General features: G+C 39.1%; 102 protein-coding genes, 4 pseudogenes and 1 riboswitch (1 of these 107 running past the window's edge). Of the genes and pseudogenes, 72 read left to right on the top strand and 34 right to left on the bottom strand.

What is annotated here, in order from left to right; genetic code table 11:
• The 4 genes from QCD85_RS14785 to QCD85_RS14770 form a co-directional block, all read right to left on the bottom strand.
• Positions 1 to 2120 carry the 5' portion of a collagen binding domain-containing protein gene (locus QCD85_RS14785; RefSeq protein ID WP_274171063.1) on the bottom strand. 1630 nt of this gene lie to the left of the window's left edge, so only the first 2120 of its 3750 coding nucleotides appear in the window; the start codon lies at positions 2118 to 2120; its stop codon lies beyond the left edge, outside the window.
• A gap of 474 nt (positions 2121 to 2594) precedes the next feature.
• Positions 2595 to 4145, bottom strand: a complete 1551-nt coding sequence (locus QCD85_RS14780; RefSeq protein ID WP_301263084.1) for a DUF3502 domain-containing protein — start codon at positions 4143 to 4145, stop codon at positions 2595 to 2597.
• 61 nt (positions 4146 to 4206) lie between these two features.
• Positions 4207 to 5148, bottom strand: a complete 942-nt coding sequence (locus QCD85_RS14775) for a carbohydrate ABC transporter permease (protein ID WP_273614747.1) — start codon at positions 5146 to 5148, stop codon at positions 4207 to 4209.
• Between the two features lie 13 nt (positions 5149 to 5161).
• Entirely contained in the window at positions 5162 to 6031 is an 870-nt protein-coding gene (locus QCD85_RS14770; protein WP_373462061.1) for an ABC transporter permease, read from the bottom strand.
• A 448-nt stretch (positions 6032 to 6479) separates the two neighbouring features.
• On the opposite strand from QCD85_RS14770, the gene QCD85_RS14765 reads away from it, so the two are divergent.
• A complete protein-coding gene (locus QCD85_RS14765) occupies positions 6480 to 7160 on the top strand; it encodes a hypothetical protein (RefSeq protein ID WP_273614749.1) in 681 nt (226 codons plus the stop codon).
• 217 nt (positions 7161 to 7377) lie between these two features.
• On the opposite strand, the gene QCD85_RS14760 is transcribed toward QCD85_RS14765, so the two are convergent.
• The 3 genes from QCD85_RS14760 to QCD85_RS14750 form a co-directional block, all read right to left on the bottom strand.
• Complete coding sequence (locus tag QCD85_RS14760) at positions 7378 to 7980, bottom strand: nitroreductase family protein (RefSeq protein WP_301263083.1); 603 nt, start codon at positions 7978 to 7980, stop codon at positions 7378 to 7380.
• Positions 7981 to 8144: 164 nt separating this feature from the next.
• A complete protein-coding gene (locus QCD85_RS14755; protein WP_301263082.1) occupies positions 8145 to 8741 on the bottom strand; it encodes a hypothetical protein in 597 nt (198 codons plus the stop codon).
• A gap of 121 nt (positions 8742 to 8862) precedes the next feature.
• Entirely contained in the window at positions 8863 to 9342 is a 480-nt protein-coding gene (locus QCD85_RS14750; protein WP_301263081.1) for a GAF domain-containing protein, read from the bottom strand.
• A 207-nt stretch (positions 9343 to 9549) separates the two neighbouring features.
• On the opposite strand from QCD85_RS14750, the gene QCD85_RS14745 reads away from it, so the two are divergent.
• Both QCD85_RS14745 and QCD85_RS14740 read left to right on the top strand, forming a co-directional pair.
• On the top strand, positions 9550 to 9879 hold the full coding sequence (locus QCD85_RS14745) for a hypothetical protein (RefSeq protein WP_273614753.1): 330 nt from the start codon (positions 9550 to 9552) through the stop codon (positions 9877 to 9879).
• Positions 9880 to 10705: 826 nt separating this feature from the next.
• Positions 10706 to 11074: an immunity 22 family protein gene (locus QCD85_RS14740; RefSeq protein WP_301263080.1), complete on the top strand. Its 369-nt coding sequence runs from the start codon at positions 10706 to 10708 to the stop codon at positions 11072 to 11074.
• A gap of 294 nt (positions 11075 to 11368) precedes the next feature.
• Here QCD85_RS14740 and QCD85_RS14735 read toward each other — a convergent pair whose 3' ends face one another.
• Both QCD85_RS14735 and QCD85_RS14730 read right to left on the bottom strand, forming a co-directional pair.
• The gene (locus QCD85_RS14735) at positions 11369 to 11932 is read right to left on the bottom strand and encodes a DMP19 family protein (protein ID WP_301263079.1); all 564 of its coding nucleotides are present in this window, start codon (positions 11930 to 11932) and stop codon (positions 11369 to 11371) included.
• 36 nt (positions 11933 to 11968) lie between these two features.
• Positions 11969 to 12524, bottom strand: a pseudogene (locus tag QCD85_RS14730) (hypothetical protein).
• Between the two features lie 162 nt (positions 12525 to 12686).
• On the opposite strand from QCD85_RS14730, the gene QCD85_RS14725 reads away from it, so the two are divergent.
• Genes QCD85_RS14725 through QCD85_RS14705 form a run of 5 tightly spaced genes read left to right on the top strand, consistent with a single transcriptional unit; the run spans position 12687 to position 16674 of the window.
• The gene (locus tag QCD85_RS14725) at positions 12687 to 13238 is read left to right on the top strand and encodes a biotin transporter BioY (protein WP_273614757.1); all 552 of its coding nucleotides are present in this window, start codon (positions 12687 to 12689) and stop codon (positions 13236 to 13238) included.
• 12 nt (positions 13239 to 13250) lie between these two features.
• The gene (locus tag QCD85_RS14720) at positions 13251 to 14060 is read left to right on the top strand and encodes an energy-coupling factor transporter ATPase (RefSeq protein WP_301263078.1); all 810 of its coding nucleotides are present in this window, start codon (positions 13251 to 13253) and stop codon (positions 14058 to 14060) included.
• A complete protein-coding gene (locus QCD85_RS14715) occupies positions 14036 to 14893 on the top strand; it encodes an ATP-binding cassette domain-containing protein (RefSeq protein WP_301263077.1) in 858 nt (285 codons plus the stop codon). The genes QCD85_RS14720 and QCD85_RS14715 overlap by 25 nt, the downstream gene beginning before the upstream one ends.
• Positions 14886 to 15689, top strand: coding sequence for an energy-coupling factor transporter transmembrane component T family protein (locus QCD85_RS14710; RefSeq protein ID WP_301263076.1), 804 nt, complete (start codon positions 14886 to 14888; stop codon positions 15687 to 15689). Before QCD85_RS14715 ends, QCD85_RS14710 begins: the two co-directional genes overlap by 8 nt.
• Positions 15690 to 15714: 25 nt before the next feature.
• On the top strand, positions 15715 to 16674 hold the full coding sequence (locus QCD85_RS14705) for an NAD(P)H-dependent flavin oxidoreductase (protein WP_274171056.1): 960 nt from the start codon (positions 15715 to 15717) through the stop codon (positions 16672 to 16674).
• Between the two features lie 399 nt (positions 16675 to 17073).
• On the opposite strand, the gene QCD85_RS14700 is transcribed toward QCD85_RS14705, so the two are convergent.
• Positions 17074 to 17541, bottom strand: a complete 468-nt coding sequence (locus QCD85_RS14700) for a MarR family winged helix-turn-helix transcriptional regulator (RefSeq protein WP_273614762.1) — start codon at positions 17539 to 17541, stop codon at positions 17074 to 17076.
• Positions 17542 to 18236: 695 nt separating this feature from the next.
• On the opposite strand from QCD85_RS14700, the gene QCD85_RS14695 reads away from it, so the two are divergent.
• Positions 18237 to 19112, top strand: a complete 876-nt coding sequence (locus QCD85_RS14695; protein ID WP_301263075.1) for a glycerophosphodiester phosphodiesterase family protein — start codon at positions 18237 to 18239, stop codon at positions 19110 to 19112.
• A gap of 85 nt (positions 19113 to 19197) precedes the next feature.
• Here QCD85_RS14695 and QCD85_RS14690 read toward each other — a convergent pair whose 3' ends face one another.
• On the bottom strand, positions 19198 to 20466 hold the full coding sequence (locus QCD85_RS14690; RefSeq protein WP_301263160.1) for an NAD(P)/FAD-dependent oxidoreductase: 1269 nt from the start codon (positions 20464 to 20466) through the stop codon (positions 19198 to 19200).
• A 305-nt stretch (positions 20467 to 20771) separates the two neighbouring features.
• Between QCD85_RS14690 and QCD85_RS14685 the strand changes: the two genes are divergently transcribed.
• From QCD85_RS14685 to nadE, 3 genes are all read left to right on the top strand, one after another.
• A complete protein-coding gene (locus QCD85_RS14685; protein WP_301263074.1) occupies positions 20772 to 22445 on the top strand; it encodes a two-component system sensor histidine kinase NtrB in 1674 nt (557 codons plus the stop codon).
• Between the two features lie 122 nt (positions 22446 to 22567).
• Positions 22568 to 23002, top strand: a complete 435-nt coding sequence (locus QCD85_RS14680) for a BrxA/BrxB family bacilliredoxin (RefSeq protein ID WP_069329441.1) — start codon at positions 22568 to 22570, stop codon at positions 23000 to 23002.
• Positions 23003 to 23153: 151 nt separating this feature from the next.
• A complete protein-coding gene (gene nadE / locus QCD85_RS14675; RefSeq protein WP_301263073.1) occupies positions 23154 to 23963 on the top strand; it encodes an ammonia-dependent NAD(+) synthetase in 810 nt (269 codons plus the stop codon).
• A 147-nt stretch (positions 23964 to 24110) separates the two neighbouring features.
• On the opposite strand, the gene QCD85_RS14670 is transcribed toward nadE, so the two are convergent.
• On the bottom strand, positions 24111 to 24941 hold the full coding sequence (locus QCD85_RS14670; RefSeq protein WP_273614765.1) for an alpha/beta hydrolase family protein: 831 nt from the start codon (positions 24939 to 24941) through the stop codon (positions 24111 to 24113).
• 178 nt (positions 24942 to 25119) lie between these two features.
• Here QCD85_RS14670 and acpS point away from each other — a divergent pair, with 178 nt between their 5' ends.
• From acpS to QCD85_RS14650, 4 genes are all read left to right on the top strand, one after another.
• Entirely contained in the window at positions 25120 to 25527 is a 408-nt protein-coding gene (acpS, locus tag QCD85_RS14665; RefSeq protein ID WP_274171053.1) for a holo-ACP synthase, read from the top strand.
• An 81-nt stretch (positions 25528 to 25608) separates the two neighbouring features.
• The gene (gene mutY, locus QCD85_RS14660) at positions 25609 to 27000 is read left to right on the top strand and encodes an A/G-specific adenine glycosylase (protein WP_301263072.1); all 1392 of its coding nucleotides are present in this window, start codon (positions 25609 to 25611) and stop codon (positions 26998 to 27000) included.
• Between the two features lie 19 nt (positions 27001 to 27019).
• Complete coding sequence (locus QCD85_RS14655) at positions 27020 to 27439, top strand: SMI1/KNR4 family protein (RefSeq protein WP_301263071.1); 420 nt, start codon at positions 27020 to 27022, stop codon at positions 27437 to 27439.
• Between the two features lie 244 nt (positions 27440 to 27683).
• Entirely contained in the window at positions 27684 to 28559 is an 876-nt protein-coding gene (locus tag QCD85_RS14650; protein ID WP_301263070.1) for a DMT family transporter, read from the top strand.
• Positions 28560 to 28636: 77 nt separating this feature from the next.
• Here the strand turns inward: QCD85_RS14650 and QCD85_RS14645 are convergent, their stop codons facing one another.
• Complete coding sequence (locus QCD85_RS14645; protein ID WP_273614770.1) at positions 28637 to 29245, bottom strand: superoxide dismutase; 609 nt, start codon at positions 29243 to 29245, stop codon at positions 28637 to 28639.
• 678 nt (positions 29246 to 29923) lie between these two features.
• Here QCD85_RS14645 and QCD85_RS14640 point away from each other — a divergent pair.
• The 13 genes and pseudogenes from QCD85_RS14640 (at position 29924) to QCD85_RS14580 (ending at position 42419) form a co-directional block, all read left to right on the top strand.
• Positions 29924 to 30352, top strand: a complete 429-nt coding sequence (locus tag QCD85_RS14640) for a GNAT family N-acetyltransferase (RefSeq protein ID WP_273614771.1) — start codon at positions 29924 to 29926, stop codon at positions 30350 to 30352.
• A 153-nt stretch (positions 30353 to 30505) separates the two neighbouring features.
• On the top strand, positions 30506 to 31024 hold the full coding sequence (lepB, locus tag QCD85_RS14635; protein WP_301263069.1) for a signal peptidase I: 519 nt from the start codon (positions 30506 to 30508) through the stop codon (positions 31022 to 31024).
• A 25-nt stretch (positions 31025 to 31049) separates the two neighbouring features.
• Positions 31050 to 32752, top strand: a pseudogene (gene queG, locus QCD85_RS14630) (tRNA epoxyqueuosine(34) reductase QueG).
• A gap of 43 nt (positions 32753 to 32795) precedes the next feature.
• A complete protein-coding gene (locus QCD85_RS14625; protein WP_301263068.1) occupies positions 32796 to 33830 on the top strand; it encodes an HD-GYP domain-containing protein in 1035 nt (344 codons plus the stop codon).
• Positions 33831 to 33970: 140 nt separating this feature from the next.
• Complete coding sequence (locus tag QCD85_RS14620) at positions 33971 to 34249, top strand: YneF family protein (protein ID WP_204826593.1); 279 nt, start codon at positions 33971 to 33973, stop codon at positions 34247 to 34249.
• A 59-nt stretch (positions 34250 to 34308) separates the two neighbouring features.
• Complete coding sequence (gene folE / locus QCD85_RS14615) at positions 34309 to 34902, top strand: GTP cyclohydrolase I FolE (RefSeq protein ID WP_273614774.1); 594 nt, start codon at positions 34309 to 34311, stop codon at positions 34900 to 34902.
• 125 nt (positions 34903 to 35027) lie between these two features.
• Complete coding sequence (locus QCD85_RS14610; RefSeq protein ID WP_441005628.1) at positions 35028 to 35879, top strand: lipoate--protein ligase family protein; 852 nt, start codon at positions 35028 to 35030, stop codon at positions 35877 to 35879.
• A gap of 56 nt (positions 35880 to 35935) precedes the next feature.
• A complete protein-coding gene (locus QCD85_RS14605; protein WP_273614775.1) occupies positions 35936 to 36934 on the top strand; it encodes a beta-ketoacyl-ACP synthase III in 999 nt (332 codons plus the stop codon).
• Positions 36924 to 38228 (top strand): ATP-grasp domain-containing protein, encoded by a 1305-nt coding sequence (locus QCD85_RS14600; RefSeq protein ID WP_301263067.1) that lies wholly within the window; start codon positions 36924 to 36926, stop codon positions 38226 to 38228. Before QCD85_RS14605 ends, QCD85_RS14600 begins: the two co-directional genes overlap by 11 nt.
• Positions 38225 to 39217 (top strand): NAD-dependent epimerase/dehydratase family protein, encoded by a 993-nt coding sequence (locus QCD85_RS14595; RefSeq protein WP_301263066.1) that lies wholly within the window; start codon positions 38225 to 38227, stop codon positions 39215 to 39217. The genes QCD85_RS14600 and QCD85_RS14595 overlap by 4 nt, the downstream gene beginning before the upstream one ends.
• A complete protein-coding gene (locus tag QCD85_RS14590) occupies positions 39214 to 40107 on the top strand; it encodes an MBL fold metallo-hydrolase (protein ID WP_301263065.1) in 894 nt (297 codons plus the stop codon). The genes QCD85_RS14595 and QCD85_RS14590 overlap by 4 nt, the downstream gene beginning before the upstream one ends.
• A complete protein-coding gene (locus tag QCD85_RS14585; RefSeq protein ID WP_301263064.1) occupies positions 40104 to 41453 on the top strand; it encodes a F390 synthetase-related protein in 1350 nt (449 codons plus the stop codon). Before QCD85_RS14590 ends, QCD85_RS14585 begins: the two co-directional genes overlap by 4 nt.
• A gap of 99 nt (positions 41454 to 41552) precedes the next feature.
• Positions 41553 to 42419 (top strand): SDR family oxidoreductase, encoded by an 867-nt coding sequence (locus QCD85_RS14580; protein ID WP_301263063.1) that lies wholly within the window; start codon positions 41553 to 41555, stop codon positions 42417 to 42419.
• A 91-nt stretch (positions 42420 to 42510) separates the two neighbouring features.
• On the opposite strand, the gene QCD85_RS14575 is transcribed toward QCD85_RS14580, so the two are convergent.
• Complete coding sequence (locus QCD85_RS14575) at positions 42511 to 43668, bottom strand: alpha/beta hydrolase (protein ID WP_301263062.1); 1158 nt, start codon at positions 43666 to 43668, stop codon at positions 42511 to 42513.
• A 267-nt stretch (positions 43669 to 43935) separates the two neighbouring features.
• On the opposite strand from QCD85_RS14575, the gene QCD85_RS14570 reads away from it, so the two are divergent.
• Entirely contained in the window at positions 43936 to 44679 is a 744-nt protein-coding gene (locus QCD85_RS14570) for an IclR family transcriptional regulator (RefSeq protein WP_273614782.1), read from the top strand.
• A gap of 265 nt (positions 44680 to 44944) precedes the next feature.
• Here the strand turns inward: QCD85_RS14570 and acnA are convergent, their stop codons facing one another.
• Positions 44945 to 47674: an aconitate hydratase AcnA gene (gene acnA, locus QCD85_RS14565; RefSeq protein ID WP_301263061.1), complete on the bottom strand. Its 2730-nt coding sequence runs from the start codon at positions 47672 to 47674 to the stop codon at positions 44945 to 44947.
• 681 nt (positions 47675 to 48355) lie between these two features.
• On the opposite strand from acnA, the gene QCD85_RS14560 reads away from it, so the two are divergent.
• The 15 genes from QCD85_RS14560 to QCD85_RS14490 all read left to right on the top strand — a co-directional run bounded on the left by QCD85_RS14560 (position 48356) and on the right by QCD85_RS14490 (position 65878).
• Positions 48356 to 49330: a glycoside hydrolase family 5 protein gene (locus QCD85_RS14560; protein WP_273614784.1), complete on the top strand. Its 975-nt coding sequence runs from the start codon at positions 48356 to 48358 to the stop codon at positions 49328 to 49330.
• 163 nt (positions 49331 to 49493) lie between these two features.
• Complete coding sequence (locus QCD85_RS14555) at positions 49494 to 49802, top strand: chorismate mutase (RefSeq protein WP_301263060.1); 309 nt, start codon at positions 49494 to 49496, stop codon at positions 49800 to 49802.
• A gap of 238 nt (positions 49803 to 50040) precedes the next feature.
• A complete protein-coding gene (locus QCD85_RS14550) occupies positions 50041 to 51132 on the top strand; it encodes a D-alanine--D-alanine ligase (protein WP_301263059.1) in 1092 nt (363 codons plus the stop codon).
• 632 nt (positions 51133 to 51764) lie between these two features.
• Entirely contained in the window at positions 51765 to 52088 is a 324-nt protein-coding gene (locus QCD85_RS14545) for a hypothetical protein (RefSeq protein ID WP_274171040.1), read from the top strand.
• A gap of 88 nt (positions 52089 to 52176) precedes the next feature.
• Positions 52177 to 53178, top strand: coding sequence for a UV DNA damage repair endonuclease UvsE (gene uvsE, locus QCD85_RS14540; RefSeq protein WP_301263058.1), 1002 nt, complete (start codon positions 52177 to 52179; stop codon positions 53176 to 53178).
• Positions 53179 to 53225: 47 nt separating this feature from the next.
• Positions 53226 to 54098: an inositol monophosphatase family protein gene (locus tag QCD85_RS14535; RefSeq protein ID WP_301263057.1), complete on the top strand. Its 873-nt coding sequence runs from the start codon at positions 53226 to 53228 to the stop codon at positions 54096 to 54098.
• Between the two features lie 143 nt (positions 54099 to 54241).
• Positions 54242 to 54511: a hypothetical protein gene (locus QCD85_RS14530; RefSeq protein ID WP_301263056.1), complete on the top strand. Its 270-nt coding sequence runs from the start codon at positions 54242 to 54244 to the stop codon at positions 54509 to 54511.
• Positions 54512 to 54638: 127 nt separating this feature from the next.
• The gene (locus QCD85_RS14525; RefSeq protein WP_301263055.1) at positions 54639 to 55910 is read left to right on the top strand and encodes a stalk domain-containing protein; all 1272 of its coding nucleotides are present in this window, start codon (positions 54639 to 54641) and stop codon (positions 55908 to 55910) included.
• 269 nt (positions 55911 to 56179) lie between these two features.
• The gene (locus QCD85_RS14520; protein ID WP_301263054.1) at positions 56180 to 57943 is read left to right on the top strand and encodes a sensor histidine kinase; all 1764 of its coding nucleotides are present in this window, start codon (positions 56180 to 56182) and stop codon (positions 57941 to 57943) included.
• Positions 57936 to 59495, top strand: a complete 1560-nt coding sequence (locus tag QCD85_RS14515; RefSeq protein ID WP_301263053.1) for a response regulator transcription factor — start codon at positions 57936 to 57938, stop codon at positions 59493 to 59495. The genes QCD85_RS14520 and QCD85_RS14515 overlap by 8 nt, the downstream gene beginning before the upstream one ends.
• A 617-nt stretch (positions 59496 to 60112) precedes the next feature.
• Positions 60113 to 61405 (top strand): ABC transporter substrate-binding protein, encoded by a 1293-nt coding sequence (locus QCD85_RS14510; protein ID WP_273614794.1) that lies wholly within the window; start codon positions 60113 to 60115, stop codon positions 61403 to 61405.
• Positions 61406 to 61520: 115 nt separating this feature from the next.
• Positions 61521 to 62426, top strand: a complete 906-nt coding sequence (locus QCD85_RS14505) for a carbohydrate ABC transporter permease (protein ID WP_204826615.1) — start codon at positions 61521 to 61523, stop codon at positions 62424 to 62426.
• Positions 62427 to 62467: 41 nt separating this feature from the next.
• Positions 62468 to 63334 (top strand): carbohydrate ABC transporter permease, encoded by an 867-nt coding sequence (locus QCD85_RS14500; protein ID WP_273616224.1) that lies wholly within the window; start codon positions 62468 to 62470, stop codon positions 63332 to 63334.
• A gap of 137 nt (positions 63335 to 63471) precedes the next feature.
• The gene (locus QCD85_RS14495; RefSeq protein ID WP_301263052.1) at positions 63472 to 64752 is read left to right on the top strand and encodes a rhamnogalacturonan acetylesterase; all 1281 of its coding nucleotides are present in this window, start codon (positions 63472 to 63474) and stop codon (positions 64750 to 64752) included.
• Between the two features lie 91 nt (positions 64753 to 64843).
• Positions 64844 to 65878, top strand: coding sequence for a glycoside hydrolase family 88/105 protein (locus QCD85_RS14490; protein ID WP_273593132.1), 1035 nt, complete (start codon positions 64844 to 64846; stop codon positions 65876 to 65878).
• Positions 65879 to 66037: 159 nt separating this feature from the next.
• Here QCD85_RS14490 and QCD85_RS14485 read toward each other — a convergent pair whose 3' ends face one another.
• Entirely contained in the window at positions 66038 to 66400 is a 363-nt protein-coding gene (locus tag QCD85_RS14485) for a hypothetical protein (protein ID WP_301263051.1), read from the bottom strand.
• Positions 66401 to 66438: 38 nt separating this feature from the next.
• Positions 66439 to 67524, bottom strand: coding sequence for a hypothetical protein (locus QCD85_RS14480; protein ID WP_301263050.1), 1086 nt, complete (start codon positions 67522 to 67524; stop codon positions 66439 to 66441).
• A 158-nt stretch (positions 67525 to 67682) separates the two neighbouring features.
• Between QCD85_RS14480 and QCD85_RS14475 the strand changes: the two genes are divergently transcribed.
• Together QCD85_RS14475 and QCD85_RS14470 are read left to right on the top strand one after the other, a co-directional pair.
• Positions 67683 to 68990, top strand: coding sequence for a VWA domain-containing protein (locus QCD85_RS14475; RefSeq protein ID WP_301263049.1), 1308 nt, complete (start codon positions 67683 to 67685; stop codon positions 68988 to 68990).
• A gap of 249 nt (positions 68991 to 69239) precedes the next feature.
• Positions 69240 to 70019: a DUF2971 domain-containing protein gene (locus QCD85_RS14470; protein WP_301263048.1), complete on the top strand. Its 780-nt coding sequence runs from the start codon at positions 69240 to 69242 to the stop codon at positions 70017 to 70019.
• Between the two features lie 350 nt (positions 70020 to 70369).
• Here the strand turns inward: QCD85_RS14470 and QCD85_RS14465 are convergent, their stop codons facing one another.
• Positions 70370 to 71317 carry a DMT family transporter gene (locus QCD85_RS14465; RefSeq protein WP_301263047.1) on the bottom strand — a complete coding sequence of 316 codons (948 nt, stop codon included), beginning with the start codon at positions 71315 to 71317 and terminating at the stop codon, positions 70370 to 70372.
• A gap of 264 nt (positions 71318 to 71581) precedes the next feature.
• Here QCD85_RS14465 and QCD85_RS14460 point away from each other — a divergent pair, with 264 nt between their 5' ends.
• Positions 71582 to 72946, top strand: coding sequence for an aminotransferase-like domain-containing protein (locus QCD85_RS14460; protein ID WP_301263046.1), 1365 nt, complete (start codon positions 71582 to 71584; stop codon positions 72944 to 72946).
• Between the two features lie 157 nt (positions 72947 to 73103).
• Here the strand turns inward: QCD85_RS14460 and QCD85_RS14455 are convergent, their stop codons facing one another.
• Positions 73104 to 74423: a glutamate-1-semialdehyde 2,1-aminomutase gene (locus QCD85_RS14455; RefSeq protein WP_274171029.1), complete on the bottom strand. Its 1320-nt coding sequence runs from the start codon at positions 74421 to 74423 to the stop codon at positions 73104 to 73106.
• A gap of 160 nt (positions 74424 to 74583) precedes the next feature.
• Positions 74584 to 75708: an LCP family protein gene (locus QCD85_RS14450; RefSeq protein WP_301263045.1), complete on the bottom strand. Its 1125-nt coding sequence runs from the start codon at positions 75706 to 75708 to the stop codon at positions 74584 to 74586.
• Positions 75709 to 75931: 223 nt separating this feature from the next.
• On the opposite strand from QCD85_RS14450, the gene QCD85_RS14445 reads away from it, so the two are divergent.
• The 7 genes from QCD85_RS14445 (at position 75932) to QCD85_RS14415 (ending at position 81693) form a co-directional block, all read left to right on the top strand.
• Entirely contained in the window at positions 75932 to 76957 is a 1026-nt protein-coding gene (locus tag QCD85_RS14445) for an ABC transporter ATP-binding protein (protein ID WP_069329394.1), read from the top strand.
• A complete protein-coding gene (locus QCD85_RS14440) occupies positions 76950 to 77744 on the top strand; it encodes an ABC transporter permease (RefSeq protein WP_204826626.1) in 795 nt (264 codons plus the stop codon). Before QCD85_RS14445 ends, QCD85_RS14440 begins: the two co-directional genes overlap by 8 nt.
• A gap of 4 nt (positions 77745 to 77748) precedes the next feature.
• Entirely contained in the window at positions 77749 to 78537 is a 789-nt protein-coding gene (locus QCD85_RS14435) for an ABC transporter permease (RefSeq protein WP_274171026.1), read from the top strand.
• 102 nt (positions 78538 to 78639) lie between these two features.
• Positions 78640 to 79098: a thioredoxin-dependent thiol peroxidase gene (gene bcp / locus QCD85_RS14430; RefSeq protein WP_273614805.1), complete on the top strand. Its 459-nt coding sequence runs from the start codon at positions 78640 to 78642 to the stop codon at positions 79096 to 79098.
• 172 nt (positions 79099 to 79270) lie between these two features.
• Complete coding sequence (locus tag QCD85_RS14425) at positions 79271 to 79717, top strand: DUF3290 domain-containing protein (protein WP_273614806.1); 447 nt, start codon at positions 79271 to 79273, stop codon at positions 79715 to 79717.
• 22 nt (positions 79718 to 79739) lie between these two features.
• Entirely contained in the window at positions 79740 to 80375 is a 636-nt protein-coding gene (locus QCD85_RS14420) for a DUF421 domain-containing protein (protein WP_273614807.1), read from the top strand.
• Positions 80376 to 80517: 142 nt separating this feature from the next.
• Positions 80518 to 81693: a M20 metallopeptidase family protein gene (locus tag QCD85_RS14415; protein WP_273614808.1), complete on the top strand. Its 1176-nt coding sequence runs from the start codon at positions 80518 to 80520 to the stop codon at positions 81691 to 81693.
• 205 nt (positions 81694 to 81898) lie between these two features.
• Here the strand turns inward: QCD85_RS14415 and QCD85_RS14410 are convergent, their stop codons facing one another.
• Positions 81899 to 82552 (bottom strand): DedA family protein, encoded by a 654-nt coding sequence (locus QCD85_RS14410; RefSeq protein ID WP_301263044.1) that lies wholly within the window; start codon positions 82550 to 82552, stop codon positions 81899 to 81901.
• Between the two features lie 269 nt (positions 82553 to 82821).
• Between QCD85_RS14410 and guaA the strand changes: the two genes are divergently transcribed.
• The 7 genes and pseudogenes from guaA to QCD85_RS14375 all read left to right on the top strand — a co-directional run bounded on the left by guaA (position 82822) and on the right by QCD85_RS14375 (position 90610).
• Positions 82822 to 84360 (top strand): glutamine-hydrolyzing GMP synthase, encoded by a 1539-nt coding sequence (gene guaA, locus QCD85_RS14405; protein WP_204826635.1) that lies wholly within the window; start codon positions 82822 to 82824, stop codon positions 84358 to 84360.
• A gap of 373 nt (positions 84361 to 84733) precedes the next feature.
• On the top strand, positions 84734 to 85186 hold the full coding sequence (locus QCD85_RS14400; RefSeq protein ID WP_301263043.1) for a hypothetical protein: 453 nt from the start codon (positions 84734 to 84736) through the stop codon (positions 85184 to 85186).
• A 257-nt stretch (positions 85187 to 85443) separates the two neighbouring features.
• A complete protein-coding gene (locus QCD85_RS14395) occupies positions 85444 to 85782 on the top strand; it encodes a nucleotide pyrophosphohydrolase (protein WP_274171020.1) in 339 nt (112 codons plus the stop codon).
• 3 nt (positions 85783 to 85785) lie between these two features.
• Entirely contained in the window at positions 85786 to 87531 is a 1746-nt protein-coding gene (locus tag QCD85_RS14390; protein WP_301263042.1) for a DUF2075 domain-containing protein, read from the top strand.
• A gap of 35 nt (positions 87532 to 87566) precedes the next feature.
• Positions 87567 to 87716 (top strand): annotated as a pseudogene (locus QCD85_RS14385) (GMP synthase (glutamine-hydrolyzing)); the annotation flags it as partial.
• 167 nt (positions 87717 to 87883) lie between these two features.
• Positions 87884 to 88837, top strand: a complete 954-nt coding sequence (locus tag QCD85_RS14380) for a hypothetical protein (RefSeq protein WP_301263040.1) — start codon at positions 87884 to 87886, stop codon at positions 88835 to 88837.
• A 288-nt stretch (positions 88838 to 89125) separates the two neighbouring features.
• The gene (locus QCD85_RS14375; RefSeq protein ID WP_301263039.1) at positions 89126 to 90610 is read left to right on the top strand and encodes an RNA-directed DNA polymerase; all 1485 of its coding nucleotides are present in this window, start codon (positions 89126 to 89128) and stop codon (positions 90608 to 90610) included.
• A 42-nt stretch (positions 90611 to 90652) separates the two neighbouring features.
• On the opposite strand, the gene QCD85_RS14370 is transcribed toward QCD85_RS14375, so the two are convergent.
• A complete protein-coding gene (locus QCD85_RS14370; RefSeq protein WP_301263038.1) occupies positions 90653 to 91294 on the bottom strand; it encodes a DUF6088 family protein in 642 nt (213 codons plus the stop codon).
• A gap of 213 nt (positions 91295 to 91507) precedes the next feature.
• Between QCD85_RS14370 and QCD85_RS14365 the strand changes: the two genes are divergently transcribed.
• From QCD85_RS14365 to QCD85_RS14335, 8 genes and pseudogenes are all read left to right on the top strand, one after another.
• The gene (locus QCD85_RS14365) at positions 91508 to 91747 is read left to right on the top strand and encodes a DUF5071 domain-containing protein (RefSeq protein ID WP_301263037.1); all 240 of its coding nucleotides are present in this window, start codon (positions 91508 to 91510) and stop codon (positions 91745 to 91747) included.
• A gap of 260 nt (positions 91748 to 92007) precedes the next feature.
• Positions 92008 to 92643: a lysozyme inhibitor LprI family protein gene (locus QCD85_RS14360; protein ID WP_301263036.1), complete on the top strand. Its 636-nt coding sequence runs from the start codon at positions 92008 to 92010 to the stop codon at positions 92641 to 92643.
• Positions 92644 to 92671: 28 nt separating this feature from the next.
• On the top strand, positions 92672 to 93826 hold the full coding sequence (locus QCD85_RS14355; RefSeq protein WP_301263035.1) for a DNA glycosylase AlkZ-like family protein: 1155 nt from the start codon (positions 92672 to 92674) through the stop codon (positions 93824 to 93826).
• A gap of 340 nt (positions 93827 to 94166) precedes the next feature.
• Complete coding sequence (locus QCD85_RS14350; protein ID WP_273614816.1) at positions 94167 to 94535, top strand: hypothetical protein; 369 nt, start codon at positions 94167 to 94169, stop codon at positions 94533 to 94535.
• Between the two features lie 194 nt (positions 94536 to 94729).
• Positions 94730 to 95569, top strand: coding sequence for a helix-turn-helix domain-containing protein (locus tag QCD85_RS14345; protein WP_301263034.1), 840 nt, complete (start codon positions 94730 to 94732; stop codon positions 95567 to 95569).
• A gap of 357 nt (positions 95570 to 95926) precedes the next feature.
• Positions 95927 to 96931: pseudogene (locus QCD85_RS14340) on the top strand (chitinase); the annotation flags it as partial.
• Positions 96932 to 96937: 6 nt separating this feature from the next.
• Complete coding sequence (locus tag QCD85_RS23950; RefSeq protein ID WP_307302807.1) at positions 96938 to 97141, top strand: carbohydrate-binding protein; 204 nt, start codon at positions 96938 to 96940, stop codon at positions 97139 to 97141.
• A gap of 63 nt (positions 97142 to 97204) precedes the next feature.
• Positions 97205 to 97990, top strand: a complete 786-nt coding sequence (locus tag QCD85_RS14335) for a lytic polysaccharide monooxygenase (protein ID WP_301263033.1) — start codon at positions 97205 to 97207, stop codon at positions 97988 to 97990.
• Between the two features lie 176 nt (positions 97991 to 98166).
• Here QCD85_RS14335 and QCD85_RS14330 read toward each other — a convergent pair whose 3' ends face one another.
• From QCD85_RS14330 to QCD85_RS14315, 4 genes are read right to left on the bottom strand one after another with little or no spacing between them, the layout of a single operon-like run.
• A complete protein-coding gene (locus tag QCD85_RS14330) occupies positions 98167 to 98394 on the bottom strand; it encodes a hypothetical protein (RefSeq protein WP_274171009.1) in 228 nt (75 codons plus the stop codon).
• Positions 98394 to 99827: a dihydropyrimidinase gene (gene hydA / locus QCD85_RS14325; protein ID WP_274171008.1), complete on the bottom strand. Its 1434-nt coding sequence runs from the start codon at positions 99825 to 99827 to the stop codon at positions 98394 to 98396. The genes QCD85_RS14330 and hydA overlap by 1 nt, the downstream gene beginning before the upstream one ends.
• Positions 99824 to 101116, bottom strand: coding sequence for an NAD-dependent dihydropyrimidine dehydrogenase subunit PreA (gene preA / locus QCD85_RS14320; RefSeq protein ID WP_273614821.1), 1293 nt, complete (start codon positions 101114 to 101116; stop codon positions 99824 to 99826). The genes hydA and preA overlap by 4 nt, the downstream gene beginning before the upstream one ends.
• A 53-nt stretch (positions 101117 to 101169) precedes the next feature.
• Entirely contained in the window at positions 101170 to 102561 is a 1392-nt protein-coding gene (locus QCD85_RS14315) for an NAD(P)-dependent oxidoreductase (RefSeq protein ID WP_301263032.1), read from the bottom strand.
• 366 nt (positions 102562 to 102927) lie between these two features.
• On the opposite strand from QCD85_RS14315, the gene QCD85_RS14310 reads away from it, so the two are divergent.
• Positions 102928 to 104616, top strand: coding sequence for a PucR family transcriptional regulator (locus QCD85_RS14310; protein ID WP_301263031.1), 1689 nt, complete (start codon positions 102928 to 102930; stop codon positions 104614 to 104616).
• On the opposite strand, the gene QCD85_RS14305 is transcribed toward QCD85_RS14310, so the two are convergent.
• The 6 genes from QCD85_RS14305 to QCD85_RS14280 all read right to left on the bottom strand — a co-directional run bounded on the left by QCD85_RS14305 (position 104591) and on the right by QCD85_RS14280 (position 111277).
• The gene (locus tag QCD85_RS14305) at positions 104591 to 105949 is read right to left on the bottom strand and encodes an aspartate aminotransferase family protein (RefSeq protein ID WP_301263030.1); all 1359 of its coding nucleotides are present in this window, start codon (positions 105947 to 105949) and stop codon (positions 104591 to 104593) included. The two genes, QCD85_RS14310 and QCD85_RS14305, sit on opposite strands and share 26 nt — an antisense overlap.
• Before the next feature lie 70 nt (positions 105950 to 106019).
• A complete protein-coding gene (locus QCD85_RS14300) occupies positions 106020 to 107483 on the bottom strand; it encodes a CoA-acylating methylmalonate-semialdehyde dehydrogenase (protein WP_301263029.1) in 1464 nt (487 codons plus the stop codon).
• Between the two features lie 86 nt (positions 107484 to 107569).
• A complete protein-coding gene (locus QCD85_RS14295) occupies positions 107570 to 108646 on the bottom strand; it encodes an ABC transporter substrate-binding protein (protein WP_301263028.1) in 1077 nt (358 codons plus the stop codon).
• A gap of 115 nt (positions 108647 to 108761) precedes the next feature.
• Complete coding sequence (locus QCD85_RS14290; RefSeq protein WP_301263027.1) at positions 108762 to 109661, bottom strand: ABC transporter permease; 900 nt, start codon at positions 109659 to 109661, stop codon at positions 108762 to 108764.
• Complete coding sequence (locus QCD85_RS14285; protein ID WP_301263026.1) at positions 109661 to 110473, bottom strand: ABC transporter permease; 813 nt, start codon at positions 110471 to 110473, stop codon at positions 109661 to 109663. The genes QCD85_RS14290 and QCD85_RS14285 overlap by 1 nt, the downstream gene beginning before the upstream one ends.
• 3 nt (positions 110474 to 110476) lie before the next feature.
• Positions 110477 to 111277, bottom strand: coding sequence for an ABC transporter ATP-binding protein (locus QCD85_RS14280; protein WP_273614828.1), 801 nt, complete (start codon positions 111275 to 111277; stop codon positions 110477 to 110479).
• 446 nt (positions 111278 to 111723) lie between these two features.
• Positions 111724 to 111822, top strand: a riboswitch (purine riboswitch).
• A 172-nt stretch (positions 111823 to 111994) separates the two neighbouring features.
• Between QCD85_RS14280 and QCD85_RS14275 the strand changes: the two genes are divergently transcribed.
• Complete coding sequence (locus tag QCD85_RS14275) at positions 111995 to 113386, top strand: NCS2 family permease (protein ID WP_273614829.1); 1392 nt, start codon at positions 111995 to 111997, stop codon at positions 113384 to 113386.
• An 83-nt stretch (positions 113387 to 113469) separates the two neighbouring features.
• Here the strand turns inward: QCD85_RS14275 and QCD85_RS14270 are convergent, their stop codons facing one another.
• Positions 113470 to 114255: a MerR family transcriptional regulator gene (locus QCD85_RS14270; RefSeq protein WP_301263025.1), complete on the bottom strand. Its 786-nt coding sequence runs from the start codon at positions 114253 to 114255 to the stop codon at positions 113470 to 113472.
• Positions 114200 to 115159, bottom strand: a complete 960-nt coding sequence (locus QCD85_RS14265) for a DUF2268 domain-containing protein (RefSeq protein ID WP_301263024.1) — start codon at positions 115157 to 115159, stop codon at positions 114200 to 114202. Before QCD85_RS14265 ends, QCD85_RS14270 begins: the two co-directional genes overlap by 56 nt.
• Positions 115160 to 115343: the final 184 nt, after the last annotated feature.

Genomic DNA, 115343 nt, shown 5'->3' with positions numbered 1-115343 from the left:
GATCCAGGTACATACGTTTGACCGGATTCAAGTGTATCTGTAATTACAGCATTAGGTAATTCTTTTTTGTTGTAGTTTGCTTTGATTGTCCAAGTGATCTCTTTCGTTGTTGCGTTATAAACGCCTTCTTTAGAGCCATTGTTGACAGTCATATTATCTGGCCAGAAACGTGCTTCTGTTGTTTGAGAACGAGGTGTACCGTTTTCTGTCCAAGTTAATTTAGCACCATTGTAGAACTCAGGTTTTGTTTTATCTATTTTCCAATCGTTATTGAACGTTGTTCCATATTGGATCGTTAACTGTTCCTTAACGTCTTGAGCAAATTTAATATCAAAACCAGACTTGGCATTGCTTGTGGTTACGGTATAAGCAGATTTTGGAAGTTTAGCACCATCAGCTGTACGAACAACCAGTGTAGATGGTAAAAATTCTAAGCCACCGTTTGTGAAATAATCGTTGATCGCTACATCAGACATTGTATATCCATCACGATTGACGACTAATTTCCATGTTGCAATTTTACTAATATAATTTGCATCTGATAAGGTTTTGACAAAAATCGTACTTTGCAAGTTTTGACCTGCTTGTACGCCTGTTCCATCTGAAGTTACTTTGTTGATTACTTTCTCATCCGTATAGACACGTCCAGTAGCTTGTGTCTGATAAGTGATCGTGTAACCAGAAGTAATATCAGAATTGAATTGAAGATCAAAACCATTTGTTCCTTTGTCGTTCGTTACAGGAGTTAACGTATAGTCTGTACCTTCGACCATTGTAGTACCTGTAGTTACATTAACGACTTTAAATGTATTCTGAAGGAACTGTTGTGTGCCATTAAAGCGATCTTTAAGCAATGCTTTAGCTTTTGTAATCGGCTGTTCATTCATATTGTAATTGATAGACCATGAGATCGTACGAGTCTTATCGTCATAACCAACTACATTTTTAGACAAAAATTCACCGCGTTTTACACTAACTGTTGCGCTGGCTTTTACTGATTCAACACTGCTTGTCAAAGTAGCTGTATTCGTGTAGCTAGTCTGTGTTCCTTTATCTACTGCTGTAGAGTATGTCACACGATAAGCAGAACGAATATCTTGAGCAAATGTAATTTTGAAATCCGCTGGGTTGGTTGTTAATTGATAACCAGACGTGATTTCTTGACCGACTTTTGTACTACCGTCTACATTGACATCTAAGTTATAGACATGAATAGAGTTAGGATCAAGTGTAAGACCTGTAGGAATCGGGTCAGTTAGTACACCATTTTGAATATGCTTGAGGTTCGTGTTCACATCAACTGTCCAGTTGACTTGTTGATTTTTTTGAACATCGCCTTTTTTACTGATTGCCGCACCTTTTTCAGGTTTGATCACTATAACGATCACTTTATCAGAACCATTGATCGGGAACGGAATCTCTATTTCTGTACTACCTTTTAGAATCTCTTTGCTAAATTCTGTGTTGATCTGAAGCATACCGCCAATTTGAGAATGTTCTTCAACGAATTTGTTAAATGTCATAGTAACATGACCTTTACTGGTTACATTGAAGCTACCTACAGAATCACCATCAAAACTTAACGGTACATTATTGATATCGTTGTACAATTTGAAAGCAGCAGGAATATCAAATTCATACGTAGAACCTGCTTTGTACGATCCGTCATCCGGTAAAGCCCATTGATAGATCAGACTTACAGGTGCGCCTGCTTCGATCTGATAATCAGGGTTTTTGACCATATCAATCACGTTATTGTTAGCATCAACAATAGTGACATTCGTTAAGATACTCTGTGAGTTAGCTACTGGAGCAGGCTCCGGTGTAGTAGGGGTTGTAGGGTCAGTGGGTGGAGTTGTACTTGGATCTCCTGTCGATCCACTATTACCAGATCCACTTCCATCCGTCGGGGCGTATGTATCCGACTGTACAGTAGATTGATCATTGGTACTTGTAGTATCTGTTGAACCTGAATTAGCGACTTGTGAGGAATCTGTAGATTCCGTACTTGATGACGATGACGTATCGGCAGCATAGATTGTACTGGTGGCACCGACAAGAAGGTGTACCATAAGTATCAGTGACAGTACAAATGCACTTATTTGTTTTGCTTTTTTCATCTAATATCCCCTTGCAATCTAATGATGAATAACGTGCGAGTCTGACGACACAATAGTTGACTTACTGTAAGTTTTAAAATTAAGCTATTTGTGTGAGTTGCTCCTTTCATTTTTGTAAATACCTGCTTTGACAGTATACACGCTGTTTCTGAACAATTTCTCAACAACTTTTAGCAATTGGGCAGGAACTTTCGGACAAGTCATCAACGCAAAGCAATGAATTGAAGCAAAGCCAAATACTAGAAATTAAAACTGACTCATTATTTATATCATACAAGCCGACAATAACGCATGAATAAATGATATCTATTCTTAAAATAAGTCGCTAGTACTATAATAAGTCACTGATAGTTTATAAACCAGGAATAAAGTTTTGTAACACCTTGTCGAAAATGAAAAAAAAGCAGGAAACTCTAACATACATCATTTAGAGTTTTCTGCTTTTTTATATTGGTTTTAATATTAGTTTTATTTTTATTTATTAGCTGTACTATCCATCTGGGCTTTGTAAGCATCTAATTGACGTTGTAGTTCAGCCATCACTTTATCGTAGCCCGCCAATTTGAGCTTATCGCGATACTCTTGTACAGCTTGCGTAGGGTCGCCAGCTTTACCGTAAGAAATTGCAGGGCCCATTTCACCTGTAACTTGAGAGATCGCTGTTAATTCAGACTCAATCGCTGTTTTGTCGAATACGAATTGTCCGTATGGATACGGTTTTTTAATTTTGTCGTATTCTTTATACATCGTATCGATTTTGTCCCATGTGGTATCACTAGGAATCTCGAATTTGTCCATACGTCCTGCCCAGAAGTCAGAGTAGAACGAATCATTCGTCTCGTTGTAATTGGCAGGAAGAACACGTTTGCCGTCTTTGATATCGTATTGAACACCTTCCATACCGTAGTTAATCAACTGGTAAATTTCTTTGTTATTGCGAATCAGATCGTAAGCCATCAATGCACGTTCAGGATTTTTGCTATGTGCACCTAGAGATACACCACCATGCGTGATTGGCATTTCCAGTAAGTTATTACTTGTACGGGAGAAAGGATACATCATCAATTCAGAACCCGGTTGATCTTTATCCATTTGCACGCGAAGTCCAGAGAATGTCTGTGTATGGTGACTGTCCATACCGTTCTGACCTGCACGTAGTGCGTTACGTGCATCATTTTTGTTATTCAGTACATCTTCGCGCCAGTATCCTTTATCAGCCCAATCTTTCATCATTTTAGCAAAGTCGAGGAACGTATCTTCAAATACAGGGCTAACGACTTTATAACGATCATCATACGATTCGGTATTGAAAATAGGCATATATCCTGTAGAAATCGGTAACTCTAAATGAGGCGTATACGATTGTACCCAGCCACCAAAGTTACTTGTACTTGCTTGTACATCATAAGGAATCACATCTGGTTTGTTGTCTTTGATCCATTGCAGGTATTTGCCAATCGTATTCCAATCTTTGATCGGTTCTGTAATTCCTGCTTGTTTCGCCCAGTCCCCACGATAGAAGAATCCATGATTGATCCATTGCGTGTAATCGTTTTCAGGAATCAGAACGATTTTGCCATTATATTTACTTTGTGCCCAGTCTTCTTGAGGAATCTCTTTCCATGTCTGAGGAGCATATTTAGGAAGAAGATCATCTAATGGTAAAAAAGCACCCCGTTGTGCATTCGACCATGTATCTAACCAGTCCGTTCCGATCGTGACAAGATCAACAGGTTCACCGGATGCAAGTAACAGATTATATTTGGTCTGCCAATCTGCCCATTCGACCCATTTCCATTGCAGTTCTGCATTGATCTTTTCTTTCATAATCGCATTGACTTTTTCCATGACTTTTTCAAATTGCCCGTTTTTCGGCTTATCGCCAAGTACGACGAAGCTGATCGTTACAAATTGAGAGGTATCACCGCCTGCACTACTGCTTTCTTTTTTACCACCACACGCTGCGAGACTAATGACCATAACAGCAATCAATACTGAAATCGTTAATTTAAGAAATCTGGACATCTGCTAACCTCCTTAGAATAAAAGCGTATCTTGCTTGTACGATATCAAGGGTAGAATACGCTCAGCCTTTGACTGCACCAACAGTAATCCCTTTGATAAAATAACGTTGCACAAATGGGTAAAACAAAATCACAGGACCCGTCGCTACCACAGCCGTTGCCATTTTCATCGTTTCCAGTGGAACATCGCTCATCGCTACGTTAGAAGAAGCCGCAGAGTTACGAATAAAGTCGGCACTGGTCACCACGTTATACAAGAATAATTGCAGCGGACGATAATCCATATCCGGCGAAAGGAATAACATCGCGTTGTACCATTCATTCCAGTAACCCAGTGCAATAAATAGTCCAATCGTCGCCAGTGCCGGAGTAGTCATCGGCAAGATCAGACGTAAAAAGATCGTGAAGTCGCCAGCGCCATCAATCTTGGCAGACTCTGTAATCGCATGGGGAATCGAACGGACAAAACTTTTCATCATAATAATTAGAAATGGTGTTAATAATCCAGGCAAGAGTACAGCAAGATAGCTGTCTTTGAGGTCTAAGTATTGGGTGATTAGCAGATAAAAAGGAACCAATCCACCGGAGAATAACGTCGTAAAATAGATAAAAAATGAAATCTTATTACGATATGTGAAATCCGGTCGCTGTAGCGCATAACCGGTCATTGCTACGATAAACAAACCAACCACAGTACCAACAATTGTGATCCCCATTGTGACTAGATAAGAACCGATAATCAGCTTGGGATTTTCAAAAACGATCTGGTAAGCAAATGTACTAAATTCATGAGGCCATATATTAAAGCCGAACTTCTTCACCGCTTCTTCACTGGTAAATGAGGTTCCCAAAATGAGTAAAAATGGAAGTAGACACGAGATGGCAAATAAGCCGATAAAAATATAACCAAACCAACTCATAATAATCTCGGTATAGTCAGTACGAATACGTGCAGGTCGCGGGGTATTTCCTCCAATCAGATCACGTTCATTACGAATATCCATAGATGTTCACCTCCTAGAATAGTGAATTTTCAGGCGATACTTTTTTGACAATCCAGTTCGCAGTTATTACCACCACAAATCCAAATACCGATTGATACAGGCTGACTGCACTACCCATAGAGAAGTTGAAATTAGTCATTAACGAACGGAAAACATACGTTTCGATAATATCTGTACTTGCATACAGTGCAGTATTGTTCGCACCAACCAAGTTGAAGAATAGTCCGAAGTTTCCTTTCAAAATACCGCCTAGTGAGAACAGCAAAAGAATAATAAAGGTAGGTTTGAGCCATGGAAGTACAATATAGATAATCCGTTGAAATGCATTCGCTCCGTCGATCTCTGAAGCTTCTACAATCTCACTATCAAGCCCCATAATAGCGGCAAAATAAACGATAGAGCCATATCCAGTCGTCTGCCATAAGTAAGTGATCACAATAATAAAAGGCCATAGATGAGGTTCAGAGTATGCTTTGACAGGATCAAGATGAAGAGACCGCAAAATTCCATTTAATAGTCCATAGTCATAGCTCAAAATATTGTAAGCTAGCAACCCGATCAGAACCGCCGAGATAAAATAAGGTAAAAACATCAGCGTTTGCGATATCTTTTTGAACCATTTTTTGCGAATTTCATTAAGTAAAATAGCTACGGTGATCTGGGCAATATTACCAAGTACAATAAACGCTATATTGTATGCCACTGTGTTAAAAGTAAGTCGCCATAAGTCGCCGGTAATAATCAGAAACTTAAAGTTGTCCCATCCGACAAATGGACTGCTGAATATTCCATCGGTGTAATTATATTTGACAAAAGCCAGATATAATCCAGGCATCGGCAAGTAAGCAAAAATACAAAAGAATACAATAGCTGGCAAGCACATCAGCAGGAGCACACGGCTATTGCGGAATTGCTTACGTTTGGAATTTTTGACACGTACAGCAGGGATCGATTTGGCTGTATCCAAGTGATATTCCTCCTTTGTGCTTTAAACGGTTTCTTTTTTTGTAGCGCTTACATTTTGCTAAGTGTGTTGTTGTTCTTTTTATTGTAAGGGGTTCTTTACGTTTTCTATTGCACAATAATGCTATTAACCATCACCATTATGCTACGATTTGGATTTTAGAAAAGGGTAAATCGAAAAAATGAAAAGGGTTACAAAAAGAGGTTGTATGATCAATTTCGACATGATATGATAGCAGGCTTAATATTGTAAATGATTGATAGTTTGGAACCCTGTGTATTTGGGGTAAAGGATAACGAAAGCATCTAATGCAAGATGCATACAGAATCGTTATTCTATTGTTCTCAAAGAGAGGGGCATCATTCCAATGACATCATTTAAGTATACGACACTTACTGTACTAGGCAGTCTATTGATTGCAGGAGCAGTAACCGGATGTTCCAACCCGGATGCAACACCTGCTGCACAAGACCAGACCGAAAATAAAGGTCCAAATACAGGTCAGACCGATAGCAGCACTACTGACCAAAAAAATGCAAGCGAACAATCTGATCTAGCGGATCTAAGACAGTATTCGTCTGATCCAAACAAATCAGATATGAACGCTGACTTTAACGTAGTAGGTACATTTGTCAGTCAAAATGAAGATAATTTGACGATCAAAGTAAGCGGTAATGAAGTTGTAATTCCGAAGAAAAGTTCATTTGAAAAAGGCGATTCGTTGCCAGACAATATGGATGGCAAAGATATCAGTGTGAAAATTGATAATCAAAGTCAATCCGCTGTTAGTGCAGAATTAGCTACAGCAGCTAACGATGCAGACAACACTACTAAAGATCCAATCGGAACGTATGTAAGTGAAGATACGAAGACCGTTATGATCAAAAAAGGTGAAAAAGAAGTATCTTATAACAAAGCGGCTGATTTCCAGGAAAATGTAGAAGCTGGCGCAGCGGATATGACAGGCAAAACCGTTCAGTTGGAACTGGATGCCGACGGTAATGTTAAACGCGTTAGCTTGCAATATCAGGATACAAGTTCAGGTTAATTGATCTATTCATTTAACTGCTCTTGATTGCATCTATGTAGAAGATAAACGCTAATTAAAAAGCACCTCTTATCGGTGAAAACCTTCCCTAAGTCACAGGGAATCTTTTCGGATAAGAGGTGCTTTTGTTATACATATGGATAGTTGATGATTTAACAGCTAGTACATAGCATTAGTCTGTTAGATCTACGCCTAACTTATGTGGTTAGTGCCAATCTTATTTGTATACTTTAACGCGTTCTTCAACCGGTTGGAATGTTTTCTCGCCAGCAGGAGCCGCAGGTTTACCGAAAGGCATTTGTGCAACTAATTGCCATTGTGCTGGAATATCCCAAGTAGATTTTACTTCTTCATCAATTACTGGATTGTAATGTTGTAGTGTAGCGCCTAGACCTTCTGCTTCAAGAGCTGTCCAGATCACCAATTGCAACATACCGTTAGCATGATGTCCCCAAAGTGGGAAGTTGTCTTTGTATGCTTCAAATTGATTTTGAAGATTAGTGATAATATCTGTATCTTCGAAGAACAATACTGTACCATATCCGTTTTTGAACATGCTCATTTTGTCAGCAGTTCCTTGGAATGCTTCTTCGTTATTTACAATACCACGCAACGTTTCTGTTGTGATATCCCATAATTTATCATGTTGCTCGCCTAGCAATACAACCACGCGTGCGCTTTGTGAGTTAAAAGAAGATGGAGTATATTTTACTGCTTCTTCAACGATTTCTTGAATTCGGTTATCTGCGATTGGAGATTCTTTGCTGATTACATAGATAGAACGTCTGTTTTCAAGTGCTTGGAAAAAGTCTAAAGCCATAATGTGGTTCCTCCTTGGAATATCTAAATGTTTGTTACTTACTTTTATAATGATACTACAAATTTGTTATAAATCAAGAGAAAAAAGAAAATAATCTTAATATTAAGATAAATAGGGATAACTTTTCGAAAAAAGTTATACACATGTGGATACAATTATTTATTCTATGAGTGTCCGCTGTAATAACATTTGTTTTGTGTACAACCATACACAATCGTATTACCAAAGTCTTCATAATATACTTTTTCTTCAAAGGAAGAAGGTTGTGTAGATTCGATTTTTTGCAATAAGTCTTTAGCGACAGGATAAATTGTACGATCTGTTGAATCGCCACCAATAGCAGGACCACTTGGCCCTTCATATGCGGTAAGTATCCATTGATGTCCATTGTCATCTTGAGCTTGAATAATATAATCGTAGGCTTGTTCAGCATTTTGTGATTGCAAAATAGGTGCACCAAACAAAGTAATTAAAGCTCCTCGAAATTGAGCAGTGCCTGTGTCATCTGGTAAAGAAGTAGACAGCATATGAGAAGTACCGATTAATAAATCGGTGTTTTTTAACTTTTTGTATGTATAGAGAGAAGTGAAATTTTTATTTTTGAGATAAAAAGGTGCTTCTTCTTCGTGAGATACTTTTTGGGGTTCAGTGTAACCGAGCGTTGAGTCATTAGACACAGATGATTGTTTATTAAGATGCTGTGCATACAACCCTGCACTTACGCCTGCTACAATCACAAGAAGAGCTATTAGGAATTTCATCAGATGAATATTCGTCCTTTCATATATATTATGGATACAACGCATAAAAAAGTAGCTACTTGATCAGATCAAAGTAGCTACTTTTTAATCTTTTACAACAACGAACATACATGCTATAGAATTATAGCGCTTTGACTAATATTTCAGCAAATTGTTCTAAAAATGCTTGGTCTTGTGCATCAAAGCGTTCTTTAAGTGGGCTATCGATATCAAGTACACCAATCAAAGTGTCGCCTTTTACTAAAGGAACAACGATTTCGCTATTTGAAGCGGCATCGCAAGCGATATGTCCGGGAAATTCGTGTACATCTGCAATACGTAATGTGCGACGTTCAGAAGCAGATGTACCACATACACCTTTACCTAAAGGGATGCGAATACAAGCAGGTAATCCTTGAAAAGGCCCTAATACCAATTCTTTACCATCATACAGGTAGAATCCTGCCCAGTTGGTATCGTTCAAGCATTGTTTTAACAACGCAGATGCATTTGCCAAATTTGCTACACGATCTGGCTCATCCGTAATAAGACTTTGCAATTGACTCAAAGCGGTCTGATATTGTTCTTCACGTGTACCGCTATACGCTATATTTTCAAACATGAGTTTCACCTTTTTTCCGATAGATTACAACCATAAAGCCTATAGAACAGTATACAACTGGTGTATTTATTTGCAAATAGTAAAGTCGAAATTGTGCCTAATGACAACAATTAGGTAAATGATAAATAAATAACCCAGAAATTGTTTCCGCTTCTAGGGCGACGGGTAATTACAGCGTGAATCTATTAACCGGAAGGAGAGGAATTTATGCACGCTGAAGTACAGAATTTGTTTATTCGTATTCATCTACTTCACCATTCCAATGAAGAAAAATTAACAGTCAATGATATGCAACCGTTTCTGGAAGATCGGGGTTATCGTGTAGGCGAACGTGAGATCAAGCAAGAACTAGAATATCTGGTGCAGGAAAATATGCTGACCTCCAGTAGCGATGAATATATAATTACAGGTACAGGGATTCAAGAGTTAAAAGCGATTCGTAAACGGTTATCGTTATTGTGCGGAGAAGTCGTTCCAGGTTCTTCCAAGCAAAGTAGTAGCCGCAAATCGTATAAAGAACCTTCTGTAGTCATGTAATAAAGTCTAAATAAAATGATGATATTGAGAAGAGCGCTGATCTTCGCTACCCAAGCGAATACCAGCGCTCTTTTTAGTATATAGAGAAAAAGAAATTGACTTCTTTTTATTGTCAACCTAAATTATATGAATTGGTTAACCATTAGCAGGGTAAGATAATGACAACATAAGAAATGGTATATGCGACTTTAGTTGCTGCACTCATTAGCATATTAGCATTGATTCTTCTATCCTTGTTGGATTTATACCTATTCATACATCCATATGTACAGGACTAGGAGGAGCAATAGACTTTTTACCAGATGATTGTATGAAAGAATATTATAGATGATTCTTATGGTTATATCTAAATAATAGATTTAATCTGATATGAATATCTTTAAACCTTTGATTGATTATGCAATTACATGCCTAGATCAAGTGGCTGTGATAGATATTTATCGAACTTTGTTCCAAACAGCACAATGTATTGCGTATAGCTTGGAAAAGTATAGTTTAAATCAGAAAAAGGTTACGATTTGTCTTCAAAACGAATCGAGTTTGTAGAGCATTATTTGACGATATACGTAGCAGACTATAATCTAAATAGAAGTAATTACATTCTCAGATAATCAAATAGGTCTTTATCTTGATTGGTTAAATACACTGGATCGGCAAAACACGATGTATTCGTAAAACGAATTATTATTTATTGCATTTACCAAGAGTGACCTAGTTGAGAAGAGCTAATACAAAACGTGATGGGGTAAGAATAAAAAAGAAGTTCATACGGCACGATGTAAGAAATGATAGATCTATAACTAGAAAAATCAAAGGCAGGTAACTAATGAAAACTGATAAGAAAATCCATGTGTGGCTTGGCATTTACCATGGTAGTGATGGAGAATGGGAGAAATATTTCGATGTTGAAAAGTACGGGAACGAATGTGGATTTTGCAAAGATACCCAAAAGAAATGGTTTGATTGGGATAAGTTTTCGGTTTATAATGCGGGTGGTCCCACGTCTGTTGAAGAAGTTATAATTGAGGTGCCATATTCTGATCAGTTTGAAGATGAGCTTTTACGAGCATGTAGTGCTTTCAAGATTGCTCAAGCCAGTCATTATTTCTCTATGATCGATTTTGATGGTTCAGTTACTGTCGGTTCCAAGTACAATGGATTGACGCTTGTTGGTATTTTTATTTTTTCTGTTTGATAATGCTTTATGGGGTACATTTTATCACGCTAACTCATTTGACCTTGTTCACGTAATACAATAATGTCAGCAGACTCCTTTATGGAAGGACGTATACGTAATCGCATCAGGTGGTATGAATCCATTTCCAGAAGAAGATGTGTTGCAACGGAATCTAGAGAGTACTGATGTGATGATCATCGGAAAAACATATCCATACTAAAAAGGCTCTGTTAATTGTTAATGTTGATAATTAATAAAAGAAATAGGGAATTCATTAATGTGTAATTCCCGTAAAGATAATAAAAATTCTACTTAATTATTAAGCCCTTCTACTAAATTATCTTTGTTTGTATCCACGTATTTTATAAGGTAATCAAATAAGTTTCTATCACCATTATAAAGATAAAGTTTATCAGCTACTTCACTAATTTCTGATACCATATCATTATATTTAGAACTGTGAGTTTCCGAAAAAGTAGCTATAGAGTATTTGATTTGATTATTTACATTATTTCTTAAATCCTGTGTCGATACATTGTTTTGTTCCAGTATTGATTTTATTGACTTTAGTATTTCGTAATCTTCTTTTGCCTGTATTCGTTGTAAAGTTTCTATCGTATCATTTAAGAATAATCCTGTTGAATTCTCTAAGAAACCCAAAATACCTTGCATATTCAGTTCTGTATCTAAGTTAATTACAAATACTATATCTCTTATTACAATAGGCAACTTATAAAATGTATCCCTTTCAGTTAAATGATAATTCTCTTCATTATATAAGTTTAATGCAATCTCATTGATAATTTCTTCGCCTGAATTCTTAGTTAGAAGATTTAGTTGAATTAAATTCTTAATTATTTCACGGTATTCACTCATAACTAAACCTCCATTTCTAATTTCTATCAACTTTAATTAAGTGGTAGAACGAGATAGATACAAGCTATCATAGGTATCAATCATCTCAAATACAAAGGATGTTAATAGAAATTCTTTAATATTGTGTTTTGTGCTTTCATTACTTGGGAGTTGCTTTTGTTCGGCCGCTGGAAACAAGAACGCAGACGTGTTCGTAGCTGATCCCTCAATGTTTAGATTTCCCACCACGCTTACGAGGTTTGCGTTCTGAAATGCCTCGCTTACCTTTTTCAGATTATAGGATATAGTTCTCCTCAACTTCAACGCCACCTTCAAAATTCTCAAAATCTATTTGTTTAAGTACGTTTAGCAGTTTATGTCTCCAATAAAAAGCATAATTCAAGTAACTCTTACGATTTCAGCAGATTTTCGTAAGGAATAACCTTTGAACATACAATCAAAGAGTTTCTCGCATTTCATTAATTAGCTGACCACCGACAGAGGAATAAGGTTCAATGTAGTGTTTTATCCATTGAAACGCTCGCTCTTTTTCTGTATGTATCAAATTACCAATATCTCTTAATAGATTATTAAATGCTTTGTTCCACCTTATCACCTCCCGAATATTTGTTCTTATGTTAATTATATTAAGGTTTCTGATAGGATTCAAATATCAACATTTACCTTTAACAGAGCCTTTAAAAAAAGAAATTGACTTATTTTAATTGTTAACCTAAATTATATAAAGTGGTTAACAATTGATGGAGGTAAGACAATGACAACAAAAGAAATGGTATATGCGGCTTTATTTGCTGCACTAATTAGCGTATTAGCATTGGTTCCACCGATTCCTTTAGGATTTATTCCGGTGCCAATTACTGTACAGACTCTTGGAGTGATGATTGCTGGAGCATTTCTAGGTAAAAAGATTAGCGGTATTAGTTTAATCCTATTTCTTGTATTGGTTGCTATCGGACTACCTGTATTACCGGGCGGTCGTGCAGGATTATCTGTATTAGTAGGGCCTACGGGTGGCTATCTATTAAGCTGGCCGATTGCGGCTTTTTGTATCGGCTATGCAACAGAAAAGGTATGGGGAAGCTTAAAAGTATGGAAAATGATTGTGATTCATATCGTTTTTGGCGTGTTGTTAATCAATGTAATTGGTGCTCCTTTTATGGCGTTCATAACGAATACTTCTGTATGGGCAGGGCTTGTAGGAGGCGTAGCCTTTTTACCAGGAGATTGTATCAAAGCTGTAATTGCCGCTATCATTGTATGGCAGTTAAAAGCAATTAGTCCTATCGAAGCAAGGGCGAATCGTTAAGGAAGTGAAATTATGCTCAGATTGAATCATGTTCATTTTTATTATAAAAAAGATCGACCTGTTCTCGACGATATAAGTTTGACTATTCAGCAAGGTGAATTTGTAGCAATCGTGGGGGCAAATGGTTGTGGCAAGTCGACTATCGCCAAGTTAATCGATGGCTTGGTTGTACCAAAGCAGGGGACTGTACATTGGAATGAATGGGATACGTCCAAGCCAGATGAACTAGCAGAGATCAGGCAACAGATCGGCTATATTTTTCAGAATCCAGAAGATCAATTTATCACCACAACTGTGATGGATGAAGTGTTATTTGGCTTAGAAAATATAGCGTTACCCCGCGCTGAGATGCAACCTCGTGTACAAGAAGCATTACAAGCGGTACAGATGGAATCTTATATCGATGCACAACCTCATCAATTATCTGGAGGGCAAAAGCAACGGGTAGCGATCGCCGCGATATTAGCGATGCGTCCGCAGATGATTATTTTCGATGAAGCAACGTCAATGCTTGATCCGCAGGGGAGAGAGCAGATACTTGCGATTATGCATCAGCTCCATCAACAAGGAATTACAATTATTCATATTACACATCATATGGATGAAGTACTGACAGCACAGCGAGTATTGCTGATCGATCAAGGTCGATTGGTATTTGATGGAGCACCTGCTTCTTTTTTTGACGAGATACCTGTAAATGATTATCAATTACAGCTTCCATTTGCTGTCCATGTTCACCGTCATTTACAACTCACAACTCCTGTGGCAACAGATTGGAAAGAGGCGATTCGTAGACAATGGTCTATCAACTCCAACACGTAAGTGTACGTTATCAGGAACACGATGCGCTACGAGATATTCATTGTACGATTGAAGCGGGCAAATGGATTTCAGTGATTGGACAGACAGGCGCAGGCAAGTCCACACTGGTGCAAGTATTGAAAGGATTAATTCCTGTTATTCAAGGAGAATATCTGATAGATTATCAATCGGTATTAAGAGATGCCAGAGGACGATTACAAGTCCGACCAGAGATTGGTTATGTGTTTCAATATCCGGAGCATCAATTATTTGAGACTACTGTAGCTAGGGAATTAGCTTTTGCACCAAGACAGCAAGGATGGTCGACTTCGCATATTCAGCAAAAGCTCGCAGAGATTTTGCCTCAAGTCGGACTGTCTGAAGATGTTCTAGAGCTAGCTCCTTTTCAATTAAGTGGCGGGCAAAAAAGACGTGTAGCGCTTGCTTCGATTTTGATGATGAATCCGCAAGTGCTGATTGTCGATGAACCTACCGCAGGTCTTGATCCGATAGGTCGAGCAACGTTGTTACAGTATTTGCACCAATGGCAACAGCAAAATAATCGTACACTTATTCTGGTATCGCATCATCTGGACGATGTGGCTCAATATTCAGATGAGATTATATTGATGCATCAAGGTGTATTGATAGGTCAGTATGATCCGGTTACTTTGTTGATTGAGCAGTCGCATCTATTAGAACAACATGGACTGATATTGCCAGAATCGATTCAGTTACTTCAGTTGATCGAACAATGGTACGGACAGAAGATTGAGGTAGATAGTTGTCGGGAAGAAGATATTTTCGCCCGCATCTTACCGATCTGGCATCGAAAGGAACAGAGTTATGAGTAATCAGGTGCTTATCGGTCAATATATAGAGACTCATTCGATATTTCATCGCTTAGATCCACGAATCAAATTAATCAGTTTGTTGATACTGATGCTGAGTTTTATCGGATTGCATACAGGGATTAGCTATCTGATTGCCAGTGTATTTGTTATCGGATTAGTGTACTTGACTCGTATTCCGGTTGTGGTGTTTTGGCATGGATTGAAGCCGTTATGGATCATTTTATTATTTACGTTTGCATATCATCTGTTATTCACACAAGGGCATATCATCTGGTCATGGGGATGGCTTGAGATTACGACAGAAGGGGTACAGAATGGAGGACGTTTTGTATGGCGAATAGTCTTACTGATCTTACTTGCGGCTATACTAACGCTGACTACCCAACCTTTAACACTGGCATATGGTCTACAGAAATTAATGTCGCCACTGTCTAAGCTAAACGTACCTGTTGAGCAATTTTCGCTTATGATTGTGATTGCTATTCGATTTATCCCGACTATTCTAGAAGAATTGGAGCGTATTTTGCTAGCTCAAAAAGCAAGAGGATATGATATAACAACACTGCGATTTCCGCAACGCATATTAGCGTATATCCCTATTCTAGTTCCGCTTCTATTTACTATTGTTCAACGTGCTGAACATCTAAGCGATGCAATCGATGCACGTGCTTATGGGAATGGTAAAGGAAGAACATCGTATCGACAACTTCACTTGCACTCGATTGATTATATAGTGATCGGTATCGCCATCGTATTTGCGGTAAGTCTGTTATTATTAAATATAATGAATAGATAGACGCATACTGTAAAGGATGGTTATCATGAACTGGAAAACAAGAATCACAGAGTTATTGCAAATCGAATATCCGATTATCGAAGGAGGACTGGCGTATCTAGGTTATTCTGATCTAGCTGCTGCGGTCTGTAATGCAGGAGGACTCGGTCAGATCACAGCGATGAGCCTGCCAGATGCCGAAGCGTTACGCGAAGATATTCGTCGTCTGCGTACCTTAACAGATAAGCCGTTTGGTGTGAATTTTGCGATAGGACAATATGGATTCGGCTATGAAGATCGAGTGCAGGTCGCTATTGATGAACAAGTACCGGTAGTGACCATTACAGGTGGTAACCCGGCACCGGTGCTTGAGATGTTACGACCAACAGACATCAAAACATTAGTGCTAGTGTCTTCACCTAGACAAGCTCAAAAAGCCGAGCAACTGGGCGCTGACGCTGTCATTGTCGTGGGACAAGAAGGAGGCGGGCATCTAGGTATTGATGATGTCGGCACTATGGTACTGGTGCCTCAAGTGGTGGATGCTGTGAAGATTCCGGTAGTTGCTTCAGGAGGAATCGGAGACGGACGTGGATGGATGGCAGCTCATGCGCTGGGCGCAGAAGGTATTGAAATGGGCACACGCTTTATCGCTACAGTCGAATGTATCCATGCCTCGCCTTCATACAAAAAAGCACTGGTCGATAGCGCCGCATCCGATACCGTTATTATCAAACGCTCTATCAAAGCACCAGCCAGAGTATTACGAACTGACTATACCAATCAAATTCTACAGGTTGAACAAGTCACACCAACCTACGAAGCGTTAAAATCCTATATCAGCGGAGAAGCCAACAAACGCTGGATCTACGACGACCAACCTGAACAAGGATTCGCCTGGGCAGGACAAGTCATCGGCCTAATCAAAGACATCCCAACCGTCTCTGAACTCATCCAACGAATGACCCAAGAAGCCCAAGACATCCGCCAAAAGTGGTCAACATAATCATTTGAAATATGATGATATATGCATCTCTAATTGTATAGAAAACTAACATAATCTTTAAAGGCATTATATTTAAATCTTTTTACAGTACCCACCGCCCCAAAGGTCTATGTTTTTCTTGAAATGCCACCACCCATGATGTGAAGTGGAGGGGAATTACCGTTCTGAAAGAGCGAAGCGCTCGCCTTTGTAAGCTAATCCCTACCGCAAAGCGGTTATTCAAGGGAGCAGCTTACAACAGCGACGACAAGAACGATAATTCCCCATAGCGCCACCCCACCCTCCCCCATTTCCAAAAACAAAATCCAAAAAAGGATCATTTCGCATTCTCTCCTAAAACAAGATGGAGAAAATAGGGAATGATCCTTTTTGCAATTCGTACGCTAACGTACAAGCTACTTATTTACGCATAGCAGGAGACAAACGTTCTGCTTCCATACCTAATTTTTTAAGTAAGAAAATCATTTGTTCTTTCTCTTGGAAATTCAGACCGCTTAGCGCATAGTTCAGACGTTCTTCGTATTTTGGATAAATATCATCCATCACAGCGCGTCCTACATCAGTCAATTCAGCATAGATTACGCGACGATCGGTAGGGCAAGGATGGCGACGTAACAATCCGCTGTGTTCTAACTTGTCGATCACATAAGTAACATTACCACTTTGTAGTAATAATTTAGCACCAATTTGTTGGATCGGTTGGGCGCTTTTAAAATAAAGAACTTCCATTACAGCAAAAGCAGTAGAGTTGAAGCCTTCAATTTTGCTTCCTGCTACAGCATGTTCACTCAAACTTTTAAAAGCTTTAGCAAAAACGCGGTAAAGATGCATCGATTGTTCAGTATCATTCATGGACATATTAATCATGATAAATTCACCCTTTCTAGGCATTTTAATGTGGAATATATTCATCAAATGAATTAATGGATTGGATATAAATCTATTTTACGTGTAATTTTTTTGAAAAAACATGCGATTTGTCACAATGGTAGACTTTTTAAATATTAAATTTAAATATTAAATTCCAATCAAACGAACAATGATGGTATAAATTGTGGATAACGATTTTTGAAACATTGATTTTACATAAAAAGTGATTTTTTTATGAATTGTTTGCTGTGTGTTAACTGTGTATAAGTGGATAAATACTGTTGATAACTATGTGTATAAATAAAGAAAAAGGTTATTTACGGACAATATATGCAAAATCAGAATAGAATATATAGCAAAAGTGCTCTAAATCAGTAGTTTTCCACAATCTATCCCATATTTTATCTGCATAATTATATTTTTCGCTGTATAGTGTGGAATTATTTTACTGAAATCTATCCTCAATCTGTTCACAACCTGTTGATAACTTGTGTGTAAAACCTTAATATCTGGTACTAATTTGTGTATAAGCTGTTTATAATCAAAAAAATGAATTTACACAAAAAGAGATCAATTATCTACTGATTTTGACTCTTATTGATTACAGTATAAAGATCAGTTATAACGCAGACATCAATTTTGATCAGATGTAATTCATCATACCGAATAAAACAATAGAGGAATGATAATAAATGGGAAATCATACAGCTACGCCGAGAAAACAACCTTTCGAATCTTCGTTAACAGAGATTTTGTCTAGTTTTTGGGATCATAATGGTCGTGTGATGATGACGGTGCATCGAGGAAATTGGAAGCAAGCGCCTGAAAATTCATTAGCAGCGATTCAATATTCAATCGTAGCTGGAGCAGATATGATAGAGATCGATGTTCAACAGACATCAGATGGTGTCTTAATTTTGATGCATGATGAGACTGTAGATCGAATGACCAATGGAACAGGCGCTATTCGTGAAATGACTTTTCGACAGTTACGCGAATTACGCTTACGTCGGTATCAAGGTGGAGCCAATCAACCTTTAACCAATTACAGTATTCCTACATTAGAAGAAATTTTAATTTTAACCAAAAATAAAGTAATGATTAATTTGGATAAATGTTGGGATTATCGGGAACAAGTATATGAAGTGTTACAACGCACAGGTACTGTATCGCAAGCATTATTCAAAAGCACAGCCAGTCCAGAAGAAGTACACGCATTTCTAAACAATAAAATAGAACAACCATTGTATATGCAGATTCTTGATGATTCTAACCCTGAGATGGTTAATGAGATTGATTATATTTGTGCTATGGTACATCCGCAAGCGTTTGAGATTTGTTTTGAATATGAAGAGTATGAGCGTATCTCTATAGAAGTACTAGAACGAATCAAGCAAAATGGTTGCCGAATTTGGACGAATACGATGTGGGATTCGATCTGTGGCGGGCATTCCGATATTATTTCTAGAGTAGATGTATCCGAAGGATGGGGTTGGCATATTGGACGCGGTGTTAATATGATTCAGACGGATGATCCCGAAGGATTGTATGCTTATCTGAATGAATAGATAGCTATCGTAATATCAAAAAGAAGCTTTCCCTGATGATAGGAAAAGCTTCTTTTTGTGTATCCACAAATGCAGTATATAATGATTATACAAAGCTAGCTTGAAGCGCTGCACTTTTGCCTGCGTTATAACCTGTTGTAAAAGCAGCGGTAATATTATATCCACCGGTATAGCCGTGAATATCTAGCACTTCACCGCAAAAATATAGCCCATTCATCAGTTTGGATTCCATCGTTTTGGGATCAACTTCTTTTAGATTGACACCGCCACCTGTTACAAAAGCTTCCTTGATCGACAATGTACCATGCATAGCGATTGGAAATGCTTTGATTAATTTAGCCATCTCCAACCATAATTGACGAGGAATATTATAGAATGTAATATCGTCAGCTAATCCTGATTTGCTCAAAATAATAGGAATCATCCGCTCGGGTAGATAGCCTTTGAGCACATTTTTGATCGCTTTTTTGGAATCGGTCTCTGCTAAAGCCAATGTTTCTTGATATACTTCATCTACCGATTTAGCAGGAAATAAATCCAGTGTCACCATAATCGAAGTCACCGGGAATTTTTTGAGTGCTTTGACCACATATTGACTACATCTTAGAGCGGTAGGGCCAGATATCCCGAAATGGGTAAATATCATATCCCCATCATGATAGATCAGCTTTTTGCCCTTCGGATTCCAGACGGTTAAGCCGATATCACGTAAAGATAATCCTTGTAATTCTTTGCTCTGAATAAAAGGTTCTGGTGAAGTCATCGGAACTTCAGTAGGATAGAGGTCAGTAATCGTATGACCTGCTTGTTCTGCCCAGGCATAACCATCGCCTTCAGAACCGGTCTGAGGTACAGACTTACCGCCGACTGCAATAATAACTGCTTTACTTTTAAATACTTCAGCAGAACGAAGCCGTACGCCAACCACTTGCCCTTGATCATAGAGAACTTCATCAACAGGGCTATTGGTGCGAATATCGACTCCTTGCGAACGAACTTTGTTGACCAGAGCATCAACAACAGTTTTGGCTTTGTCAGATACGGGAAACATTCTGCCGTTATCTTCTTCTTTAAGTTGAATACCCATATTTTCAAAAAAGCTCATAATATCACGGTTGCTAAAATTAGCGAGAGCACTGTATAAAAAACGTCCGTTACCCGGAATGTATTTGATCAAGTCGTCGATTTCTTTAGCGTTAGTGACATTACAACGTCCACCACCAGAAATACCGAGTTTGCGTCCTAATTTATTTCCTTTATCAACCAGTAATACCCGAGCACCATCTTCACTTGCTGCGACGCTTGCCATCAACCCGGCTGAACCGCCACCAATAACTATAATATCGTATATCAACATATATCTTTCCTTTGTATTAAAAATAGGAATCGACCCTTTGAATCTAAAAGAATCGTTCTTTTTCAATATACCACTAATGGGTGTAGGAAAGGGGCACAATTCATAAATAGTATTCAAAAATAATTAACGTAGCACTATTGTTTATAATAGTAGACATCAAGGGTATTGAGTATAGGATTTCAAAATCTTAGAGTAAGGTACTATATATTGTAATATGGTATCTGATATACTTTAATCGAAATAGGACAGTTGTAGAGGAGGGACACGTCATTATCATTGTCGTCAAGGAAATTCTGCTGCAAATGTTGGCTGTAGGATCTGCTGTTTTTTTCTTTTTGGGAGTAATTGAACGCAGTGGTTACGATTCCTTGCATAATGGGCGATTAGCATGGCGTGGGTATTCTCCTGTTGTCGTGTTTTCTTTCGCCATCAGTATAATGATTTGTTGGTTTTTCTCAATATATAGTGCATCTCCGTACGCTCTTCATATGGGCGTTGTTTCATTGATTGTAGGAGTGATGTATATAGGGCCTCTTCGAGGGATGGTATTGCTAGGTCTGGGTATTATTATGTATTTTTTATTTAATGACCATTGGAATTGGTCGGGGTTACTTATTGATACCGGATTATTATTGTTTCCATTTATCTGTATTCTTTCTTTACGTTTTCGCACAGCTACGTTAAAAGTAAAACGCTTATTTGTCGCCATATTGATTTTGTTAAGCGCTGTATTATCTATGATAATTTCAATGTTGAGTGAAAATACATTACCGATGAACACGCAACTGTGGATTATTGTTGTAATGATTGTTGTAGCAGCATTGGGTGCAGGCGATTATTGCGTGCAAGCGATTGAACGTATTATAGAGAAGAAGCAATTGAACCGACAAATGCTTCGTTTATCGAATAAATTTATTACTGAAGCTGAAAAGTTACGTCAGATTATGAATGTAGCTCCTTTAATTATTACATCTTTAGATGAAGATGGACGAATCACGGCTATTAATGCAAGTGCTCTGCAATTGATAAAACGTTCAATTCCTGATCTTACATTAGAGTCTGCGATTGGCTTACATCTTACAGATTTAAAAAAAGAAGATATTACACCAGGTCTGTACGAGATCATTATACTAATCAAGGCAGCACAATCCGGACAAGAAACGATTAACAAATTACTTCGTCTAGGGTATGGTTCATTTTATGTCAATATTGTACCGCTATTTACGCCTTCAGAAGAGTTATCCGGTGTGGTGATATTGAGTCAGGATACAACAGAGATCGAGCAATTACGCAATGAACTGAACCATGTAGAGCAATTAAGTCTAGTCGGCAAAATGGCGGCTAGTATCACACATGAAATTCGCAATCCTATGGCGGTCGTGCGAGGCTTTTTACAGTTGATGCAAGAAAAGAGTCCTCCTTCTCTAGATCATTATTATGTGATTGTGATGGATGAACTGGATCGAGCGAATAGTATTATTAACGATTTTTTATCATTAGCTCAAAATCGTGTAGTAGAGAAGCAACGGATTCATTTACATTCTATTATAGAAGAGTTGCTTCCGTTATTATGGGCAGATGCGAATCTACGCGGACAAAGTATTGTATTCGTACAGGGTGCTAATATTCCTGAATTGAATTTGAATTCAAAAGAAATCAAGCAACTGATTTTGAATTTAGCACGTAATGGGATGGAAGCGATGGAGGATAAAGGTGAGTTAACGATAGAGACTCACAGTAACGGCAATGAAGTCACGATGAGTATTCAAGACACAGGGCCAGGTATTTCTCCAGATAAGCTAGAAAAGCTATTTGAGCCTTTTTATACTACCAAATCAAAAGGGACTGGTCTGGGATTATCGTTGTGCTTGAGTATTGTCGAACGTCATCATGGACGGATTCAGGTGGAATCGCAACAAGGGATCAAAACAACCTTTATAGTTACATTTGATTCTGCATACGATCAGATCGATTAAAGCCTATTTAAAACTTTCTTTACAGTATTGTCTTAACAAGTATTCGATTCTGTCTCTTGCTTTCATCACACATGACTGTATAATATAACTTAACGCTTATTAAAAGTAAGGAGTGAATAACAATGTCAATGTCTTTTGATCAATATATGAGAGATATGGTTCAACCGATGCGGGATGAACTTACTACACTAGGTATTACGGAGCTTCGTACTCCAGAAGAAGTAGAAGCACATCTTCCTGATCAAAAAGGAACAACACTGGTTGTCGTGAACTCAGTATGCGGATGCGCAGCAGGTCAATGTCGTCCAGGCGTTGCTCAAGCCCTACAAAATGAATTGAAACCGGATCATTTGTATACGGTATTTGCAGGACAAGATAAAGAAGCAACAGCCAAAGCACGCGAATATTTCGCACCGTTCCCACCGTCTTCGCCTTCGATTGCTTTGATGAAAGATGGAGAATTAGTCCACTTTATCGAGCGTCACCAGATTGAAAACAACTCGGCAGAAGATATTGCTTATGCATTGAATGATGCATTTGAAAAATATTGTCTGTAATCTAACCGCATGGTTTATATAAACATCATCAAATGTCCTGCTTTTTTCGGCAAAGCTGAAAATTGCGGGACGTTTGTTTTTTTTCGCTGATATGAATAGAATGGAATGGGTAAACATGTAGTACAGAATAAATAAAGGAGTGGAAATGAAGATGAGTATACAACAGCAAATTATTGATGATTTACGCGTTCAACCAACGATTGAACCGGATGCAGAGATTCGCAAGCGTGTTGATTTTCTCAAATCCTATATTCAAAAATCAGGTACACAAGGTCTACTGATTGCGATTAGTGGTGGAATTGACAGTGCTGTTGCGGCGGGTCTATGCAAACAAGCGACTGATGAACTGAGCGAGTCTACAGGTAAAAAATACATGACACTTGGTGTATACCAACCTTATGGACAACAATCAGATATCGCTGATAGTTATGCAGTTGCTGAAGCATTCAAGCTTGAGCATACTGTCGAAACTGATGTACAAAGTGGTGTAGATGCGATTACAGATCTAGTGAATAAAGTATTGCCTAATATCGATATCCAAGATCCAATCACTCCACAAGCTAAAGGAAATATCAAAGCAAGAACACGTATGGTTACTCAATATGCACTGGCAAATGAATTGAATTTGTTAGTAGTCGGAACCGATCATGCTTCTGAAGCAATCACAGGTTTTTTCACTAAATATGGTGATGGCGCTGTAGATATTACGCCGCTAAGTACACTAAACAAACGTCAAGTTCGTCAGTTAGCTACACATATGGCTGTTCCACAATCTATTCTGGATAAAGCTCCTTCTGCTGGATTATGGGAAGATCAGACAGATGAAGACGAATTAGGTATTACGTATAACGATAACAGTGACTATCTAGAAGGCAAAACAATAGATCCAGTAGCAGCAGAGCGTCTTGAAAGTTATTACAAACGCACTGCACACAAACGTGATCCGATTCCAGGTATCTAAATCACTATCGGTACATTATCAAGCCCGAACATAATTACGAATTTTTTTATACACACGAAAAACAGCGTTCTTTTAACCGTAGCAAAAGGTTGAAAGAGCGCTGTTTATATTTTGATTTATTATAGAAATACAGATGTTTCATATAGATTAATCCAAACGACTACCGATCACGCTACGAATAAATGTACTGCTTGCTTCGATGGCTTGATCCAGTTGAGGAGAAGAATCAACAAAAGGATGAACCGTATTAAACATATGGTTGCCACCTTCAATAGCAACATAATTAATCGAAGGATTGGCATTCAACAAAGCTTGTGATCCTTCAAGAAGATGCGGATGATCTTCTGTGCCTTGCACAAGCATAATCGGCAAAGCCGCTTCAGTGATACGATGAAGTAGATCGTATTGTTCACGATGTTGCTCGATATCGTCAATAATGCTACGATCCAGTGGCATCTGTTGACCTGTGCGTGCATTCGTAATATAGCTTCTGCCGGTCGTCACCATTTCTTTTTTCTGTTCAGTAGTGAACAGGCTAGGTAGATCGCTAATCCCATTCCATGATAATACACCTGCAATCTGATCTGGATGATCCAGTGCATGAATAAGGCTGGTTCCACCTCCACGACTATGCCCTAGCACAAATAGTGGTAATTCTTGATATTCAGGTTGTTCTTTTATATAATTCGTCACGTTCGATAAATCTTCCAGTTCAAAACCATACGTATTATGAGCAAATAATTCAAGCTCGGTAAATTCTTCTGGCTGTTCGCCAATACCGTTATGTGAAAAGTTAAATGTAATCACATCGCCGATACTGCTTAATTGCTGAGCAACATAAGGGAACATACCCCAATCTTTGAATCCTTTATACCCATGAGCGATGATTATGACTGCTCGTACTTCATGTTTAGCAGGGTAGCGAGTACAACGAATGACTGCCCCGTCTGCTCCGGGGATTGTAAATGAATTAGACATCATCATTACCTCCTTCTAAATACTACTTACCCAAAGTGCTTGATACTCAAAGCGCGACCTCTATAGATTAAAAATGATTGATATTCGCAAAATATCTTACAGTAGTGCTTGGCAGTCAAAGTGTGAGCAATGGTACAATAGAAGTATGCGAAATTAGAATGTGCAGGAGGTACGTATTTTGATTTATGGTATAGGACACGATGTTCTTGAAATCAAACGGGTGACTACGATCATGAATGGCTCACACGGGCAAAGATTTATCGATCGTATTCTCACACCGGCTGAACGTGAGATTGCTCAGACCAAAGGAGCCAAATTATATGAATTTGTAGCTGGTCGGTTTGCTCTTAAAGAAGCTATTTCTAAAGCATTCGGCTGTGGAATTGGCGCAATATTGAGTTTTATTGATATCGAGATTGTACCGGATGCTTCAGGCAAGCCTACTGTAACCTTATCAGCTCAAGCATGGGAGCGATTAGGATTGCAATACCAAGCTGAATATTACCAGATGCATGTAAGTATTTCTCATCAGACAGAACTTGCTTCTGCGTTTGCGGTGATTGAAAAAATAGAATTTATACATTAAATAATATATTGCATCAGATGAACAACACGATTCTACATCATATCCGGTCGAAAAGATATTCGATCACTGAAGGAGAGTATTATGTCTAATCTAGCATTACAGCAAGAAGCCAAAACGTATTTTAGTCGTGAATTGTTAGTATGGTACGACGAGCATAAGCGTGATTTACCATGGAGACGAAGCCGTAACCCTTACCATATCTGGATATCTGAAATTATGTTACAACAGACGCGTGTCGATACAGTTATTCCTTATTTTACTCGCTTTGTTGAAAAATTCCCTACAGTAGAAGCATTAGCAACTGCACCGGAAGAAGAAGTGCTCAAAAGCTGGGAAGGACTCGGTTATTACTCGCGTGCACGCAATCTACAAGCAGCAGCGCAACAAGTAGTAGAGCGTCATGAAGGCATTGTACCGAATACACCAGAAGAAATATCTGCACTCAAAGGAATAGGGCCTTATACAGCAGGTGCAGTACTTAGTATTGCTTACGGTGTGCCTGTTCCAGCAGTTGATGGAAATGTAATGCGTGTATTATCGAGATATTTCTGCTTGGAAGATGATATTGCCAAAGGGCCAACCAGAGTCAAAATGGAAGTGTTAGCCAAAGAGTTAATTCCACGTGGACGTGCTTCTGATTTCAATCAGGCATTAATGGAACTTGGAGCGATGGTCTGCACACCCAAATCACCTGGCTGTCTGACCTGTCCGGTTATGAAGCATTGCGAAGGTCGAATGAATGGGATGGAACTTATTTTGCCGATCAAAACCAAATCCAAACCACCACGTCCTGAACATCGTTTGCTCGCTCTGATCGAAGGTACAGGCGAACGTGCAGGTCAGGTATTGATTCGCCAGCGCCCGGCTACCGGATTACTTGCACGGATGTGGGAGTTGCCTCATATTCTTGCTGACGATTCCAAAAAAGCAGGTGCAGGTGCAAATTTGCCAGATGCAGAAGCGATGAAGCGTTTGACTAATGGTATTCATAATGAAGGCGTAGATATTCAGCCGTTAGAACCATGGATTACCGAAGAGCATACATTTAGCCATATCCATTGGACGATGCGTGTATTCCGCTGTCATGAAGCTGGAGTGCAGGCTACAGGGCAATATTCACAAGATACAGAGAATGATACAAGTTCTATGACACAGCCGTTAGAAGCGTCTCAAGGAGCTTTGAAAGATATCGATCCATTGGAATATGAACAAGCCACATTAGAACTCAAATTATCAGGTTCTACACCGGGTAGCTTACAGAAGATCAAAGAACAACTTCAACTGGATGATACATTGATTGTAGAGCATCAAGATGCAGTTGCTGAACATCCTGAAGTGTATCAAGCGGTTCCAAGTACGCTAGTTGGCGAAGCTTTTGCTTACGATTATCGCTGGATTACAGCAGAAGATATGAAAAATTATGCTTTTCCTAATCTATTCCTCAAAATTCTGCAACAGCATTTTGCCAAGTAAAAAAAGGAGCGGTATAGTCATGATATCGTTAGAGGAAAGTGAACAATCGTTAACCGAGCAAGAATGGCAGACTTTTGCTCAAAAGATAGAATATCCGTTACCCGATTCATTCAAAGACTTTTATCTACAACATAATGGCGGTTATTTAGAAACGTTATTTATAGATGGGGAAGAATACGCTCCGTTGATTCATGGATTTATGCCGATTACACATGGTTCACTAACGATTGAGCAATCGATGATCGATATGCAGTATGCGTGGGATATATTGCAGGAAGTCTGTATTCCATTTGCTTCGGATCCTGGAGGAAATAGCTTTTTGTTACGAATAGTGCCTCAACACTATGGAGAAGTTGTTGTCTGGCTAGAGGAAGAGGAATCGATTATCCCATGCCGAGATTCATTTACCGATTTGCTAGACGATCTGCCTTATTATTAAGCTAGATGAGTGGAATGCTCTATAAGACAATCCATATAACAACGAGAAGATAGCGTACAATAGGAGTGGCTATATGTACGCTATTTTTGTTGTGAATAGAATAGCAATAAATTGAAAGTTTTATCATGAGTGATCTTTTATAGTAAAAAGACATCTCTCTATCAAAGAGTAAAAAGTAGAAAAAGAAATACATAGTGCTCAGAGAGATAAGTGATATTTTGGAGAAGGATGGAGGCGCAAGATTATGAATCCTAAAGAGTTAGGTGCTTTACTGTTATTGGGTGCACTATGGGGAGCATCTTTTTTATTTATTCGTGTAGCGGCTCCTGTATTAGGACCGATCTGGCTTATTGATCTACGGGTATTGATTGCAGGGATCGTATTGCTAATCTATGCACTAATAGTACGCAAACTTCCTCATTTCAAAAGCCAGTGGAAATCATATCTGCTGTTAGGCTTACTGAATGCATTGATTCCATTTGTCTTGATCGCGTATTCAGCGATTCATCTCAATGCGTCATTAACAGCGATCTTGAATGCAACTACACCTTTATTTACAGCAATTGTTGCTCGCTTTTGGCTCGGTGAATTGTTATCAGTTCGCAAAGTAATCGGTATTCTAGTTGGGCTTGCAGGTGTATGTATTCTGATGGGTTGGAGTTCAGTTCCATTTACTGTAGAAGTCTGGTTATCTATTGGAGCTTCGCTAATGGCGGCTTTATTTTATGGTATCGGTGGAGTCTATACCAAGCGTACTTTTACCGGTACACCTCCGCTTGCTTTATCAATTGGACAGCAATTGAGTGCAGGGCTTATTTTGATTCCGTTTAGCGTAGTTAGTGTACCGACAGCGCCTATTTCTTTGACCGTGATACTAGCGGTATTAGGATTGGCGGTATTATCAACTTCGATAGGATATTTATTATACTTTTATCTAGTAGAACGTGTAGGCCCGACCAAAACGGTGAGTGTGACGTTCTTAGTGCCATTATTCGGTATTTTATGGGGCGTATTGTTATTAAATGAACAGATAACAGTAGGAACGATTGTAGGATTGCTGGTAATTTTAGCAGGTATTATTTTAATGAACGGTATTCAAAAGCAGAAAAAAATCATATAAATCAAAAAAGACCTCATTGATTAATACTAATCAAGAGGTCTTTTTTTGAAATGCTTATATTGTCAAAAGATAAATTCTTATTTTGCAGCAGCGTAACGTTTGTTAACTGCATCCCAGTTGATTACATTCCAGAAAGCTGCAATGTAGTCAGGGCGTTTGTTTTGATATTTAAGGTAGTATGCATGTTCCCATACATCAATACCAAGCAATGGAGTAGCACCTTCCATAACCGGGCTATCTTGGTTAGGAGTACTTGTTACTGCCAATTTGCCATCTTTAACAACTAGCCAAGCCCAACCGCTACCAAAACGAGTAGTTGCTGCTTTAGCGAAGTCTTCTTTGAATTTCTCAAAGCCACCTAGTTCGCTATCGATTGCTGCTGCGATATCACCAGTAGGTGCGCCGCCAGCGTCAGGTCCGATAATTTCCCAGAAAAGACTGTGGTTGTAGTGTCCGCCACCGTGGTTACGAACTGCTGTACGAATACCTTCAGGTACGCTGTCCAGGTTGCTGATCAATTCTTCCAAGCTTTTGCCTTGCAATTCAGGAGCACTTTCCAAAGCGGTATTCAGACTAGTTACATATGTGTTGTGATGACGGTCATGGTGAATCATCATCGTTTGTTCGTCGATGTGTGGTTCCAGAGCGTTGTTAGGGTACGGTAATGCTGGTAATTCGAATGCCATTGTAAAATACCTCCCAGAATTTAGAATTCAGAAACGAAAGATAGCAGATAGAATAAGAAAAAATAATTCAACTTACTGATCACTGCTAAAAACCGTTCCCTATGTAAATAAACATATTACACTCTTTATTAAACCGTATATTTTTGATTAAATCAACTTTTATGTTTAGAAAGTTGATGTGGCGCGGGTTGAGAGCGATTTATTTTATTTTGCTAACCTACAATCATGATCTATAAAAGAGTCGAAAATACACGAAATATGACAAAAAGTATAGTTAGGTTGCTTAGGTAGTGGTATACTAGATCTTGTGCTGCATATAACTTGAATTTGAGAGATAATAATTTGTATGAATATTTATAAGTGTTTATCTATAAATATGTTTGTATATCCTTTGATTACCAAATTATGTTTAAGTTGGAATCGATAGGCGAAATACAGAGTAATTAAGCGCTTTCAAAAGAAAAATGGTGTAATCTGGCGAAAAATGTGGTTTAATTATCGGTGAGGTTATATTCTGCACATTTTTGCAGTTTTTTGTTGTCTTTTGGTCTATTTGCATTATTAGGATTTTATACAATCCTTTACTGTTGGACGCATCGCTTCTATAAGCGAGTGTGCTTCTTTTTGTTTTTTTATAAGGGTGTACTTAATCAAGCTGATGAAAAGGGAGTTTGGAGTATGAATGTTCGTTCCTTTAAATTAAGTGATTTGAGTCTCGTTACAGAACTTTTGAAGGTAGCTTTATCTGAAGAATGTTACGAGAACACGATGGGACCATTCGCCACACAATTATCATGGGATTCCGAGCTAATCGTAGTAGCGGAACAAGGCGAAGAAATTGTAGGTCTGTTAATCGGTACAATCGATCGGAATTTTGGTTGTTATTACCGCATCGCTGTACATCCTGATGTTAGACGCAGAGGTGTAGGTACAGCACTTGTCAAAGCTATGGAACAACGTTTTGAGCAACGCAATGTCAGTGGAATTATGGTCGCTGGCGATGAGCACAACAATGCTGTATTACCACTTTACGAAGCAATGGGATATGGAGAAAATAAAGTCCTGAAGACTTTTGACAAACTCAGTATCGTTGCTGTTCATGCGTAAAGCTTAGAGAGAAGAATTTTATGTAATATCCACATATGAGCACATCTTGCCCTCCGAAACACGGATGGGAATAAAGATGTGCTTTTCTATATTTAGGGAAAATGTAAGGTATAATAAACATAGAACAAGATAAGATTTTAAATGAGGTGTATTATGTATTGGCGGGAATGGCTCAAGACGATGGTCTGGGCATTAATCATACTCGGAATGTTAAATATGTGGGTATTCAATATTTCAACAGTCAAAGGACAATCGATGCAACCTACACTTGTTCAGCAAGAACGGTTGTTTATCAATAAATTTATTTATAAATTTCATCCACCTGCGCGTGGAGATGTGATTATTTTGCATGATCCGGTACTCAGTGCACAGCCTACATCGAAATTATTAGTGAAACGAGTAATAGCGATCGGTGGAGATCGTATTGAGATACGTAATCATGAAGTCTATATCAATCAGATCAAGCAACAGGAGCCTTATATTGATACAGTCATAGGCGATGTAGATCTGGCACCTATTATTGTGCCGGAAGGGCAATATTATGTCATGGGCGATAATCGTCATCAAGGAATGAGCAAAGACAGTCGTATTTTTGGTACGATATCATTGAAGCAAATTGTCGGGCGGGCAGACTTTATTATATGGCCATTATCCAAAACGGCATTGTTATAGAGAGTATTAGAGGAGGTGACAGTGTATGACGCAGCAAGAAGTATTACAACAATCAACAACTAGATGGGAACAGCTCAAGCTTGAAATCAAGCAGGCTGCGCCATCGCTGGGCATAGATGATGTAGGCTTTACGACAGCCGATCCTTTTTTGTATCTAAAAGGAGTTCTGGAAGAGCATCGTCGTAAAGGGCATGAATCTGGATTTGAAGAACCGGATATCGAGAAACGCATTAACCCTAGCTTAGCATTAGATGGAGCGAAGTCAATTATAGCGATCTCTGTCACATACCATTCCAAAATGGAAAATCCACCAAAGTCAGAACCCGGAAAATATCGAGGTATTATGGCACGTTCGGCTTGGGGAAAAGATTACCATTATGTGCTTCGTGATCGGATGCAGCGGTTAGAAGATTTTATTCGTGAAAAAGTACCAGAAGCTCGCATCGAAAGTATGGTGGATACCGGTGTGCTATCAGATCGAGCAGTCGCTCAGCGAGCAGGGATCGGCTTTTACGGTAAAAATTGTGCAGTGATCTCGCCTACATTAGGCTCATGGATATTCCTCGGTGATATGATTACCGATATTCCTTTTCCACCGGATACCCCGGTAACCGAAGATTGTGGTACATGTACCAAATGTATCGATGCTTGTCCAACAGGAGCACTGGTGGGGCCCGGACAATTGAACTCACAAATTTGCGTTTCTTTTTTAACACAGACCAAAGGAATGTTGTCGGATGAACATATGCGCAAAATCGGCAATCGATTGTACGGATGTGATACTTGTCAGATCGTTTGTCCCAAAAATAAAGGCAAGAACTGGAATCATCAAGAAGAACTTCGTCCTGATCCAGAAAAAGCCAAACCGTTATTATTACCGATGCTTGATCTGAGCAATCGTGAATTCAAAGAACAATTTGGCGATACTTCAGCCGCATGGCGTGGCAAAAAGCCGATTCAACGGAATGTTGTAATTGCACTTGGTAATTTCCGTGACAAATCATCTGTTCCCAAATTAACAGAATTACTGCATCGTGATCCTAGACCGGAGCTTAGAGGAACTATCGCATGGGCACTCAGCCGAATTGGTGGCGAAGATGCGTTACAAGCTGTTACTCATGCGCTAACCAAAGAAGTAGACCCGGAAGTGACAGAACGTTTGCTTACTGCTAAAGAAATATTGGAAGGAGAGATGGTCTAGTGTTGTCTTTATACTACGATGAAATTCAAGCGCCTACAGGTGTAATTACGATCACTACATCACTAAAAGGGATCTGTCGTTTAGATTTTAAATCTTATGCCGATAATAAAGATAAGATGAAAGTCTGGGCAAATCGTTGGTATGGAGAACATCAGTATATTCACTCGCCTTTTCATTTACAGACAGCAGTTGAGCAATTGAACGAATATTTCGCTGAAAAGCGACAGGTGTTTGATCTGTCGTTTGATTTACAAGGTACAGCGTTTCAACGTTCAGTATGGGAAGGATTGTTAACTATCCCTTATGGAAAGGTTGTTTCTTATAAATGGATAGCAGAACAGATTGGTCATCCTACAGCAGTGCGAGCAGTAGGCGGAGCTAACAATCGCAATCCGATCCCGCTGATTATTCCATGTCATCGTGTGATTGGAATGAACGGACAAATGGTCGGCTATGGTAGTGGTCTGCCACTTAAAGAATGGTTGCTCAGTCTGGAAGGATATCATATTGAACCTGTACTATTCTAATGAAATAGAGCTCATATCCTAATATCGGTAAAGGAGACTTCCCATGAGGTACGTAAACATCGATAAAGTAGAGACAGGGCAATATTTAGGGAAAGCGATCTATTCAGGCAATGGAGCGATTCTGTTGTCTGCCGGCGTACAACTGACCGTCTATATGATCAATACGCTCAATCGTATCGGAGTCACCATGTTGTATATTCAAGATGAGAACTTTGCAGATGTAGAAATGGAAGAAGTACTCAGTGAAGCAACCAAACAGATGATGATTCGTGAAATGAGTGATACGTTCGATGCTGTTCGTTCTGGCAAAGAATGGAGCCCTAACAAAGTTAGATTTAGTATAGAACAATTGCTTGAAGATATTACCGGGATGCGTGAAGTCCAGATTCAATTAACCGATATCAAAACACGTGATAATGTGCAGTATGTTCATGCGATGAATGTCTGTCTATTGTCAGCAATGATCGGGATGAATATGGGATTGAATCAGCATCAATTGAAAGATTTGGCAACAGGAGCGCTATTGCATGATGTAGGCAAATTTTCCAATCTAGCTGAAGATGATCTGAATATCGATTCTAAAAATCATCATACCTGGCGCGGATTTGAATGGATTAAAACCAAACGGGAATTCAATCTGATGATCGCTCATATTGCACTTCAACATCATGAACGAATCGATGGTACAGGCAAGCCACGTGGACTGAATGAAGAAGAGATTCATATGTATGCTCGAATCGTAGCGACAGCAAATATATATGATAATCTGATCACATCCAAAGAAAACGGCGGGCAGGGATTGCTACCACATCAAGCATGTGAAGAAATGATGGCTCAATCTGATCGGATGTTGGATCATGATGTGCTAGTCGAATTTACGCGTATTATCTCGGTGTATCCTAATGGTACAGGTGTCCGCTTATCCAATAAAGAAACCGGTGTGATTGTAAGACAGCATCGCGGATTACCGGGTCGTCCGGTTGTACGCATTGTTAGTGGTAGTGGCGGCGATCTAGATGTGAAAGAAATTGATCTAGCCAATGCTACAACAACATTTATTGAAGCTGTAATGATGTAGCAAATAACGATTGAAAATGTTTGCTAAGCCGATAACGGAAATGTTATGATAAATGCTGTTCCTGCCTTTTATGGTAAAGGGAGTAGTGTACCCTTTGAGAAGGAACTTTACACTATAATTCATCTACAGGGGTGGCAGTTATGACGTGGTTAAACTGGGTCATTCCAATCGTGACTTTAATTGTCGGTCTGATTGGCGGCTTTTTTATTGGTGCATATTATTTGCGCAAACAGATGGAAAAAATGCAAAACGATCCAGCAGCTTTGCAAAAAATGGCGAAGCAAATGGGTTACAACCTGAATGGTAAGCAGATGCAACAAGCACAACAAATGATGAAAAACAATACACAAGGTGGCAAAGCGCCTAAAGCTAAAATGCCTCCTATGGGTCGCGGCAATACAGGTAAACGTAGAAGATAGTAAGTCGTATCACAGGGATTAGGTCCATAAAGACCTTGTAATGGAAAAAGGAGGTCACTATGGCTGGTATCAAAGATTATACCAATCTTGAAGTCGGTGAGAACCGCGCACAGATTGAAGACCATATCCGTCAGATTTTGAAATTGATCGGAGAAGATACAGAGCGTGAAGGGTTGCTGGATACACCTGCACGTGTCACTCGTATGTATGAAGAAATTTTTGCCGGTTATAGCGTAGATCCTAGAGAAGCGCTTGGTGTGACTTTTAACGAAAATCATGAAGAAATGGTTATCGTAAAAGACATTGTGTACTACAGCCAATGCGAACATCATATGGCTCCTTTTTTCGGCAAAGTTCATATTGGTTATGTGCCAAGTGGCAAGATCGCTGGCTTGAGCAAATTCGCTCGTCTGGTCGAAGCAGTAAGTCGTCGTCTCCAAGTACAAGAACGTATTACTTCGCAAATCGCTGATATATTGGTTGAAGTACTTGACCCTACAGGCGTTATGGTTGTGGTTGAAGGCGAACATCTATGCATGTGTGCACGAGGTGTCAAAAAGCCGGGCAGCAAAACAATCACTTCCGCAGTTCGTGGTGGATTCCGTACAGACGCTCCATTACGTGCTGAGTTTTTATCGTTGATTAAAGACTAAATGATCATTCAAAAATGGTGGGGATTATGCCAAATGGCATCGTTCCTGCCATTTTTTTATGTGGAGAGCATACATAAACTGTTATAATATAATCATCAGGATCGACGAAATGAAGCGGAGGAATTATGGTGTCAGCAGAAAATCATCATCGGCTTGCTATCCCTACATTAGTAGATCGCCCGATAGGTTTAGAACATGCCGTATGGGTAGAGCGACCATTGGTAGAGCAAGGAGAGTCAATATTAGCACCGTTAGCATGGGAAGAATTGATGTGTCGTCAAGTGGGACAAGGGCATGCTCCTGTAGTTCATATCTGGAGACATACCGATGGAATGGCGATCGGTCTACGGGATCGGCGATTGACCTATGCGAACCAAGCGATGGAGCAATTTCGTCAAAAAGGGACATCCGTCTGTGTACGTCCTTCCGGTGGAGCGGCTGTGCCACTACATCCAGGGATTGTGAATTTATCAATTATTTTGCCTAATCCGAAGCGTGATATTAGTATTCATCGTGATTTTCGCTTTATGGCGGATTGGATCAGCAGAGCAGTTGATCCATGGAACGATCAATCGTATGTAGGTGAGATTGAAGGTGCTTTTTGCCCGGGAGATTATGATGTTAGTATTGCTGGACGCAAATTCTGCGGAATTGCTCAGCGTAGACAAGCCAAAGCATATATTATTACGGCTTTTATTATTGTAGAAGGTAGTGGAGACGAATTATCTGCGGGTATTCGAAGCTTTTATGATCAGGCAGTTGGAGAGCAAGATAAAGGATATCCTCTAGTACAGCAAGGTACGATGGGAAGTCTGGCTGAATTAGCACAAGTACCGGATGTGGCATCGTATACAAAGCAATTACAATATATATTAAGTGAAGGTCAGTCGATTCAGACGATAGATGAAGATGATTTATTTACCAAAGAAGAGATTCAGCAGATGGAAGCTTACTTGATAGAGAGATATGATAACTAATCAAAGATAGTACAATCGCAAACAAGCAACAGGTTGGACTAGAAAAGAGGTTTATAATGCAACTTCGTAAAGTGAAAATAGTAGGCACTGGAAAATATCTACCCAAGCGTACAGTAACCGATGAGGAATTGGATCAGAAGTTAGGTGTACAAGCAGGATGGACTCATAAAGCTACAGGTGTGGGCGTGCGACATTATGTAAGTGAAGGCGAGACAGCTTCAACGATGGGTGCACAGGCAGCGCAAGATGCTCTGGATGCTGCTGGTCTTACTTTTGCAGATATCGATTGTCTGGTCTGTACAAGCGGAACGAAAGAACAACCGTTACCGAGTACAGCGGTATTTATCCAGCAAGCGATGGGACAAGAAGATTCAGGTGTGCCTGCTTTTGATATTGATGCGACATGTCTTAGCTTTGTAGTAGGGTTAGATACTATGTCTTATCTGGTTGCCGCCGGACGGTATCGTTATGTTTTGTTAGTATCTACAGAGATTGCTTCAGCAGGGCTTAATTGGAATGAAAAAGAAAGTGCGGCGTTATTCGGAGATGGTGCAGCAGCAGTCATTATTGGTGCATCTACGTCAGAAGAGTCTGCCGGGATTATACATACATCGCTTCAAACGTATAGCAAAGGTGCACGTTATTCTGAAATTCAAGGCGGAGGAACTCGATTACCTGCTCATATGCAAAAGGAGTTAGCAGACCCTTTTTTATTTTTTATGGATGGACAGAAAATATTCCGCATGGCATCGCGCTTATTGCCTGATTTTATCGATCAAATTTTGGAGCAATCCCAGACCAAAATGGAAGATTTCAAATTGGTGATTCCTCATCAGGGGAGTGCTATGGCAATGCGTCTGATACGCAAAAAGTTAGGCATCCATGAACAGCAATTTCTCGATATTACCCCCAATCATGGTAATACGATAGCTGCTTCGATTCCAATGGGGATTCATGAAGCGATTGTGCAGGGCAGGATTCAGCGAGGAGATCGTATATTACTAATGGGAACAGCCGCTGGTCTATCACTGGGAGGAATGGTTCTTGATTACTGATACTGAGTCAGCTCAAGCACCACAACGGATACTGATAACAGGTGGACGTGCTCCTGTAGCGCTTGAATGGGCGCGTCTTTTACATCGTAACGGTCATCAGGTCTATGTAGCTGAAAGTAGTCGTTATCATCTTTGTCGTGTATCTGAGGCTGTTCTAGCCAGCTTTCAAGTGCCACCACCACGTCAACAACCGCAAGCTTATCTCACTGCATTGAAGCAGTTGATTATACAGTATCAGATCGATCTTCTTATACCTACGTGTGAGGAGATTTTCTATATTGCGGAAGGATTAGAAAGGTTACAGCCTTATTGTCGTGTACTGACACCGAATATAGATACACTTCATCATCTGCATCACAAAGGGACATTTATCGAGCAGGTGATATCTAGTAATCTCGCTGTGCCTATTACTTTTTCAGTAGAAGATCCATCTATAGATTCTTATAATTATGGTGTCCCTGATCAAGCAGGCAATACGTTTGTACGTAAGCCGGTTTATTCACGATTTGCATCTAATGTTATTATGCCGTGGGAATCTAGACGCAATTCCGCTCCAAATAAACAATCTACTATACCAACCTTGTCTACCACAACACAAATAAAAGCAACAAACACAAAGGTTGATTCACCTCGCTGGATTGCTCAACAGTATATTAAAGGCAAAGCGATTTGTACGTATAGCATCGTTCATCAAGGAGTCGTTATCGCTCATGCAACCTATACAAGCGACTATAGAACATCACGTACAGGAGCAAGTGTCTATTTTGAAGCGATAGAGCATGGTCAAGCGTATACATGGGTCTGTCAATTTGTGCAACATCTATACGTCGATCATCAGCAGATGTCTAATTCAGCATTTAGCGGTCAGATTAGTTTTGATTTTATAGAAGAAGATTCTACAGGTATATTATATCCAATCGAATGTAATCCACGAGCGACAAGCGGTATTCATTTATTTCAGCGACAAGATCAATTGGTACAAGCAGTCATCGATCCCGACTCCTGTGTACAACGTGGACAAGTGATTATGCCGAATATTGGAACAGCTAGAGTACTCACCTTACCGATGTGGATAGCAGGATTCAAATACAATCGCAGTACACAAGACTGGCGCTATTGGTGGAAAAGTCTGCAACAAGCGACTGATATTGTGTATCAAAAAGAGGATCGTAAGCCATTTGGGGAACAATTTCGGCTCGTTATGCAAGCATATCTTACCAGTCGTGCACAGCGGATATCGCTTACAGAAGCTTTAACGTATGATATCGAATGGAACGGAAAGGAGAACTTATGACTAAAGCATTGATTACCGGCGCTACAGGATTTCTAGGCGGACATATGGCAAGACGATTGGTAGAGTTAGGCTGGGATGTGACAGGAACAGGACGAGATCGCAGTCGTGGTCAAGCTTTAGAGCATTTAGGCATACAGATGAACTATTATGATCTAGGCGATGCAGAACAGACGAGACAAGCTTGTAAAGGGCAACATGTAGTATTTCATTGTGCAGCACTATCTTCGCCCTGGGGCACGTATGCTTCTTTTTATCGAAGTAATGTAGAAGCGACTCAACATATTGTAGATGGTTGTATTGAGCATGATGTCAAGCGATTGATTCATGTCTCTACGCCAAGTGTCTATTTTGATGGCAAAGCTCATTACGGGATTAGAGAGTCTGATCCGCTCCCTCGAAAAGCAGTAAATCATTATGCAAGTACCAAATTATTAGCGGAACAGATTGTACAACAGGCGTATCAGAAGCAAGGATTACCATCGATGATGATTCGGCCACGTGCTATTTTTGGACCGATGGATCAGACATTATTTCCACGTCTGTTAGAAGCTAATCGTCAATCCGGTGTACCTTTATTGCAAGGTGGACGTGCTCCGATTGATCTTACCTATGTCGATAATGTAGTGGATGCGATGTTATTAGGTGTACAAGCTCCTGAAAATGCGCTGGGTCAAGCTTATAATATATCTAACGGTGAGCCGCTTCCTTTTATCGAATTGTTGACCCGTTTATTTCAACGGTTGGATATTCCTTTACATACTCGTCGTGTGCCTTATCCTGTTGCTCATGCGGTAGCTGGAACGATGGAAATGGTGTACCGACTTATCCCTGCATTGGGTGAGCCTCCGTTAACTCGCTATAGTGTCAGTTCTATAGCTGTACCGCATACGTTGGATATTTCGTTAGCACAGCAACAACTGGGTTATGTACCACGTATCAGTGTAGATGAAGGGTTAGAACGATTTGCAGATTGGTGGTGTAGACAGTGATCACTTCGACAGCAGTTCGATTATTGATAGGGGCGGCAGGATATTGTACACATCCTGAATGGTTGACGTTGCGTGGCGGTTCGTTACGATCCGTATCATTTCCGGCAGGGTTTGCTTGTATTCATCATCCAGAGCATGGTTATATTTTGTTCGATACAGGATATAGTGCGCGCTTTTTTGAAGAGACAGCTACATTACCGCAATCGTTATATCGTTATATTACGCCTGTCGTATACCAACAAGAAGATTCAGTAGTCACTCAGTTAGAACTACAAGGGATACGTAGTGATCAGATTGCATATGTGATCTTGTCGCATTTTCATGGAGATCATATTGCTGGAGCAAAAGACTTTCCACAAGCGACATTTATCTACCTTTCTGAATCGTATCAAGCAGTCAAAGACTTGAGTGATATACGTGCTGTCAAAGCAGGCTTTCTAGCAGGATTATTACCGGATGATCTAGCTCAGCGCTCGCATATATTACATCGCTCAGAAGCATTACCTGTAACGTCGCTCCTACATAACGATTCATCTTTAGCTACAGCTTCTTCTTTGACAAATTTCCCCTGGCAACAAGGTTATGATCTACTGGGAGATGGAAGTCTGATTGCGATTGAATTGTCAGGTCATGCAGAAGGAATGATCGGGATTCTATTATCGACAGGGACAGCAGATTACTTGCTCTGTGCAGATACCGTATGGTCGAGTAGAGCATTTACCGAAAATCGTCCACCGCATAGGTTAGCAGGTATTATTATGTCTGATCGTCAGCAATATATGCTCAACTTGAACAAATTACGTCAGCTTCATAATGAATATCCATCTATTCGAATAGTACCTAGCCACTGTAATCAAGTATTACAGCATTGGGGAGGACAATGGTTATGAAAAGAATGAGCGAACTGCTCTACACGCTTCGGATACTGTATCATTATTGGCGCACTCGCCGCTTAGCTGGGTGGACAAGTAAACCTAAGTTGATGAACTGGCAAGAACAAAAAATCATCCAGCATATTCGCCGTATCCGTAAGCAATCTCCTTTTTATCGTCAATGGTGGCAGGGAATACCTGATCATCAATGGCGAGACTTTCCGCTGATTGATAAGTCGATAATGATGGAACATTTCGATCAATTGAATACACTTGGAATTACAAAAGAGGAAGCGATGCAGATTGCCGATCAAGCTGAGCAGACGCGAGATTTTGAGCCTACTATACAAGGGGTGACGATCGGTCTGTCTTCGGGTACATCGGGTAATCGGGGGTTATTTCTAGTCAGTCCACAAGAACAAGCGCAATGGACAGGAACAGTGCTTGCCAAGTTGTTACCCGGTGGTATTCGGCAACAGCAGAAGATCGCTTTCTTTTTAAGAGCGAACAGCAATCTGTATGAATCGGTACAAAAAGGCAAACTACAATTTCGCTATTTCGATCTATTGGTACCTTTATCAGAACATATTCAGCAACTGGAAAGTTATCGTCCAAGTCTGTTAATTGCACCTGCTTCGATGTTGCGTTTGTTAGCCGAGCAGAAGACAGCCGGTCTATTAACGATCCAACCACAAAAAATAATTTCAGTAGCAGAAGTACTTGATCCGTTAGATCGTGAATATATAGAGTCTGTATTCGCACAGACTGTACATCAGGTCTATCAATGCACTGAAGGGTTTCTAGCGGCGACTTGTGCGTATGGTCATCTGCATCTGAATGAAGATATTGTACATATTCAAAAGGAAGTATTAGATGAGCAGAGTAGACGCTTTGTACCGATTGTGACTGATTTCTCGCGTAGATCGCAACCGATTATTCGATATCGTTTAAATGATATTTTGACCGAATCTGTAGAGCCTTGTCCTTGTGGATCGCCAATGCTCCGAATCGAACGAATAGAAGGACGTTACGATGATATTATCTATGTTGCTCATCAGACAACCAAAGAATTAGTACCGCTATTTCCTGATCTTGTTACGAGAGCAATTATAGGAGCATCGCCAGCAATAGAACATTACCGTGTGATCCAGTATGACAGCCATCAACTGGAAATAAGTTATCGTCTTACTGGAAACAAAGATTATGTAGCACACGATGAAGCTGTCGAAGCACAAATAATCGATCGTATTCAGCATATTTGTGATACTTTACAAGCCGTCATGCCAGTGATTACATTTACAGCATATGAGTTCACGCCCGGGATCGTGAAGTTACGGCGAGTAGAGCGAAAGTGGAAGTTGTGAGTAGCAGATGAGTAGCGCTACAACCTTTTCTATATCGAAAACAGATCATTCTAGATAAAGTCATATGTATTCAGGCATGAGTAGATAAAGGAGGGTATCATGTCCAACCAAGTAAAAGCGTCATCGGAACGCAAACGTATCGCTTTGGTGACAGGGACATCTAGCGGGTTTGGATTGTTGATCGCAGTATCCTTAGCGGAAAAAGGAATAACCGTTATTGCGACTATGCGTGATCTGGCACGCAACGTAGAGCTGGCACGTATTGCAGAACAAAAAGGAATTGCCGACCGGATTCATTATTTGCAATTAGATGTGACTGATACAGTGTCGATATCTACAGCGATAGAAAACATTCAGGCGCAATATGGAACGATCGATATTCTGGTCAATAATGCAGGTTATGCTGTTGGCGGATTTATCGAGCATGTCCCGATGGAGACTTGGCGAGCGCAACTGGAAACGAATGTGTTTGGACTGATTGCTGTTACCCGCGCTGTTCTGCCTGTCATGCGTGAGCAAAAGGATGGCTATATTATTAATATGAGCAGTGTTAGCGGACTATCTGCTTTTCCCGGATATGCTCCTTATGCGACATCCAAATTTGCGATCGAAGGATTCAGTGAAAGTTTGCGCCATGAGATGGCTGATTTTAATGTGAAAGTGGTTCTGGTCGAGCCCGGTTCCTATCGCACCTCTATCTGGGAAAAAGGGCTGGCAGATATCCATACGGTTCCTAACTCACCTTATCAATCTCGCTTAGAAGCTGTATTACGCTACTCTCGTAAATCCGCATCATCTGCTCCTGATCCACAAGAAGTTGCTGATCTAGTCGGTCGTATTGTAGAGAAACGCTCTCCTAAGTTGAGGTATGCTATTGGAGAAGGTTCTCACATCATGATCTGGGCTCGCAAATGGGTACCGTGGCGTGTACTTGAATGGGTGATAGGACGAGCTTTGAAGTCTTAAATTAAAACCATACTCCTCACCAATAATAAAAAACAGCACCATTCATCCCTTAGCTAAAGGTGAATGGTGCTGTTTGTGATATACCGATACATTATTTACTTGTAGTCTCGTTAGAAGTAGATGTTGTAACAGATGTACTTTTGCTACTGGAAGAAGATGTTGCAGTCTTTCCAGTAGCAGTGGATGAACTGGAAGTCGAAGAAGTGCTATCTGTTGCTCCATCATTTAACAATGGCTCATTATTGACATCATCTTCTTCAGCTAGATTAAGACTACTCAGGAAATCCGAGACTTTCCGCAAATATTCTCGTGGATGTTCGCGGAATTCAAGCTCATGGTGAGCTCCTTGAATTACCCAGCTTCCTGAATTCGGATTGGTCTGATTTGCAGCAAGTTGTTCTGCAATCTGGTAAGGTGCTTTATCATCATTGGTTCCATGAATAAAGAAAATCGGAAATGGATAATCTTCCTTTTTCACCTGTTGATATGGAATCTGATTCAAGCTAGTACCATTAACGATCGGCAGTAGAAATTCCAGAATTTCCAGTGATGGATGTCGTGGAAGATCCAACTGCTGCTGAATATTGTAATAAAGTGTATCCGGTTCTAACAAGAATGTACTATCTAAAATCATTGCAGTCACATCTTTGGTTTTGAGTCCAGCTTGTAAGGCTGTACCTGCTCCCATCGAAAAGCCCCAGACTACAATTTCTTGAGATCCTTTTTGCTTGGCAAGTTGAATCGCTCCAAGTAATTGTTGAGATTCTTTTTTACCACCGGTAGCGACTTCTTTATTCGTTTTGGCGGCAAATCCATAATCGAACATGACTACATTAAAATTAAGTTTGTGTGCGTAGTGAGCGAGATCGTACATAGGAATCCATGTTTCTTCTCGATTCGCACCATATCCATGACTAAAAATAATCGTTTTGGACGACTTTTGTTCTGCTGGAATATACCAGCCCTGCATCATCCGGCTATCATCTGCTGCTGGAAATGTAATATCTTCGTACGCCATTCCTTTTGCCTGCATCGGATTAGAATAGACACTTGCTACTGTCGGATTAGACAGCACCCAAGCAATATAGGCATGCAGTGCCACAAAGCAAAACAGGAAAAAAAACACTATGGATAACAGGAAAGCTACCACAACATGCTTTATTCGAATCTGTCTTGGTGAAACTACAGGAGGTGTCTCTTCTAGCTCAGATGAATGGGGCTTTGCATTTTCTTGCAAAGTAGTGGACATCTTGCTCCTCCTAGAAGTGAAAATGTATTGTTCGTTCTAGCATCCATTGTTCCATGAACCGATTTGATTCGACATTATCTACTTATGGTAAAAGTCTATGACAGCAAAGTCAATGTCAGCTCAATGTCTTCTTCATTATTATCGACGTATTTCTCTTTACGATTAGAGCTAGCTTCGATATAATTTATGTAACCAAGTTTCATCCAATGAAACTTACAAAATTAGACAGTGTGCGTATGAATAGATTCAAATGCGGAGGCGACAACAATGGAAGATCGCAAGTTAACTGTACGAGCAGTAGAACGTGCGTTAGACATATTACTGTGTTTTACCCGAACGAGCGATCTTGGACTCACCGAGATTGCAACCGAGATTGGATTACACAAAAGTACAGTACATCGGTTGTTAGCGACTTTAGAAGAAAAAGGATTTGTGATTCGCAATAGCAGTACAGATAAATACCGTCTAGGTATCAAAATCTGGGAGTTATCGACCCACCTTTCCCAAAACGATGATCCTGGATTGTTGTTGCTTGCAGATATGGAAGAATTACGCGAGCAATTGGGAGAAACGATCAGTCTATACTTGCGAGATGGCGACGAGCGCTTACGGATTCAAGCGGTGCAAAGTAACCAAGCTGTGCGACGTGTTGCGCCTGTAGGAGCAAGATTGCCTTTGACAGTGGGCGCATCGAGTAAAGTCCTTGTTGCTTTTTCCAGTAGCGAACAGCAAGAAGAGTTGTTGAATAGTCCGGATTGGCCGAAAACTGTCGATGTGACACATTATCGTGAACAGATCGCAGAGGTACAACGTAACGGATATTCGACCAGTTATGAAGAACGAGAACCCGGAGCAGCAGCAGTCGCAGTACCGATTTTTGATCGAACAGGGGCATTGCGAGCTTCGTTATCGTTATCAGGCCCTGTTAGCCGTCTGTCGATGGACAAGTTACATGAGTATGCGCCTGTATTGATTCAAGCGGCGCAAGAGATGGGCTTTAAATTGAGATAATGGATAGATAGAGCAGTAAGATAGATATAAATAGAGCAGTAAGAACGTAGAAATAACAAATCTAACACTGGATCAAATGATATATAAAATTCGATTATTCTTATTAAAAGTATATAGCGTGACCAAGATATGATCTAACTAAACCAACAGTGAATGCCCTATTGCTAAGGTGTTCACTATTTTTTTATAACACAAAAAAGAGGCTCCCACATTAGGGAAGCCTCTTTTTGTATGACTTTATGATCTAAGCGAAATGGTTAATCAATTATACCGTTTCACCTTTGTTAGTGTTTTGCATCATTTGACGAAGTACAGTTTGCAAGATACCACTGTTATGGTAGTAATCTACGTCTACAGCACTATCCAGACGAGCGGTTACTTGGAATTCAAATGTTGTACCATCTTCACGAGTACCTTTGACAGTAACTTGTTGACCAGGTTTGACATCGTTGCTCAATCCTACGATATCAAATGTCTCGGTACCTTTAAGTCCCATACTGCTCCAACCGTAACCTTCTTGGAATTGTAGTGGCAATACGCCCATACCTACCAAGTTACTACGGTGGATACGTTCAAAGCTTTCAGCGATAACCGCTTTGACGCCTAGCAAGAATGTACCTTTTGCTGCCCAGTCACGAGAACTACCTGTACCGTATTCTTTACCTGCGATAACGATCAAGTTCTGACCCTCTTCTTGATAACGCATCGATGCATCATAGATCGACATCACTTCATTGGTAGGAAGGTATGTGGTTACGCCACCTTCTGTACCTGGAGCGACCTGATTACGAATACGGATATTAGCAAACGTACCGCGCATCATCACCTGGTGATTACCACGACGGGAACCATAAGAGTTGAAGTCTTTACGCTCAACACCGTTTTCTTTCAAGTATTCGCCTGCTGGTGAAGAAGGAGAAATATTACCTGCTGGTGAGATATGATCGGTTGTTACCGAATCGCCAAGCAATGCAAGAACGCGTGCACTGCGAATATCTTCGATATCTTTGATACCATCAGCCAGTTTTTCAAAGAATGGTGGATTTTGGATATAAGTTGATTTGTCATCCCACTCATACAATTCACCTTCTGGAACAGGAATTTCATTCCAACGTTTGTTCGCTGTAAATACATGCTCATAACGGCTACGGAACATTTCTGGAGAAATGGATAAGCCGATAGCATCACGAATTTCTTTCGCTGTAGGCCAGATATCTTTCAAGTAAACTGCTTCACCTGTAGGATCATAACCGATTGGATCATTTTGTAGATCGATATCAACTGTTCCTGCAAGCGCGTAAGCGACAACAAGTGGAGGAGAAGCCAGATAGTTCATTTTCACCTGAGCATGAATACGTCCTTCAAAGTTACGGTTACCTGACAATACAGAAGCAACGGTTAAGTCATTATCTGCAATAGCTTGTCCTACTTCGTCTGGCAATGGACCGGAGTTACCGATACATGTTGCACAACCATAGCCTGCTAGGTAGAAACCAAGTGCTTCTAGATCTTTGTCTACGCCAGCTTTGTGTAAATATTCTGTAACGATCAATGAACCTGGTGTTAAGCTTGTTTTCACATAGCTAGGTACTTTCAAGCCACGAGCCACCGCTTTTTGTGCAAGTAATCCAGCACCAAGCATAACGCTAGGGTTAGATGTATTTGTACAACTGGTAATTGCAGCGATAACGACTGCACCTGCACCCATTTGAGTCGTTTTACCGTTTGGATGGCTTACTGTGATTTTTTCAGCAATTTTCTCATCAGACAATCCGTAACCACCTGCATCTACAGGAGTACGTATTGCATTTTGATAGCTGGATTGCATATTAGTCAGTTCGATGCGATCCTGTGGACGTTTTGGTCCAGCAAGACTCGGTACAACAGAAGCTAGATCCAATTCAATCGTATCAGAGAATACTGGATCAGGTGTTTCTGCAGTACGGAACATGTTTTGTGCTTTGTAGTAAGCTTCTACCAATTCAACTTGCTCATCAGCACGTCCTGTATTGCGAAGATAGAACAACGTCTCATCATCGACAGGGAAGAAACCGATAGTTGCACCGTACTCAGGAGCCATATTAGCTACAGTTGCACGGTCAGCTAGACTGATATTGCTTAGGCCTGGACCGTAGAATTCTACGAATTTACCAACTACGCCTTTTTTACGAAGCATTTGAGTAACCGTAAGCGCTAAGTCTGTTGCTGTTGCGCCTTCACTCAAGCTACCTGTTAATTTGAAACCAACGACTTCTGGCATAACGAAGTATAGCGGTTGTCCAAGCATACCTGCTTCAGCTTCAATACCACCAACACCCCAACCAACAACACCAAGACCGTTGATCATTGTAGTATGTGAATCTGTACCTACTAAGGAATCAGGGAATACTTGTAGTTCGCCATCAACAGTTCGAGTAGCTGCTACAGAAGCAAGATACTCCAAGTTAACCTGGTGAACAATACCTGTAGCTGGTGGAACAGCGCGGAAATTATCAAATGCTGTTTGTGCCCAGCGCAAGAAACGGTAACGCTCTTCGTTACGTTCAAATTCAATATTCATATTATATTCAAGTGCATCAGGCGTACCGAATGCGTCTACCATAACGGAGTGGTCAATAACAAGGTCAACCGGTACAAGCGGATTGATTTGTTTTGGATCGCCACCGGATTTTTTAACAAAATCACGCATAGCAGCTAAATCAACAACTACAGGTACACCGGTAAAATCCTGAAGCACGATACGTGCAGGGATAAAAGGAATTTCTTTCTCTTCGCGACCTTCACTCCAGTTCGCAAGTTGATTGACATGTTCTTCAGTGATTGCACGTCCATCGTATTGACGAACAGCAGCTTCAAGAAGCACACGAATCGAGAAAGGAAGTTTGGAAATGTGCTCATAACCTTTTTCAGCTAAAGCATTAAGGCTGTAATAACGGTAAGACTGGTCTCTCACTTTCAGTTCTCGGCCAACAGAAAATGAATCTTTTGGTGACATAGATGCCCCTCCTCAAATAAAATACGGCTTACTTTTTGGATTTTGCGTTACAGGGAAAAATCCTCTACATTTTGGCAAATGATCTTGACACGCTTGCTGGATAAAATTAGAAATGAAAACGGTTCAATTCATTACTATTCTATACTATTAAGCAACTAAAATCGAATTATTCAAAATGAAGAAAGGTAAAAAGTTTTGTAGTTTCATACAGTGAAACACAATTTCAAAAAGTAACTCTTGTATTAAGTATACCGTTTACATGATAGGTAGTAAAGATTTTTTTGGAAGAAATTTGATTCAATTACAATCTTAAAAAGTAGTTGATTGTGGTTCGATAATATCTTTTGAAGTAAAGCAATAATTTTCTAAATTGTATCCTTCCTTAATAGTAGAAATTTGATCTCAATCGTATAAACATAATGAGTTACTTTATACACTCAATTTTGTTCTGTATAGTTATATAAAAATTAAAAATTTCCTTTTGGTAAAGAGTGGAATTATAAGATTCACTTCCTTTTTATTAAATTAAAGTAGGGTGGTATCAGATTAAGAACGTATTATATGAATAATTTTATTTTTACATTTAAAACAAATATTGTAATTGAATACGTTTGATGATAATTTACAAGGGACATGTCGAACAGTTAGCTGATTTTCAAATGACAAAGGAGGAATAATAATATGGTGTTGAGAAAAAGCCTGATGATGGTACTAGCAATGATAATGGTATTCGTGACAGTTGGGGTATCCAAATCATCTGCTGCTACTGGATTTTATGTAAGCGGTACCAAATTATATGATTCGACAGGAAAGCCTTTTGTCATGAGAGGGGTTAACCATTCTCATACGTGGTTCAAAAACGATTTGAATGCCGCTATTCCAGCTATCGCCAAAACAGGTGCAAACACCGTACGTATTGTATTATCCGATGGAACTCAATATACCAAAGACGATATCAACTCTGTGAAAAATATTCTGGCGCTGGTCAATCAATATAAAATGATCGCTGTTCTTGAAGTGCATGATGCAACAGGAAGCGACGATGTAGCCAAATTAAATAATGCTGTGAACTATTGGATCAGTATTAAAGATGCTTTAGTTGGCAAAGAAGACCGAGTAATCATCAATATTGCTAATGAATGGTACGGCTCATGGAACAGTGAAGGTTGGGCGAATGGCTACAAACAAGCTATTCCTAAATTGAGAAATGCAGGACTTAATCACACACTAATCGTAGATGCTGCGGGTTGGGGACAATATCCACAATCGATTGTAGATTACGGACAAGCTGTTTTAGCAGCCGATTCTAAAAAGAATACCGTATTCTCTATTCACATGTATCAATATGCAGGGAAAGACGATGCTACTGTAAAAGCCAATATGGAGAATGTACTCAATAAAGGTCTTGCTCTGATCATCGGCGAATTTGGTGGATTCCATCAAGGGGAAGATGTAGATGAGTATGCTATTATGAAATATGGTCAGCAAAAAGGAGTCGGTTGGTTAGCATGGTCATGGTATGGTAATAGCTCTGATCTGTCTTACCTTGATCTCAATAATGGCCCCGCAGGTAGCTTAACAACTGCTGGAAATATTATTGTGAATGATCCTAATGGTATCAAAGCGACTTCGAAAAAAGCAGGTATTTACCAATAATAGATTCAGTCATCAATCATTAATGGAGTCTGTCATAAAATACAAAAAACAGCTGAGCGTTTGAGCTGTTTTTTTGTTATTTAGACATTGGGGAATAGGAGCAATACCTTTATAATAGAAGACAGTAATCAATCAAGTGCATAAATAGAGGAGCTGAGCAGAGATGAGAGAGTGTCAGAATTTAGCTGAGGTTAGAGAAAGTATCGATCAATTAGATGAACAGATCATCCAGTTAATCAGTGAGCGTAGTCAATACGTCAACCAAGCCGCTTCTTTTAAAAAAGATACAGATGCAGTGAAAGCACCAGCTAGAGTAGAAGCCATAATTACCAAAGTCCGCCAACTGGCAACAGAGCACCAACTAAATCCTACTATTGCGGAAAGTGTATATCGAGCGATGATTGCTAGTTTTATTGAAGATGAGCTACAAGAGCATCAGCGGATTCAGTCAACACGACCGTCATCTCAATAAAGAAGATCATCACAAAGAAATAAATATACTTAAAGGTAGTTGTTATCGACTACCTTTTTCTAATCCAAAATAGAAAGTAAAGTCAGTCCTTTACTACAAAATGAGATAAGCAGACAAAGTTTTTTTGCAGTGTTTTTGTACAAGCTTTATACTGAATACAGGTTATACAATAACGATCATTTACAATAGCATGTATCAATATGTTTTCATATGTACAATGACTAACGGGGGTTCTGACATGACAGCAACAAAATTAACAGTAGGTTTGATTTACGGTGGTAAATCTGGTGAACATGAAGTTTCTTTACAGACTGGATTTTCTGTATTAAATGCAATCGATTATGACAAATATAACGTAGTACCGATCTATATCGATCCTCAAGGACGCTGGAATATGGGAGACGCGTACCATGCAGCACCTGCTCAATTAAGCGATCTACAGATCCGTGGTGGGGAAGAAGCTACTTCACAAGCGATGAGTATTCTTTGGAAAAAATTAAGCGGACAAACTAGTGAAATTGACGTATTGTTCCCGCTTCTTCATGGTACATATGGTGAAGATGGCACGATTCAAGGACTTTTTGAAATGATGGATATGCCTTATGTTGGTGCAGGTGTACTTGCTTCTTCTACAGGTATGGATAAAGCGATTATGAAAAAGTTATTCGCTCAAGCTCATTTGCCACAATGCAAATATGAGACTTTTATTTCAAAAGAATGGGAAACGCAACAATACGATATTTTGACAACAATCGAAACGAATTTAGGGTATCCTTGTTTCGTCAAACCCGCTAACTTGGGCTCAAGTGTAGGTATTTCCAAAGCCAAAGATCGTACTGAATTAGAAACAGCGATTGCTTATGCACTACGTTATGACTTGAAAGTGGTTGTAGAAGAAGCTGTAGACGCACGCGAAATCGAAGTCGGTGTACTTGGCAACGAGTTACCACAAGCTTCGGTTCCTGGTGAAGTCGTATCTAATAGCGATTACTATGACTATGAAGCAAAATACATCGACGGCACATCTCAAATGGTGATCCCTGCTGAAATTGATAGCGAACTTGCTGAAAACTTACGTGAACTGGCTATCCGCGCATTCCGCGCAATAGATGGAAACGGCTTATGTCGTGCCGACTTCTTTGTACGTCGTAGCGATGGCGAAATCTTTATTAACGAAGTGAACACAATGCCAGGCTTTACCGCATATAGCATGTACCCATTACTATGGCGTGAAACCGGTACAGCCTATCCAGACCTATTGGATCAATTAATCACTTTAGGTATAGATCGCTATAACCAACGTCATGAACTGAAGTATGGAAGAGAATAGTCCAATTTATAACTATTTCTATCCAATCAGAGGCATATAGCGATCCCCATATCGAATAATGTAAATAAATGATTATTCTTTTCCTCATTACATCATATTATTCGATACGAATGATCACTAACGCTATATATTTAAAGTATTTAAAGTATTTTATATTATTTTTATAATGTCCCATAATGATTAACCATAAAAATCCCTACAAAAAATTCATCAATTTACGCCCAGTAAATCATGAATTTGTCCCTAAGTTCTCCAAGTCTCTAAAGTCTCAAAATCTCTAAAATCTTTAAAGCTCTAAATCTTTAAAATCTCTACAAGCCTTACCATCTCTACAACCATAAAAGCTAAACTACAAAACATTCCAATACCAAAATAAGCACCAAAACATCAAGCATGGAAAGCATGGAGAGTATTTCAATTATTCAGATGTTTATGTACCAAACCGCGTGGAAAAAGTGTAGGTACCTCTAGCGGAGGGGATAGAATGTTCTGAAAGTCGCATTTAAGACTCGGATATCGACTGCTTGCAGTCTACTTCAGATATCCGATCTTAACAGCGACGGGAAGAACATCTATCCCCGAAGCGTCCGTACCTCACCTCAACCACCGCCCACTCGAAAGGAGCAATGACCATGGGATTTCAAACCGAATTTAACTCTGTATGCAAATTCAAAAACGAACAAGAACTGCTCGAACTTTTAGAATACGGCAAAGGCAAAATGCTCAAAAGTGGATTTCGCGTCTATCCAACCGGACAAAAAGTTATCGCTTATACACCGAAAAATGTAGCAATCGCAATCGTGAAAATCACAGCATCTATCGCTGAAATCAATTTTCAAGGTCGGGAAGTAACCGCAGTAGAATTGGAATTGGTTCGCAAATTAACAGACGAAGAAGCACGAGTGCAGACCGATCTTGCGCATGAAATGTTTTTCGGAGAGCAAGAATCGGTTTAATCATACACATACAGAATCCTATCATCATCAAATGCTTTTCTTCTGTATACACCAGTGAATATTACTCTAGAGGAGGCACTTGAAATATATGATTGTACGATTCGGCTATGTGGCGATGTCACTTGAAATCGCAGATTCTTCACCTTCCAAAACAATGACTATGGCTAGATTTAGCAAACTGCCAGATCGCGAAGCAGGATTGCGTCTGTTAGAACAAATCGCAACAACCAACTTACACAATACACTGCGTTTATTACGCCATAATGTAGCAGAAGGTATCCAGATGTACCGATTTTCATCCAAATTGATTCCGCTGGCGACTCATACTGATTTGCATGATTGGAATCCGTTTGAAGCGTTAGCAGAACCATTTGCAGAGATCGGCGAGTATGTGCGTAAACATGATCTAAGAGTGTCGTTTCATCCGGATCATTATACAGTGCTCAGTACACCAAGACCGGAAGTGCTGATCTCGTCGATTCGTGATCTGCAATATCATGTGAATATGCTCAAAGCGATGGGGCTGGATGCTCGTTCGAAGAATAATATTCATATCGGCGGTGCGTATGGGGATAAGCCTACGTCTGCTGCACGTTTTGTAGAACATTTTGGTCGCTTGAGTGCAGAGATTCAGTGCCGGATTACGCTTGAAAATGATGACAAAACGTATACTACCGGTGAGACGCTTGCAGTCGCTCAACAGACTGGATTACCGATGGTACTAGATATCCATCATCATATGGTGAATTGTCATGGAGAACCTGCTTCAGACTGGTGGGAAGAAGTCGCTAAGACATGGGAATCGCCATTAGCACGCACCGATGTGCCTGAAGGTGTACATTTACCACCCAAAATCCATGCCTCTAGTCCAAAAAGTGAAACCGATCGCCGAAGTCATGCTGACGGTGTAGAAGCTGGCCCTTTACTTGATTTTCTAAGAGTAGCTGCACGTACTTCTTCTCATCTGGATGTGATGCTGGAAGCGAAGCACAAAGACCATGCGTTATTTCAATTGATGCGTGACTTGACAATGTACGAAAACGATGGAGTACGGATCATAGACGGTGGAAGTATCGAAGTGTTCTCATGATATAATGTAGTTAGATGTCAATTCCAGAAATCAGGGGGAATGAAATGATGGAAGAACAACAAAAAGTACCTTATGTAGTGAGCGGAAAAAGCAAAGTAGCGGTAGCTATTAATGCAGCTTCCAAAACGGGAGAATGGATCAAAAGCAAACTAGGCGATTATAAACAGTTGAACACCAAAGTATCTTCACAAGATTTGGTAACAGAAGTCGATAAAGGCGCAGAACAAATGATTCGCAAATTGATCTTAACGTACTGCCCGGACGATGAATTTTTGGGCGAAGAAAGTGTAGGCGCAGGTGCGGCGGCTTCCGCTCAAGCGATCAATGCGGTTAAAGATTCAGAATATGTATGGATCGTTGATCCTATCGATGGCACGACTAACTTTGTGCATGGTTTCCCATACTATTGTGTTTCAATAGCATTAGCACACAAAGGCGAAGTGATTATCGGTGTGATCTATGATCCTTCTCATGATGAATTATTTGTAGCCGAAAAAGGCAAAGGCGCTTATGTGCATGGTAATCTAATGAAAGTCTCGCAAGAAGCTACACTGGGTGAAAGCTTAGTGGCTACTGGATTCCCGGCAGATCGTGGTGAATCGTTACGTCTGAATATGAGTGGACTGAATGCGATTGTACCGAAAGTACGCAGTATTCGTAATGAGGGTTCAGCAGCTCTACATTTAGCTTATGTAGCGGCAGGACGGCTTAGCGCTTATTGGGAAATTGGATTAAATGCTTGGGATCTGGCGGCAGGTTCACTGTTAGTGACCGAGTCCGGTGGACGTATTGGCGATATTTCCGGTGAAGATTATCATCTAGCTGTACGTAATGTATTAGCAACCAACGGTCATATTCATCAAGAATTAATGACTGAATTACATGAGGCAGGCTTACAACATATTCCTGCGCAAAAGTAATCTAGAGATCATCGACCAATTGCTCAGCTTACGATTAGTATCTCTACTTTTTTGGGTAATCATAAGATAGAGAGAGAAGTTATACTATAACGCATAAAGTCCTTATGGCGAATCTATTATTATCGTTAAAGGAGTGAGTCACGATGAGTTCATTTGAGAAATCAGCAGAAGAATTGGAACGCGAATTGACCGAGCGTCTGACAGAAGGTCTGATGCAAGAAGAAGATCGTGAAGTAAGAGAACGACGGATGATCCCTTCAAAGTATGAGATTCGGATTCAGACGACACTTGATCCAATCGCTGAAGAAACCAAGCAGTATCGCAAAATGGCAAAAGAAATTGATGGACGTTATGATGAGTACATGAACAAAATCAAGCGCCCAGAGTCAACAGATGATACAGAGTCTCGTTGATTATAGGATACAGGGTACAGAGCTGTTATCTATCACCCTCCAGGGAAAATAGATAACAGCTTTTTTGGTGTGCATACGTCAACAAATTAGATTGAGATATACAGACACAGAAAGGGTGAAGCAGTGAATGAAAAGCAATTCTAAAGGCATACTGTATTTTCTCATGATTATGCTTGTTCTGGTCAGTAGTGCAGGCATAGGAAGTTCAGCTGTACATGCAGCAACCACAAGTCAGACTCCAGATCCCAAGCGAGCTTTTTCACATATGGTCTTTTTAGGAGATTCGCTTACAGCAGGATACGAACCAGGTGTAAAAGCTTCTCACTATGATGGCTTTGCACCACGATTAGCAGAGCAAGGATTGTTCCGCGCAACCGTACAATCAGATAATCACAGTATACTTGGGCTTACAAGTACAGGGCTGGATAATTATCTAAGTGCGGTCACCGCAGGAACAGCGATCACGACTAAAGATATCCAAAGCAATTTGCCAGGAGCTGTCTATACGTTAGATACAGTTCAAGCGAAAAAAGATATTGCGCAAGCAGATCTAATTACGATCACGATTGGTGGCAATGATTTTTTGAATGCGCTGGGTTCTTTAAATGAATTACCACAAGACATTTCCAGTCTTAATCTGGATCAAGTAGGAACAAAGTACAAAATCAATATCGACAATATTATGAAACAAGTCATATCACTCAATCCTAAAGCAACTATCGTGGTTGCAGATCAATATCAACCTATGCCTGTTCAAGTAGGTACCAAATTATATGCAGGGCTTAATACAGTCGCAAATCAATTTAGCCAGATTGTAGATCAAACGGCGAAATCGTATGTAGCCAAAGGATATGATGTACGTGTAGCTCATATCTCCAAAGACTTCCCGGACAAAGAATTAGCGATGACTCATATCGCCGAGGGAGATATCCATCCGAATCAGACTGGATATGATGCGATAGCACGTACATTTATACAGACGATCTGGGGAAGCAAAGGCTACCTGAGTCCATTTGTAAAAGGACAATCTAGCTCTTCTGCAACACCTGTAATTGTAACGAATGGGCAACCGTTAGCAACAACATATAAACCTATTATTCGAAATGGCAAAACGTATGTAACGTTGCGAGATGTAACAACAGCTCTAGGTGCCACAGTAAATTGGTCTAATACTTCACAAACAGCTACGATCCAAAGTGGCAAAAACAAAATCAGTATTCCTGTAAATAGTGAAAAAATAAAAGTAAATGGGGCTACGCAGTCTGTCGATTATGCTGCTTTTGTTCAAACGACTAAAGGAATGAGCAAAGTCTATGTGCCTTTAACTGTACTCACTCAAGCATTTGATTATGATGTACAATATGTAGCCCGCTGGAAAGCTGTTTTTGTCAGATCATAATTGAAGTGAATTCATAATATAAGTAATGATGATAACGACCAAGTGACAATAGAAAATATAGTAATAAAAAAAGACATTCTATCTCAAAGGATGTCTTTTTTTGCTAATACTATCAATAGATTTGTGAACCTATTTATAAACATATACTGAAATTTTAGATCATTCACGCTATAATAAACATACAGTAATTGGAATTTAATTAATAAAAATGTAAACGTTATCATTAAAAATGTAAATACGTCGGGGTAGCAAAGGTGGAAACCATTCTTATGTTTACCAGAATTAAAAGCGCTTACAATAATTTAGGTATTCATCGTAAAATGTTGCTACTGATCTCTGCATTGTTGTTAGGAAGTTTTGCTTTTTACGCATTGGTATTAAGCAATTTGTATGAAACGTATGATAGCCAAATGTACGAAAAGACATCTGAATTACTGAATATGTCTTCTGTCGGTATTGAAAATCAACTGAAAGATATGGAACATTTATCATTTAAAGTGGTTACCGACGAACAATTGCAACGCTACTTAACAGAGCTGGAACAGACCAATTCAGTGTATCAAAAAAATGTATTACGCAAAAAGCTAACCAATCGGTTGATCGCTTTTGCAGGTTCGGAGCCTTTTGTTTATTCGATGATGGTGATCGACAAAGAAGGGGAAGTGATGTCAGCAGGCAATCGAGAAGGGATACCGGCTGAATTGCGAACCGATCTAACTACATTAGCCAATCAGCATGATGGAGCCAATTCGTGGTATGTCGGAGGCAAGTCTTCTTTGTTAGCAGTTCGTCAATTCAAAGCTTTTACCGGATCAACCTTCACGCTCAAAAATCTAGGTACAGTGATTATTCGGATTCGGATAGACCGGATTGTCGATAAACAGGTGCATCAGTCTGCTGGAAGTACACTTGTGATCGCAGATCATCAACAGATTGTTTATCCTGAAAAGGTGTCATTTAGCGAGACTGAGATCAATCAAGAATTGAGTCGCAATCAGCCTTATGGTGTAGTGAATTTGCCGGAAGGTGGTTATTTCTCTGCTCGTATTCAATCGCCATATACCGGATGGACATACTTGCATATGACGCCATTTGATCCGATGTTTGAACGAATAACATGGATGAAGCGTCTGGTGACGATTATATTTATCGCGATCTTTTTACTGGGGCTAGCATTTGGCACACGATTATCGCGCAGTATTACAAGACCGATGGAACGCTTGTTGCAGAAAATGAGAACCGTAGAGACTGGCAATCTGGATCGTCTGGAAGAATTAACACTCGGGCCTGTGCTTGAAGGATCACAGACTGAAGTAGGGTTACTGCACCGCACATTTAACCGAATGTTACTGCGAATCAGTGAATTGATTGATGAAAATTATGCCAAACAATTGATTATTCGCGAAACTGAACTCAAAGCGCTACAAGCACAGATTAATCCTCATTTTCTCTATAACACCCTAGAATCGATTAACTGGATGGCGAAAGTCAACAAACAATCCAAAATCTCTGAAATGGTTGAAGCGTTAGGCTTTTTATTACGCAGTTCTGTCAATATGAGTGAAAAATTGATTCCGTTAGGACGCGAACTTGATATTGTTTATAGCTATGTCACGATTCAGCAAATGCGCTTTGAAGAACGTTTGCATTTTGAAGTCGATATTTCTGACGATCTCAAAGATGCTCTAATTCCCAAATTAACGCTACAACCGCTGATCGAAAATGCGATTCATTATGCGCTGGAACCGAGTGTTAACGTGTGCCATATTCGTATTGTAGTGAGACATGAAGAAGACCTGCTCTATATCAGTGTAGAAGATGATGGACCGGGAATGACGGCTGAATTTCTAGAACGTCTACATAGTGGACAAGTACAGACGCGTGGTGAAGGGATTGGACTCAGCAATATAACCGAACGGATACGGCTGACATTTGGCTCGGATTACGGAATGGAGATCGAAAGTTTGCCCGGTGTGATTACTGCTTTTCATATTCGTATTCCTTATGAGAGAGGGGAAGCGCAAGATGTATAAAGTATTGTTAGTCGATGATGAACGGATGATCTTGGAAGGGATATCACAGGTCGTGAACTGGCATGAAAGTGGAACCGAATTGATCGGTACCGCACGTAATGGACTGGAAGCATATGAGCGTATTCAAGAAAATTGCCCTGATATCGTAATCAGCGATATCTCTATGCCCGGACTCGATGGAATTGGACTGGTCGCCAAAACCCATGCTGCATTTCCAGAGGTGCGCTTTATTATGTTGTCCGGTTATAAAGATTTTGATTATGCCCGTAGAGCGATGCAGTACGGGGTGAAGCATTATTTGGTGAAGCCTTGTAACGAACGCCAGATTCAAGAAGCGATCAGTGAATTGTTATCCGAACGTGAGGTTGAGCATGAGCGTGATGAATTTGTAAACAGTATGAAAGAGCAATTTACTCGCATGTTGCCACAGGTGAAAGAACAATTTCTGAAAGAATTTATCGCTAATAAAATGTACGGGGTGCGTGACCTTGCTTATTATGAGCAATTATTTCATCTGAATCTGCGTGACCGTCCGGTACGAATGGCTTTGATGCGTGTTGAAGAATCGCATGAATATGAACATTTATTTGCACTCAAAAATATCGCTGATGATCTGCTAGATGGTGTGTTGATGGGAACAACGATTCATATGCAAGATGAATTACTGCTTTTACTGGATGATCCTGAATCGATTACCAAGCTGATTGGTGATCTGGAACATGTACAACAAGTGTTTGCAGGCTTTTACAAATTAGATGTGACGATTGCTCTAAGCGAACCGGATTATATGATCTCATTACGGCGAATGTATCGGGATACACAGCAATGTATGAATCACCGCTTTTATGTAGGGGAAGGCAGTATTATTACCAAGTCGGATCTAGCATTGGCTGATCAGAAAGATAATACTTCGTTTGAAATGGATGAAGAAGCATTCACATTGCTAATTAAATCCGGACAAATGGAAGAAGTGACCGCAGAGATTGATCGTTTATTTGTAACATTAGCGGAATGGCGTCATGATATCGGAGTGACTCGCTCGTATGTGCTTCAATTATATGCAGTGATGATCCGTCTATGCTTGCCAGAAGAACGTTCTTTATTTACAGGTCGAATGGCAGAACTGGCAATGCTAGATACATTAACTGGATTACATGAGTTCGTACAGGAAGCCGCTGCTTATTTAACGATGAGTTACTATAAGAGCAATGTGAATCGCCAATCTTCTGTCGTCAATAAAATGATTCAGATCATCGAGCAAAATTACACCAGTGCTGAATTATCGCTAAACGGAGTTGCTAATCAAATGCTGTATATGAATCCAGACTACCTCGGTAAGATTTTCAAAAAAGTGACCGGCGATAATTTCTCCCATTATGTCAATCGTTATCGAATCGAACGCTCCACCGATCATATCCGTCGTAGCGGTGATGTCAAAGTATTCGAACTCGCTGAACTGTTCGGATTCGGTGGTAACTCTCAATACTTTAGCCAAGTATTCAAAAAGTGGACAGGCATGACCCCAACCGAGTACCGGAAAAGTGAAGAGTAGAGCAAAAGCAAATACAAAATAAACTTATTGTAGATATAACTTATTGTAGCTATAACTTGTAATGAAGTTTTATCTTTTGGAGTTTACTTGTCTAACTATTATGCTGTGATGTAAATGAATGGATACGAATAATAGTACACTTCAACAAACAACAAACAACAAACAACAAAGAATAAAGCGACTTTTGATGGTCGCTTTTTATTTTGACTCAAATCTATCTAGCGTATCTCAGCGCACAAGCGAAGAGCATCATCATATTCTGAAAGAGCGAAGCGATCGCCTTTGTCATGAAATCCCTACCGCATAGCGGTTATTCAAGGGAGTTCATGACAACAAGCGACGATAAGAATAAGATGATGATCGTAGCGACAGCCCCTTGATACCGTAAAATAAACCAAGTTCATACAAATATCCGTCTTAGCAGAAATTCAGACTACTCTGTTTTTTACACGATCACATCGGATTTGTGTATTCATTTGTGATCTTCCATCTGCGAAAATGAAGATACCACTTAAATGTAAGCGTTAACAAAAAAGGAGCATCATCACATTCTACTTATTGATTTTGAGCAATATGAACAGCAATCATCAGCTTGATTAACGAAAGGGGAGAATATAATGAGAAAAAAGACAGCACTGGTATTGATGGTTACAATCCTACTTTTCATCACAGCTTGTGGTAATTCAGGTGGCGGAGGAAGTAATGCTAGTGGAGGTACAGACGGCAAAACGCTTCGGATCGCTTGGTGGGGATCAGATACCCGACATGAATATACTCAGAAAATTATTGATATGTACAAAGAGCAAAACCCCGGTGTAAATATTGATATCGAATATGCTTCTTTTGATGATTATTGGAAAAAGCTAGCTCCACAAGCGGCTGCTAATCAATTACCGGATATTATGCAAATGGACGTATCTTATATTAGCCAATATGCTAAAAACGGACAGTTGGAAGACCTGACCCCATACTTAGGAAGCAAAATTAAAGTCGATGATGTGACTGAAAACGTACTTAAAACAGGTGTAATAGGTGGCGTACAATACGGTATGCCAACAGGGGTTAACGTTCTAGGATTCCAATACGATCCAGCGATTTTGAAAAAAGCAGGCATCAGTGAAATTCCAGACAACTGGACTTGGGATCAATACAAAGAAATCGCACTTAAAGCGAAAGACAAAGGAATCTATTTTGATAGCTCGATGGCAGCAGATATTTTCTTTAACTACTTTTTACGTACCAAAGGCCAATCGCTTTACAATGCTGAAGGAACAGCACTTGGATATGAAGATGATGCGCTATTTACAGAATTCTTCGGTATGTTAGCTGAACTGATCAAAGAAGGCGCAGTACCTTCTCAGGAAAAATTGAACCAGACCAAAGGGATTCTGGAAGAATCCGATATTGTAAAAGGTACAGGAATCGGGATCTGGCAATGGTCGAACCAATTCGTAGCGTTACAACGTGTCGTCAATCGTCCGATGGAGCTTGCTCCGATGGTAGGCCCTGATATGGAAAAAGGAATTTATATGCAACCAAGTATGTACTGGGCTGTAGCGAAAAGCTCGCAATCTAAAGACGAAGCAGCTAAATTTATCGACTTCTGGATCAACAATCAAGATGCCAATAAATTGATCAAAGGTGAGCGTGGTGTACCGATCTCTGCGGCTGTTAAAGAAGCTGTAGCACCAGAACTAAGTGAAACCGAGAAACAAGTATTTGATTTTGTCGCTAAAATGGAGCCAATTAGTTCACCAATGAGCCCACCACCACCTGTAGGGTCGGCTGAGATTATTGCAGCATTAACCGATTATGTAGAGCAAATTAACTTTGGACAAGCCACTGCTGCTGAAGTCGCACCGAAGTTCCGGGCAGATGCGAATGCGATCTTGTCGAACAATCAACCGTAACGAACTCGTTAGCTGATAGATGTAGAGAACGTGAACCGATCGCTGGAGAATGTATATCCAATCGGTTCACGATTTTCTTTCAAAATCTCAACGATCTGAGGAGGTGCGAACGCTTATGGCTATACGTAATGAGTCTTTAAAAACCAATTTGACCGGCTATGCTTTTATTAGCCCTTTTATTATTGGATTTCTGGCTTTTACTTTGATCCCGATGTTTATATCGTTGTATCTTTCGTTTACTAGCTATAACTTGTTTACTTCGCCACGCTGGATAGGACTTGGTAATTTTGAAAAAATGTTTACCAATGATCCGAAATATTGGAACTCGGTCAGAGTGACCATTTATTATGTTTTTGTAGGTGTTCCTTTACGATTAGCTTTTGCTTTATTTGTAGCGATGGTGCTCAATACAGCATCACGGATGGTGGGTACATATCGAACGATTTATTATTTACCATCCATTATTGGTGGTAGTGTAGCTGTATCTATTATGTGGCGTAATATTTTTAGTGAGCAAGGGATCGTCAACCATTTCTTAATGGCTTTCGGCGCAGCACCTGTCAATTGGTTTGGTAATGCTACCGCTGCACTGGGCATGCTGATCACGTTATCGGTATGGCAGTTCGGTTCATCGATGTTGATTTTCCTTGCTGGCTTGAAAAATATTTCACCTGAAATGTATGAAGCCGCCAGTGTTGATGGTGCTTCACCTGTACGTAAATTTATGAATATTACATTACCGCTACTCAGTCCGGTTATTTTATTTAACCTGATTATGCAGACGATTAGTGCATTTATGACATTTGTACCTGCCTATGTTATCTCCAAAGGAGAAGGCGGGCCTCTGGATGGAACAATGTTGTACTCACTTTACTTATTCCGTCAGGCATTTATGTTCAACAATATGGGTTATGCGGCTGCGATGGCTTGGGTAATGTTGATCTTTATCGGTATTCTAACATTTGTATTATTCAAAACATCTAAAATGTGGGTGTTCTATGAATCAGAAGGAGGACGTTAATTATGGCTGAACGTAAAGCGTCTATCCCTGAATACAATGTAATGAGCAGTACACGCGCGCAAAAAGGGTGGTTCTGGCGCAAAATCAAATGGCCTATATATCATATCTTTGTCGGGTTACTGGCGATCTTGATGATGTATCCTATTGCATGGATGTTGCTTAGTTCATTTAAAGAAAGCCGTACCATTTTTGCGACAGCCAATACATTATTGCCTGCTCAATGGATGTGGGATAACTATATTACTGGTTGGAAAGGTGTCGGTGGTTATTCTTTCGGGCATTATATGTGGAATTCATTAGTAATTGTAGCGATATCGACAGTCGGAGTAGTTATTTCTTCGGCAGTGATTGCTTTCGGATTTGCTCGTTTGAATTTTAAAGGTCGGAACTTCTGGTTTGCGATTATGATGGTGACCTTAATGCTACCTCATGATGTGGTATTGGTTCCGCAATATATTATTTTCACTAAATTAGGATGGTTAAACAGTATTGCTCCTATTGTGGTACCGCAATTTTTCGGTGCACCATTCTTTATTTTCTTGATGGTACAGTTTATCCGTACGATTCCGAAAGATCTGGATGAAGCGGCGACGATTGATGGGTGTGGCAAATTCCGTTTGTTTATACAGATTATTTTGCCATTGATCAAGTCTTCTCTGGCGACAGCAGCGATTTTCTCTTTTTACTGGCGTTGGGAAGATCTACTCGGTCCGGTACTCTACTTGAATTCACCGGATAAATATACGGTCTCAATGGGATTGAAAATGTTTTTGGATAGCGAATCTTCTTCTAACTGGGGAGCGATGTTCGCGATGTCTATCGTAAGTCTATTGCCTGTGGTAGCGATCTTCTTTGCTTTCCAAAGACATATTGTCGAAGGTATCAGTTCTAGCGGGATCAAAGGATAAGATTACTGATCAACAATAGCTAGGTAGATATCTCATACTGAATATTTTATATTGCTCGTTATTGTAGTTATGGAAATAGATGTTATGTACCGTATAGATAATCATTAAAGCGATCTATGCAAGGATGGTGAAGCCAAATGAATCACAAATCAGCTACTGAGACGGCTACAGAACAATGGCGGATCACCGAAGGTGGCGATGCCAAGGCAGCATTAGGTGATCCTTCATCTACGCTTCATGCATCTGCAACGGATCTCTCGGCACATAAACCGTTATTATCACCATTGCGATATGATTTTGGACCGGGAGAAGTTACTCCCGGTTATATATCTGTGTCTCCTGATGATCGATATGAAAATATACAGACTGGATCAAGTTATGGATTTGCACATCCAGAGAGAGTATATGGACGAGATCGAAGCGATATGCTAAGTGGAGATCAATTCGCAGAGACGTCTAATCATTTGCTAAGTAGCTTCTGTATTCCACTGGGCACTTCATTTATAACCGATCTGCCTAACGGTACATATCAGATCCAGATTACGGTTGGAGATGAACAAGCCGCTACTCATACGATCATTAAATGTGGCGCTGGCAAGCTGATGTTACCGCCTGTAGATACATTGCCCGGTCAATTTGTAAATAAACTATTTACCGTTCCGGTGATTGAACATCAACTGCAACTGCATATCAGCGGCAAAGCTCCACGTCTAAATGCGGTTGAGATTACAGCTGTACCGCAAGCACTCAAACTCTTTATCGCTGGCGATTCAACAGTGACTGATCAGAAGCAAGGCGGAGCTCCTTATGCGGGTTGGGGACAGATGTTACCTGCAAGATTCAAGCACGATGTCTGTGTCGATAATCATGCAGTATCCGGTCGCAGTTCCAAAAGCTTTATTGATGAAGGTAGACTGGCTATAATTGCAGACCAGATCAAAGCAGGCGATTTCTTATTAATTCAATTCGGTCATAATGATGAAAAAAATGATCCGGCACGCGGTACAGAGCCATTTACTACATTTAAAGAATACTTATTGCAATATATCGAAGTCGCTCGTACCAAAGGGGCAACTCCCATTTTGATAACTCCGGTTAGTCGGCGTTACTTTGGCGCAGATGGCGTTCTTACAGATACTCATGGCGACTATATTGTAGCAATAAAAGAATTAGCGACAGAGCAACAGGTTCCACTAATCGATCTCGCTCAGCAGACCAAAGTATTGTTAGAGTCACTGGGTGAAGAACAAAGTAAATCGTTATTTGTCTGGCTCTATCCAGGGGAGTATCTACATTTTCCCGATGGGATGGAAGACAATACTCATTTTCAAGAACAAGGTGCTATCCAGGTGGCAGGGCTTGTAGCTGAAAGTATTCGTGCGTTGGCGATTCAACCGTTAGTAATGTATTTGCGCTAATGCTAATATCGTTACTTTTGTATAGAGTGGTCATTATTACATTTCGAATCTACTGACAATCTAATATGCGATACAGAAAGGATGATTAGTTATGCCTGCTTTACAATTTGATGAACAGCATATACGCGATGTGATTGATCGTGTGGTTGAACGTACATTTAATATGGATTTTCGCTGGGATTGGCCGGGTGGAGTTGCTTTTTACGGGATTTGCGAAGCCTATGAAGCAACAGGAAAAAAGGAATATCTAGACAAACTTAAAATTTGGATCGATGAGCAGATTGAAGAAGGATTACCACAGTTATCGGTCAACGGGGTATCGATCGGTCATTGTCTGCTTACCTTATATGAAGCAACAGGCGAAGAAAAGTATTTAGATATTGCAAAAGAAATGGCTGAATTTCTAGATAGCAAAGCAGAGCGTTTTGCAGATGGTATTTTCCAGCATACTGTCAATTCACTTACCGATGTATTTCCACAGCAAGCATGGGTAGATACGATGTTTATGGCAGGGTATTATTTGCTACGGATCGGTCATTTGTTAGGCAATGAGAAATATATCGAGGATGGCTTGAAGCAGTATCATGGACATGAAGAGTTTTTACAAGATAATGATACTAATCTGTATTATCATGGTTGGGATCATGTGAATCAGCATCATATGTCAGGCATGTATTGGGCGCGTGGCAATTCATGGGCGGCACTGACCATGGCAAAAGCATTGAAGTTTATTCCAGTACAACATCCATCGTATATGATTATTGATGGTTCTTTGCGAGATCAATTAAGCGCTCTCGTACGTCTGCAATCACCAGAAGGATTATGGCATACCGTACTTACCGATGAGACATCTTATCTGGAAACATCCGGATCTGCAGGTATTGCGACAGCATTATTGTTGCAAGGCAGACTGTACAATAAATATACGCAAAAAGCGATTGACGGCATTTTGTCGAAGATCAAAGAAGATGGCACTATAACAGGCGTTTCCGCAGGTACAGCCGTCATGAACGATATTGATGGCTACCGCAAAGTACCTGCCAAACGCATTCAAGGGTGGGGACAAGGACTGGGCTTAGCTTTTTTAGCCCAATTGGTACGCACCAAAGAAGATGTATTTGGTTGATTATCATGAAGCGATCATATCGATCGTTATTTTGAAAAAATATAGCATAGTATTATTCCTGGACATTTTAATTCAGCAAATAAGATATAAAAAACACGCTGTTCTTATTCAAAGAGCAGCGTGTTTTCTTTAGGTTACATGCAGTGAAACGACAAATTTCTAGCTGCTTTGTCTTACCGTAACATTCGTTACTTTTTGATCAGAACTTTTAGTCATAAATAAAGTATAATGCTTAGAATCTTTCTCAATAGATAACACTTTGTTACTTTCGATAGGTTGAACGTTCCACTTATCCTGTTTTAATTTCGCAATATAGTCTGTAGTTAATGTATCAAATGTTTCCGGTACTTTGTAATTTTTTAGATCATTATCAGAAATCGTAGCTACTTCTGTAGCACTTGAAGGAACAGGCAAGTTATTTAATTCAGCCACATAAGAGAACGTATCTTTTGATGGTTGAGAAGATGTAGAATTTGAGCAAGATGCAAGTAGAACAACAAAACAGATTAACAAAAAACGCATATCTTTCCCCCTTCTCTAGACAGGTGAATTGTATAAGTTTAGAGCAAAGGTTGCTTCACAATCGAGAACTGATGATCTAGATTCTCAACGATCATATAGAGTAGACCATTCTCATATTTAATAAATTTGGATACCGTATTCTCAGATGTTTGGGGCATTTGCCAGATTTCTTTACCATTACGATCATACAGATAATTCTTCTGTTCACTATTATCAATGAGAAAGACTTGATTGTTATTGTAATCGGTTGTCCATTTTTCATCACGATCAGCTAACGTACGAATCATTTCATAGACAGGTTGACCTGTAGCTAGATTGTAACGAGCATAGATTGGGAAAGGTTTGTCTGTATTAGCGCCTAACGGATTTCCTTTAATATTGGTCGTGTAGACAATCAATTCATTCGATTGTAATTGAAAATCAGCATCTAGATTCCACGGTACTGTAATCGTTTTGGCTTTTACATTAGGATGAGCAGTATCCCAAATGTAAAATACATTTTGAGTTTGCATCAAGCTACCACCATTATATTGAGCGACTACGTAATGAGAGAATGTTTTTACTTGAGCTGGATTAGCATTTTCATAGTTAAACGTCTGCTGAATCGTTGGCGTTGTAGTCAGAGATGCTTGTTTCCAGGGTGCATGATAGACAGATAACTGCTTGCTCGACTGAACAACAATTTGTTCTTTGCTGGTAGACGTAGGAGCAGACCATGCTAACTGCGAACCATTGCCCACAACGACTTGATATAAGTGTGTAGGTAACGTAACCGTTGATAAAATTTTGCCTGATGTTGCTTGAGCTGTCGATAATGTAATTTTTTGTAGAGATTGTTTATGTTGTACAATTAATACTAATTTGTTAGAACTGGTCAATACGTTATAGCTGAAAATACGATCATACGTATTGTTCCAAAGAGGCATCGATGTGTTCAAATTCACGATTTCTATGCGGTTATTCGCTATATCTACCAAAACTGCTTGATCATGAGGTAGATTCACAATCTGTGTATCGATCCGAAAATCGTCGGGAAAAGATAAATGATCATCTGTAGGATTAGCAGCAAATGCTTGTACAGGTAATAATAGCAATAGTGTTAACGTTAGAATCCATTTTTTCATCACAGGTAATCCTTTCTGCACATCCTTTATTTTATGTAGCATACCTATATATATTATACCGTATATTTGCAGCATGTGTACTATTTAGATTTGACGAGGTAAATAATAGGCTTTATGGTAATAATATAAAAATAATGATTGAAAAAGGGGTTGCTCTTATGGCTAGTGAACATATCGTACTGAATCAAGGACAAAATACCAATCTGGCGCAAGGTGATTCGTTAAAAATAATGATTCAATGTGATGCTTCACCGTCGCCGCTGGATATCAGTTGCTTTATGGTAAATGAAGCAGGCAAAGTACCTTCAGATGATTATTTTATTTTTTACAATCAAAATGTCGATCCGCATCAATCAGTGCATTTGGAACAAGCGACAGAGCGGAGTACACAATTTGCGTTAAATATGACTAAATTGCAAGCGGCTCCTATTGCCAAATGTGTATTTACAGCTACGTTAGAAGGGGCAGGCACATTTGCAGAAGTACAGGGTTGCAAAGTGGTGCTTACGCTTGGTGAACAAGAGATTACATATACGATTACAGAAGCGACAGCAGAGACTGCGCTTATTTTTATAGAAGTGTATCGCTATCAGCAAGGGTTCAAAGTGCGAGCGATTGGACGTGGATTTTTTGGTGGTTTGAAGCCTTTAGCAGAATCATTTGGTGTAGAAATTGACGATAGCCCTGAAGAAGAAACAGCGCCTTCGCAAGCAAGTCCGGCTGATCCAACACCTGCGCCGGTTGTTGCTGAGCCTGCATCGATACCTGAACCTGTCACCCCACCAGCGAATACATCGATAGGCAAAATCGATCTGCTCAAACGCAAAGTTACCTTATCACTTGAGAAGAAACAAATCCCTCCGATTCAAGCCAGAGTGGCGGTAGTATTCGATGCATCGGGTTCGATGTATTCTTTGTACAAAAAAGGGGTCGTGCAAGAAGCTTTTGAACGTATATTGGCGATTGCGGCGGCATTTGATGATAATGGGGAATTGGATGTATGGTTTTTTGCCAAAGAATTTCTACGTGCGCCAAGTGTACGTGCTGAGGATTACAAAGATTATGTCGCACGCACCTATAAGTTAGGAAGTAAAGGTGGAACAAATAATGAACCGCCTGTGATGGAAGATGTGATTCGCAAATATACAGTCGAAGAACCGAATGTACGTATTCCAACGTATATTATCTTTTTTAGCGATGGTGGAGTCAGTAGTAAAAGCAAAATTACCAAATTAATTACCGAAAGTTCTCATCAAAATCTATTCTGGCAATTTGTTGGACTGGGCAATGCGAATTATGGTATTTTGCGTCAGTTGGATGAACTCAAAGGACGTTTTATAGATAATGCCAGCTTTTTCGAATTAGACGATATTTCTAAAGTGAGCGATGAAGAGCTATATGATCGCCTATTGAACGAATTCCCAAGCTGGATTATAGAAGCAAGACGTAAAGGAATTTTGGCATAAATTATTACTAATAAAGATAATTTTTTTTGGATTTATTATTAGTTGAATAAATGCAAATATTTTAAAAATCGATTGTTATAAATAATAGAAGGTATTTAAATACCATTTACAACTTATATACAAATATATATCTTTTAGCTTTAGTTCTCAAAATAAAGTTTAGAACATGTTTAAATAATGTTTTGTTTCAGTCGATATACTCGTCTTCTACTGTGATTAGTATTATTAAATATTTGGAGGTTATGAACAATGAGTGGAATTATTTATCACTATACAAGTATTGAGACACTTAAATTGATTCTTGAAAATAATACCTTAAGATTAAATAATCTAAATAACGCGGATGATTTAGAGGACAGTAATATAAATTATTTTAAAAACTTACGAAAATGTATTTTCATTAGTAGTTGGACAAAAGAAAAAAGAGAAAATATTGTATTATGGAGTATGTATACCAAAGCAATGAGAGGAGTTCGTATAGGCATTGATTATTCTAATATTAAGCTTATTAAAACAAATGAAAATAACATAGCCAATATAGAAAATAGTGAGCATATTTTAGCATTTCAAAATGGAGATTTTTTTATTGATGTTAAATATGTAAATAACAGTTCGATGATAGACATAATTTCTGAAGGTAATATTAACCGTGAGTCCATGAAAGAACTTGGTACTTTAAAGAAAGAAGAATGGAGTTCTCAAATGGAATCACGATTTTTATTATTAGCAATACCTCGTGATAAAAATATTTTTGCTAGTATTTTTCCTTTAGAAATATCATTTTTTGAATCTATATTGCATAATGATAATTTAGTTGATACTGTTTCTAAAGATAATTTTTTAGATCACATTGACATAATTTTAGAAGATTCATTTTGGAATAATGCTGAAATATTAATGGGGCCAGGAACTACTGATAAAGATTTAATAGAAGTTAAAAAACTACTACAAAAATATAAAGAAAATAATAATATCCAAACTAAAAAAAGCAGTTTGAAAATAAATACCGATAGATATAAAAGAGATTAATGTAAATAATTTTAATATATTATTCTACATCTGATTAAATTTTTAAAATAAATTTAATGTAATATTTTCAAAAAATAGAGCGGGAAAATAGTTACATATCCTATATGCTCGACAGGTGAATGAAGCTATTTTCCAGATTTATTTCCAAAAGAAAAAATCATACATGTATTAAAGAATTTGATATACATCGAAAAAATGTTCTTTACTTAACTGAAACAGGTATGATATATAAACCCTATTTTCATTTCGCATATCAATACGATATCAAATCTAGCACAATTATACTAATACATAGAACCGAAAGGATGATCATTCATTACATAATCTATATCATCGTAATAAGTACAATATTAACGTATTAAATCGGCATTTTGTTTAAATATACGGTAAGAACGCTTCCCCCAATTGGTTCCCAACACACCGAGAATGATCAAAGCTGTGCCGATGATATGGTAATACATCAACTGCTCATGCAAAAATACAGTGCCTGCGATCATCGACGTAATCGTCGCAAAATTGCTAAATACGCTCATTTTGGTTGCTTCCAGATGAGAGAGGGCATAACTAGATAGCAAAGTTGTGCCTAGCGAAGATAAAATACCTAGATACAATAAAGCCAATCCATAATCCGGTTGTAGCAAAGGCTGAACATATTCAATCATATTCCCGAGTACCAGATGGCGACCAAGTGCTACAACATTAAATAACACACAAGCTGTAATCATCGTCACCCATGTTAATTGAAGCGGATTATACTCTCGTGTTAGCGGACGAGCCAGTACCCCATACCCTGCAAAACAAAGCGCAGACCCCACCAGCAACAAGATGCCACCCAGATTGCTCAACGAAAAGTTAGTACCGCCTTTCATGATAAAAATAAACACTACCCCTATCACAGAGAGTAACAGCGAACCTTTCTGTATCCATGACGATTGTTCTTTGAGAAAATAAGTAGCCAAAATCAATGTGAAAATAGGTGCGGTTGCCTGTATAATGCCAGCTTCGGAAGAAGAAGCATACAACAACCCAAACGCTTGAAAAGCAAAAAATAGAATCGGCGATAACAACGCCAAAGGTAACATGCGCCAGATATCCCGCCATGTACAAGTGATCTTGATCCAACCAAAAGCAATCGGAATTCCCATCACTAGCGTAGATAACAAAAAGCGATGCGCCAGTACATCGAGTGGATGAGCGGTATCGACAGTCATTTTCATAAATAAAAACGAAAATCCAATAATCAGTGCATAAGCCAGTGCAGCCAAGTAAGCGGGTAAACGCTTTGAATCTGTAGACATCGGTATACCTCCAAGCGATAATTTGTAATATGAAGTGAATGCTTATTCAATATACCGTGGCGAGTAAACCGTTCACAATCATGATAAATTCAAACTGTACCGATACAGATAGAGTAGAAGATAATAGAAAAATGGATGTAGCATATGACATACTAATGCTACAAAAGCATGACATCTACATAATTCGAAATAATGATTTATCCATCACTCGGACTCATGTATAACTCCGTATCAAAATGAAAAGGTTGGCAAGGAGCAGATTGGATGAATAAACAACAACAATTAGCGGTACATATCGAACAGCAGATTCAAGCAGGCATTTTGTTATCCGGGCAGAAGCTACCTTCGATCCGATCCATGTCTCAGACGCACAACTGTAGCCCATCGACTGTCATTGGAGCCTATGAACAATTAGCGCATGAGCGTTGGATTTACGCTATTGATCGCAGTGGATATTATGTAGCACAGCAAGGATATAATCAACAGCGTTATCCAGTGCGTGAACAGATTGATTTGTCATCAGCAGCGCCAGCACCTGAGTTGTTTCCTTATGACGATTTTCAAAGTTGTCTGAATCAAGCCACTCATGTCTACCGAGATCAATTATTTTCATATGGGATGCCTCAAGGTTTACCTCCATTATTATGTGAAGTAAGACAGCAGTTAGAAGAAGTACAAGTATTTGCGCGCAAGTCTCAGTTATTTGTCACATCAGGGATACAGCGAGCATTGTCGATTTTGACGATGATGCCTTTTCCAAATGGTCGGCAGACGATTATGATCGAGCAACCGAGTTACCATTTATTGATCGAATTACTGGGAGCACTTCATGTACCTGTGGAAGGAGTAGAGCGAACAGTGAATGGACTGGATTGGGAGCGAATCGAGACTCTTTTCCAGAGTGGAGAGATTAAGTTCTTTTATGTGATTCCACGATTTCATAATCCATTAGGAACATCGCTATCGACAGCAGATAAGAAGCGATTAGTCGCATTAGCGGCAAAGTATGATGTGTATATCGTAGAAGATGATTATTTGTCCGATCTAGAACACGCTGTCTCGAATGACCCGATGTATGCATATGACACGTCAGAGCATATTATTTATCTCAAAAGCTATTCCAAGATTCTTTTCCCCGGTCTACGGATCGGTGTAGCAGTTTTGCCAGCAGCATTAATCGATACCTTTGCTCAATATAAACGATTGCTCGATATTGATAGTTCTGTACTATCGCAAGCCGCATTACATATGTATATCAAAAATGGAATGTTTACCCGTTATCGTCGCTATCTGCTTGAAGGATATGATCGCCGAATCAAACAGTTGCATCGCACACTGGATGCTTTATCTGCTGACCCTATTTTTGCAAATGCTCCTCGTAATCAGGCAGTGCATACCTTTTTACGATTACCTGATAATTTCCCAACTTCTGTGTTGATCCGGCGTTTAGCACAGCAGAGCATTATCGTCGGCGATGGTAGCCAGCACTTTTTACCAGACAGTCCATATACGATTAATCTATTACGGATGAATGTATCCAATGTACCTGAAGAGCAGATTGACCACACGCTAAACATTATCGCCAAAGAAATTCGTAAGTTATCGATTACGCCTAAGTTATATGAGTAATAGTCTTCATCTACTAAAAATCATTGTTCTACAGCATACGGTAGACGATTCAGGCAAAAGAAAAGCGACCTGTGATATACTCACAAGTCGCTTGATTTACGTTTTGGATTATCAAAACTATATAAGAATATTCTTTAGTATAAAGTCTGCTAGCACATTACTTCCCTGCTGCAACCAACTTCAACGCTTCATCTGCCGCTTGCAACGTCTGATCAATATCAGCATCCACGTGAGCGGTTGTTAAGAACCATGCTTCATATTTCGAAGGAGCCAGACATACACCACGATCTAGCATATGACGGAAGAAAGATGCGAATTTCTCACCATCGGTATCTTGCGCTTGATCGTAATCAGTTACCGGATGATCGCAGAAATGTGTAGAGAATGCGCCACGAATACGGTTAATGGTCATCGCTACACCATGACGATCCGCAGACTCACGTAATCCATCCGTTAAGCGAATAGCTAGACGTTCCATTTCTTCATAAACTCCTTCGCCTTGCAACACTTCTAGACAAGCAATCCCTGAAGCGACAGACGCAGGATTTCCTGCCATCGTACCTGCTTGATAAGCAGGCCCTAGTGGAGCGACTTGTTCCATAATATGTTTGCGACCACCATAAGCACCGATCGGCAGTCCACCACCAATAATTTTACCAAGTGCTGTTAAGTCAGGCATGATCTGATCGTGATTGTCTAATCCAGCATATGTCTGACTGGAACCGTAATGGAAACGGAAAGCTGTAATGACTTCATCGTAAATGACTAAAGCGCCATAATCATGAGCTAACTTACATAACCCTTCCAAAAATCCCGGAGCAGGCATAACCATACCAAAATTACCGACAATCGGCTCTACCATTACGGCTGCAATCTGATCGCTCCAGTGTTCTAATGCTTCACGTAGCGCTTCTAGATTGTTGAATGGTACAGTGATAACTTCTTGCGCAATACTGGTTGGAATCCCAGCGCTATCTGGAATCCCCAATGTTGAAGGACCAGAACCTGCTGCGACAAGCACCAGATCCGAATGTCCATGATAACAGCCAGCGAATTTGATAATTTTGTTGCGTTTGGTATAGGCGCGCGCAACACGAATCGTCGACATCACTGCTTCAGTACCGGAGTTCACAAAGCGAACTTTATCCAGAGAAGGAATACTGTCTTTGAGCATCATTGCTAATTGGATTTCAAGTTCTGTCGGTGTACCGTAAAGGATTCCATTTTGGGCAGCTCTTGTAATCGCTTCAGTGATATGTGGATGGGCATGTCCGGTGATGATCGGGCCATATGCCGCTAGATAATCGATATACTTATTGCCATCGACATCTGTAAAATGAGCGCCTTTCGCATTAGCCATAAATACAGGTGCGCCGCCACCGACAGCTTTAAATGAGCGAGACGGGCTATTCACACCGCCTACAATATGTTCTAGTGCTTGTTCATATAATTGGGAAGAACGTGTTCGTGGATTCAATACAATCGCTCCTTATTCAAAATAACAGCAACCACCGTCCAGACAAGAAAAAAGCGCCCTTTAGATGGGCGCTATAACTACAGATGTGACGATGATTGAACTGCGCTGTTTCTATTTTACCATTGTTGCTACAGAATGTTGAGTGATTATCTTAACAGGCTTATTGAACCGAAGAGCTTGAGCTGTTCGATGTGGAGCGTGAAGAAGAACCGCCTGTATTGGTTGGACTGGAACTTTCTGTACTTGAGCTTGAATTGGAACTGCCTGAAGAACTGTCTGAACTTGTACCGCTTTTGTTAGTACCTGTGGATACCGGTGTTGGTTCCACTGCTGATTTATTTAAAGCATCTTGTACATACTTCTGTAATTCTTCGCTACTCTTGATACCGATCACATCAGCGCCGCCTACTTTTTTCTCGGCTAGTAGATCGTCTGGAGGCAGTTGGTCACTACCATTCATTTTACTATCGTAAGCGACCGAAGCGAGTTTCCATAGATCATCAGTGCTCAAGTTCGTATCAATATACGGATTGACTTGTTGTAAGATCGTCGGCAGATTCATAATTGAAGTGGTGGATTTCATTTTCTCACCAACCGCAGTTAAAAAGGCACGTTGTCTTTCGGTACGGGAAAAGTCAGACATTGCATCATGACGAAAACGTACATATTGCAGAGCAGTTTTGCCATCTAAATGTTGCATACCTGCTTTGAGATCGATATCGTATTCGTGCTTATCTGCTGCACTGGTATAATGCATATCTTTTTCAACATTAAAATCAATACCGCCAACAGCGTCTACTAGTTTGATAAAGCCCTGGAAGTCGGTATAGACATAATATTGAATCGGAATACCAAGCAAGTCACTAACTGTTTTCATCGCTGTATTCGGTCCATGTGTAATCGCACTATTGATCCGATTTTCGCCATAACCAGAGATCGGAATATACGTATCACGCAGGATCGAGAATAAATGAATTGTTTTTTTGACAGGATCAAGTGAAGCGACAAGCATGGTGTCTGAGCGTGGAATTTCACCATCGTCTGCACTACGCGAATCGACACCCATTAAAAGAATATTGACAGGTTCGGTTCCTTCCCATACAGGAGGCTGAGTAGCGGCGACATTGGTAGGTTGCACATTTTTAAAAGGTGACGCATCGCCTGTTTTTTGTAATGCATCAATTTGATTATATACTGCTGTGAAGTAATAAATCGCATAGCCTATAACCGCAACTACAATGATCGCTACGGTCCAAAGCAGCGTTCGCTTTGTCTTTACATTCATGTTCTTTCTTCCTTTCGAGGGTGAGGTCTATACTATGTTTTCAGAATCTTAATGCCAATTTGAAAAATTGTTTATCACTTTTGATTGCTCTTCATGACACCCGTACATTATAATTTTTTTTTAGGCAACAATCAATTACAGCGAATTGACAAGATTGTTATAAATAACGCGAATTATAGCGCATTTCTAACATGAACATCAATCAAGCATAAAGGAGATACTCATGCAGGCGATCGAAGTACAAGATTTACGCAAAACCTTTCAGATTCAGAAGAGCCGCGGAGGATTAACCGGAGCACTGAAAGACTTATTCGCAAGGCAATATAATGAAGTTGCTGCGGTGAACGATATTACCTTTTCTATTCCACAAGGAGAAATCTGTGGGTATATCGGGGAAAATGGTGCTGGCAAATCGACCACCATCAAAATGCTCACTGGTATTCTTGTCCCTACATCCGGACAGATTAAGGTTAACGGGTATGTGCCTTATCAAGAACGGGAAAAGTTCGTGCAGGGAATCGGTGTTGTGTTCGGACAAAGAAGTCAGTTGTGGTGGGATATAGGAGTGATCGAATCTTTTCAATTGCTTCGTAAAGTATATCAGGTATCTGAAGCAGATTACAAAAAACGCCTCGATGAGCTGGTGGAGCGTCTGCAATTACAGGACTTATTAAGCCGTCCTGTACGTAAGTTGAGTTTGGGTCAGCGGATGCGTTGTGAATTAGTTGCAGCATTGTTACACAATCCATCGATTATTTTTTTGGATGAACCTACGATCGGTCTAGATATCGTCGTCAAATCCGAAATTCGTGAATTTCTAAAAGATCTTAATCGTACACAAGGGACAACGATTCTACTGACAACACATGATCTGCAAGATATTGAAGCACTCTGTTCACGCGTGATTATGCTGGATGCTGGTAACGTCATCTATGATGGCGGTTTAGATGATCTGAAGACTCGCTGGGGCAAAGGCAAAGAAGTACGCTTCCAGTTCGGCAAAGCAGTGACTGCATCTCAGCTTCAAGCATGGACAGCCAGTCTCCCTGTACAGTGGACACAAGAAGGCGAGCTTGTAGCTACAGCATTAGTAACTGCAGATACAGCTGTATCCGATGTGCTAACCGCAGTGCTCAGTCAGGTCGAAATTCTAGATATTCAGATTTCCGAGACCAGTACCGATGAAATTGTACGTCAGATTTATAGTTCCGGTTCAGCCGAAAAGCCGGAGGTTAAGATTCATGTCTAGTCTGTATTGGGATTTTATTCGTATTCGTTTTTTGACGATGCTGGCATATCGAGTGAATTATTACTCTGGTATTCTGGTCTATACGCTTAATATCGGTGTGTATTATTTTACATGGCAAGCGATCTACGGGGGCAAAGAGCAGATTGCAGGCTTTACAGCCGCACAGATGACCACGTATGTAGCCGTTTCGTGGATGGCACGGTCGTTTTATTTTAACAATCTGGATCGGGAGATAGCGACCGAGATTCGAGACGGTACGATAGCGATTCAGTTTATCCGCCCGTATAACTATTTGATGGTCAAAATGATGCAAGGATTCGGTGAAGGATTGTTTCGTTTTTTACTATTTATGATTCCAGGAATGTTGATTGCATTACTTTTATTTCCGGTTCAATTGCCGACAAGTATCACCTCTTGGATCGGTTTTCTGATCATGTTATTTTTTAGCTTTCTGATCAATTCGCAGATTAATATTATTATCGGAATGCTTGCTTTTTTTGTTGAAAATAACGAAGGTATGATGCGGATGAAGCGAATTGTCGTTGATCTATTTTCAGGGTTGTTGATTCCGATTAGTTTTTTCCCGGGTTGGTTGGTATCGATTATGAATTTTCTACCTTTTCAAGCGATTACGTATTTGCCGGGTTCGGTATTTACAGGTCGTGTCAAAGGAACAGGCATTTTGGAAGTGTTAGGGATTCAGGTGGTCTGGTTTGTTCTATTATTAATTCCAATTTATTTTATATGGCGTGCTGCTCGTGTGCGGCTGTTCGTACAAGGAGGCTAAGCAGATGAAATATTATCTTGGATTGGTATGGGAATACTTTCTGAATTATGCAAAGACACGTCTAACATATCGTGCCGACTTCTGGGTAGAAGTGATCTCGGATTTGTTATTTCAAGCGACCAACTTAATCTTTATTTTTGTCGTATTTGCACATACAGATACATTGGGTGGATTTACCGAAGCGGAAGTGGTATTTGTATATGGATACTTTATGATTCCGTATGGATTGTATAGTTGCTTTGTGAATCTATGGAACTTTGGTGATCGTTATATTGTCAAAGGAGAAATGGATCGCATTTTGACCCGTCCTGCTCATAATCTATTTCAGATTTTTCTAGAAAATCTTGATCCACCGTCTTTGATCGGTTCGTTGATTGGTGTGATTATTATGATCTGGAGTGGAGGTCAGTTAGGAATCGAGCTATTATGGTGGCATATTCCTGCACTGATTGTGATGGTGCTCGGTTCAACACTGATCTATACCGGAATCTATACGATTCTAACGTCGATCTCTTTTTATTCGGATTCACCGACAGGGATTATTCCGTTAATGTACAATATCCAGACATACGGACGTTATCCGATTACGATCTACAACCGTATTATTCAAATTTTGCTAACATGGATATTGCCATTTGCATTTGTAGGTATCTATCCTGCGGCACTGTTTTTAGATCGACCGGAAATGATTCGTATGGCGTGGATCACACCTGTAATGGGGATTGTCTTTTTCGCACTAGGATTGTTATTCTGGAATGGTGGAATCAAGCGTTATCGCGGAGCAGGATCATAAGTTGAGTATAATTAAGAAGGAACATACTTGTATTTTGAAAGTGAGTTCTTTATATTTTACATCGAAGATAAAAAGAATAAGATAGCTGAAGGAGGAATTACCGTGAGTGAATTACAAATAGGGCAACCGGTACCTGAATTTACGTTAGAAGCATCTGGAGGTCAAGAAATCTCATTAAGTGATTATCGTGGCAAAAAGGTCGTGTTATACTTTTACCCGAAAGATAGCACGCCGGGTTGCACCCAGGAAGCTTGCGATTTCCGCGATAGTTCAGCAGCGTATGAGCAAAAAGGTGCAGTTGTGTTGGGAATCAGCCCTGATCCGGTCAAATCTCATGATAAATTTGCACAAAAGTATGAACTGTCTTTCCCGTTATTATCTGATCCTGATCATGCAGTTGCAGAAGCATTTGGCGTATGGCAATTGAAGAAAATGTATGGCAAAGAATACGAAGGTATTGTAAGGTCTACATTTCTGATCGATGAAGAAGGTATCTTGATCAAAGCTTGGAACAAAGTGAAAGTCAAAGGGCATACCGAAGAAGTATTTGCCGCACTGTAAAAAGACATTGTTATGGAAGCAAGTAAAGTTGCTACAAATCAATATGGCTCTATGATAGCTCTACCAAAGCAACGTCCTTCCAAAGACGTTGCTTTTTTAATGGATAAAAATAGCGCTTACCTGTAATCATCTTGTGGATAGCAATCGATACCAAAGGAGAGGATAACGACTTATGAATTTCTACACTATTGCTTATTTGGAAAATCAATCGACATTTAATGTCTATCTCAAATACATCTTTATTTTTGTCGCACTGATCTTATTGCTGGTGTTATTTTCCTTATATATGCGCAAACGTATTGAGACCAAATATCGCGATCTAAGTATTATTTTGCTACTTATTATAGTGTTTATGATCGGTGTACAGTATTCGGATTATACGCAAGATCAGAGCACCTATTCCAAATACTCGCAGATGGTGCAATTTGTCCATCAATTAGCCAAAGACCAGAAGTTGGATGAAACAACGATCAGTGTGAATTCAACTACGCTTGTAGACGAAGTTATTATCAAAACACCAACAGCTTACTATACCGCTCATTTTAATGATGATATGAGTGCTTATACATTAGAAACGGTCTATCTGGTGAATCCAGACGTTCACATCATCAACCAATAAGTAGAGAGAAAGGAAACAATCTATGGAAGCTTATTATCCTGTTATTATCAAATTAGCGCTCGGTATTCTTTGTCTGGTGTTACAGATTAATCTAATGGGCAAAGGCAATCTAGCACCCACATCGGCGATTGATCAAGTGCAGAACTATGTACTCGGGGGCATTATAGGCGGTGTGATCTATAATGAAGCAGTCAAGCCTTTACAATTTTTCCTCGTGCTGATGATCTGGACATTACTGGTCTTTATGATCAAATTCCTCAAACAACACAATCCATACATTAAGCGTATTGTCGATGGCAAGCCGATCAACTTAGTTGTCAACGGGGAAGTTAATGTTGGCGAATGTCTACGTTGCGGCATATCGGCAAATGAATTGATGTTCAAGTTACGAGCGATAGGGATATATGAGATTAAAAATGTAAAACGAGCCATTTTAGAGCAAAACGGACAATTAACCGTTATCCAATATGGTGATGAAAATATTCGTTACCCGATTATTGTAGATGGACAGGTCAATCAAGATGTACTTGATCTAATTCATAAAGATATCAAATGGCTAGAAGAGCGGGTCAAACAAGAAACCCATCATCATATATCTGAAATTTATCTAGGTGAATATATCTCAGGTGAACTGCGCCTGCATGCGTACAAAAAGTAAATCGATTTGCTGTTTAAATATCACATTTTTATATGATAAATTTGACATAAAGAGTGAGCTATGTTAGTTTGGATTCATTGGATTTTTCTAAATAATGGAATATTTAGAGGTTGATTCACACTATTCAAGGAGGCACACACTTATGACAAAACAACAATGGATACAAGCAATCGAAGCACAATTTGATCAAATGGTATCTTGGCGTAGACATATGCACAAGTTCCCTGAATTATCTTTTCAAGAAGTGAAAACTTCTCAATATATTGCAGATACGTTAAAAGGATTCGGGTATGAAGTGCGTACAGGTGTAGGCGAAGGCGGATTGATCGCTGATCTACAAGGGGCACAATCAGGCCCAACGATAGCATTTCGAGCAGACTTTGATGCACTGCCCATTCATGAAGAAAATACAGTAGACTATCGTTCGCAAAATGATGGCGTGATGCATGCTTGCGGACATGATGGGCATACAGCGGCATTACTGGGTGTAGCCAGTGTACTTAGCGATCAGCAAGCACATTTGAAAGGAAAGGTTCGGTTTATTTTCCAGCATGCTGAAGAACTTCTTCCAGGTGGAGCCAAAGCAATGGTCGAAGATGGAGCTTTGGACGGAGTCGATGAAGTATACGGTGCACATTTAGCGAGTGCACTTCCATTAGGCAAAATCGGCACAGCTTCAGGGCCTGCAATGGCATCGGCAGATTCCTTTTCTATTACGATTCAAGGAAAAGGCGGACATGGCGCACAGCCTGATTTGTCAGTCGATTCTATCGTGATCGGTAGCCAGTTAGTAGGAGCTTTGCAGACCATCGTATCCCGTCACATCAGCCCAATGCAGTCGGCGGTAGTGACTATCGGTGTGTTCCAAGCAGGACAAGCCTTTAACGTGATTGCCGATAAAGCGAAGATCGAAGGAACAGTGCGTGCATTTGATCCAGAGATTCGTACTAAGATTGAGCAAGATATTCGAGATCTGGTACATGGCATCACATTAGCCAGTCATGCGACATATACAATTAATTATATTCATGGTTATCCAACCGTTGTGAATACACCAGAGCAGACAGAGCATGTTCAACAAGTTGTCGTGGATACGATGGGTGAAGAAGCATTTCTGATGTTACCACCAGCGATGGGAGCGGAAGATTTTGCGTATTATTTGCAAGAACGTCCGGGTAACTTCTTCTTTGTCGGATCGAAAAATGAAACCGAAGATACCGCATTCCCACATCACCATCCACGATTCGATATCGATGAACGTGCGCTTGTGAATGCAGGTAAAGTCTTTTTGGGTATTGCGGCAGAAAAATTACTGTAGATTATTCTGGATGATATGATGAGAGAAGATACAACAGAACTTGGTATGTAGAACTTAATAAAAAATATCATCCAAAAAAGAACAAGTACTAATAGCAGTATGAGCATATCTTCTAATAGTGTCACATTCAATATAAAATAATAAAAAGCAGCGAAGATCATGGCATTGATTGCCCGGTTCTTCGCTGCTTTTTTATAATTTTATTTTATTCACCTGCGGAATCATCAGGTTTTTTCTTTCCAAATCGATTCACCAGTGCAATTCCTAATCGTCTGCGGAACTTCACAAGAATAAAGAACAAGATTAGCACCACAATAATCGCAATCGCTTCAAATGAATAGTGATGAATCCAGTGAAAGACCATCGTCCATTGTGGTCCGAAAATGCGACCCAATGCTAGAAAGATACTAACCCAGATCAATGCACCGCTATACGAGTAAGCAGCAAAGCGCCAGAACTTAAAGTTCATAACACCTGAGAAGTAACCAGTGAAATGACGTACTCCCGGTATAAAATATCCAAAGAATACAAGTGTATATCCATATTTACCAAACCACAGTTGTGCTTTATCCAGCTTGGATTGTGGCAACAATAACCATTTTCCATATTTACGTAAGAACGGAAGCCCTGCTTTTCGGCCAATAAAATAAGTGATCGTCATCCCGATCGTCGTACCGGCAAACGCACAAAGAAATAATAGCACTATATTCAGGCGACCCATATAAGACAAATAGCCAGCATATCCCATCGTAGTTTCACCAGGGAAAGGAAGAGCGATAAATTCAAGCAATAGTCCTAGAAAAAGCACCAGATAACTATGATGTGTAAAAAGAGATTCTATATAATGTATAACTTGCATGAGTTTTCCTCCGTGGTGCTATAATTTCTCTGTATTTGACTATTTTTCCTAAAATAAAACAATCTATTACATCATAATCTATCGGAAACTACAAAGTCTATTAATAGGTCTATTTTAAAAGAAATCTCGTTATTTCTGAAATGTAAACGTAATCTTGATACAGAGTGGAAGAAAGTACACTTTTAATTGCTGTAGTAAGGTTGGAAGCCTTGACGGTGGCTTTTGCACATAGGTATAATTAGACTCATTGAAATGTGGGAGGTTCGTGAATGAATAGTCCAAGTGAAATTATTGTAGTTCTCGATTTTGGGGGACAGTACAACCAGTTGATCGCAAGACGTATCCGTGATCTAGGCGTGTACAGTGAATTAATGCCTTTTAATACCCCGGTTGAAAAGATTCGTGAATTGTCACCAAAAGGGATCATCTTTTCTGGTGGGCCTTCTAGTGTGTATGCAGAAAATGCACCGCATGTCGATCCAGCGATCTATGATCTGAATGTGCCAATCTTCGGTATTTGCTACGGTATGCAGTTAATGGCTCAACAATTGTCCGGTAAAGTAGAACGTTCTGCGAAACGTGAGTACGGGAAGTCTGATGTAGACTTTATGGCTCATTGCGCATTGAATAAAGGCATGGAATCCAGTCACACTGTATGGATGAGTCATGGTGACCATGTAGTCGGTTTGCCAGAAGGATTCGTATTGGATGCAAGTACAGAATCGGCTCCAATTGCTGCGATGAGTAATGCAGAGCGTCAATTGTATGCTGTACAGTTCCATCCAGAAGTACGTCATTCTGTGTTCGGTAACGAAATGATCCGTAATTTCTTATATGAAATTTGTAAATGTGCGGGCGAATGGAGCATGGAGACGTTTATCGAAGATACGATCGAAGAGATTCGTACACAAGTCGGCGACAAAAATGTATTGTGCGCACTAAGTGGCGGTGTCGATTCTTCGGTAGTGGCGATTTTATTGCACAAAGCGATCGGTCCTCAATTAACATGTATGTTTATCGACCATGGTCTTTTACGTAAAGGCGAAGCGGAAAGCGTCATGGAGACGTTTGTTGGTAAGTTCGATATGAAAGTTGTCAAAATCGATGCCCAAGAACGTTTCTTGTCTAAATTGGCAGGCGTTGACGATCCTGAGCAAAAACGTAAAATCATCGGTAACGAATTTATCTACTGCTTCGATGAAGAGTCTCGTAAATTAGGCGACTTCGCGTATCTAGCACAAGGTACACTTTATACCGATATTGTAGAAAGTGGTACAGCGACAGCACAAACGATCAAATCTCACCATAACGTAGGTGGATTGCCAGAAGATATGCACTTTGAATTGGTAGAGCCACTCAAAGCACTATTCAAAGACGAAGTACGTAAAGTCGGCGAACAATGCGGATTGCCAGCTGCAATCGTATGGCGTCAACCTTTCCCAGGTCCAGGTCTAGCGATTCGTGTCTTGGGCGAAGTGACTGAAGATAAATTGCAAATCGTTCGCGATTCCGATTACATCTTACGTGAAGAGATCGCAAAAGCAGGTCTTGAAAGCGAAATTTGGCAGTACTTCACTGCACTTCCTAACATGAAGAGCGTAGGCGTTATGGGCGATGCTCGTACGTATTCGTATACCGTAGGTATTCGCGCTGTAACATCGATCGATGGTATGACAGCCGACTGGGCACGTATCCCGTGGGATGTGTTAGAGAAGATTTCGGTACGTATTGTCAATGAAGTCGATAATGTAAATCGGATTGTGTATGATATTACATCCAAACCGCCTGCTACGATTGAGTGGGAATAGAACAGGTAATTTCAATTGAAAACTTTTATACACTGACAACAATAGAATGAAAAAATTACTCTCTTTTATCTGCGTTATTTTGCAAATAGAAGGGAGTTTTTTTATGGGGAAACAATCATGGACATTTTAACAGCTTATGAATGAATAATTTATTGATGTGAAAGTAAGTAGATGTTAGCATCATAATTGTCTTTATTACATTGCTCAAAAATAGTTCTGTAATCGGATCGTTATTTATAATGTGATTAGATTCAATGATCATTTAAATACAAAATAAACTAGTATAAGAAATATTAGAGGAGAAAAATGTCCAAGAAAAAGCAACCAAAATCAGTAGATGCTTTAAGAGAAATTCTCGGTATAAAATCAATTCTTGTCTGATTTAATAGACCAAAGAAAAGGAATAGATGATTTTAGAAATGAATTAGAAAGTTGGATTGCTAGAGATTCGATATCATTAAACCCGGAAAAATTTGAAGTGGGCTCTCCAGAATATGCATTAAATATATTTTTGAATTGTTGGATCAAGAAAAATTATGGGAATATGACTGAGACACTTCCTACTAGTAAAAGTGAAATAAAACCACCTTTACGCATTAAAAAATATTTTCAGGAAAGGTTTCTTAAATCATTTAAATATAATTCGATTAATGATGTTGGTTTGTCAAATACAACAATTTGTGTGAGTTTAGAAATTGAAAAAAGAGGGAGATTAGAAGAGAAAGATTATAATTTTATTATGCTGGCAAAAGATGAAAATGGAACAATTATTAGTAGAAATAATAAAAGTGCGAAATGGTATAGCCATGATTGGAAAGTACTTTGATAAAGAGATTGATTTTTGTAGATGATATTGTGTAAATAAACATGAGTGTTCTCTACTTAATGTTTCTGGCTCATATAATATATGTTGTATATTAAAGAGAAAAAGTTTCTAGAGTCAACGAGTTATGAAGTATTCATGTTTTATAAGTTCACTATCTATAATAAAATTGGAGATGTAAATAAGACTAGGAATTAAAATATAAAATAAGATTTAGAAAAGATCACCTAGCATTTTATGAAAGGGATGTATAGATTAATATGAGTGAATCAATGAAAGAGATTAATCGATTTAGAGATGAGCGCAATTGGCGTCAATTTCACAATGAAAAAGATTTGGCTATTTCGATCTCTTTAGAAGCAAATGAATTGTTGGAATTATTTCAATGGAAAACACCAGAGGAAGCTAAGAAAAATCAAGAGCGACTTAAAGAAGAACTTGCAGATGTACTGATTTACTCTTACATGATGGCTGATAATCTAGGATTTGATATTGATGAAATTATTGCTAAGAAACTAATTAAAAATGCTAAGAAATATCCAGTTTCCAAAAGCTATAATCAAAAAAAGAAATATAATGAATTGGATGAGGTAGATTAAGAAATGGCTAAGTACAATTATATAACATTGAAAGTGAAAGATGGAGAATTGGAAGGCTTAGATGAGCTTCGCGTGCCTGAACAAAATATACTTAGAGAGGGAAATGTAATTTATATCTACAAAAGCACAAAGTCTAGAAAGATTTATATTGGAAAAACAATACATTTTATTGTACGTAATAAGCAACATTACAATGGTAAAGAAGAAAAATTTAGTAATGCAGACTTTGATCAAGTAATTATTCTTATTTCAGTTTACTTCAATGGTTCAGCTTTAGACGATGTCGAAAGACAGTTAATTACTTACTTTATTGCTGACAATCCAAATTCTATGAAGCAACTAGTTCAATACGATAATGATGAAATTATAAATCTGAATGGTGGCAACAGAGTAAATGAATATAGAGAACAAGAAAAAGTTGCTTTAGAAGTCGTTTTACCTTTTTGGGAAGTAGAGCTATATCCTAATAAATGGGTAAATACGCCAACTTTAGAGGAGTTGCGTAATAGAGCATTGGTCAAATATAGTCCAATTAAAAAAATTACAATCGAGCAAATGAAGTTTCTGGATGAAATTTTATCGAATCCTAATAAAAGTTTTGTGATTAACGGTGATGCCGGGACTGGCAAAACTGTATTGCTTACTCATTTGGTAGCTAAGTTATTGAAGGAAAAGCCAAATCAGCAAATAGCAGTCGTTTTGCAACCTAATTGGATTAAAACGGCAAAGGATATCTTTAGAGTGTATGGAATGAATAATAGTAATCTGAAACTTGCTACCTCAACACAACTTATTAATAATAATAAAAACTATGATGTTGTAATTGTTGATGAATCTCATAAGCTTTCTAGAAAATTTTCTAAGCAAATGGCATCTTTTAACAAAGTATATAAAGGAAGATTTGTTGAGGATGAGAACCATTTGGAGGCTTTAAAGAAATTAGGCAGTCAAATCGTATTAATGTATGATATATTGCAAGCTATTCGTCCTGCGAATATGACACGTACGCAATTTAATGAAGCTACTCAAGACTTTGAAAAAAGATACTTAACAACACAATTCAGAATCCAAGCTCCAATGGGAAAGAACTATACATCAGAAGATTTTGTGAATGGTATAAAATATCTTTTATATAAAGATACTGGCTTATTACAACAAACGAATTTTAATCCGAAATTTGATAGAAATGTATTTCATGATAGTAATAGCGATGCTTATTTCGGATATTTTGAAGTACAACCTTTGAAAAATTTGATTGATTGGGTAGATGAAGATAGAAATTTCAATCCTGCACATATAAATCGAGTACTAGGTGGATTAGTGGAACCTTGGAAGCAGGCTGATGGAAAAGATCCATCAATTACTCATTGGCATGAAGGAAATATCAAACGAAGATGGAATTCGACTCAAGAAAATTGGATTTATTCAGACGATATTGATGCCGAAGAACAGATCGGTTCTGTTTTTGCGGTTCAGGGAATCGATTTAAACAAAGTAGGTGTTTTAATCGGTAATGATCTTCAAGTTAATGCAAAAGGTCATCTATATGGTAATCCAAAAAATTTCCATAATATAAACGGAAAGTTCTCGAATAATGATGAGAATCCTGAAAATGAACAAGAGTTTACCTTATTTGTATTGAATATTTATTATATTCTAATGACTAGAGGAATTGATGGTATTCGGCTAGGATTCTGGAAAAACGAAATGTTCAAAAAGTATATGAAAGAAACATTGGAGATTAAATAAAATAGTTTTGTTTTAACTGGAGAGTTATAGGTATAGCGATCAATAGTATGACAACCGACTGGGCGCGTATCCCGTGGGATGTGTTAGAGAAGATTTCGGTGCGTATTGTCAATGAAGTCGATAATGTAAACCGTATTGTGTATGATATTACATCCAAACTACCAGCTACGATTGAGTGGGAATAGAATAGAAAAATATAAAAAAGACTTAATCATTTGATTAGGTCTTTTTTATACGAATAAATAGCTTTTAATTATTTGAAACTTTAGTAAGTTACTTAGCGTAATAATAAAAAGAAATATTTATATTTTAAAGAAAATAATTGAAATTTAACAAAAAAAGGATGATGAAAATGAGGTTCAGTGAATATTTTAAACTTACTCAATACAATCAAAGAAGTTTTGATTTTGTAGATGTCTTGCTGAACACAGATGTTCTTTTATTTGTTGATCCATTAAGAATGCAAATTGAAAAAAAAGATATTAAAAATGGCTTACTTTTTCAAGAATGTAATAATGTTTTAGATGATTTTTTTAGTACTATTTTAGACCTGTATACAAACAATAAAAAAATTGAAGCAAAGAAAAAATTTGATAATTCTCATGAAATAAATTATACCCATATTGGCTATTCAACAGGGAAGTCTAGTGGTAACGGCAATACTCCAGAAATTTTAGGAAGAGTATTTGATAATATTATAGATCAAAGATTAATTGAAGATAATGTTATCAATACGCTTTTTGATCTTAATATATTCATAGACGATTTTGGAAAGGATCACTTTTCAGATTTAGTAGTTAGTATTATTTTAAAACAATTATCTGATTTTACGATACAGCAAGCGCAGGAATATAAATTAATATTAGAGGAAGAAAGAGAGATTGGGCAATACTGGGATATAAATGAACATAATTGGAAAGTTTTAAGATCAAAAGTTTTGTTAGATCAGTCTGGTAAACCAATAATTTTATTGCCCAAAAAAATTACAGTTAAAGATTATTTTTATAAACCAGAAAAATATATCAGTGATAAAGTTCTTGTTTGGAGACAAAATTATCATAAAGATCACGAAACAGATTTATCTAAATTATTTAAAAATGGAATTCCTAGCAAGAAAAGTATAAGAAATCTTGAAGTTAAAGAAGAAGGCTTAACATTAAAAGAATATCTTATCAAAATGACGAAAAAGAACCCGAATTTAATTAAAGAATTTCATACAGGTATTATTAATCCCCTTCTAGGAACTAAAAGTAATGTTCTTACAGATAAAGAACTTACAGACTATATAAATATGTATAGAAAGTAATAAACAAAATTTGATAGGTTAATTTATTTTACAAAAACCTATTTTAACTAATTATTTTCCGATTTTTTAGAAAGGATGAGCATAATAGATAACTTATATGATTTTGTACTAAAAGACTTTCAAAAGACATTATTCCCTTTGAAATCTACCCTTATTTTTGCTAAACATCATGAAGAATCGCTCTTAAAATACATTAATAATAAGATTTTTTCTCAAAATTGGATAAAGTCTCTGATAAGCGAAAATAAATATAATAGTATGGTTGATTTATTGAGTAAGGACGAAATTATGAAGTTAAATAATATGGTTCAATCATATTTTATGAGTCAACCTTGGGTATATGCTTTGAAAGATTCTAAACATTTTAGGCAGACATTTTTGTTAGATCCTATTGCTCAAATCTTTCTATACGATTTTGTATATAGAAATAGAGAATATTTCGAGCAAAAAAATTATTCGAATAGAGAAAGTTTTGGATATACCTTTCAAGGCGATGCATATCCTTCTCAAAGTAAAGAATATAAAAGATTTAGTGTAAGGCGCGATTCTCTAAAAAGTCAGTATAATTATGTAGGAAAAATAGATATATCTAATTTTTTTAATAATATATACCATCATGATATCGTAAGCTATATTGCAAGAATAATTAATCAAACTGAAGCAGAAAAATTAGGTAAATTTCTTCGCGAGATAAATGAAGGGCGTAGCACTAGCTGTTTTCCTCAAGGACTTTTTCCTGTAAAGGTTATTGGAAGTAGTTTTTTGAGTTTTATAGAAGCTTCTAGAGAGATCAATTGTGAATATATTATTAGATTTATGGATGACATTTATCTATTCTCTAACAAAGAAGAAACGATATTGAATGATATTTTCTATATCCAAAAACTAATAGGAGAAAAAGGCTTGCACTTAAATGAAGAGAAAACTGAAATTATATATAGAAATGAAGAGACAAATGAAAGTATAGAGTCTATAAAAGTATCATTACTTCAAAAAAGAAGACTCATCATAAATTCATATAGCGATTCTGATGATTTAGATGATCGAGAAGAGGAAGAACTTACAGAACAAGAATCAATATTTTTAAAAGAAATGTTACATGAGAAAAATATAGAGGATGAGGATATAGAATTAATTTTATCTTTATTAACAACTACAGAATCAGAAACTATTGAATTAACAAGGCTAGTTTTATATAGATCGCCTCAATTTATTAAGAACCTATACTATAATATAAAAAGAAGTTATATGACATTATCTGAAGATATTATTGATGAATTTGAAATTTATTTGAATAAAGATTATATTCCAGAGTATTCTTTATTTTGGATAACAAAAATTCTAATCGATTTTACTGAGCTAAACGAATTAATAGCTAATATATTGATAAATGTATATAAGCATAGTTCTATTACAAATGTTACAAAATGTTTGATATTGGAGTTGCAAGAGAATAATTATGGTTTCCTTGAATTAAAAAAGCACGTAGCACGCGGCCATGCTCCTGAATTAATAATTAGTGCTATGACAGGTTTAATAAGTCATGAAAAAGGAAATAGAAATCAGATATACAAATATGTTGGTAAATCTAATTCTATGCTTCGTACTATAACCATTGCGCTCTCAACAATGGATTTAGATGCATTTGAATCATTATCAAGTGATTTAGAAGAAAATGAATATCATAGATACAATTACAGTAAGCAAAGTTCAGAAGAAGTAAAGGGTACTTCTAATGAATACGATATATCTGATGATGATCTTCCATTTTAGATAAAAAAAGAGATTTTTATTAGAAATTGAAAATCTCTTTCTTTACCTTCCCATAAGAACATCATATATCTCCGTTTCCATTAATCTTTTAGCTGTTTTAGCAGGATATTTTAAAATAATCTGTTTGATTTCTTTTTTAGATAATTTGATATCACATACATAATTTTTAATTCTATCTTTTAAAATTGTTGTACTGACTTCTTTATAAATTTCATTCTCTGATATAAGATCAAGAACTTGCAGCAGTTTATAATTCTGTTGTGTAATGTCTACTCTTGGTTTCTTTAACGTTAATGTATAAGAACGTAGAGAAATTTTTCGTTTCTTACTAGCATTCTTTTCTGTTACAATTTCTAGATTTTTGGGAACTTGAGTAGTGATTTGAATTTGATTAGCAAATGCTAGTCCAGATAAATAACCATAAACTTCATTTTTGGATTTTACATATTTTCGTTCTATAACAGCACGCTCACTGATTTTAGTTTTTTGCTTCAGTATATTGTTCCATTTTGAAAAATAATAAATGCCTTCCTCATAACGCTCAAGTTCGTTTTTCTGTACCATACGATTGAGACTACGACGTAAACTTTCTTTTTTGACGCCCCATTTTTCCGCATCTATCATATTAGCTATAATTGGTTCATTGTATCCATATTGGTCTAGGAGTTCATCGGCTAATAGCAATCTAATCACCTCTTTAGTTTTTATTATATTATTGTATCATTATTTGATATAAAAAGTTAAATATCGAGACAAAATTTACAGAATGTTATCCATTATTCATATCATTTTTACTTTTCCTTTTTTTGAACATGATAAGATGAACCACATGATTTGGCTAAGCATTACAGAGGTAGCTACATTTTTTGAACTTTATATGTAAAGGAGGGCTTGAACATGACCGAATCCAACCACTTAATACCAGAATCCAAATTTGATTTTGGTGCAATCCAGCGATTACAGCAATTAGACCCTCAAGATCTAATCCCTATTCTTCCAGAATTACTTGTCTGGTTGCAGGATATTAACTGGCCTGTTGCTATACCGATGTCCAAAATACTGCTTACAGTGCCTGATGAAATTGTTCCTCATGTGCGAGACGTATTGCATACAGATGATACCGAATGGATCGAATGATGTCTGCAATATATTGTTGGTTTTTTACCTGTAGCTTTGATTCGGAAACTAGAACCAGAAATTCGTCGGATAGCTGATTCACCCACACAATGGGAGTATGCAACGGAAAGTCATATTACAGCACGAGAGATTTTAGATACATTAGATTATGATCCAGAAAACTCATGATTTTAAATACCAAAATAGCGATTTGATTCTACATATCAATTTAATATGTAATCTACAATCAGATACAACTAACGTATACAAGGAGAATATTTATGAAATGGACGATTAGTTTACTTTTAACATGCACGGTATTAACAGCTTGCGGTCAATCGAATCATCAGGCAACGACACCAGAGGCTACTGCCACATCCAAACCAAGTGTTACAGCATCGGCTGAAGTTAATCAAAAGACAACCAAAGCAAACCAGACTTCTACAAAGCAATCGGAAGAATCTACAGAAGATACTCCATACTATGGCGATTACCAGATGGACCCGGAAGATACATTTAATCATCTGATCCATAACAATCCGTTAGATCGAGCGTACGATAAAGAGTATAATGAATTTCAGAACTCTAGTCAGTTCTCGACCGCCGGTTGGGTTGCACTTGAAGGAAAGTATTTGAAATTATGGGGTATCGAAATGAATAATACGATGCAACAATTGAAGTCCAAGTTATCTGCATCCCAGTATGCTTTGTTACAACAATCTCAAAAAGGTTGGGAAACGTATGATCAACAAGAAGCAGAGTTCGTCGAAGATACGTTTTTGAAAGATTCGTATTTTGGTTCTCAAGGACAAGTAAGTGCAGTTAGTGCCCAATTGTCGAGAACACGTGAACGAACTATTCAATTGATGGAATATGCTTACGAACGTAATGATCAACTGAAATTTGTGTATCAATAACATATCCAGTCCATAACAGGAGGATTCTATGCTGACAACGACCAGAACACAGATGAAGCGTCTGCAATTGCATCAACAAGGACTATTACAACCTCACTTGAATCACTACCAGGATGCCAGTGGAGTATTACATACACTCAACCGACTTGGTTATGTCCAGCTTGATACGATGAATGTATTGTCTCGTAGTCAGGATTTATTTTTCTGGTCGAGAGATCATCGGTATCAGCGGGAATGGTTGTTAGAATTGTATGAGCAGCAGTCGATTTTTGAAGTGTATTTGTTTGCTTTGTGTTTGTTGCCAGCATCTTCTTATGAGCATTTGCATCATTATTTTGCACATCATCATTTGAAGATCATGAACCAGCCGAAGTTAGATTTTATATTAAATATTTATGAGCAAGTACAGCTTAATCAGCCACTACGTTCGCGGGATATTGAACATGACCGGCCGTCAAGTGGAGCAACATGGAGTATGACACCGGCAAGACGAGCATTAGACCAATTATGGCGGGCAGGCTTGATCAAGGTCAGTCGAGATCATCATTTCAATAAGTTATATACAATAACAGATCAGAATATCGAAGAGCATCGGACACTGGAACATGAACCGACGCTGAATACATATTTGCTTGATTTGACGTTTGAAAATTTGGGGATCGCGACGCTCAAAGAATTAAAAGCTTGCTTTAACCTCAATAAAACAGCAGTCAGCGAGTATATCCAGCAACAATTGGAACAAGGGAATATTCAGCAGATACAGGTGGAAGATTGGGCGGAAGAGCATTTTATTCGTACACAAGATATTCCGTTACTGTCTACTTTGGAAAAGTTAGAAGGTAGCGCAGCGACATTATTGTCTCCTTTTGATAATATGATTCGAGATCGGTCACGGTTGTTGAAGTTATTTGATGTGAATTATAAGCTAGAAAGTTATATGCCCAAAGAACAACGACAATATGGTTATTTTGCAATGCCAATTTTGATTGGAGAACAGATTGTGGGTGTGATTGATCTCAAAAATGATCGCCAGCGTCGGGAGTTACAGGTGCAAAAGTTAACGTTACTCGATTCTACTCAAGCCGTAGAGCACAAGCGCCAGATTGAATGTATATTGCAGGATTTATGTGTATTTGTAGAAGCAGAGCAGATTATTCCTGCGCAAGAAATCACTTATTTATAACCTTCCTATAGATGTGGATATGAAAAAAAATAACAATTGCTTGAGCTACCTGAAACTCAAATCAGGTGGCTTTTTAGCATCTGAGATCCTATTTGCTCTAATCTTATATGAACATATATACATCTATAGGGCTTATACATCGAACATGATAAAATATAAATAGCGTATAAATAGCTCATAAAGACAAAAAGCAACACTTAGCTCGGCTAAATGTTACTGCTACGACCATAATACATTGTAATCTAAGCCATATGTATATAACACTACGACTGATATCTGGATATTACCAGGCTTAGAAATGGGTAATTCCAGCTATCGTTAGCCAAAGGAGATCAGATGATTGGAACCGTTAACGCTGATATTAAGTTGTATCGGATTACTGATTTTTTTTGCAGTGATTGCGATTGTATTACCACGAGTCTTGAATAAGAAAAGTATCACCGAACAGACCATACTGGAAGGTTATTCGGCACGAGCAACGATTATCTCGATTACCCCGACAGGTCAATATAGCAGTGGACAACCGGAGATTCTATTGGTGGTGAAGATTGAGCGTCCAACAGCACTTCCTTTTCAAGCAACAGTCAAGACAACGGTCTATACGATGAATCTGCCCAAATTTCAAGAAGGTACCAAAGTCCATGTGAAAGTATTCGAAGATCGCAAAGGCAAACATATCGTCGTCAAAGGGACACTAGATTATCCATAAAGTCTGTAGAATACTAGGTAAGTATGTTTCTATTCAACAGAATCAATAACAGTTTATCCGAGATAGTACAAATAATCTTCTTTTTTGATAGATGCTAAGAAATTCTCTCTATATGCGTATTTCTACACCTGATGCTAGAGCAATTCTATCTTTATGATAGACGTATAACAGAAGTATTCAGGAGGTAGTGCACATTGGTTAGCCAGACTGTACTGGATTACCGCTGGATCGGGCAACGGATTCGAGAGATTCGACAGCAACGTGGATTAACACAGCAACAATTGGCTTTAGGGATTTGCAATCAATCGCAGATCAGTCGTATTGAAAAAGGAGTCGAATCGGTATCGGCTGAGATTTTATTTCAGATTGCACACAAGTTTAGTCTGGATATCCGCATTTTTTTCGATATGACTGAACAGCAGATCAATGAGATTCAGAGTATTCGTAAAAACATTAAATATTTGCAAAAAAAGCATATGTATCAGGAGTTATTGCAATATATTGAAGATCATCAAGTAGAAGCGATATGCCGTTATTCGTTGATGGATCAGCAATTTGTACTGTATCAGAAAGGAAACGCCTATGTGCATCTGGGAGCTGTAGATCGTGGATTTCCTATGATTCAGTTAGCTTTGAAATTAACATATCATTGCGAACGAATTCCAGCGTTGTATGAGATCGAAGTGATTCAGGCGTTAGCCATTGCGTATGGATTCGATGGAGATTATAGAGCATGTATAGGTTGGTTACACAAATGCTTGCGTGCACTTCATGTCTATCGTGAAGGTAGTGATCAGTTTACGCCTATCTTTTATTATTTGTCGAAAGCTTACTCGGATACGCAAGATTATCGAATGGCTATTGAATATGCTACGCAAGGTATTCGCTATTGTGAAAATCATAAAATCGGCTATTACCTTGATCAACTGTATTATGAATGTGGCTACAGTTATGAGCAGATTGGACAACAGTTCAAAGCAGAGCAGTGTTACACCAAGCTCCAGTTGCTACAAGATTTATTTTGCACGTATTAATTCTTCATTCGATGACCCCTCATAGTCGCTGTCACAATACACCGTCCACCTTTTCCTTATGGAGAAGGTTTTTTTTGTTTGGATCGTTTCCGTTGATCTAGTAATGGATCGGAAAAGGAATAAGGCGATGTATAATTCGCCTTATATTATGCGGATATACATAAGTTTTTCACAATATAAGCATTATAATTCAGTTATACCTGAAATAAGGAATTTATTGGAAAAGGAGGAAGATCGTCTGTTCGTGATTGTATTGTCTATGGAGATGTCGTGAAAATCAACCGTCGTATAACGCATGATCTTATTCCACTATTTGAAGGAGTGCATATAATGAATATCATTCAAAAAGGCAAATTAATGAAATGGGTACTAGCTGGAGTAATGAGTTGTTCACTACTAGCAACATCTATGCCAACGACTCAAGCCGCAGATAGTGCTTCAACAATGCCAAGTATTAGTGGTAAAAAAATTATGGTGGGCTATTGGCAAAATTGGACGTCTTCTGCCAAAGATGGATACGCGGGAGGTTCTTCACGCACAATAGCTTTAAGTGAATCTCCAACAGCTTATAATGTCGTTACAGTTGCTTTTATGACTGGCAACGGGATTCCTACATTCAAGCCAGATCGAGGAACCGATGCTGAATTTCGTCAGCAAGTAGCTACATTGAATGCAAGAGGAACAGCCGTTATTCTTTCGTTAGGTGGAGCAGATGCTCATGTGCAACTGAGTGCAGGACAAGAGCAAGCATTTGCCAATGAAATTATTCGTCTGGTCGATGTGTATGGTTTTGACGGATTAGATATCGATCTGGAGCAAAATTCGATCAAAGCAGGAAGCAACACAACCGTTATTCCTGCCGCTCTCAAAATTGTCAAAAATCATTACAAAGCTCAAGGACAGAACTTTTTGATCAGTATGGCTCCAGAATTTCCATACCTCAAGCCAGGCGGAGCGTACGAACCATACTTAACCAGTCTAGCAGGTTATTATGACTTTATAGCGCCTCAACTATATAATCAAGCAGGTGACGGTATTTGGGTAGATGAAGTGAGCAAATGGTTAGCGCAAAATTCAGATGCAGACAAATACAATTTCCTTTACTATATGGCAGATTCCTTTATTCATGGCACAAGAGGATTACTACAGATTCCAGCCGATAAATTAGTGCTAGGATTACCAGCGAATCCAGATGCAGGGGGCAATGGAACTGTCAAAGATCCAACAGTAGTCTATAACGTATTTTCCAAATTACAATCACAAGGTCAATCGCTCAAAGGTCTAATGACATGGTCAGTGAACTGGGATCTGGGTAGCAATAGCGCAGGAACACCGTATAATAAAGCATTTTCTAATGCATATTATAACTTGATCTATAACGGTACTGCGCCAACGACTCCCACCACACCGACTACACCAACCAATCCTACTCAACCAACAGCCAAAGCATGGACAGCGTCTGCGGTATATGTTGGTGGAGATACAGTCAGCTACAATGGCAAAACGTATCGTGCCAAATGGTGGACTACCGGCGAGACACCAGGACAAGCAGATGTATGGCAACAGCTATAATTCCTTTTTCGATCACATAAATCTATACCGCATAGTGAGTGATATTATTGGGGAGGTATATAGATGAATTGGAGAAAAGCGGTGACAGCGACTGTTGCTATCAGTACATGTGCATTGTTGATGAGCAGTACGATATGGGCACATGGTTATATTGAACAGCCTGCTAGTCGTGCTTACAAAGGATCGAATGCACTGGGACTGAATACCAATGTAGGCAGTGCACAGTATGAACCGCAAAGTATTGAAGCACTCAAAGGATACCCTGCGGCAGGGCCAGCAGATGGACATATCGCTAGTGGAGGGGTGGCAGGTTTTGCACCATTAGATGAGCAGACATCTACCCGCTGGCACAAAACGGATATCAAAACAGGTGCACTTAAAGTGCAATGGAAATTAACAGCTCAACATGCAACAGCCAGTTGGAAATATTATATGACCAAACAAGGCTGGAATCCAAATGAGCCACTAAAGCGTAGTGCATTACAAGAAATTGCAGTCATTAATGATAATGGAGCCAAGCCGTCTGCGAATGTGAGTCAGACGATTAATATTCCATCAGATCGTAGTGGTTATCATGTGATTTTGGGCGTATGGGATATTAGTGATACTGCCAATGCTTTTTATCAAGTGATCGATGTGAATGTTACAGGTCAGGGTACAGGAGGCACTACACCGACTACCCCTACTAATCCAGACCAACCTTCTGCTAACGCTTGGACTGCTTCTGGGATTTATGTAGGTGGAGATACGGTCAGCTATAACGGCAAAACGTATCGTGCCAAATGGTGGACAAGTGGAGAAGCTCCCGGTACATCGGATGTGTGGGAATTGCTGGCACGATTGCAGTAAGTTCATGCTTTCTATATCATGTCCAGTTCAGTCTATTTTTTGAAATAGTTCTATTGGATATGAAATAACAATACAGCTCAAAGCTCATCTATATCGAATCCAGTAAGAGGTACTGGCTCGGTGTAGATGGGCTTTTTTTGAATTGGAGTGTATCTAAATGCGTAAGAGAGGAGAGGTTATACCGAACGAGCGAGTTGTCCATTCATCAGTAAGCGAGTGGTTAGATATTTACGAGCATCAGCAGTAATAAGATGAAGATCATCATGCTTAGTACTAGAGCGATCTTTACTAAATTTTACCAGTGCGCCTTCCAGATTTTCCTGAATCGCAACTACTACATATCCGCTATCTAGAAATTGATCGATTGCCAGCTTTTCTTTTTCAAAATCAGCGAACGCAGACATTATCGTATTCCTCCGCTTACTTTTTCTGCTGTAGAAGATAACTCTACTGTAGGTACTTCAAACCGATTACGGTGCAAATATTGACCTGCTCCCGGTGTACCGACAAATTGTTTATCTCGAATAACAAATTCGCCTCTGCTCAGTACAGATACCGGCTCACCTGTAATTTCTATACCTTCAAAAGCATTATAATCCACATTCATATGATGTGTTTGTGCAGAGATCGTTCGTTTCACTGTAGGATCGAAAATAACGATATCCGCATCGCTACCGATAGCAAGTGTACCTTTTTGCGGAAAAAGTCCAAATAGACGTGAGCTAGCAGTAGCGATAATATCAACAAATTTGTTAAGTGAGATACGCCCCTTAGCCACCCCTTCAGAGTACAATACGCTGAATCGATCTTCGATCATCGGACCGCCATTCGGAATTTTGGAGAAGTCATGCAGTCCCAGATCTTTTTGCCCTTTAAAATTAAAAGAACACTGATCAGAACCGATCGTTTGCAGACTGCCATTCCAGAGCGCATCCCAGAGTACATCTTGATTCCATTTCTCACGAAGAGGAGGAGACCATACATATTTAGCACCTTCAAAATCGGGTTTCTCCAGATCGCTCTGATCCAACAGTAAATATTGCGGACAGGTTTCTCCATATACACGTAGACCTTTACGGCGCGCTTCTTCGATTTTGTAGACAGCTTCAGCACAAGTTACATGTACCACGTATAATTGTGAATCGGTAAGACCGGTAAGATAAGCAGCACGTCCAGTCGCTTCACCTTCCAATTCAGGAGGACGCGTCAGTGCATGATAGATCGGATCAGTCTGTCCAGCGGCGAGTGCTTGTTCAACCAGATATTCGATCACATCGCCATTTTCAGCATGTACCATAACCAGTGCGCCTTCACGCTTAGCAGTCTGTAACGTTCTGAATAGTGTACCGTCATCAGCTTGAAACGTATTTTTGTATGCCATAAATACTTTAAAAGAAGTGATACCTTCATTTTCAATAATCTGAGGTAATTCATCCAATACGATATCGTTAATCTCGGACACCATAAGATGGAAGCTATAATCAATCACTGCTTTGTCGCGTGATTTGTTATGCCATGTATCTACAGCACTTTGCAATGTATTGCCTTTGGTTGTTAAGCAAAAATCGATTACTGTTGTTGTTCCACCGAATGCGGCCGCTTTGGTGCCGGTCTCAAAATCATCAGCTGTTACTGTACCGCCGAAAGGCATATCTAGATGAGTATGAGGATCTATCCCTCCTGGAAAAACATAACAACCACTTGCATCAATAATTTCTGCACCTTCAGCTTCTACATGAAGTCCTATACTGGCAATAATCCCATTTTCGATTAATAAATCAGCGACATACGTATCTGATGCTGTGACAATCGTTCCATTTCGAATAATCTTTTTCATCCAATCACCTCTGCTCCAGTATAGGAATTATTCAGTGAACCGATCATTTTTTGACGATCGTTCCAGCTCATCGGTGCCATGCCATTTTCGATTTCGATCATATCTATTGCTCCATCAACAGGGCATACAATCGAACATAGATTACAACCTACGCAATCTTCTTCACGCACTTGCAAAATACTTTTACCTTCGGCATTCGTTAACATATCTATACATTGGTGAGAAGTGTCTTCACAAGCAATATGACACTTGTTGCAGTTAATACAATTGTCTTCATTAATACGAGCAACCACCTGATAATTAAGATCCAGATCACCCCAGTTGGAGTAACGCGATACACTTTGACCAATCAGTTCATGAACTGACGTTAGACCTTTATCATCTAAATAATTATTCAGACCATCGATCATTTCTTCAACAATACGGAATCCATGATGCATCGCTGCGGTACAGACTTGAATCCCTGTAGCACCCATTAACATAAATTCAACCACATCTTGCCATGTGGAGATACCACCTATACCGGATATTGGCACACCTACATTGATATCACGCGCACATTCAGCTAACATATTAAGCGCAATCGGCTTTACTGCTGGCCCGCAATATCCACCATGTGCACCTTTGCCTCCTACATGAGGAATCGTATTCCAGCTATGGATATCAACACCGGCTAGACTATTAATCGTATTGATAAGACTAATCGCATCTGCTCCACCTTTAACAGCATGACGGGCAACTACAGTAATGTCTGTGATATTTGGTGTTAATTTCACAATCACTGGGGTCGTGGCTACTTCTTTAGCCCATGTGGTCTGTGCTTGCACAAGATCAGGTTGCTGACCGGAAGCGGCTCCCATTCCACGTTCAGCCATACCATGAGGACAGCCAAAGTTAAGTTCTAGTCCGTCCACACCTACATCTTCGACTCGCTTTACAATTTCATGCCATTTGTATTGTGTTGGCTCCACCATAAGTGAAGCAATGACTGCATGATTGGGAAATCGCTTTTTCGTTTCATAGATTTCTTTGAGATTCACATCCAACGGACGATCAGAGATCAATTCAATATTGTTAAATCCAGCCACTCGTTGTCCATTGAAATTAACGGCTGCAAATCGGGCAGATGTATTAATAATCGGATCACCCAGCGTTTTCCAGACAGCTCCGCCCCAACCTGCTTCAAAAGCACGTTGTACTTGATACCCTGTATTGGTAGGTGGCGCAGAAGCGAGCCAGAACGGGTTAGGGGAACGTATACCTGCAAGATCAATACTCAAATCTGCCATAATTAACAACCTCCTATAAATATCATTTCATCTATACCATAAAAGAGAACATCTTATACGATCGAACTCAGGGAATGATCTTGTTGCGGAAGCAGATGTTTGCTAATGGCATAAGCGGCTAATTTGCCTTGTTGTGCTGCTGATACAACCATCGCTTCACCTTGACCTGCTCCGAATATAATATCGCCAGCCGCATATACTTTAGGATTGGAAGTACGATGAGTAGAAGTATCTATTTTGACAACACCCCATGAATGTTCCAATCCGAAATGTTCGATAAGATCTGTACGACGTTCTTGTCCAATCGCTGTTACAACAGCATCTACAGGCATTAAGAATTCAGAACCTTCGACAGGCATAGGTACCAATCGTCCATCTTTACCGATTTCACCTGTTAATTTCATTTGCACACATTCTAGATGAGTGACTTTACCTGTAGCATCACCGATAATTCGTTTCGGTAAAGTTAACCAGTTGAATTCTACGCCTTCTTGTTTGGCAAATTCATACTCAAAATCATAAGCAGTCATTTCTTCACGTGTACGACGATAGACCATTTTGACATTGGCAGCACCCAAGCGTACAGAACAGGTAGCTCCATCAATTGCAGTATTTCCTGCGCCGATTACAGCTACTTTTTTGCCGAGTAGATTGATATTAGGTTGACCTGTTTTGGTTTGTTCAACCAGTTGAATCGCATCATAGACGCCTTCTAGCTGTTCACCTTCTATACGAATAGGAGGGACATATCCCATTCCGGCAGCTAATACGACAGCATCATATTCAGCCAGCAGTTGTTCAGAAGTGATATCGACGCCTACTTTCATATTAGTACGAATATCGACGCCTAATTGTTGAACTTGTTGCACTTCCCAGAGAGAGATGGACTGAGGTAAACGGAATGACACAATACCATGTGTATCCAGTCCGCCTGCAAGTGGTTTGGATTCGTAGATCACCACATGGAATCCTTCGCGTGCTAATTCACGAGCAGCAGCTAATCCAGCAGGGCCTCCACCAATGACAGCTACTTTCTTTTCATTTGATATACCTGCTTCGAATAATTGAGCATCTTTTTCGATAGCCCAATCGGTGGCATACCGTTGTAATCTACCAATATCTATTGGTTTTGAACTTTCATTGAGTACACAGGCGCCTTCACATAGTTCTTCTGTTGGACAGACACGTGCACAACTGGCTCCCACAGGATTAGCATCCATAATCGTATAAGCAGCACCTTTTAGATTGTCGGTAGCGATTCGTTTAATAAAAGAAGGGATATTGATTCCGGTAGGACAAGCTGTTATACAGGGGGCATCATAACAGTATAGACAGCGATTCGATTCTTCTATAGCTCCCTTATGGGTTAGACCAGGCTCTGCTTCAGCAAAGTTGCGCATAAACATATCTGGTGAAAATGAAGTAAATGTAGAAGAATGTTCCATCGGTTAAACCTCCTTAGAATTCTTTGTGTTCATAATGTTAAATAATGTAACACATTTTAATAGGTTTTCGATATATTTTAGATTTTTTTGTTGAAAATATTTATAAATACCATCAAAATCATAAATATAGTATAATTTATATCTATATAAGTTATGTATTCTGACATTTATATATTAAAACTATAGTCAATGTGTCTTTTTTTTACACTAGACAGAGTGTCTAATTTCGAAAGTTAATTTTTGACGACTGTTTTGAAATGATTAGAATAGAGCAACAAAGCTAGAAGTAGCGCAGAGACAGGTCCGGTTGAACGTTACTTTAGCAGAGTTTAATCTATTCGTTGCTTACAGAAAGGTGGGGGAAATATGGATAGTAACCGTATGTTTACAATCGAAGATGCGATGACAAGACCTTTATTTGCTCAAGCAGAAGTGATCGGTGGAAGTCGAGGAATTTCCAATTCTGTTCGCTGGGTGCATATTCTGGAAAGTTCCAATTTTGAAAGTTTAATTCATGGCGAAGAAATGATTTTGACAACAGGGATACAATTCCATAGTCAACTGACAACAGCGCTTGAATTTATGGACAATTTAATTCAGAAAAAAGCAGCATGTCTTTGTATTGAATTAGGCGACTTTTTTCAGACGATTCCCGCTGAAATGATTGAGCTTGCCGATCGGTATGATTTTCCATTGATCATTTTTAAAGAAACGGTACGTTTTGTAGATATTACGTTGGATCTCCATTCCTTAATTATTAATCACCATCACCGGATGCTCCAAAAGTTAGAACGTATTTCACGTGAATTCAATCGACTAACATTAACTTCGCAAGGTACTCATAAAGTGTTGCAACTACTTCATCAAAGCACCCATCATCAAGTAGTTTATTTACAGTTGCAAGGCAAACCTTCTTTTTTTCCAGCATTGTCTCCTGATAAACAACGTCCGTTATTGCAGTTTTTCGCAGAGTTTAATGAAAGTATGGATGGTGTACAGCATGATACTGCGCCCTATTTTCGCGAATATGAACAGCAAAGTATTGTATTAAAACCTGTAGGTGCTCTGGATCAGACATGGGCATATATTATGTTGATCTGTCCGCACAAACCGCAAGAATATGAGTGTTTATTGCTAGATTCAGCTTCTCTTTCAATCGCTCAAGAATTGTTGCGTACCCGTTATATGGAAGAACGCAAATTATTTTCGGAAAATTTATGGGTCGAGGAATTGATCTACGGACGTATCGAAGACGAGAATCGACTCAAAAGTCTGATCGGGCCTGATTTTAATATGATGAACGAATTGCCTTATCGTGTCTGTCTGATCGAGATCGAAAATCCTCAAGATGTAAAATGGAACAGTTCAGAAAATGAGTGGGAATCGATCACATTCCATCTTTCGCTAGTATTGCGTTCTATTTTTGAAAAGTATCTGTTCCATCCGTTAATCACGCTCAAAAATAATCGCCTGACAGTTATAGCGCTGGATAGACAAGCCAAAATGCCTGCGAAGCCAAGACTTCAACAGGCATTACAATCGCTCCAACAGATTCATTCCGATGATAAGCTCAAGCATTTGAAATTAATTATCGGTGTTAGTAAAGCAGGGCATCATTTGAAAAATGCTTCAGCCAGTTATCAGGAAGCAGTACAGGCATTGTCCCTTTATACTTGCTCTGAGAGTACGTTGCTATTTTATGAAGAATTAGGTGTTTTTCAATTACTGCTTAGTCTTAACGATGGCAAAACACTACAGACATTTATTCGCAACTATCTAGGGCCTTTAATCGATCACGATCAGACCAAAGGTAGTGAGTTACTGCTTACACTACGAGTGTATCTTGATCATGACGGTTCCAAACAGATTGCTGCCCAGAAATTATTTATTGTTCGTCAATCGTTATACTATCGGTTGGACAAAATTACAGAATTGTTAGGCGAAGATTATATGTCACCTGAAAATCGTATATCGATTCAAGTGGCTTTGCGTGCGTATCAATTTCTGTATCCTGAAAAAATGTCGCTACCTAATGCTCACTCATCACATGTTTGAACGTAGTAATCAAGAACTCCAAGTCTTCGTCGGTTGAAGATAGTGGAGGTGCAAATGTAAGTACATTATTGTAGCCAGCGACCGTATCGCCATTTTTGCCGATAATCAACCCTTTACCTTTACAACCGGCAATAATGGATTTCACGATATCCAGGGAAGCTGGTTTTTTGCTGGTTTTATCTTCGACCAGTTCTACACCTGTTACCAGACCGAAGCTACGAATATCACCAATCAGAGGATGATCGACAATCTCCATCAGGGCTGTATTGAGACGTTGCCCTAACAGACGAGCACGTTCAATTAGATTTTCTTGTTCGATCACTTCTAGATTACGTAGTGCTAAAGCGCATGCCGCTGGATTACCACCAAATGTATTCACATGGCGGAAATGTCCATAATCATCGGTTTTATCTTTGAATGCTTCATAGATATCTTTGCGTACAGCAGTAGCAGAGAGAGGAAGATAACCACTCGTTAATCCTTTAGCCATCGTAACAATATCAGGTTTTACTCCAAAATTATGATGACCGAACTTTTGACCGGAACGTCCAAATCCACAGATTACTTCATCAATAATCAGCAATACACCATGAGTGCGACAGATTTCTTGTACACGATCCATATATACTTGATGAGGGATAATAATACCGCCACCTGTAATCACAGGTTCCATAATAACAGCTGCAATCGTCTCGACACCTTCCCAGATGATCATATCTTCGATCGCTTGCGCACACTGTAGATTGAATTCTTCGATTGTTTGCCCTGCTGGACGGCGATAACTATCCGGTGGAGCCACATGAAGAAATCCACCGCTCAACGGTTCATATTTATACTTACGCTGAGCTTGTCCTGTAGCCGCAAGTGCCCCCATAGAACTGCCATGATACCCGCGATAACGTGATATAAATTTGTGTCGATAATGTTGACCAATCTGTTGTTGATATTGACGGGCAATTTTGAAGGCGGCTTCATTCGCTTCAGAACCACTATTTGAAAAGAAGATCACATAATCATCACCAAGCCAGCTATTTAACTTTTCCGCTAAAGCAATCGCAGGCATATGACTTTGTGTTAATGGGAAATAAGGAAGCTGTAACAACTGTTCATAAGCGGCTTCTGCTAATTCTTTGCGTCCATATCCAACATTTACACACCATAGACCTGACATACCATCCATATAACGTTGACCATTCGTATCGGTCACCCATGATCCCCTACCTGTAGCCGCAATCATCGGTGGAGCGGCTTCATTATAAGGAGTAATATTATGCCACAGATATTGTTGATCCTTTTTAATAGCTGATTCGTAGTCTGTTCCTAATTCGAGCATGATGATTTCTCCTCCCGGTTATTTCATAATTGAATATCTAGCTGTGTATAGTGAGTTTGGAAAGAACGATTTAATAGCGAGCAGTTACCATTTTTTTGCGAGTATAAAATTCAACACCGTCCCGTCCATTAGCATGCAGATCACCATAGAATGATTTTTTATAGCCGGAAAAAGGAAAAAAAGCCATCGGAGCAGGAACTCCCAGATTCACACCTAACATACCAGCATCAATCTCTTCACGAAATTCACGAATTGCTTTGGCGCTATCTGTATAAATACAAGCACCGTTAGCGAATAGAGAAGTATTGGTGATCTTTATCGCTTCACTTACATCTTTAGCTCGTACAATAGATAATACAGGTGCAAAAATCTCATCTTGCCAGATTTTCATATCTGTCGTCACATGGTCGAAGATAGTAGGGCCGATAAAATAACCTTGCTCATTCACAGCCTGATCTTGTCGTCCATCACGTACTAATGTAGCTTGTTGCTGTTCTCCAGATTCGATATAAGCAATCGTACGTTCTTTATGAGCAGGACGAATCACAGGCCCTAGAAATACACCTTCATCTGTACCGTTGCCTATCGTGATTTCGTTAGCAGCAATACGTAATCGCTCCACCAATTCATCGGCAATTTGTTCATGTACAACGACTACAGCACAAGCCATACAACGTTCACCTGCCGAGCCGAAAGCCGCTGCAATAATATTTTTGACTGCATGATCCAGATCAGCATCCGGTAATACGATCGAATGATTTTTAGCTCCTGCTAAAGCCTGCACTCGTTTGCCATGCGATGTTCCTGTTTTGTATACATATTCAGCAACAGGTTGTGAGCCGACAAAAGAAATTGCTTTGACCTCTTCATGAGCTAGCAATGTATTCACGACATCATGAGCGCCGTGCACAATATTAAGGACACCTGATGGGAATCCAGCTTCAGCAAATAATTCTGCTAAACGATTAACCAATAATGGCGTTCGTTCAGAAGGCTTGAGTACGAAAGTGTTACCACAAGCAATAGCCAAAGGGAACATCCAGCAAGGAACCATCATTGGAAAGTTAAAAGGAGCAATCCCGCCAATAACACCAATAGGATAACGATACATACCAGACTCAATCCCTGTCGCAATATCAGGCAACTGACTACCCATCATCAGAGTAGGGACACCAGCGGCAAATTCTACACATTCAATTCCGCGTTGTACTTCACCATATGCTTCTTCCAGACTTTTTCCATTTTCAAGTGTAATTAATGCCGCCAGTTCATCCCAATGCTTCACAAGCAACTGCTGATAATCGAAAAAGTAACGGGCTCGCTTAGGCACAGCGATTTTTTTCCAACTTTGATACGCAGTTTGAGCCACGTGAACAGCATGATCTACTTCTTCACTACTGGATAACGGAACATAAGCAATAAGTTCACCTGTCGCAGGATTGTATACTTCATCCCACTCGGTAGTGGTAGATTCTACCCACTGTCCACCAATATAGTTAGGTACTTTCTGTATCGTCTTGTTGATTACAGACATCTCTAAGAACTCCTTTCAAATCGAGAACATAAGATAGTAGCAATAAATAAGAGCAATAGTGTTATAGGTGATAGAGGAGCAGAATACTACTGTGTTTTGCTAGCCATATCTACAATTTCATTTGTATATGCTTCTTGTACATTGGCGGCTTCTTTAATCACTCCAAATTTCAAAGCAATATCAGCCGTCTGCTGGAACATTTTTTCGTCAGTGTAACCCATTTTGGCTTCATCCATTCCCTGCGGTTGGATTAATTTGGCGACTTCTTGCATCATTTTAAGTTGATGCTCTTTGGTAGTACTGCCTGACTCGGCTTGCTTCATCACACTATCGACAGCGGCTTCAGGATCGGCGATAGCATCTTTCCAGCCTTTTAGCGAAGCACGAACAAATTTGGCGGCTGTTTCTTTGTTAGCATCTAACCACTCTTTATTGGCAAACAGGTTATCTTCCAACATCGCCACACCTTCATTGTTCATATCAATCACATTGAGATCACTATCTTTGAGACCGGACTCCAACAAGATTTGGTACTCGTTATAAGTCATAGCAGAAGCGGCATCCAGTTCACCGCCTAGAAATTGATCCATTGTAAATCCTTGTTTCGTAAAACTCACATCTTTATTCGGATCAAGTCCATATTTATCGAATAAAGCTAATAATTCAAATTCATTTCCACCCATCCAGTTGCCTACTTTTTTACCTTTTAGATCAGCAGGAGTGTTAATGCCAGCAGATTTTTTAGATACAAGCACCAGACCGCTCTTTTGGAAAATCTGAGCAATTTGGATAAGTGGCATTTCTTGTTCCTGACTGGTCAGCAGACTGCCTACCCAATCTACTCCGATATCTGCGGAGCCTCCGGCAACTTGTTGTTCAGGAACAATATCCGGTCCACCCGGAAGAATTTCAACATTCAGCCCTTCTTGCTCATAGTAGCCTTTGTCTTTTGCAACAAAATAACCGGCAAATTGTGCTTGTGGCACCCATTTTAACTGTAATTTCACTGTTACAGGTTCAGTGGAAGTCGTTTCCCCTGTACTTGCCGTTGCACCAGCATCTGTTGAAGTACTTTTCATTCCACCGCATCCAGCCAGTACAGTGATCACAATCACCAACATAATCACAAGACTTGCTTGAATTTTTTGTGGTTTTATTTTCATCTTTCATTCCCCCTGAATCGTTAATCTATCCTGAATAGATGGTTATCAAAGTCAAACCAATGGATGCTATACGCATATATGCTTGTTAGGTCAATTTGAATATTCCAGTTCACTATCAGGTACGCTGAGAAGGATGCCAGCGAATACATACTTTTTCTAATCGTTCTACGATCATATAAAATATAATGCCTGCAATAGCAGCAAGTACGATACATGACCAGCCCAAAGGCATTTTAGCAATTTTGATCGAGTTAGAGAGGAGATAACCGAGTCCTTGCGAAGAAAAGAAAAATTCACCGACAATCGCTCCAATCATACTGGCAGTAGCATTGATTTTGAGAGCAGTGAATACATAAGGTAAGCTGTTTTGAATACGCAAATAACGAAATACTTTTGCTTTATTGGCTGCGTAAGAATACATCAGATCAAGCGCTAACGGATTCACAGATGACATTCCTTTGTAAGCATTAAGAGCCATGGCAGCCATCGTTGTTGCAGTGACGATAGCGATTCGAGAACCGATACCGTCACCAAACCACAAATTCATAATAGGGGCGAGCGCTACAATAGGCACAGCATTGAGAGCGGCTACGAGTGTTAGACTTCCTGCACCCCAACGTGGAGAAGCCGTAGCGATAAGAGCAATCACAAATCCAAATAAAGAACCTATGATCATCCCCAAAACAGCCTCAGCCAATGTATATCCTGTATAGGATAGCAATAGACTCCAATTTTCTTGTATAGAGGATGCAATCGCAGACGGAAGAGGAAGTTGATATTTTTTAAGATCAAATATCTTGTGAAAAACCTCGATTTGCCATAACAGCACGAATAAAATACCTAAACAAAGAGGAAGCCATACTTTTCCACCACCTAAAAATGATTTTTTGGAACTATTTCGTGTATGCAAAGGTTGATCTGCGGGTTGTGATTGAAAAGAATTCAGTGTTGTAGAAGAAGTATCAGATAGATATGTAGCTGTTAATTTTTTGTTTTGTAATGATGGTTTTTCCATTAAGAGCGGCCTCCTTTCGAGCGAAATTCCGGCTGCCACGGTGATACGATACGTTCGATAAAGCTAATCAACCAATAGCTGAGTATGCCAAGCAATGCCCCGACAAAGACAGTCGACCAGAACATATACACATGAGAAGGACCATAATAGAGATTACGAAGCATGATCACGCCTATCCCATGTTGCGCTCCCATCAGTTCAACGAGAATAGCACCGGTTACAGCTAGAGGAGCCGCGATTTTTAATCCGCTAAATAGCCCAGGGATAGCAGCGGGCAAGCGTAGCTTCCAATAAATACTCCAAGGCTTTGCCGCATAGGAATACATTAATTCCAGCGCTGAAGGTTCTACACTACGCAATCCGCGTAACATATTTAGCGCTACTGGAAAAAAAGTAATATACCCCGAGATAATAATGCGCGAGATATATTCATCCCGTACAATGCCATAAATAATAGGAGCCAGACCAAGAACCGGAATCATTTGTGAAGCTATCGCATAAGGAAAAGTTAATTTTTCGATCCAGGTAGAGACACTCATTAATATAGCGAGTATCACCCCTGCTAATGCACCGAGTAGAAATCCAATTCCAGCATTTCCGAAGGTAGCACTTCCTTCTTGTATTAATGTGCCACTGTATTGAATACTGGTGGCCAGTACTTTATGAAGATAAGGAAGCTTCGATTGAGCCAAAGGAAGATGACCTATATTTAAAATGGCCCATGATGCAAGCTCCCAGATCACCAGAATAACAGCGATCCACACAACAGCAGGCAAAAGGCGATTGCGTAAAAAAAGGCTATTTCCTTTCATACGTCACACCCCTTCAAAGCTATCGCGAATCTGCGCAATCAATTCAAAAAATTCCGGGCTATTACGCATTTCCTGTGTACGAGGTCTTGGTAAAGGAATCTCCACCACAGCAGATAACCGTCCGGGATGCGGAGATAATACAAATACCCGGTCTGACAAAAAAATCGATTCTGGAATACTGTGAGTGACAAATACAATCGTATTCTGAATTTTATTCCATACCGATAATAATTCTTCATTTAATCGTTCTCTTGAAAATTCATCCAATGCAGAGAAAGGTTCATCCATCAGTAGAATTTCAGGCTCCATAGCAAGAGCTCTAGCAATCGCTACTCGTTGCTGCATCCCACCACTGAGTTGCCAGGGATATTGATCTGCAAATTTTTCTAATCCTACCAATTCCAATAATTCCAGCGCTTTGCGTTCACGTTCACTTTTACTAACGCCTGTTAATTCCAGTGGCAAAGCGACATTCTGTTTTACTTTGCGCCAGTCGTATAACACAGGACTTTGAAAAACGATGCCATACTTTTGCGATAATCGTGCTTCTTTAGCGGTTTTACCTGCTACATGAATAGTGCCATTAGTAGGCTGGATCAGATCAGCCATAAGCCGTAGTAGTGTAGTTTTACCACAACCAGAAGGCCCTAATAGAGAAACAAATTCTCCTTTGGCAATATCCAGACTAACTTGATGAAGAGCCAGTACATCTGCGGTATCTGTAGAGTAACGCATTTCAATATTGTTTAGCTGAATCTCAGGTATGTGTGTTTGATGCGTAACAGTCGAAGCAGTCAAAGACATCTGGTTTCCCCCTTTACAGATTCATAAAACATATGATGATGCTTAATCTAACTAAATAAGTCACATCATAATCAATATCTCGGATGAAATCAATATAATATGTTAGATAATATAACTTTATGTTCGATTAACTAACATATTAAACATAATATGAATTTGTAGCACTAGACAAAAAGTAAGATTGCTATCACAAAATTAAGTCACTTTGTCCAGATCATCGCTGTAAACGCTAAAATCAGAAGAAATCTATCATTTTTTGACAATAAAAAAGGAGAGCGGTATCAATATTGTGCATAAAATTGATATATTAACGAACGATTATGTATAGGTGTATTATTAACATTCGTTTTTTGATTGACAACAATATAATCCTGTCCTAGAATGTAACAAGTAAAGCTGTTTGATATGAAAATAACAACACGTATCAAAGACAGCGAACAGAGTTTTGCGACAATTGAAAAGCACTTCGTATAATCCTGAGAATAGGCTCAGGAGTCTCTACGGATCACCGGAATGATCTCTCTACGGAATGAAGAAATGGCAGTGTGGGTTTTCTTTGGCATCTAGTCTAATATCGATATAGGTATAGAATAGATAGTTTTAAAGGTAACATCATGCGCTTTTATTCTGATTTTTAGAGACCCCGATGAACAGCTCGTCCATCGGGGTCTCTTGTCGTTTTCTCTATTCATTTCCAAGAGGAGGAAGATAGCAATAATGGAACGTTTCTTTAAGTTGAAGGAACACGGCACGAGTGTAAAAACAGAGATGGTGGCAGGGTTAACAACCTTCATCACAATGGCATACATTCTGTTCGTCAATAACTTGTTCTTGGGACCGGGTGGAGCAGGCATACCAGCAGAAGGCGTATTTTTTGCTACAGCTGTAGGTGCTGGATTAGTAACTATTTTAATGGGCTTATTTGCAAATATTCCTGTAGCACTTGCACCAGGTATGGGTTTGAATGCTTACTTTATGACAGTTGTACTTAGCTCCAACGGAATGATTACATGGCAGGCTGCTTTAGGTGCAGTGTTTCTTTCGGGGATTATCTTTATTATTTTAACCATTACCAAAGTTCGTCAGTTGCTACTGGTCGCTGTACCACAATCGATCAAATTTGCGATCACTGTAGGTATCGGATTGTTTGTCACTATTATTGGTCTGAAGTTAGGAAATGTAGTTTCAGTATCAGCTACAGTTAAAGGGGTTACAGATGTTGCGCAATTAGCAGCGCCTGTGACAGTCAAAGGTTCTGATTTCCAATTAGCATTAGGAGATTTCATGCATAGCCCGGATACACTACTGGCTATTATCGGGTTATTCGTAATCGGAATATTAATGGTATTACGAGTTAAAGGTGGATTATTGATCGGTATTATCGTTGTCACTTTAATTGGTATTCCAATGGGTGTTACCGATCTAAGTAGCTTATCGACTGCACATTGGATTCCTTCTTTTGATAATCTAGCTGTAGGGCAATTAGATATCAAAGGCGCAATCGGTATCGGATTATTCGAAATTATCTTTATCTTTACGTTTGTAGAACTATTCGATACATTCGGTACACTTGTTGGTACAGCCGAACGTGCAGGATTGTTCAAAAACAAAGAAGAAGGCGAAAAGAAAATCAGCAAAGCAATGTTGGTAGATGCAGTAGGGGTAAGTGCTGGTGCTGTTCTAGGTACAAGTACGATTACTTCTTATGTAGAAAGTACAGCAGGTGTAGCTGAAGGTGGACGTACAGGTTTGACAGCAATCACAACAGGCGTATTGTTCTTATGTGCATTGTTTATTGCTCCTTTAGCATTGGTTGTTCCTTCTGCGGCGACAGCTCCAGCACTAGTTATTGTTGGTGTACTGATGATGAGTCAGGTAAGCAAGATCGAATGGGACGACTTTATGCAAGCATTCCCTGCGTTTTTAACAATTATCTTTATGCCATTTACAAATGGTATTGCGAACGGAATTTCAGCAGGTATTATTGCGTTCGTCGTTTTAGGATTCTTTAGCAATATCGCTTCTCCGCGCAAAGTAAAAGTACACTGGTTGATGTGGTTATTAGCTATTTTGGTGATCTGTCGCTATGCATTTTTAGGTTCAGAATAATCAAATAGTAAGTACCTGATCATTTCTAGTGCCTTATTTAATAAAAGATTAAATCAATAAATATCAAACACCCCTGTAACAGATCATGAATCTGCTATAGGGGTGTTTGATTTCTTTTCCACAAAATAAACAATAGCTTCATACAAAAACGTCAGATAACCTTCTTCACCAAATGTATCAAAGTAACGCACAAACCGCTCATCAGTTTTATAAGTCTCTGCTATACATAACAAAATACGTATATCATCCCCTATAAATTGCGCAAGATACTGACTCCATTGATCAATATATTGCTGAATTTTATCATCCGAGGGAGAACGATCTTGATGTAAAGCAATATTTCGGAAAATACACTCCATATTTGAAGCAAACTGATCATATGCCTGTTTTTTATCAGAGTCAGATAACTTCTCTATATTCCCTTGAAATTCTTGATAGATTTCTGTATCGCCATAGACTAATTTGGCTTCTAACTCATATTGTTCTTCTATAGAAGGAGTAGTAGAGTCATCGAAAAGAGTCAGCTTGGAAATGTCTGTTCCTTCTATATAATGATCCAACTGTTCAATAACTGTGGTCAACTTTTGTTTTTTCGATTCAAGCAACTGCCGTTGATGGGTCAGAATATCAGTTTGTTTCGCTTTAGATAAAGGTAGCATTGTAGCAATCTCTGTAAGGGTGAAGCCCATTTCTTTAAATAGCAAAATTGTTTGTAACGTTGCAAGCGTCTGACGATCGTAGAAACGGTATCCATTATCAGCAATATGACTTGGCGGCAACAAACCAATCTTATGATAATGATGCAATGTTTTTTTAGTAATGCCTGTAATGTGTAAAATGTTTTGAATAGTCAATAATTGTGGTTTCATGCCAAAATTCCTTTGTCTCAGCAAGAATAAGCTCTGCTGGTGTAATAGTTGCTTCTATTATACTTTGTCCTGTTTTCTTCATATAATACTGAATTAAATAATAACCGCAAGCATATCCACCCGCATAAGGCATACCTACAGGTTCACTATATTGCATAGCAGCTATCTCATCACCATAAAGATAAGCACTTATTTGATCAAATCCAGTTAGATGAAGTTGTTGAGCGAGTAGAGGCTTAATGTGATTGTTCAAAGTATCCATATCTGTTTTAGCCACCCACGGTCCTAATAAATGTTCCCCATATAGAGTTGTAGCAAAATTCTCAGCCAACCCTTCGCTAACAATTAACTCTCCTAACGTCACATGCTGATAATTCCATTCGATAAATTGATACCTTACATTATGATTGCATTCATGCGCTAATACAGAAGCAATACGAGGAAGTGTGTATTCATTTGGAATCAATGTCACCAGAATAGACCCGGGAATCCCGCCATCTCCACAGATACCTTCATTGATTGCTAACACAGGACTATTCGAATCCCCTAACAAAACCGTATACACATACTCATTAACATGTAATAGGATGCCATTTTGCTCAAATAAGTTCAAACTATGTTCTACCGCAGTATTACAATCATGCCAAAATAGTTCAGAAGAAATAGCTTCTAATAAAGGATCAAGATCAGATGTAATCTGCTGAGGAGCAATATTCATAACATTATTAAAAGCAATAACATCAAATGTACCAGAGTCATCTGCTTCATAAGGGATCTGTTGAGTGTTCCATTTGTTCATAAATGGGAGTAACATCTGTTGACGATACTGCTCAACTTTATGTTCAGGTGCTACATGAATAAGATTCTGATAAATCTGGTCTGAACGCAGTGTCTTTATTTTCATCACTATCACTCCTTAATCAAGCAAGAATGATTACATTATCAAGTATCCCCTTACGTAATGGTCAAGCAAAGAATACGCAAATAATAAGATTTTATATCTATTAATAAAAGGCGCATCATCTTTGGAGAATGGAGAATGGAGAATGGAGAATGGAGAATGGAGAATGGAGAATGGAGAATGGAGA

It is taken from the genome of Paenibacillus sp. PsM32, from assembly GCF_030433815.1.
Classification (GTDB): Bacteria; Bacillota; Bacilli; order Paenibacillales; family Paenibacillaceae; genus Saccharibacillus; species Saccharibacillus kyungheensis.
Note: the sequence above shows the minus strand (reverse complement) of the source record. Positions and strands in the feature narration are given on the sequence as shown.

What these genes read in the sequence shown, in the direction of transcription:
- QCD85_RS14315 (WP_301263032.1), bottom strand. Translation starts at nt 102,561, where the DNA reads ATGGAACATTCTTCTACATTTACTTCATTTTCACCAGATATGTTTATG.
- QCD85_RS14395 (WP_274171020.1), top strand. Translation starts at nt 85,444, where the DNA reads ATGAGTGAATCAATGAAAGAGATTAATCGATTTAGAGATGAGCGCAAT.
- QCD85_RS14410 (WP_301263044.1), bottom strand. Translation starts at nt 82,552, where the DNA reads ATGCAAGTTATACATTATATAGAATCTCTTTTTACACATCATAGTTAT.
- QCD85_RS14300 (WP_301263029.1), bottom strand. Translation starts at nt 107,483, where the DNA reads ATGTCTGTAATCAACAAGACGATACAGAAAGTACCTAACTATATTGGT.
- QCD85_RS14355 (WP_301263035.1), top strand. Translation starts at nt 92,672, where the DNA reads ATGCTGACAACGACCAGAACACAGATGAAGCGTCTGCAATTGCATCAA.
- QCD85_RS14515 (WP_301263053.1), top strand. Translation starts at nt 57,936, where the DNA reads ATGTATAAAGTATTGTTAGTCGATGATGAACGGATGATCTTGGAAGGG.
- QCD85_RS14715 (WP_301263077.1), top strand. Translation starts at nt 14,036, where the DNA reads ATGGTCTATCAACTCCAACACGTAAGTGTACGTTATCAGGAACACGAT.
- QCD85_RS14310 (WP_301263031.1), top strand. Translation starts at nt 102,928, where the DNA reads ATGGATAGTAACCGTATGTTTACAATCGAAGATGCGATGACAAGACCT.
- QCD85_RS14275 (WP_273614829.1), top strand. Translation starts at nt 111,995, where the DNA reads ATGGAACGTTTCTTTAAGTTGAAGGAACACGGCACGAGTGTAAAAACA.
- QCD85_RS14765 (WP_273614749.1), top strand. Translation starts at nt 6,480, where the DNA reads ATGACATCATTTAAGTATACGACACTTACTGTACTAGGCAGTCTATTG.
- acnA (WP_301263061.1), bottom strand. Translation starts at nt 47,674, where the DNA reads ATGTCACCAAAAGATTCATTTTCTGTTGGCCGAGAACTGAAAGTGAGA.
- QCD85_RS14450 (WP_301263045.1), bottom strand. Translation starts at nt 75,708, where the DNA reads ATGAATGTAAAGACAAAGCGAACGCTGCTTTGGACCGTAGCGATCATT.
- QCD85_RS14580 (WP_301263063.1), top strand. Translation starts at nt 41,553, where the DNA reads ATGTCCAACCAAGTAAAAGCGTCATCGGAACGCAAACGTATCGCTTTG.
- QCD85_RS14525 (WP_301263055.1), top strand. Translation starts at nt 54,639, where the DNA reads ATGAAAAGCAATTCTAAAGGCATACTGTATTTTCTCATGATTATGCTT.
- QCD85_RS14290 (WP_301263027.1), bottom strand. Translation starts at nt 109,661, where the DNA reads ATGGAAAAACCATCATTACAAAACAAAAAATTAACAGCTACATATCTA.
- QCD85_RS14550 (WP_301263059.1), top strand. Translation starts at nt 50,041, where the DNA reads ATGACAGCAACAAAATTAACAGTAGGTTTGATTTACGGTGGTAAATCT.
- QCD85_RS14545 (WP_274171040.1), top strand. Translation starts at nt 51,765, where the DNA reads ATGGGATTTCAAACCGAATTTAACTCTGTATGCAAATTCAAAAACGAA.
- QCD85_RS14605 (WP_273614775.1), top strand. Translation starts at nt 35,936, where the DNA reads ATGCAACTTCGTAAAGTGAAAATAGTAGGCACTGGAAAATATCTACCC.
- QCD85_RS14485 (WP_301263051.1), bottom strand. Translation starts at nt 66,400, where the DNA reads ATGCGTTTTTTGTTAATCTGTTTTGTTGTTCTACTTGCATCTTGCTCA.
- QCD85_RS14755 (WP_301263082.1), bottom strand. Translation starts at nt 8,741, where the DNA reads ATGAAATTCCTAATAGCTCTTCTTGTGATTGTAGCAGGCGTAAGTGCA.
- QCD85_RS14685 (WP_301263074.1), top strand. Translation starts at nt 20,772, where the DNA reads ATGTTGGCTGTAGGATCTGCTGTTTTTTTCTTTTTGGGAGTAATTGAA.
- QCD85_RS14365 (WP_301263037.1), top strand. Translation starts at nt 91,508, where the DNA reads ATGACCGAATCCAACCACTTAATACCAGAATCCAAATTTGATTTTGGT.
- uvsE (WP_301263058.1), top strand. Translation starts at nt 52,177, where the DNA reads ATGATTGTACGATTCGGCTATGTGGCGATGTCACTTGAAATCGCAGAT.
- QCD85_RS14645 (WP_273614770.1), bottom strand. Translation starts at nt 29,245, where the DNA reads ATGGCATTCGAATTACCAGCATTACCGTACCCTAACAACGCTCTGGAA.
- QCD85_RS14760 (WP_301263083.1), bottom strand. Translation starts at nt 7,980, where the DNA reads ATGGCTTTAGACTTTTTCCAAGCACTTGAAAACAGACGTTCTATCTAT.
- QCD85_RS14500 (WP_273616224.1), top strand. Translation starts at nt 62,468, where the DNA reads ATGAGCAGTACACGCGCGCAAAAAGGGTGGTTCTGGCGCAAAATCAAA.
- QCD85_RS14270 (WP_301263025.1), bottom strand. Translation starts at nt 114,255, where the DNA reads ATGAAACCACAATTATTGACTATTCAAAACATTTTACACATTACAGGC.
- QCD85_RS14475 (WP_301263049.1), top strand. Translation starts at nt 67,683, where the DNA reads ATGGCTAGTGAACATATCGTACTGAATCAAGGACAAAATACCAATCTG.
- guaA (WP_204826635.1), top strand. Translation starts at nt 82,822, where the DNA reads ATGAATAGTCCAAGTGAAATTATTGTAGTTCTCGATTTTGGGGGACAG.
- QCD85_RS14735 (WP_301263079.1), bottom strand. Translation starts at nt 11,932, where the DNA reads ATGAGTGAATACCGTGAAATAATTAAGAATTTAATTCAACTAAATCTT.
- QCD85_RS14415 (WP_273614808.1), top strand. Translation starts at nt 80,518, where the DNA reads ATGACAAAACAACAATGGATACAAGCAATCGAAGCACAATTTGATCAA.
- lepB (WP_301263069.1), top strand. Translation starts at nt 30,506, where the DNA reads ATGTATTGGCGGGAATGGCTCAAGACGATGGTCTGGGCATTAATCATA.
- QCD85_RS14360 (WP_301263036.1), top strand. Translation starts at nt 92,008, where the DNA reads ATGAAATGGACGATTAGTTTACTTTTAACATGCACGGTATTAACAGCT.
- QCD85_RS14265 (WP_301263024.1), bottom strand. Translation starts at nt 115,159, where the DNA reads ATGAAAATAAAGACACTGCGTTCAGACCAGATTTATCAGAATCTTATT.
- QCD85_RS14560 (WP_273614784.1), top strand. Translation starts at nt 48,356, where the DNA reads ATGGTGTTGAGAAAAAGCCTGATGATGGTACTAGCAATGATAATGGTA.
- QCD85_RS14330 (WP_274171009.1), bottom strand. Translation starts at nt 98,394, where the DNA reads ATGTCTGCGTTCGCTGATTTTGAAAAAGAAAAGCTGGCAATCGATCAA.
- QCD85_RS14710 (WP_301263076.1), top strand. Translation starts at nt 14,886, where the DNA reads ATGAGTAATCAGGTGCTTATCGGTCAATATATAGAGACTCATTCGATA.
- QCD85_RS14280 (WP_273614828.1), bottom strand. Translation starts at nt 111,277, where the DNA reads ATGTCTTTGACTGCTTCGACTGTTACGCATCAAACACACATACCTGAG.
- QCD85_RS14720 (WP_301263078.1), top strand. Translation starts at nt 13,251, where the DNA reads ATGCTCAGATTGAATCATGTTCATTTTTATTATAAAAAAGATCGACCT.
- QCD85_RS14375 (WP_301263039.1), top strand. Translation starts at nt 89,126, where the DNA reads ATGAAGTTAAATAATATGGTTCAATCATATTTTATGAGTCAACCTTGG.
- QCD85_RS14625 (WP_301263068.1), top strand. Translation starts at nt 32,796, where the DNA reads ATGAGGTACGTAAACATCGATAAAGTAGAGACAGGGCAATATTTAGGG.
- QCD85_RS14595 (WP_301263066.1), top strand. Translation starts at nt 38,225, where the DNA reads ATGACTAAAGCATTGATTACCGGCGCTACAGGATTTCTAGGCGGACAT.
- QCD85_RS14770 (WP_373462061.1), bottom strand. Translation starts at nt 6,031, where the DNA reads ATGTGCTTGCCAGCTATTGTATTCTTTTGTATTTTTGCTTACTTGCCG.
- QCD85_RS14510 (WP_273614794.1), top strand. Translation starts at nt 60,113, where the DNA reads ATGAGAAAAAAGACAGCACTGGTATTGATGGTTACAATCCTACTTTTC.
- QCD85_RS14440 (WP_204826626.1), top strand. Translation starts at nt 76,950, where the DNA reads ATGTCTAGTCTGTATTGGGATTTTATTCGTATTCGTTTTTTGACGATG.
- QCD85_RS14380 (WP_301263040.1), top strand. Translation starts at nt 87,884, where the DNA reads ATGAGGTTCAGTGAATATTTTAAACTTACTCAATACAATCAAAGAAGT.
- QCD85_RS14445 (WP_069329394.1), top strand. Translation starts at nt 75,932, where the DNA reads ATGCAGGCGATCGAAGTACAAGATTTACGCAAAACCTTTCAGATTCAG.
- QCD85_RS14610 (WP_441005628.1), top strand. Translation starts at nt 35,028, where the DNA reads ATGGTGTCAGCAGAAAATCATCATCGGCTTGCTATCCCTACATTAGTA.
- QCD85_RS14470 (WP_301263048.1), top strand. Translation starts at nt 69,240, where the DNA reads ATGAGTGGAATTATTTATCACTATACAAGTATTGAGACACTTAAATTG.
- QCD85_RS14700 (WP_273614762.1), bottom strand. Translation starts at nt 17,541, where the DNA reads ATGATTAATATGTCCATGAATGATACTGAACAATCGATGCATCTTTAC.
- QCD85_RS14750 (WP_301263081.1), bottom strand. Translation starts at nt 9,342, where the DNA reads ATGTTTGAAAATATAGCGTATAGCGGTACACGTGAAGAACAATATCAG.
- QCD85_RS14655 (WP_301263071.1), top strand. Translation starts at nt 27,020, where the DNA reads ATGATATCGTTAGAGGAAAGTGAACAATCGTTAACCGAGCAAGAATGG.
- QCD85_RS14745 (WP_273614753.1), top strand. Translation starts at nt 9,550, where the DNA reads ATGCACGCTGAAGTACAGAATTTGTTTATTCGTATTCATCTACTTCAC.
- QCD85_RS14480 (WP_301263050.1), bottom strand. Translation starts at nt 67,524, where the DNA reads ATGAAAAAATGGATTCTAACGTTAACACTATTGCTATTATTACCTGTA.
- QCD85_RS14670 (WP_273614765.1), bottom strand. Translation starts at nt 24,941, where the DNA reads ATGTCTAATTCATTTACAATCCCCGGAGCAGACGGGGCAGTCATTCGT.
- QCD85_RS14650 (WP_301263070.1), top strand. Translation starts at nt 27,684, where the DNA reads ATGAATCCTAAAGAGTTAGGTGCTTTACTGTTATTGGGTGCACTATGG.
- folE (WP_273614774.1), top strand. Translation starts at nt 34,309, where the DNA reads ATGGCTGGTATCAAAGATTATACCAATCTTGAAGTCGGTGAGAACCGC.
- QCD85_RS14460 (WP_301263046.1), top strand. Translation starts at nt 71,582, where the DNA reads ATGAATAAACAACAACAATTAGCGGTACATATCGAACAGCAGATTCAA.
- QCD85_RS14585 (WP_301263064.1), top strand. Translation starts at nt 40,104, where the DNA reads ATGAAAAGAATGAGCGAACTGCTCTACACGCTTCGGATACTGTATCAT.
- QCD85_RS14495 (WP_301263052.1), top strand. Translation starts at nt 63,472, where the DNA reads ATGAATCACAAATCAGCTACTGAGACGGCTACAGAACAATGGCGGATC.
- QCD85_RS14620 (WP_204826593.1), top strand. Translation starts at nt 33,971, where the DNA reads ATGACGTGGTTAAACTGGGTCATTCCAATCGTGACTTTAATTGTCGGT.
- hydA (WP_274171008.1), bottom strand. Translation starts at nt 99,827, where the DNA reads ATGAAAAAGATTATTCGAAATGGAACGATTGTCACAGCATCAGATACG.
- QCD85_RS14640 (WP_273614771.1), top strand. Translation starts at nt 29,924, where the DNA reads ATGAATGTTCGTTCCTTTAAATTAAGTGATTTGAGTCTCGTTACAGAA.
- QCD85_RS14780 (WP_301263084.1), bottom strand. Translation starts at nt 4,145, where the DNA reads ATGTCCAGATTTCTTAAATTAACGATTTCAGTATTGATTGCTGTTATG.
- QCD85_RS14555 (WP_301263060.1), top strand. Translation starts at nt 49,494, where the DNA reads ATGAGAGAGTGTCAGAATTTAGCTGAGGTTAGAGAAAGTATCGATCAA.
- QCD85_RS14390 (WP_301263042.1), top strand. Translation starts at nt 85,786, where the DNA reads ATGGCTAAGTACAATTATATAACATTGAAAGTGAAAGATGGAGAATTG.
- QCD85_RS14575 (WP_301263062.1), bottom strand. Translation starts at nt 43,668, where the DNA reads ATGTCCACTACTTTGCAAGAAAATGCAAAGCCCCATTCATCTGAGCTA.
- QCD85_RS14305 (WP_301263030.1), bottom strand. Translation starts at nt 105,949, where the DNA reads ATGCTCGAATTAGGAACAGACTACGAATCAGCTATTAAAAAGGATCAA.
- QCD85_RS14680 (WP_069329441.1), top strand. Translation starts at nt 22,568, where the DNA reads ATGTCAATGTCTTTTGATCAATATATGAGAGATATGGTTCAACCGATG.
- QCD85_RS14335 (WP_301263033.1), top strand. Translation starts at nt 97,205, where the DNA reads ATGAATTGGAGAAAAGCGGTGACAGCGACTGTTGCTATCAGTACATGT.
- QCD85_RS14425 (WP_273614806.1), top strand. Translation starts at nt 79,271, where the DNA reads ATGAATTTCTACACTATTGCTTATTTGGAAAATCAATCGACATTTAAT.
- QCD85_RS14420 (WP_273614807.1), top strand. Translation starts at nt 79,740, where the DNA reads ATGGAAGCTTATTATCCTGTTATTATCAAATTAGCGCTCGGTATTCTT.
- QCD85_RS14435 (WP_274171026.1), top strand. Translation starts at nt 77,749, where the DNA reads ATGAAATATTATCTTGGATTGGTATGGGAATACTTTCTGAATTATGCA.
- QCD85_RS14295 (WP_301263028.1), bottom strand. Translation starts at nt 108,646, where the DNA reads ATGAAAATAAAACCACAAAAAATTCAAGCAAGTCTTGTGATTATGTTG.
- QCD85_RS14570 (WP_273614782.1), top strand. Translation starts at nt 43,936, where the DNA reads ATGGAAGATCGCAAGTTAACTGTACGAGCAGTAGAACGTGCGTTAGAC.
- QCD85_RS14285 (WP_301263026.1), bottom strand. Translation starts at nt 110,473, where the DNA reads ATGAAAGGAAATAGCCTTTTTTTACGCAATCGCCTTTTGCCTGCTGTT.
- QCD85_RS14465 (WP_301263047.1), bottom strand. Translation starts at nt 71,317, where the DNA reads ATGTCTACAGATTCAAAGCGTTTACCCGCTTACTTGGCTGCACTGGCT.
- preA (WP_273614821.1), bottom strand. Translation starts at nt 101,116, where the DNA reads ATGGCAGATTTGAGTATTGATCTTGCAGGTATACGTTCCCCTAACCCG.
- QCD85_RS14775 (WP_273614747.1), bottom strand. Translation starts at nt 5,148, where the DNA reads ATGGATATTCGTAATGAACGTGATCTGATTGGAGGAAATACCCCGCGA.
- QCD85_RS14520 (WP_301263054.1), top strand. Translation starts at nt 56,180, where the DNA reads ATGTTTACCAGAATTAAAAGCGCTTACAATAATTTAGGTATTCATCGT.
- QCD85_RS14505 (WP_204826615.1), top strand. Translation starts at nt 61,521, where the DNA reads ATGGCTATACGTAATGAGTCTTTAAAAACCAATTTGACCGGCTATGCT.
- QCD85_RS14740 (WP_301263080.1), top strand. Translation starts at nt 10,706, where the DNA reads ATGAAAACTGATAAGAAAATCCATGTGTGGCTTGGCATTTACCATGGT.
- nadE (WP_301263073.1), top strand. Translation starts at nt 23,154, where the DNA reads ATGAGTATACAACAGCAAATTATTGATGATTTACGCGTTCAACCAACG.
- QCD85_RS14695 (WP_301263075.1), top strand. Translation starts at nt 18,237, where the DNA reads ATGGGAAATCATACAGCTACGCCGAGAAAACAACCTTTCGAATCTTCG.
- QCD85_RS14535 (WP_301263057.1), top strand. Translation starts at nt 53,226, where the DNA reads ATGGAAGAACAACAAAAAGTACCTTATGTAGTGAGCGGAAAAAGCAAA.
- QCD85_RS14705 (WP_274171056.1), top strand. Translation starts at nt 15,715, where the DNA reads ATGAACTGGAAAACAAGAATCACAGAGTTATTGCAAATCGAATATCCG.
- QCD85_RS14490 (WP_273593132.1), top strand. Translation starts at nt 64,844, where the DNA reads ATGCCTGCTTTACAATTTGATGAACAGCATATACGCGATGTGATTGAT.
- mutY (WP_301263072.1), top strand. Translation starts at nt 25,609, where the DNA reads ATGTCTAATCTAGCATTACAGCAAGAAGCCAAAACGTATTTTAGTCGT.
- QCD85_RS14725 (WP_273614757.1), top strand. Translation starts at nt 12,687, where the DNA reads ATGACAACAAAAGAAATGGTATATGCGGCTTTATTTGCTGCACTAATT.
- QCD85_RS14530 (WP_301263056.1), top strand. Translation starts at nt 54,242, where the DNA reads ATGAGTTCATTTGAGAAATCAGCAGAAGAATTGGAACGCGAATTGACC.